The organism is Rhizobium sp. KNZ2-6A, from assembly GCF_056755475.1.
Genome location: NZ_JBNDIC010000003.1, coordinates 173,015 through 264,032, shown reverse-complemented (window position 1 = coordinate 264,032; position 91,018 = coordinate 173,015). Strand labels below are relative to the sequence as shown.

General features: G+C 59.8%; 85 protein-coding genes and 3 pseudogenes (1 of these 88 only partly in view). 56 read left to right on the top strand and 32 right to left on the bottom strand.

What is annotated here, in order from left to right; genetic code table 11:
• Window positions 1-257: 257 nt before the first annotated feature.
• The 3 genes from ACPYOP_RS03940 to ACPYOP_RS03930 are packed head-to-tail and all read right to left on the bottom strand — an operon-like array spanning window position 258 to window position 2,781.
• Window positions 258-1,556, bottom strand: coding sequence for a sensor histidine kinase (locus tag ACPYOP_RS03940; RefSeq protein ID WP_481409082.1), 1,299 nt, complete (start codon window positions 1,554-1,556; stop codon window positions 258-260).
• 53 nt (window positions 1,557-1,609) lie between these two features.
• Window positions 1,610-2,275, bottom strand: a complete 666-nt coding sequence (locus ACPYOP_RS03935) for a response regulator transcription factor (RefSeq protein ID WP_481409081.1) — start codon at window positions 2,273-2,275, stop codon at window positions 1,610-1,612.
• 2 nt (window positions 2,276-2,277) lie between these two features.
• Entirely contained in the window at window positions 2,278-2,781 is a 504-nt protein-coding gene (locus ACPYOP_RS03930) for a PepSY domain-containing protein (protein ID WP_481409080.1), read from the bottom strand.
• A gap of 621 nt (window positions 2,782-3,402) precedes the next feature.
• On the opposite strand from ACPYOP_RS03930, the gene ACPYOP_RS03925 reads away from it, so the two are divergent.
• A complete protein-coding gene (locus tag ACPYOP_RS03925) occupies window positions 3,403-4,917 on the top strand; it encodes a hypothetical protein (RefSeq protein WP_481409079.1) in 1,515 nt (504 codons plus the stop codon).
• Entirely contained in the window at window positions 4,914-5,210 is a 297-nt protein-coding gene (locus ACPYOP_RS03920; protein ID WP_481409078.1) for a transposase family protein, read from the top strand. The genes ACPYOP_RS03925 and ACPYOP_RS03920 overlap by 4 nt, the downstream gene beginning before the upstream one ends.
• A 111-nt stretch (window positions 5,211-5,321) precedes the next feature.
• Here the strand turns inward: ACPYOP_RS03920 and ACPYOP_RS03915 are convergent, their stop codons facing one another.
• Both ACPYOP_RS03915 and ACPYOP_RS03910 read right to left on the bottom strand, forming a co-directional pair.
• Entirely contained in the window at window positions 5,322-5,813 is a 492-nt protein-coding gene (locus ACPYOP_RS03915) for a type II toxin-antitoxin system YhaV family toxin (protein ID WP_481409077.1), read from the bottom strand.
• A 1-nt stretch (window position 5,814) separates the two neighbouring features.
• Complete coding sequence (locus ACPYOP_RS03910) at window positions 5,815-6,147, bottom strand: type II toxin-antitoxin system PrlF family antitoxin (RefSeq protein WP_481409076.1); 333 nt, start codon at window positions 6,145-6,147, stop codon at window positions 5,815-5,817.
• 288 nt (window positions 6,148-6,435) lie between these two features.
• On the opposite strand from ACPYOP_RS03910, the gene ACPYOP_RS03905 reads away from it, so the two are divergent.
• The 7 genes from ACPYOP_RS03905 to ACPYOP_RS03875 all read left to right on the top strand — a co-directional run bounded on the left by ACPYOP_RS03905 (window position 6,436) and on the right by ACPYOP_RS03875 (window position 12,863).
• Window positions 6,436-6,639 (top strand): hypothetical protein, encoded by a 204-nt coding sequence (locus ACPYOP_RS03905; RefSeq protein ID WP_481409075.1) that lies wholly within the window; start codon window positions 6,436-6,438, stop codon window positions 6,637-6,639.
• A gap of 479 nt (window positions 6,640-7,118) precedes the next feature.
• Window positions 7,119-8,111: a biotin synthase BioB gene (gene bioB, locus ACPYOP_RS03900; protein ID WP_481409092.1), complete on the top strand. Its 993-nt coding sequence runs from the start codon at window positions 7,119-7,121 to the stop codon at window positions 8,109-8,111.
• Window positions 8,108-9,250 (top strand): 8-amino-7-oxononanoate synthase, encoded by a 1,143-nt coding sequence (locus ACPYOP_RS03895; RefSeq protein ID WP_481409074.1) that lies wholly within the window; start codon window positions 8,108-8,110, stop codon window positions 9,248-9,250. Before bioB ends, ACPYOP_RS03895 begins: the two co-directional genes overlap by 4 nt.
• Window positions 9,247-9,885: a dethiobiotin synthase gene (bioD, locus tag ACPYOP_RS03890; protein ID WP_481409073.1), complete on the top strand. Its 639-nt coding sequence runs from the start codon at window positions 9,247-9,249 to the stop codon at window positions 9,883-9,885. Before ACPYOP_RS03895 ends, bioD begins: the two co-directional genes overlap by 4 nt.
• Window positions 9,882-11,153 (top strand): adenosylmethionine--8-amino-7-oxononanoate transaminase, encoded by a 1,272-nt coding sequence (locus ACPYOP_RS03885; protein WP_481409072.1) that lies wholly within the window; start codon window positions 9,882-9,884, stop codon window positions 11,151-11,153. The genes bioD and ACPYOP_RS03885 overlap by 4 nt, the downstream gene beginning before the upstream one ends.
• Window positions 11,150-12,136 carry a beta-ketoacyl-ACP synthase III gene (locus ACPYOP_RS03880; RefSeq protein ID WP_481409071.1) on the top strand — a complete coding sequence of 329 codons (987 nt, stop codon included), beginning with the start codon at window positions 11,150-11,152 and terminating at the stop codon, window positions 12,134-12,136. The genes ACPYOP_RS03885 and ACPYOP_RS03880 overlap by 4 nt, the downstream gene beginning before the upstream one ends.
• 91 nt (window positions 12,137-12,227) lie before the next feature.
• Window positions 12,228-12,863 (top strand): GntR family transcriptional regulator, encoded by a 636-nt coding sequence (locus ACPYOP_RS03875; RefSeq protein WP_481409091.1) that lies wholly within the window; start codon window positions 12,228-12,230, stop codon window positions 12,861-12,863.
• 252 nt (window positions 12,864-13,115) lie between these two features.
• Here ACPYOP_RS03875 and ACPYOP_RS03870 read toward each other — a convergent pair whose 3' ends face one another.
• Together ACPYOP_RS03870 and ACPYOP_RS03865 are read right to left on the bottom strand one after the other, a co-directional pair.
• Window positions 13,116-14,309 (bottom strand): helix-turn-helix transcriptional regulator, encoded by a 1,194-nt coding sequence (locus ACPYOP_RS03870; protein ID WP_481409070.1) that lies wholly within the window; start codon window positions 14,307-14,309, stop codon window positions 13,116-13,118.
• A 219-nt stretch (window positions 14,310-14,528) separates the two neighbouring features.
• Complete coding sequence (locus ACPYOP_RS03865; RefSeq protein ID WP_481409069.1) at window positions 14,529-14,831, bottom strand: hypothetical protein; 303 nt, start codon at window positions 14,829-14,831, stop codon at window positions 14,529-14,531.
• Window positions 14,832-15,084: 253 nt separating this feature from the next.
• On the opposite strand from ACPYOP_RS03865, the gene ACPYOP_RS03860 reads away from it, so the two are divergent.
• The 4 genes from ACPYOP_RS03860 to ACPYOP_RS03845 all read left to right on the top strand — a co-directional run bounded on the left by ACPYOP_RS03860 (window position 15,085) and on the right by ACPYOP_RS03845 (window position 20,026).
• Complete coding sequence (locus tag ACPYOP_RS03860; RefSeq protein ID WP_481409068.1) at window positions 15,085-15,540, top strand: hypothetical protein; 456 nt, start codon at window positions 15,085-15,087, stop codon at window positions 15,538-15,540.
• A gap of 214 nt (window positions 15,541-15,754) precedes the next feature.
• Window positions 15,755-17,512 (top strand): hypothetical protein, encoded by a 1,758-nt coding sequence (locus ACPYOP_RS03855; RefSeq protein WP_481409067.1) that lies wholly within the window; start codon window positions 15,755-15,757, stop codon window positions 17,510-17,512.
• Window positions 17,513-17,520: 8 nt separating this feature from the next.
• A complete protein-coding gene (locus ACPYOP_RS03850; RefSeq protein ID WP_481409066.1) occupies window positions 17,521-18,975 on the top strand; it encodes a hypothetical protein in 1,455 nt (484 codons plus the stop codon).
• Window positions 18,976-19,225: 250 nt separating this feature from the next.
• Window positions 19,226-20,026, top strand: coding sequence for a bestrophin-like domain (locus tag ACPYOP_RS03845; RefSeq protein WP_481409065.1), 801 nt, complete (start codon window positions 19,226-19,228; stop codon window positions 20,024-20,026).
• A gap of 65 nt (window positions 20,027-20,091) precedes the next feature.
• Here the strand turns inward: ACPYOP_RS03845 and ACPYOP_RS03840 are convergent, their stop codons facing one another.
• From ACPYOP_RS03840 to ACPYOP_RS03825, 4 genes are read right to left on the bottom strand one after another with little or no spacing between them, the layout of a single operon-like run.
• Entirely contained in the window at window positions 20,092-20,868 is a 777-nt protein-coding gene (locus tag ACPYOP_RS03840) for an ABC transporter permease (protein ID WP_481409064.1), read from the bottom strand.
• A gap of 2 nt (window positions 20,869-20,870) precedes the next feature.
• Entirely contained in the window at window positions 20,871-21,689 is an 819-nt protein-coding gene (locus tag ACPYOP_RS03835) for an ABC transporter permease (protein ID WP_481409063.1), read from the bottom strand.
• 28 nt (window positions 21,690-21,717) lie between these two features.
• The gene (locus ACPYOP_RS03830; protein ID WP_481409062.1) at window positions 21,718-22,794 is read right to left on the bottom strand and encodes an ABC transporter substrate-binding protein; all 1,077 of its coding nucleotides are present in this window, start codon (window positions 22,792-22,794) and stop codon (window positions 21,718-21,720) included.
• Window positions 22,795-22,809: 15 nt separating this feature from the next.
• The gene (locus tag ACPYOP_RS03825) at window positions 22,810-23,640 is read right to left on the bottom strand and encodes an ABC transporter ATP-binding protein (RefSeq protein WP_481409061.1); all 831 of its coding nucleotides are present in this window, start codon (window positions 23,638-23,640) and stop codon (window positions 22,810-22,812) included.
• 436 nt (window positions 23,641-24,076) lie between these two features.
• Between ACPYOP_RS03825 and ACPYOP_RS03820 the strand changes: the two genes are divergently transcribed.
• Genes ACPYOP_RS03820 through ACPYOP_RS03795 form a run of 6 tightly spaced genes read left to right on the top strand, consistent with a single transcriptional unit; the run spans window position 24,077 to window position 30,391 of the window.
• Window positions 24,077-25,255 carry an acyl-CoA dehydrogenase family protein gene (locus ACPYOP_RS03820; RefSeq protein ID WP_481409060.1) on the top strand — a complete coding sequence of 393 codons (1,179 nt, stop codon included), beginning with the start codon at window positions 24,077-24,079 and terminating at the stop codon, window positions 25,253-25,255.
• Between the two features lie 11 nt (window positions 25,256-25,266).
• Complete coding sequence (locus tag ACPYOP_RS03815) at window positions 25,267-26,622, top strand: LLM class flavin-dependent oxidoreductase (RefSeq protein WP_481409059.1); 1,356 nt, start codon at window positions 25,267-25,269, stop codon at window positions 26,620-26,622.
• Between the two features lie 11 nt (window positions 26,623-26,633).
• On the top strand, window positions 26,634-26,972 hold the full coding sequence (locus ACPYOP_RS03810) for a DUF3088 domain-containing protein (RefSeq protein WP_481409058.1): 339 nt from the start codon (window positions 26,634-26,636) through the stop codon (window positions 26,970-26,972).
• A gap of 12 nt (window positions 26,973-26,984) precedes the next feature.
• Complete coding sequence (locus ACPYOP_RS03805) at window positions 26,985-28,205, top strand: acyl-CoA dehydrogenase family protein (protein WP_481409057.1); 1,221 nt, start codon at window positions 26,985-26,987, stop codon at window positions 28,203-28,205.
• Window positions 28,202-29,530 carry an LLM class flavin-dependent oxidoreductase gene (locus tag ACPYOP_RS03800; RefSeq protein ID WP_481409056.1) on the top strand — a complete coding sequence of 443 codons (1,329 nt, stop codon included), beginning with the start codon at window positions 28,202-28,204 and terminating at the stop codon, window positions 29,528-29,530. The genes ACPYOP_RS03805 and ACPYOP_RS03800 overlap by 4 nt, the downstream gene beginning before the upstream one ends.
• Before the next feature lie 12 nt (window positions 29,531-29,542).
• On the top strand, window positions 29,543-30,391 hold the full coding sequence (locus ACPYOP_RS03795; RefSeq protein ID WP_481409055.1) for an NADPH-dependent oxidoreductase: 849 nt from the start codon (window positions 29,543-29,545) through the stop codon (window positions 30,389-30,391).
• 6 nt (window positions 30,392-30,397) lie between these two features.
• On the opposite strand, the gene ACPYOP_RS03790 is transcribed toward ACPYOP_RS03795, so the two are convergent.
• Complete coding sequence (locus tag ACPYOP_RS03790; protein WP_481409054.1) at window positions 30,398-31,408, bottom strand: LysR substrate-binding domain-containing protein; 1,011 nt, start codon at window positions 31,406-31,408, stop codon at window positions 30,398-30,400.
• Window positions 31,409-31,749: 341 nt separating this feature from the next.
• Here ACPYOP_RS03790 and ACPYOP_RS03785 point away from each other — a divergent pair, with 341 nt between their 5' ends.
• Window positions 31,750-33,369, top strand: a complete 1,620-nt coding sequence (locus ACPYOP_RS03785) for an ABC transporter substrate-binding protein (RefSeq protein ID WP_481409053.1) — start codon at window positions 31,750-31,752, stop codon at window positions 33,367-33,369.
• A 163-nt stretch (window positions 33,370-33,532) separates the two neighbouring features.
• Here the strand turns inward: ACPYOP_RS03785 and ACPYOP_RS03780 are convergent, their stop codons facing one another.
• From ACPYOP_RS03780 to ACPYOP_RS03750, 7 genes are read right to left on the bottom strand one after another with little or no spacing between them, the layout of a single operon-like run.
• On the bottom strand, window positions 33,533-34,954 hold the full coding sequence (locus tag ACPYOP_RS03780; protein ID WP_481409052.1) for an FAD/NAD(P)-binding protein: 1,422 nt from the start codon (window positions 34,952-34,954) through the stop codon (window positions 33,533-33,535).
• 3 nt (window positions 34,955-34,957) lie between these two features.
• A complete protein-coding gene (locus tag ACPYOP_RS03775) occupies window positions 34,958-36,193 on the bottom strand; it encodes an acyl-CoA dehydrogenase family protein (RefSeq protein ID WP_481409051.1) in 1,236 nt (411 codons plus the stop codon).
• 60 nt (window positions 36,194-36,253) lie between these two features.
• A complete protein-coding gene (locus ACPYOP_RS03770) occupies window positions 36,254-37,312 on the bottom strand; it encodes an aldo/keto reductase (protein WP_481409050.1) in 1,059 nt (352 codons plus the stop codon).
• 14 nt (window positions 37,313-37,326) lie between these two features.
• Complete coding sequence (locus ACPYOP_RS03765; RefSeq protein ID WP_481409049.1) at window positions 37,327-38,262, bottom strand: ABC transporter ATP-binding protein; 936 nt, start codon at window positions 38,260-38,262, stop codon at window positions 37,327-37,329.
• A complete protein-coding gene (locus ACPYOP_RS03760; RefSeq protein ID WP_481409048.1) occupies window positions 38,240-39,235 on the bottom strand; it encodes an ABC transporter ATP-binding protein in 996 nt (331 codons plus the stop codon). The genes ACPYOP_RS03765 and ACPYOP_RS03760 overlap by 23 nt, the downstream gene beginning before the upstream one ends.
• Window positions 39,235-40,236: an ABC transporter permease gene (locus ACPYOP_RS03755; RefSeq protein ID WP_481409047.1), complete on the bottom strand. Its 1,002-nt coding sequence runs from the start codon at window positions 40,234-40,236 to the stop codon at window positions 39,235-39,237. The genes ACPYOP_RS03760 and ACPYOP_RS03755 overlap by 1 nt, the downstream gene beginning before the upstream one ends.
• Window positions 40,233-41,222 carry an ABC transporter permease gene (locus ACPYOP_RS03750; protein WP_481409046.1) on the bottom strand — a complete coding sequence of 330 codons (990 nt, stop codon included), beginning with the start codon at window positions 41,220-41,222 and terminating at the stop codon, window positions 40,233-40,235. The genes ACPYOP_RS03755 and ACPYOP_RS03750 overlap by 4 nt, the downstream gene beginning before the upstream one ends.
• A 289-nt stretch (window positions 41,223-41,511) precedes the next feature.
• Between ACPYOP_RS03750 and ACPYOP_RS03745 the strand changes: the two genes are divergently transcribed.
• From ACPYOP_RS03745 to ACPYOP_RS03730, 4 genes are read left to right on the top strand one after another with little or no spacing between them, the layout of a single operon-like run.
• The gene (locus ACPYOP_RS03745) at window positions 41,512-43,116 is read left to right on the top strand and encodes an ABC transporter substrate-binding protein (RefSeq protein ID WP_481409045.1); all 1,605 of its coding nucleotides are present in this window, start codon (window positions 41,512-41,514) and stop codon (window positions 43,114-43,116) included.
• Window positions 43,117-43,138: 22 nt separating this feature from the next.
• A complete protein-coding gene (locus ACPYOP_RS03740; RefSeq protein ID WP_481409044.1) occupies window positions 43,139-44,317 on the top strand; it encodes an LLM class flavin-dependent oxidoreductase in 1,179 nt (392 codons plus the stop codon).
• Window positions 44,318-44,328: 11 nt separating this feature from the next.
• Window positions 44,329-45,366, top strand: a complete 1,038-nt coding sequence (locus ACPYOP_RS03735; RefSeq protein WP_481409043.1) for an ABC transporter substrate-binding protein — start codon at window positions 44,329-44,331, stop codon at window positions 45,364-45,366.
• Between the two features lie 17 nt (window positions 45,367-45,383).
• The gene (locus ACPYOP_RS03730; RefSeq protein ID WP_481409042.1) at window positions 45,384-46,532 is read left to right on the top strand and encodes an acyl-CoA dehydrogenase family protein; all 1,149 of its coding nucleotides are present in this window, start codon (window positions 45,384-45,386) and stop codon (window positions 46,530-46,532) included.
• A 43-nt stretch (window positions 46,533-46,575) separates the two neighbouring features.
• On the opposite strand, the gene ACPYOP_RS03725 is transcribed toward ACPYOP_RS03730, so the two are convergent.
• Window positions 46,576-48,177 carry an ABC transporter substrate-binding protein gene (locus ACPYOP_RS03725; protein ID WP_481409041.1) on the bottom strand — a complete coding sequence of 534 codons (1,602 nt, stop codon included), beginning with the start codon at window positions 48,175-48,177 and terminating at the stop codon, window positions 46,576-46,578.
• Between the two features lie 427 nt (window positions 48,178-48,604).
• Between ACPYOP_RS03725 and ACPYOP_RS03720 the strand changes: the two genes are divergently transcribed.
• From ACPYOP_RS03720 to ACPYOP_RS03690, 7 genes are read left to right on the top strand one after another with little or no spacing between them, the layout of a single operon-like run.
• Complete coding sequence (locus ACPYOP_RS03720; RefSeq protein WP_481409040.1) at window positions 48,605-49,618, top strand: UDP-glucuronic acid decarboxylase family protein; 1,014 nt, start codon at window positions 48,605-48,607, stop codon at window positions 49,616-49,618.
• On the top strand, window positions 49,618-50,604 hold the full coding sequence (gene galE / locus ACPYOP_RS03715) for a UDP-glucose 4-epimerase GalE (protein ID WP_481409039.1): 987 nt from the start codon (window positions 49,618-49,620) through the stop codon (window positions 50,602-50,604). The genes ACPYOP_RS03720 and galE overlap by 1 nt, the downstream gene beginning before the upstream one ends.
• A 44-nt stretch (window positions 50,605-50,648) precedes the next feature.
• The gene (locus ACPYOP_RS03710; protein WP_481409090.1) at window positions 50,649-52,457 is read left to right on the top strand and encodes a glycosyltransferase family 2 protein; all 1,809 of its coding nucleotides are present in this window, start codon (window positions 50,649-50,651) and stop codon (window positions 52,455-52,457) included.
• 12 nt (window positions 52,458-52,469) lie between these two features.
• The gene (locus ACPYOP_RS03705; protein ID WP_481409038.1) at window positions 52,470-53,888 is read left to right on the top strand and encodes a UDP-glucose dehydrogenase family protein; all 1,419 of its coding nucleotides are present in this window, start codon (window positions 52,470-52,472) and stop codon (window positions 53,886-53,888) included.
• Window positions 53,872-54,441, top strand: a complete 570-nt coding sequence (locus ACPYOP_RS03700) for a DUF995 domain-containing protein (RefSeq protein ID WP_481409037.1) — start codon at window positions 53,872-53,874, stop codon at window positions 54,439-54,441. The genes ACPYOP_RS03705 and ACPYOP_RS03700 overlap by 17 nt, the downstream gene beginning before the upstream one ends.
• Window positions 54,438-55,382 carry a glycoside hydrolase family 26 protein gene (locus tag ACPYOP_RS03695; RefSeq protein WP_481409036.1) on the top strand — a complete coding sequence of 315 codons (945 nt, stop codon included), beginning with the start codon at window positions 54,438-54,440 and terminating at the stop codon, window positions 55,380-55,382. The genes ACPYOP_RS03700 and ACPYOP_RS03695 overlap by 4 nt, the downstream gene beginning before the upstream one ends.
• 16 nt (window positions 55,383-55,398) lie before the next feature.
• On the top strand, window positions 55,399-55,911 hold the full coding sequence (locus ACPYOP_RS03690) for a DUF995 domain-containing protein (RefSeq protein WP_481409035.1): 513 nt from the start codon (window positions 55,399-55,401) through the stop codon (window positions 55,909-55,911).
• 119 nt (window positions 55,912-56,030) lie between these two features.
• Here ACPYOP_RS03690 and ACPYOP_RS03685 read toward each other — a convergent pair whose 3' ends face one another.
• Window positions 56,031-56,336: a hypothetical protein gene (locus ACPYOP_RS03685; RefSeq protein ID WP_481409034.1), complete on the bottom strand. Its 306-nt coding sequence runs from the start codon at window positions 56,334-56,336 to the stop codon at window positions 56,031-56,033.
• A gap of 498 nt (window positions 56,337-56,834) precedes the next feature.
• On the opposite strand from ACPYOP_RS03685, the gene ACPYOP_RS03680 reads away from it, so the two are divergent.
• From ACPYOP_RS03680 to ACPYOP_RS03640, 9 genes and pseudogenes are all read left to right on the top strand, one after another.
• Entirely contained in the window at window positions 56,835-57,962 is a 1,128-nt protein-coding gene (locus ACPYOP_RS03680; protein ID WP_481409033.1) for a helix-turn-helix domain-containing protein, read from the top strand.
• Between the two features lie 217 nt (window positions 57,963-58,179).
• Window positions 58,180-59,277, top strand: coding sequence for a DNA polymerase IV (dinB, locus tag ACPYOP_RS03675; protein WP_481409032.1), 1,098 nt, complete (start codon window positions 58,180-58,182; stop codon window positions 59,275-59,277).
• 170 nt (window positions 59,278-59,447) lie between these two features.
• Window positions 59,448-60,473, top strand: a complete 1,026-nt coding sequence (locus ACPYOP_RS03670) for an ABC transporter substrate-binding protein (protein ID WP_481409031.1) — start codon at window positions 59,448-59,450, stop codon at window positions 60,471-60,473.
• Window positions 60,470-61,510: a FecCD family ABC transporter permease gene (locus ACPYOP_RS03665; RefSeq protein ID WP_481409030.1), complete on the top strand. Its 1,041-nt coding sequence runs from the start codon at window positions 60,470-60,472 to the stop codon at window positions 61,508-61,510. Before ACPYOP_RS03670 ends, ACPYOP_RS03665 begins: the two co-directional genes overlap by 4 nt.
• Window positions 61,507-62,268, top strand: coding sequence for an ABC transporter ATP-binding protein (locus tag ACPYOP_RS03660; RefSeq protein ID WP_481409029.1), 762 nt, complete (start codon window positions 61,507-61,509; stop codon window positions 62,266-62,268). Before ACPYOP_RS03665 ends, ACPYOP_RS03660 begins: the two co-directional genes overlap by 4 nt.
• 213 nt (window positions 62,269-62,481) lie before the next feature.
• Entirely contained in the window at window positions 62,482-63,249 is a 768-nt protein-coding gene (locus ACPYOP_RS03655; protein WP_481409028.1) for an SDR family NAD(P)-dependent oxidoreductase, read from the top strand.
• Window positions 63,250-63,366: 117 nt separating this feature from the next.
• Entirely contained in the window at window positions 63,367-64,662 is a 1,296-nt protein-coding gene (blh, locus tag ACPYOP_RS03650) for a bifunctional sulfur transferase/dioxygenase Blh (RefSeq protein WP_481409027.1), read from the top strand.
• Window positions 64,656-65,000 (top strand): sulfite-sensing transcriptional repressor BigR, encoded by a 345-nt coding sequence (gene bigR, locus ACPYOP_RS03645; protein WP_481409026.1) that lies wholly within the window; start codon window positions 64,656-64,658, stop codon window positions 64,998-65,000. The genes blh and bigR overlap by 7 nt, the downstream gene beginning before the upstream one ends.
• Window positions 64,997-65,116: pseudogene (locus ACPYOP_RS03640) on the top strand (YeeE/YedE family protein); the annotation flags it as partial. The gene bigR and the pseudogene ACPYOP_RS03640, both read left to right, overlap by 4 nt.
• A 156-nt stretch (window positions 65,117-65,272) precedes the next feature.
• Here ACPYOP_RS03640 and ACPYOP_RS03635 read toward each other — a convergent pair.
• On the bottom strand, window positions 65,273-65,758 hold the full coding sequence (locus ACPYOP_RS03635; protein WP_481409025.1) for an Lrp/AsnC family transcriptional regulator: 486 nt from the start codon (window positions 65,756-65,758) through the stop codon (window positions 65,273-65,275).
• A gap of 170 nt (window positions 65,759-65,928) precedes the next feature.
• Here ACPYOP_RS03635 and ACPYOP_RS03630 point away from each other — a divergent pair, with 170 nt between their 5' ends.
• From ACPYOP_RS03630 to ACPYOP_RS03605, 6 genes are all read left to right on the top strand, one after another.
• On the top strand, window positions 65,929-66,708 hold the full coding sequence (locus ACPYOP_RS03630) for an ABC transporter ATP-binding protein (RefSeq protein ID WP_481409024.1): 780 nt from the start codon (window positions 65,929-65,931) through the stop codon (window positions 66,706-66,708).
• Window positions 66,709-66,751: 43 nt separating this feature from the next.
• Window positions 66,752-67,525 carry a transporter substrate-binding domain-containing protein gene (locus ACPYOP_RS03625; protein WP_481409023.1) on the top strand — a complete coding sequence of 258 codons (774 nt, stop codon included), beginning with the start codon at window positions 66,752-66,754 and terminating at the stop codon, window positions 67,523-67,525.
• Window positions 67,526-67,537: 12 nt separating this feature from the next.
• Entirely contained in the window at window positions 67,538-68,263 is a 726-nt protein-coding gene (locus ACPYOP_RS03620) for an ABC transporter permease (protein ID WP_481409022.1), read from the top strand.
• A gap of 11 nt (window positions 68,264-68,274) precedes the next feature.
• Window positions 68,275-68,964 (top strand): ABC transporter permease, encoded by a 690-nt coding sequence (locus ACPYOP_RS03615; protein ID WP_481409021.1) that lies wholly within the window; start codon window positions 68,275-68,277, stop codon window positions 68,962-68,964.
• A 46-nt stretch (window positions 68,965-69,010) separates the two neighbouring features.
• A complete protein-coding gene (locus ACPYOP_RS03610; RefSeq protein WP_481409020.1) occupies window positions 69,011-69,943 on the top strand; it encodes a homocysteine S-methyltransferase family protein in 933 nt (310 codons plus the stop codon).
• A gap of 72 nt (window positions 69,944-70,015) precedes the next feature.
• Window positions 70,016-70,312 (top strand): hypothetical protein, encoded by a 297-nt coding sequence (locus ACPYOP_RS03605; protein WP_481409019.1) that lies wholly within the window; start codon window positions 70,016-70,018, stop codon window positions 70,310-70,312.
• Window positions 70,313-70,398: 86 nt separating this feature from the next.
• Here the strand turns inward: ACPYOP_RS03605 and ACPYOP_RS03600 are convergent, their stop codons facing one another.
• From ACPYOP_RS03600 to ACPYOP_RS03565, 8 genes are all read right to left on the bottom strand, one after another.
• Window positions 70,399-70,914, bottom strand: a complete 516-nt coding sequence (locus ACPYOP_RS03600) for an invasion associated locus B family protein (protein WP_481409018.1) — start codon at window positions 70,912-70,914, stop codon at window positions 70,399-70,401.
• A 180-nt stretch (window positions 70,915-71,094) separates the two neighbouring features.
• Window positions 71,095-71,568, bottom strand: coding sequence for a DUF4189 domain-containing protein (locus ACPYOP_RS03595; protein ID WP_481409017.1), 474 nt, complete (start codon window positions 71,566-71,568; stop codon window positions 71,095-71,097).
• Window positions 71,565-72,260 (bottom strand): hypothetical protein, encoded by a 696-nt coding sequence (locus ACPYOP_RS03590; RefSeq protein ID WP_481409016.1) that lies wholly within the window; start codon window positions 72,258-72,260, stop codon window positions 71,565-71,567. The genes ACPYOP_RS03595 and ACPYOP_RS03590 overlap by 4 nt, the downstream gene beginning before the upstream one ends.
• A gap of 14 nt (window positions 72,261-72,274) precedes the next feature.
• The gene (locus ACPYOP_RS03585) at window positions 72,275-72,850 is read right to left on the bottom strand and encodes an invasion associated locus B family protein (RefSeq protein ID WP_481409015.1); all 576 of its coding nucleotides are present in this window, start codon (window positions 72,848-72,850) and stop codon (window positions 72,275-72,277) included.
• A gap of 7 nt (window positions 72,851-72,857) precedes the next feature.
• Window positions 72,858-78,341, bottom strand: a complete 5,484-nt coding sequence (locus ACPYOP_RS03580) for a YadA-like family protein (protein ID WP_481409014.1) — start codon at window positions 78,339-78,341, stop codon at window positions 72,858-72,860.
• Window positions 78,342-78,442: 101 nt separating this feature from the next.
• Window positions 78,443-78,862 carry a hypothetical protein gene (locus ACPYOP_RS03575; RefSeq protein ID WP_481409013.1) on the bottom strand — a complete coding sequence of 140 codons (420 nt, stop codon included), beginning with the start codon at window positions 78,860-78,862 and terminating at the stop codon, window positions 78,443-78,445.
• A gap of 327 nt (window positions 78,863-79,189) precedes the next feature.
• On the bottom strand, window positions 79,190-80,074 hold the full coding sequence (locus ACPYOP_RS03570) for a helix-turn-helix domain-containing protein (RefSeq protein ID WP_481409012.1): 885 nt from the start codon (window positions 80,072-80,074) through the stop codon (window positions 79,190-79,192).
• An 889-nt stretch (window positions 80,075-80,963) separates the two neighbouring features.
• Window positions 80,964-81,896, bottom strand: a complete 933-nt coding sequence (locus ACPYOP_RS03565) for a LysR family transcriptional regulator (protein WP_481409011.1) — start codon at window positions 81,894-81,896, stop codon at window positions 80,964-80,966.
• A gap of 96 nt (window positions 81,897-81,992) precedes the next feature.
• On the opposite strand from ACPYOP_RS03565, the gene ACPYOP_RS03560 reads away from it, so the two are divergent.
• Window positions 81,993-82,838 carry an NAD(P)H-dependent oxidoreductase gene (locus ACPYOP_RS03560; RefSeq protein WP_481409010.1) on the top strand — a complete coding sequence of 282 codons (846 nt, stop codon included), beginning with the start codon at window positions 81,993-81,995 and terminating at the stop codon, window positions 82,836-82,838.
• A gap of 64 nt (window positions 82,839-82,902) precedes the next feature.
• Here the strand turns inward: ACPYOP_RS03560 and ACPYOP_RS03555 are convergent.
• A pseudogene (locus ACPYOP_RS03555) lies at window positions 82,903-83,040 on the bottom strand (IS5/IS1182 family transposase); the annotation flags it as partial.
• 69 nt (window positions 83,041-83,109) lie between these two features.
• Between ACPYOP_RS03555 and ACPYOP_RS03550 the strand changes: the two are divergent.
• Window positions 83,110-83,457, top strand: coding sequence for an NIPSNAP family protein (locus ACPYOP_RS03550; protein WP_481409009.1), 348 nt, complete (start codon window positions 83,110-83,112; stop codon window positions 83,455-83,457).
• A 49-nt stretch (window positions 83,458-83,506) separates the two neighbouring features.
• Entirely contained in the window at window positions 83,507-84,103 is a 597-nt protein-coding gene (locus ACPYOP_RS03545) for a cation efflux transmembrane domain-containing protein (protein ID WP_481409008.1), read from the top strand.
• 47 nt (window positions 84,104-84,150) lie between these two features.
• Here the strand turns inward: ACPYOP_RS03545 and ACPYOP_RS03540 are convergent, their stop codons facing one another.
• Window positions 84,151-86,235 carry an acyltransferase family protein gene (locus ACPYOP_RS03540; protein WP_481409007.1) on the bottom strand — a complete coding sequence of 695 codons (2,085 nt, stop codon included), beginning with the start codon at window positions 86,233-86,235 and terminating at the stop codon, window positions 84,151-84,153.
• A 147-nt stretch (window positions 86,236-86,382) separates the two neighbouring features.
• On the opposite strand from ACPYOP_RS03540, the pseudogene ACPYOP_RS03535 reads away from it, so the two are divergent.
• From ACPYOP_RS03535 to ACPYOP_RS03505, 7 genes and pseudogenes are all read left to right on the top strand, one after another.
• Window positions 86,383-86,564, top strand: a pseudogene (locus ACPYOP_RS03535) (sigma factor-like helix-turn-helix DNA-binding protein); the annotation flags it as partial.
• Window positions 86,565-86,692: 128 nt separating this feature from the next.
• Window positions 86,693-86,977, top strand: a complete 285-nt coding sequence (locus ACPYOP_RS03530; RefSeq protein ID WP_481409006.1) for an acylphosphatase — start codon at window positions 86,693-86,695, stop codon at window positions 86,975-86,977.
• Between the two features lie 138 nt (window positions 86,978-87,115).
• Window positions 87,116-87,760 carry a Rieske 2Fe-2S domain-containing protein gene (locus tag ACPYOP_RS03525; RefSeq protein WP_481409005.1) on the top strand — a complete coding sequence of 215 codons (645 nt, stop codon included), beginning with the start codon at window positions 87,116-87,118 and terminating at the stop codon, window positions 87,758-87,760.
• Window positions 87,757-88,602 (top strand): aromatic ring-hydroxylating dioxygenase subunit alpha, encoded by an 846-nt coding sequence (locus ACPYOP_RS03520; protein WP_481409004.1) that lies wholly within the window; start codon window positions 87,757-87,759, stop codon window positions 88,600-88,602. Before ACPYOP_RS03525 ends, ACPYOP_RS03520 begins: the two co-directional genes overlap by 4 nt.
• Window positions 88,599-89,255 carry a glutathione S-transferase family protein gene (locus ACPYOP_RS03515; protein ID WP_481409003.1) on the top strand — a complete coding sequence of 219 codons (657 nt, stop codon included), beginning with the start codon at window positions 88,599-88,601 and terminating at the stop codon, window positions 89,253-89,255. The genes ACPYOP_RS03520 and ACPYOP_RS03515 overlap by 4 nt, the downstream gene beginning before the upstream one ends.
• Window positions 89,256-89,259: 4 nt before the next feature.
• Window positions 89,260-90,639 (top strand): amidohydrolase, encoded by a 1,380-nt coding sequence (locus ACPYOP_RS03510; protein ID WP_481409002.1) that lies wholly within the window; start codon window positions 89,260-89,262, stop codon window positions 90,637-90,639.
• A 22-nt stretch (window positions 90,640-90,661) separates the two neighbouring features.
• Window positions 90,662-91,018, top strand: partial view of a BMP family ABC transporter substrate-binding protein gene (locus tag ACPYOP_RS03505; RefSeq protein WP_481409001.1) — the start only. It continues 744 nt past the right edge of the window; the window shows 357 of its 1,101 coding nt (coding positions 1-357); it begins with the start codon at window positions 90,662-90,664; its stop codon lies beyond the right edge, outside the window.

Sequence of the window (91,018 nt, the reverse complement as noted above, 5' to 3'; positions counted from 1 at the left end):
GTCCACAGTCTCCGTTGTGGACACAGACTCCTTCATTCGATTTTCAATGAACAGGTGCCGCGAATTGTGCGCTTACGGTTGTGGCGCTTGCGGACGCCGACGAGGTAGGGCCTCGTCCGCATGGGTGCGAGCGTTGTCAGTTCACCTGCCAACAGCCGGGCTAGAGGATTGTCTCCAGCTTTGTGGTCACCGTTGCTCCGCGGCTAGGGAACTAGCCGCTCTCTCATCTCTTTTCGCGCAAAAATAGCGGAAGTTCATCAATCAGCGACGGGCAAGCAGATTGTCACCTCGAGCCCTCCATGTTGGGATCGTTCGAAAGCAATAGTTCCATTGTTCAGCGAAACGATCTCGCAGGCAATCGCCAGGCCAAGGCCGGTACCTGGGTTTGTCTCGTCGAAGCGTCCGCCACGTCGGCCGATCGTACGAAGGTCGGCGGGTTGAATACCCGGCCCGTCGTCGGATATCCGCAGTTCGACGACTGTCGCGTCCTTCTTGGCCTGCACGCTGATCAGTGAGTTTGCCCATTGTGCAGCGTTCTCCAGTATCACGCCGACAAGCTCGATCAGATCATTTGCGTCAATGTCGACATTCAGATCATCGATAACGTCAACCACCCAGTCGAGTTGCTCGCTGGTACGCGTTTTTTTCAGGACCGCGATCGCGCGCGGAACAATATCGCTCAACGACGCACTGAGAGCATGCATCCGGATGCGCTGACGCAGCCGGACGAGACGCAGCTGGTAATCGATGCGGCCGCGCATTTCGTTCGTCAGATCAATGATCGTGGCAGCACTGCGCTTGTCGCCACTGTCTTCGAGCTCGTAAGCAACCGTACCAAGCACTGCGAGTGGCGTTTTCAGCCCGTGCGCGAGATCTGATGCACGCGACCGTGCAAAATCCATTGATTTCTGCTGCAGAGCCAGCAACGCGTTTACTTCACTTACGACAGGAACCACTTCTAGTGGATAGGTGGCATCGATTGAAGAAGAGGCGCCCTTACGGATGCCTTCAATATCCTGACGCAGCTTCCTGAATGGCGACAGTCCGAATTGCACCTGCAGAACGGCAGCAAGGACGAAAGCACCGCCGAGGATCAGGAGCGCGACGGCCAATTCCCAGCCAAAGCGGGTGATCGCCTCATCAAGGATCGAGCGGTCTTGGGCTACGATGACCTGGAAACGTCGCTCGCTTTTGGCTTTCGCAAAACGCACAGTCAGGGAAAAGGCGAGCAATGACTGCCCTACGGGACCCTGAACGGTTGAGAGCTGCCCGGCTTCGTTCGGCGTCTCGAGCTTGAGGACATGGTCCCAAAGTGAGCGCGAGCGGATCATCTGCTGTGAGCCCAGATCCGTGATCTGCCAATAGAGACCGCTGATAGGCGTATCGTAGCGTGGATCAGGCAGGGAACCGGTCAGCACTGGCGCCGTATCGCGCGCATTTGGATTGATCAAAGCGACAAGGCGCGACATCGTTGCCGATAGGTCAGCCGAAGCGCTACGTTCCACATTCTTCGTGAACAAGTAGCCGATTGTCACGCCTGCCAGCACGAGAGCCACGGCGATCCAGACGCCAGCCCCCAATATCAGCCGAACCCGTAAGGACCGAATTCTCAACGATCATTCCCACCGAGAATGTACCCAAAACCGCGTCGCGTCGCGATGATATCGGCGCCCAGTCGTTTCCGCAGGCGGCCGATGAGCACTTCGACGGCGTTCGAACCGCCTTCGAAGTCCTGGGTGTAAAGATGTTCAGCTATCTCAAGCTGCGAGACAACGCGGCCGCCCTGATGCGCCATAAAGGCGAGCAGCCGGTATTCCTGTGGTGTAAGTACGATCGGAACGCCCGCACGCGTTACCTGTCTCATTCGCGTGTCGAGAACGAGCTCGCCGATTTCAATCTGCGATGATGCCAAGCCACCTGCTCGACGCACGATCGCGCGGACACGCGCTATGACTTCCTCCATACGGAAAGGCTTCACCACGTAGTCGTCGGCACCGGACTCAATTCCCTCCACCCGCTCGTCCCACTGTCCACGCGCGGTCAGTATCAATACAGGAATGCTGCGTCCGGCGCGGCGCCACCGCTTGAGGATCGTAAGACCATCCAGTGTCGGAAGGCCGAGATCAAGGATCACGGCATCGAATGTTTCGGTATCTCCGCGGAACCAGGCATCTTCTCCGTCTCTGGCGTATTCCGCGACGAAGCCGGCGCTCGACAAAGCCGTGCCAAGCGACTCAGCGATGCGGCGGTCATCTTCGGCAACGAGTATCCGCATGTTTACCTCACTCTTATGAGTTTGCCCGTGCGCGCATTGAAAGAATAGCGTCGGACTTCGTTGTTGGTTTCGAGCACCTTCAACTCGTACTGGAGAACACCCTTCACAGGACGCAGACGCGTGTCGATGATCTGTCCGTTGGTCAGGTGTCGGGCGATTGCCACAATACCGTCCAGCGGCAGGGCTCGATCGGCTTGGACGGCTTTCAGAGCGCCATTTGGGCCATCAAACTTATCGTCGGCTCCGTTGCGCCCGGATTCATCCGGAGGAGACGGCTGGTCATCTTCGGAATCGTCGGCATCGTCATCGCTCGCGTCCGAATTTGATGCGGCAGCACCGGTCCCCTGGTCTGAAGAGCCCTCCGACTCACCGGCGTCGGCGATTTCGATGTAGTCGAGGTCCACCGCACCGCTCGCTGCTTCCTGTGCGCGCACCACTGCCGGTAGCTGCAGCACAAGAGCAACTGCCGCGAACCACGCGAAGGCTCTCGGGGACCGAAAAGGCACGCACTTTCTCCTCATGTCATCAAAGCCGCTCCAGCAAATAGCTTAGACGGGCGAAGCTGACAATTCGCTGACAACGCCCTCACGGGATTTTCAGGTGCCATGAGCTATACCAATCCCCATCGAGGCGAAACAAGACAACCGACGCGGGTATAGAATCCGTGCGACTGCAGCCGTCTTGTAGCGACCGTGCGTGAAGATGCACCTCTTCGACGCTCGAGCACAACCGAAGGAATATGCCATGCAAACCGTATTTCGCTTTATGCCAGCTATCATTTGGATTGGTGTTTTGCTTACTATCGTTTGGTTGATGTTGATCATTCAGTCGACGCACACATGCGGACCATCAGGCATGTTCAGACACCCTCGAGCTTGCCATTCGTCGCCATGCCATAGCAAAGAGGCGGGACATGAATCATCACCCCTCGCCTGCTCAATAGGTTCCTGACACCTGAGGCGTGGGCTACCATCTCTCAGGCCAGCGCGCTGATCCCGGCCTCACAAATAAACATGGCCTCGATACTTCATATCTATCGTGAGAGAGCCGTTTGCGAACGTTCGGCTCTCCTCTTCACTAAAATTCACCAGGAGCGCACTGCGGCTATTCCTCGGTCAAACGCTGGAATGAGCCTGCGCGAACGCTCGGAAGCAAAGTACGGATTCTTTGATATGCGCATGAACTCAACGCTAAAAAAAATGATGTCAGGCGGTTTGGTACTGGCGATCTCTGCTCATACTCATGCAGCAGGTTCAATACCGATTGCGGCAATGATTTATGCTGCCCAGGTGGCGTTCGCGTCTCCCGCAGCTGCCGCTCCAAAGGCCACGCGAAATGCGCAGGGACTGCTATCTGACATGCGTTTCTCACTCGGTATGATCGCCATGAGCTATAAGGACGCTTCCGGCGTCCGGCACCAAAGCACTGCCAGTGTTCTCGAAGCTGTTACCCTCACGACACACGCAACGGAGCGGCTGGAAGCTGCATTGGCGACTCCAAACAGCAAAGCGATCGCCGATGCTACCGGCAGCCTATCAAAGTCAATCGGTGAACTGCAAACGCGATATGCCTTGACAGTGTCACAAAATAAGCAGGCGGCGCAGGGCATGCGCTACCTAAACGCAGCATGGAAGAGCTACTCGTCCCGATATATTCTCTCAAAGCCGGCAAAAGAAACCAGAACGGTGAGCCAGGCTGAAGTTCGAGCTCTGCGTGAAAGGATGAGTCTTCTCGAAAAACGCGTAGCCTCATTGGAGGACAAGATTGCCAGCAATGCGGCACTTCGACGAGAGGTCATGCGACTGAGGAAAGACCTCGCCTATTACGATGGCCGTCCTGACGATTACTGGACCTATCAAAGCATGCTGCTTACACTCACGATGGTATCAGGGTCCTTCAATGCATTCACCTATACGACGCGAGCCTATTACCCAACCTATTACGTTTACTTTGAGCCTATTAGCCCAGAATTCGAAACCTGGCACTCCTATTGGGATGGATACTATGATGGCTACTACGCAGATAGAAATTCTCTATGGTATAATGAGATCATTATTATTGATGGTCCACTGGTTGAAATAGATCATATTGAGGTCAACCAGGATATTACCTACCAGACGATTTACAATATAACAAATGAGACGCACGTCGAATACGAAGCCTTACATCCGGAAACCCTAGCTGATAGCGATATTCCTGTCATGCCAAATGATGCTGTCTTCACCGTGCAAGAGTTGGCGCAGCCAGAGCATGACGGCTCCGTTATGAAAATAGTAGAGACCGCGCCGGTTAACGTCGAACTGAACGACAGTTTATCCCAATCGGATGAAGCAATTACGCTACAGAATGATCAGGCATCAGATGTGGAAACACCTCAGAGGCGTGAGGATCTTCGGGATATAGCAGATGATTCGCATAACAGCACAGAATATGAAGTCATCCATAGCGATGATCTGGATGGTGTAGCGGGGCGACCAGGGGACGAACCCCAGAAGCGAGATGTCTCACCAGAGAAAACTGAGAACGATCCCGATCAGGCTCGACAATCCAGCGAAATTCCTGAAGAGCAGATAGAGCAGCCAACCGATGCGAAGGGCTCCACAAGATGCTCGGAGAACCCTGACGACTGCCAACCCCGATGAATTTCGGATCTCGAGAACAAGAAGTCTGCGGGTCTGAGCCCTGCCGAATTGAACGTGGAGGCAGGGCATCACAGACCCGACGTGATTGTCGTCGTATATGGTCAGTCCCGAGATTGCAGGTGTCCCGAATGCGGTACAACCCCCATCGTGTTCATAGCCGCTATCCTCGGATGATTGCCGACCTACCGTGTGCGGGTCGAAGGGTCGAATTGCACCTGACCGTGCGACGCTTCGTCTATAGTGCCGACCATTGCCGCCGAAGATTTTCGCTGGGCGTTTCGGAGATGACATAATCCGATTGATGGACCGCCAGACAGCACGCCTGGATACCTGAGTTCGCCATCTCGCTCTTGCATTGGGTGGTCGCCCGGCAGCACAGGCGACGCCCATGCCGAGAATATCCGTCACGATTTCGAGGGAGAGGCTTTTTCCAGCCGTGCAACGGCTTTGGGGTCGGACGCCTGCTTGCGCAGCGCATCCCAATCGTCGGGCGGGTTGCCGTCGTCCAGCATTCCCTTGAAGACCGCGTAAGCGTCCGTCTTGGACCCATAGGTCCGCAAGCTGTTCTCGTCATTCACCCAGGCGAAAATGATGACCTTGCTGGCGCTACTATACCGGAAGAAGAGCCGGAAACGGCCGTTGCTGAACTTGGTGCGAAACCAATGCTTACGATCATCGCCAAGGGTGGAGCCTTGGCGATAGATCGCCGCTGTCGGGTCCGATGGGACCGTGACGGTGACGAGCTGAACCAAGGCCGCGAGCAGCTTGGCGTCGGCGGATTTCCGATAGTCCTCCGGTTTCTTCGCCTTGAGCGCGTCGACCGCATCGATCAGCTTTTCCCACTGATCGAGAAAGAGGGGGTGTGCGAGGACGGTCCAGCCATTGATCGTCAACATGTCAGATCGAGACATCCCCCTCGATCTCGGCATCGAGATCGACCGTCATGCCCGCTGTCAGAGCAACGGCCCGGTCAAGCAGGGATTGCGGGAACGGAAGGACAGATTTCTCGGGGTGCTTGGCCATGTCCCGCGCGAGAAACTCGAGAAAACTGTCGATCACGGGATCGGCGGTTTCTTCAACCTCCGCCTTCTGGACATAGACACGACGCTGTTCATCGACGAAAAAGGCAATGCGTCCGCCATAGTCAACACCCAGCGCCTGCCGGACGGACTTGGGCACGGTGGTCTGTCCCTTGGCGGTAATGGTGCTTTCTTCTTTCAGTAACGCCATGGCGGGCCTCCAAAAATCGGCTGAACAGAATGTAAGGAATAATCCTTACAAAATCAAGAAGTGCCCGCTTCAGCGCTCGGACGAGCACGAGCACGAGCATCGGGATCCCGGCGCCGCGATAATGCCATGGTTCCTCAACGAGTTTGCAACGCTATTTCGACGGAGCCTGCACCGCCGGAGGCTATCGAAGTGACGTCGCTGCATTGGAGCAATGCGACGAAAGTACGGGCTGACTGGTTTCGGCCAAGCGCCCAACGAACCGTGAAACAAACCAAGGAACCACAGCACATGAAAAAGTTCACTCTCGCCGTTTCCGCAATCCTGTTCGCTCTCGCGTCGGTTTCGGCACAGGCCGGCTCCAGCACCTCGAACCCCGGAAACACGAAGGAAAATGTCAAGACGCTGAACGGTCAGAGCTCGAAAACGGAACCCCAGAAGGACCCATCGCTCTTGAAGAAGCAGAACCCGGCGGTCAAGGGTAAGACAAAATAGCAAAACGAATTTTATTCACATGCCAATCTCGTTGCGCCTGGAAGAAAGGCGCAACATTGTTGATTTCCATGCAGGGCCGAGCGGGTTTGCGGTGAACCCCCGGGGCTGGACCACCGTGAGGCACTTCAGACGAAGCCGCCTGCTGGGCAAGTTGTGGTGATCAATATCCGAACGACAGAGCAAGCTCGATCCTGTTGTCGATAGACCCGACGAGGCAGATGACCGAAGCCGATTATCCCAAGCGACGGGTCGTTGCGGCCGAGGGGCTCATCAAGCTCAAACTCATCAAGCGGCAAATGTAGGGGCGTGGAAAACTCGATCTGTTCGAGGCACGTATCCACGAAAACAAGCAACAAAACGTTGAGCCTTCCTCGTCCGAAACATGCAATTCGCCAGTTCGGAATTTGCCCTTGCCAAATTATCACTAAGATGCAAATTTATCTATAATTTTGTCGAGGAGCCTTATCGCCGTGAAGAAATTGAATGCGCACCACCCATTTCTCGCTGAAAACGAATCTGAAGAGCCCTCAATTTCAATATTCGAAGCAAAAACTATCTATAATCTCCCATTCAACGATCTACTCTTCCGGGCTCAATCAGTCCACCGCGCGCATTTCGACCCGAATGCCGTGCAGATGAGCCGACTTCTGTCGATCAAGACAGGCGGATGCGCGGAGGATTGTGGCTACTGCAGCCAGTCCGCACATTATCCGACCGGCCTGAAAGCCTCGAAGCTGATGGAAGTCGAACGCGTTCTCACAGAGGCGCGCAAGGCCAAGGATGCAGGTGCAACGCGCTATTGCATGGGCGCGGCATGGCGCAGTCCGAAAGACCGCGATATGGACACGCTGGTCGCCATGGTCGAGGGCGTGAAGGCGCTCGGCATGGAAACCTGCATGACGCTCGGCATGCTGACCGAGACACAGGCTGACGCGTTCGCGCAGGCTGGCCTCGACTACTACAACCACAATATCGACACGTCCGAGCGCTTCTATTCCGAAATCATCACGACCCGAAGCTTCGAAGACCGGCTCGATACGCTGGAGACCGTGCGCATGGCCGGCATCAAGGTGTGCGCCGGCGGAATCCTCGGCATGGGCGAGACGGTCGATGACCGGATCTCGATGCTGTTGACGCTGGCGAACTTGCCCGTGCAGCCGGAAAGCGTACCGATCAACCAGCTCATCCCCATTCCCGGTTCGAAGCTGGCGGACGCGGCATCTGTCGATCCGATCGATTTCGTCCGCACGATCGCGCTGGCGCGTATCCTGATGCCGACCTCGCATCTGCGCTTGTCCGCGGGACGCACCGAGATGAGCGACGAGATGCAGGCACTCTGTTTCTTCGCAGGCGCCAACTCCATCTTCGTCGGCGATACTTTGCTGACGGCAGACAATCCCGGCGAGGATCATGATACAACGCTCTTCCGCCGCCTCGGCCTTTCTCCCATGCCGCTGGAGCCGGCGGTGTGACGGCGATACTTTCGGATTATGCCGCGACGCTTGAAGGTTTGCGGCGCAGGACGCGGCTGCGCAGCCTTGCACCGCAGCGTGGCGTGGACTTCACTTCCAACGATTTTCTCGCTCTTGCGGGCGCGCCGCGCCTCAAGGCGGCGCTCGTAGCGGCGATGGAAAACGGCGTTCCGGCGGGCGCGGGCGGCTCACGCCTGCTGCGCGGCAACCATCCCGAACACGAGGCGCTGGAGGCGGAAGCCGCCGAATTTTTCGGCGCGGAACGCGTGCTCTATTTCGGTAGCGGCTATGCCGCCAATTCCGCGCTTTTCTCGACCTTGCCACGGCGTGAAGATCTGATCGTGCATGACGCGCTCATCCATGCCAGCGCGCATGAGGGCATTGCCGCCAGCAAGGCGGCGGCCGTCAGTGTCGGCCACAACGACACGAATGCGTTCGATGAGGCGATCCGAAGCTGGCGCCAAAATGGCGGCAGAGGCCGCCCCTGGATTGCGGTCGAGAGCCTCTATTCCATGGATGGCGATAGAGCGCCGCTTGCCGCCCTCGCTGACATTGCCGACCGTCACGACGGCTTTCTGGTGATTGACGAAGCCCATGCCACCGGCGTTTTCGGCGCAGGGGGCAGAGGCTTGGCGGCGGGGTTCGAAAGTCGTGAAAACGTCCTTGCTCTGCATACTTGCGGCAAAGCACTGGGTGTTTCGGGAGCGTTGCTCGCGGCCCCCCGCGTGCTCGCCGATTATCTGGTCAACCGCGCCCGCGCCTTCATCTATTCCACCGCACCCTCGCCTCTTATGGCAGCAGGCGTGCGCGAGGCCTTGCGCATGGTGGATGACGAGCCTGAGCGCCGCGAGGCCCTGGAACGTCTGGTCGCCTTTCTCGGCGACGGATTGAAGAGCCGGTTCGGCCTGGAGCCGAGCGGATCGCAGATCCAGCCGGTTGTCGTCGGCGATAACGCCCGTGCGATCCGAATTGCCGAAACGCTTCAGGCTCAAGGCTTCGACATCCGTGCGATCCGCCCGCCGACCGTGCCGGAGGGCACCGCGCGCCTGCGGCTATCGATCACGCTCAACGTCGATGCAGAACAGATTGCGCGCATGCTGGATTGCCTAGCCGCCGCCATGGAGGAACATAGGAGATGACCGCCCGTTTCGTGGTGTCAGGCACGGATACAGGCATCGGCAAAACCGTGTTTGCCGCGGCGCTGGCAGGCGCGCTCAACACCCGATATTGGAAACCCGTGCAATCCGGACTGGAGGACGAGACGGATAACGAAGTCGTCGCCCGATTGAGCGGGCTGCCCGCTGAGCACATTCTGCCGGAAGCCTATCGCCTTTCCGCCCCGGTCTCACCGCATCTTTCGGCACATCTTGACGGCGTGGAAATCGACCCAGCCCGGCTTGAACCTCCGGCGTGCGCCGGTCCGCTGGTTATCGAAGGAGCCGGCGGCCTGATGGTTCCTCTTACGAAAAGCATGGTCTTTGCCGATGTGTTCGCCCGGTGGCGCATTCCCGTCGTCCTCTGCGCCCGAACATCGCTCGGCACCATCAATCACACGCTGCTGTCCATCGAGGCGCTGCGCAGCCGCGACATTCCCATCTGCGGCATCGCCTTTATCGGGCCGGAGAATGCCGACACCCAGGCGACCGTCGCCGCCATCGGGCAAGTGAAGGTATTGGGCCGGCTGCCCCTGCTGGAAAACCTGACGAGTGAAACCCTGCGCCGCGCCTTCCGCGAGAACTTCGACACCGAGTTCCTGATGGAGGCACACGCGTGACCCCCTCACCCGTCTGGCACCCATTCACCCAGCATGCCCTCGAACCGCCGATGAAGCGTATCGTTGCGACCGAAGGCGCATATCTGTTCGACGAGGACGGCAATAGCATCCTCGACGCGATCTCGTCATGGTGGGTGATCACCCATGGCCACCGCCATCCCGGCATCATGACGGCAATCCGCAAGGCGACGGAGGCCTACGACCAGGTCATCTTCGCCGAATTTACCCATGAACCCGCGGAAGTCCTCGCGGAGCGTCTGCTCGCCTTCGCGCCTTCCGGACTGAAACACGTTTTCTATTCGGATAGCGGATCGACGGCCGTCGAGGTGGCGATCAAGATGGCGCTCGGCACCTTCCACAATCGCGGTGTCGCGCGTGACCGCATCGTGGTGATGGAGCACGGCTATCATGGCGACACGATCGGCACCATGTCGGCGGGAGAGCGTGGCGTGTTCAACGCGCCCTTCGAGCCGCTGCTCTTCGGCGTCGACCGCCTTCCCTTCCCCGAACCCGGTCGGGAGCAGGAGACACTCGATGTATTCGAAGCCATCTGCTGTTCAGGAAAGGTCGCCGCTATCCTGGTCGAACCGCTGGTGCTCGGCGCGGGCGGCATGAAGTTCTACAGCAGCGCCGTGCTTTCCGCCCTCAAGGAAATTGCCGGTCGACACAGCTGCCTGTTCATCGCCGATGAGGTGATGACCGGCTGGGGTCGCACCGGAACGCGCTTCGCCTGCGAGCAGGCCGGGGTAACTCCGGATATTCTTTGCACTTCGAAGGGTCTGACCGGGGGCGCCTTGCCCCTGGCGGCAACCCTTTGCACGGCAGAGATTTTCGAGGCCCATCTGTCTTCCGACCGGCGCAAGACCTTTTTCCATTCGAGCTCCTATACGGCCAATGCAATCGCCTGCGCCGCGGCCGTCGCCAATCTGCAAATCTGGCAGGACGAACCGGTGGAGAGCCGGATTGCCGAGCTTGCGGCGCTGCATGCCCAGCATCTGCGCCGCTTCGAGGGCGACACGAGATTTGCAAACGTCAGGCAATGTGGGACGATCGCCGCCCTCGATCTTGCCGTGCCCTCCGGCGGTTACCTCGCTGAAGCGGGGCCGCGCATGCGCAAGCTGTTTCGCGAACGCGGGCTGCTGGTGCGCCCGCTCGGAAATGTCATCTACCTGATGCCGCCCTATTGCACGAGCGCCGGGGACACCGCGGCCGCCTATGACGCAATCGACGACGTCGCCTCGCTCGTTCTGAGGGAGACTGGATCTTGACACCTCTCTCCTCCCGCCTCGCCGGTTTCGGTCATGCCGTTCCATCCCGCATCGTCTACAATGCGGAAATCGAAAACCGGCTCGGCCTCGATGAGGGCTGGATCGAAAGGCGCACCGGCATCCGATCCCGCCATTGGGCCACCGAGGGGGATACGTTGAGCGGCCTTGCGGCCGAGGCCGGGAAAATGGCCCTTGAGGATGCCGGGATCGGGCCGGGCGAGATCGCCATGACCTTGCTTGCCACCTCGACGCCGGATCATCTCCTGCCGCCCTCGGCACCCCTTCTGGCGCACAAGCTCGGATTGCGAAATTCCGGGGCCATCGATCTTGCCGGGGCTTGCTCGGGCTTCCTCTATGCACTGACGCTGGCGGACGGTTTCGTGCGTGCGCATGGGCGAGCGGTGCTCGTCGTTGCCGCCAATATTCTCAGCCGCCGCATCAACCCTGCCGAACGCGCCAGCGCCGTTCTCTTTGCAGACGGCGCAGGCGCGGTCGTGCTGGCACCGTGCGGCAACGGTCAAAGCGGCCTCAAGGCGGCCGTTCTGGCTTCGGATGGAGGTGGCTACGATCTGATTACCATCCCGTCCGGCGGCAGCAATAGACCTTTCTCTCCCGAAACCGCGGCAGACCAAGTACTGATGGCGATGCGCGATGGGCGCGAGGTTTTCTCGCGCGCTGTCGATCTGATGACACGCACCTCGCGTCAGGCGATGGACGAGGCTCTTATAGCGATCTCCGCCATCGACCGCTTCGTTCCGCATCAGGCGAACCTCCGTCTTTGCGACGCGGTTCGCCACAATCTTGAATTGGAGGAAAGCAAACTCGTCAGCACGATCGCGGAATTCGGCAATTCTTCGGCCGCGACCATTCCGCTGTCTCTTTCCGTCGAAAACCGCCGCAAACCGTTCAAATCCGGAGAGCACCTTCTCATGGCCGCGGCCGGCGCAGGGTTGGCCGGCGGGGCTGTCGTCCTGACAATCTAAGCTGGTAAAGGATATGGAGAATCAATGCGGAGGCAGTTAAACTAAAGGCGTTGAGTCGATGCGCACCCATTCTCAAACCGATGATAATTCAATGAGCGTTGCAAAAGATGATCCCATCGCTGTGCGGATAAGCCGGACGCTCGCGGATCGTATTATTTCAGGGGAGATCGACGCGGGCGCCAAGCTTAGGCAGGACCACATTGCCGAGGAGTTTGGCACCAGCCATGTGCCGGTGCGCGAGGCCTTCCGTCGCCTTGAATCCCAAGGACTGGTGATCAGCCAGCCGCGCAAGGGCGTGCGTGTGGCCGGCTTCAGCCTCGAAGAAGTTCGTGAAGTCGCTGAAATGCGCGCCGCTCTCGAGGTGTTGGCGCTCCGCAACGCCGCACCTCATATGACCACGGCCATTCTGGACCAGGCCGAAGAGGCCACCCACGCCGGCGAGCGCGCGGTTGACGTGCAGGCCTGGGAGGAGGCGAACCGGGCATTCCACCGCTTCATTCTATCTCCCTGCAACATGCCCCGCTTGCTGAAGACAATCGACGACCTGCACGCCGTCAGCGCGCGCTTCCTGTTTTCCGGCTGGCGAACCGAATGGGAGGCACCCACCGATCGCGATCACCGCGCGATCCTTGCTGCGTTGCGTGGAGGAAACCTGGAAGTCGCTACAGCCGTTCTATCGCGCCATGTGCAATGGGTGGGCCAGAAACCCTCGTCACGGGCAAGCTAAAAGGATTTTCGTAAAGCAAGCTCCTTTAATCTCGAGCGAATAGGCTGCGGAGATACTCGATCAGCTGCCGGTGTTTGCAGATCTACAAAGTGTCTGTAACAAGTTCAAATGAATTGCTCTTGAAGGGCGTCGGACCACCGATAGTGCTGTTTTGATCGCGCGCGATAACAATAATTTACTAACTTGCGATCAGCCATCGATGACCATACGGTGTCCGCCGGCCTGCCGTTCGGTGAGGATCGTCAGTTAATGTTACAATACTTTCTCGGGTTCTCGTCCGCACTCCATCAACAGCCGGATGAGCTCGCCCTGCCTGCGTACGCCAGTCTTCTCGAAGATGTGACTGAGATGCGCTCTGACTGTTGCGGCTGTAATGCCGAGCCGGACGCCTGCGGCGGCACGTCCGTCTCCTTTGAGAATCTCCATTGCAACGTCGGCCTCCGCTTTCGTCAATCCGAACCGGCGGCTCAGGTATTCTTTTGCCTCCGGGGGTGTCACGTCGAAAGGCGCCGCCATCGACGATCCAATGAAAACGGCGGCCATGGCCTCGGGCTCAAGTCGCGTACGCATCTCACTCCCGTTCAGAGGCAAAACATGTGCGAACAATGGCGGCGTTTGCGATAGGTTGAGACGTATGGAAAGGCCGAGCTTACCAAGCGTTGCTTCATCCCTTGCCGCAATGCGGATCGCGTTGCGCAGTTCCTGAGTTGCTTGCGGCGCTTTGGCGCTGAGCGCGCCACCGCTGTCTCGCAGAGCGTCGCCGTTCCGCAGCATGCATTCAGCGGAGCGGTTCGCATGTAGGATTTTGCTATCGCCATCAGCTAGCACGACAGCGCACGGGAGCGTATCAAGAGCTTCGGCCATACGCGCCCGCTCGACGGCCTGAGCATCCAGTATGTTGCTGATGGTGACCGCGCGGCGTAGGTGCGGGAGCATCAGCAATCCGAGCTCAATCTCCCGATCAGTGATAATCCCATGTTGCTGATGGCGTGCGACGACGATCTCAGAGAAATGTGCGGGCGTGTACATCAGAAAAAGATGCATGATGTCAACTATGCCGAGAGGCTTCAAACAGTGTTGAACGTAGGGAGCGCGCTCCAAATATTCAGCCGAGAGCTGCCTTGATGCGATAAATGGATCATCGAGAGAGGGTCCTTTCGCGAACCATTCATTCAGCCGCGCATGAATTTCCGGAATGTGTTTCCGCCGCTCTTCAAGCCCGAACTGGCCCCAGCCAACGCTCTTGTCGATCACGAGGCGGTCGTTGCGGAGATCATTGAGAGAGAGGATAACGGATTCACCAGACATCACCTCCATGAACTCTGCCAGCGTCCGTTCCCAGAGCGACGGATCAAGAGCGCAATCGTAAATCGATCCGATCAACCCCGAAACTATTTGGGGTGAGATACCAAGACCATTCTGGATCATGCTATTGGCGCTATGCATACCACGTCACCCCATGCCTCGTGATATCAAACAGGCCTACGCTTGCACGCCTTGGCCTCTGCATATTCTCGCAATCTGAAGCTAACGACATCCCGTTGCCGGGTCGCATTGCTGCGAGAATAAAACCAATTCGTCGTATCAGCCGCTCCCCCGAGCTTACCGAAAAGACAAGATATAGAACGAACGTCCGATGCGCCAGCGGTTAAGTTGTGAGATGGTTCACTTGTTATCGCTGTTTGCGAGCATCCCCGGCAGCAGTGGAAAGATTGAAATGCGAGTCATCACCACCGGCATATGCGGGCCGAATTGGTGGGAGATGTGCATTAATGATGCGTTCACGATCCACTGTTGACTGTTAATAAAGGGACCGGATTGACGCCGGAAGACATAGCGATGTCGAACATACCCGCTTATTTCGACATCGGTCCCACACGCAAGGTAAGACGATGATGAGGATTCCATTTCTTGCATCATCTGAGACGTAGCATCCGCTATCGAGCAGGTCTGCGGCAGGATTTCCATATAGATTCCAATAGGTAGAGTTTTGGCTTCTCCAGCACTCGGCATATCAATCGAAGACTTGGAATCCTTCGAGATTGACGTCATTGCCATACAGAAAGCGACGATCGGTAATTTGTCGACTATTGATCAACTTCGTGGAGCAGCAGTCTAAATATCGATCAAGTCATGGTTAAACGAAAGCTATCAATCGTCCGCATAAGCTGTTTCTCTACTATTCTACACCGTGATCCAAATCCAGATTGGGGAGGAAATTATGGCTACATGGCAGGACAATGCAAATCGAGGCCTCTATCTCTTCGAAGGAAGCGGCGATGATCCGGGCGACAGAACATGGCAGATTCTGAACCATATCCTCGATGAGAACAACTCGGATGCCTATATCAGCCGAGACTTCTATAACGTGCAGCAGACCGCCGGCGGCCTTCCAGAAGGTGTAAGCTTCGACCAGTTCCTTGAGATGATCCAGGGCCATGTGCGAAGCGAACTGGAGGGCAGCAGCTTTGGCGAGGACGTCAGCGACGAAGACTTCAAGCAGGCCGCACTGACATTCGACGACAACATCCGCCGGCATATCCGCTTCTTGAACGGGGTCGTTCATCAGGGAGCACCAGGGGAGGTTCACGTCGCCTTGTGGAATCTGATCCTGGAAAGCCGAAGCGACAGCCGCAGCATCTACTCCTGCTACAGCGACTATCTCGTCGACGCCTGAATGCCGGGTGGGTGCGCCTGGTCGCCCGAAATAAATGACGGTGCCGGCGGTGACACGCCGCGCGAATACCACTGAACAACGCTCAACATCGAATTCGGCCGCGACGGCCGATGCTAGGCTTCGGCATTCCGCCGATGCCGTCAATCGGCTTTGCCTAAACTCATCGGGCCAGCCGCATCAGCAGCAACATGCGTTACCAATTAGGGAGGCACAAATGCCTGGAAGCGATCTTCAGATTACCGGCGGGATAACGCAGGCGTTACTCGACGCACTCGAGCAGCTCCACACGGCTGTTGCCGCACAGCTCGTCAATCCTGACGGATCACCGTCAAATACGGCTGTTTATATGCATCTTCCGATCGGTCAGCCGGTCGATCCGAAAATGTACGCCAATCCGTGGACTCCGGCCGGCGGCAGTGCCTATGGCGCGGTATCCAATACCGGCGCCTTCGCGGCGCCAGCACCAGCGGCGCTACCGCAGGGGACACCTGCGACCCCTGCCGGCCAGCTTGCCGCGATACCCGCGCCGGATCCGAAACTGCAATTGGCCATCAACAGCGCCTTCAACACGGCGCAGCGGGTGGACAACATGCTGATGGTGACGAACAAGGGCGTCGCCGTCTCATGGCCTGAGCGAACAGTCAGCATCGAATATTTCGCGGCTTTGTCGGGAATGCAAGCCGAACCCATCCCTGAGCCCTCTGCCGACGTCAAAAAGCGCATCGCCGATGCTGAGAAGACGCTCTATCTGATGGATGCAGACGGCAATTTCACCGGCTACACCCAGCGCCATACCGCATATCGGCACAATCAGAAGGTTCTTGCCGATGCACGTAGCGAGTACGCACTCGCCTATTCCCTGGCTATGTCCGATCCAATCCAAGGTCAGTCCTGGCCAATAACCAGCACCAGATATCAGAATGCTGTCGATCAAGCTTATAACGATTTCAGGGACATGGGTGGGCAGCAGATCGACGACGCCATCGCAACGCTTCAGTCGATCGGTGGCAGCGCAGCCGCAGCGCTCATCGCCAAGGCTCGCAAGATGTATGACGAGTATAGCATTGGTCTTGGAGGCGCCATCGCTGTCAGGACACCATGGTCATACATCGATCCGGTCTCGTGGTACGATCATACAAACGACGATTTCGGTATCATGAAAATCAACGCCACGTCGAAGCGATATCAAGCGGCTGGCGGCGGCGGGCAGCACAGTTTTGCCCACAGTTTCTATGAGAATGAATCGTCGTCAACGTCCGGGAGTGCCGGATACAGTGTCTTCGGCTTCGGGGCATCGGCCAACGCCTCACACAGTTCCTCCAGCCATGATGACGGCTGGAACGCCGACCAATCGTCCTGGACCTCGCATCGGGATCAGAGCTCGTCTGCGGAGATCCATTTCGAATGGTTCGTGGCCAGCATCGAGAGGCCGTGGCTCCTTGGTGACCTGTTCCACATGGAAGGATGGTATCTCGCCGGGCAGAAGAAGAATGCCATCAGCGATGGCACGATCGAGGGCCAGATCGGTGACGTGCCGAAACTCTTGCCGATGATACCGAAGGCTTTTCTGGTCATCCGCAACGTCAGGATCACCGCCGACTCCTGGGGCAGCATGGGAAGCGCCTTCCAGAGTGCCACCGATAGCGCCAGTGGACATACAGAGAGCAGTTCTACGTCATTTGGGGGCAAGGTGGGCTGGTTCGGACTCGGTGGCTCGGTGCAACATTCGAGTTCCGAAAGCAGTGGCGCCTTCACCAACCAGCACGACGCAACGCAAGGTTTCTCCTTCACCAGCAGCGGGAATGGTGGAACGCTCGAACTGCTCGGCTCGCAGATCGTCGGATGGATCGGCCAGATCCAGCCCGCAGCACCACGCAAGGACGATCCGGCGCTTGCCGCGGGCGGAACGACAGCCGGCGCCGGTGGCGCGCCTGCCGTGCCGACCGACGCCCATGCAGCTCCTGAGGTCTGAGGCGCGTCATGGGCGACAATACGGACCAGCTCGCGATCCTCGGCCAAAAAGTGATCGACACTCTGATCGCAACCTACAATCCGAGCAACGATCCGTCGGTGGCGCTTGCCCTTCATCCGGGGCAAGCGCTGGCCGACGACATCGTCCAGAACGGTGTGACGAACCCCCTGCGGCTGTCGGAATGGATCGAAGACCAATACGACTATCCGCTTTGGCTGAAACGCTCCGACGCTTCATCCATCTCGGCAGCCTCGATCGGCAGTCTGTCTGCCAAGTCGGCCTATCTGGCAATGGTGCCCTGGGCGCAGCCGAGCGTGCCCGCGGATTCGCCGGCCTACGCCCGCGTCGCCGCCCTTATAGCCGAAGCACGCAGGGATCTCGGTGACAATCCCGATGCCTTGCCTCTCAGTTGTGAGCCGACCGACTTCGCCGAGCCCGACAGTACGGCCTGGCACGTCTTCGACCAAAGGATTTCGGCCAGCACCTCGACGACAACCACATCTTCCACTCCGGTAAATCCAAATCCGCAATTGTGGAAGATGCGACAGTTGACGGACGACGTTCTGTCAACTCTGACCCCCGCCAACGAGATCGCAAGGAAGCGCAAAGCATTTGTCGCTGAATTGGCGAGGGAACCGCGCAGCGAAGTCGTCAGGAAGTTGCGCACGCTGCCGGCTCCGTCGGAGTTCACCGTTCAGCCAATCGAGTTTATGACGATGGCGTCATCACCAGCAACACCGCCTACGCGGCCGGTCACTACCCGACTATCAGGCCTGTCTGTAGCCGATGCGCTGCGCGTTTCCGATACCTCCGTGCTGAGAACCTCGACCATTCGCCAGGCCACACGCCGGCTCGTCTTCAACCGCGACCATTCACTCAATCCGGAGGAGCCGCCGTTTGTCGTGGCAGGCCATACTGGCGAAGTGGCGCCGGTCAAGACAGTCGACAAAATGATGCTCAACAGGCTCTCGACGCTGCAACTTCATGATTTGGCACAAGCTCCTGCGGTCACCGAAGTGACAACGTCGGACAGCGAACTTCACGTGCATTTCGAATATTGCCTCCTAACCATCACCCGCCGTCTCGCCGGTACGCGGTGGTGGCGTTCCGATCTGATCGCGGAAGACGACTGGTACGTGCCAGGCATGAAACGCGGCGACATGGTCAAACCATCGACCGACGAAGCTTATGCACATTGCCTGCCGCAAGGCTTACTACTTGTCCGCAATGTCGAGTTCAGCGGCTCCTGGTCGACGGAAGCGTGGGCTGCGATGGACAACGCGGTATCGTTCCTGGGACCTTTCCTGATGCAAGCACCCCGGGCCACAACGGCGAGCATGCAGAACGCTGAGCAAATCAGCGTACTCGGTGTTGGGGTTCAGGTAATCGGCGAACTTTGCTTTACACTACCGCCCCTACCGCCAGCCAACGATCCGGCTTTGATCATGACCCCTGTCGGCTAGCAATGCCCGGATATGCTGCGCCAACGCGCCTCGTGAGAAATTGCGCGGGTTTAACCACATCCTCGCTCTTGGTGGGAGCAGCCCTGAGACCCCGTTGGCGCCGGCTTGGATACCGAGCGTCAACGCGACATCACTATGAATATCGCGAGTAAAATACGGCTTCATACTGAAGGCCGGCGGAGTTTTTCTCTCCCGCTCCATCGTTATACATGCCATAGTCAATGGCCAGATGCAGCTGGAGCATTTTTCGATGCCGCGAGAAGCCGTCTGGACGCTGGTTTTGTTCGTTCTTCTGATATTGAGCGCCGCGGTCGGTTCGATATTGCGCACCAGATTGCCCGCCCCGCACCGCGGGACCGAGACGATAGACTTTCTTCGCGTCGTGACGGCCTTGCTCGTGACTTTTGCGGCACTTGTCATGAGTCTGCTTTTGGCATCGGAACTGACCGCATTCACAACAGCCTCGCACGATCGCAACCGCTACGCCGCCGGTCTGGCGGAAATGGACGTCTGCCTCAAAAACTACGGCGCCGCATTGGATAGTGAGAGACAACTCCTGCGCAGCTATACCGCCGCCGTCATCGCCAGCACATGGCCGAGAGAGCCGCTTCCGCCGGGAATGACGTATCCAGACGTATCAAAATTGCCTTTGATCGGCGAAGCACCTACCCTGGGAACACTTCTGAACAATATAGGGCTCGGCATCGCCCACCAGCAGCCGATCGATCCCTTGCATCAGGTCCTTGTCGCCCGTTGCAATCAGCTCTTCGGCAACCTTATGCTCGCACGATGGACCGTCATAGAAGATGCGCACGGCTCGCTTTCGGCGCCGTTTCTCGATGTCCTGATCTTTTGGCTTATGCTGGTATTCTTGAGTTTCGGTCTTCAGGCCCCCAGAAATCCGCTGGCGGGCTCCATTGTCGCCGTCGCCATCGTTTCGGTGGCGAGCGTCATGTTTGTCATCCTGGATCTTGATCTTCCCTATGGCGGCCTTTTCGGTATTCCGAGCACGTCCATGCGGCATGCGCTGGCCGATATGCTGGCGCAATAGTGTTCGATCGGCAGCTGCTGTCATGATGGCCACCGACGAGGGTCGCCCGAGGAAATCCTTACCGCTTACGCGGTCTGCCTGGGTTGCCAGCGCAGCAGATAGGCCTCCAGCGCATAGGCAAGTCGATTGAGAGTGAAGCCGACAAGGCCCAGCACGAGAACACCGACCATGACAAGCGCCATGTCGAAACGCTCGCGGCCGGCGATGACCAGGCCGCCGACGCCCGGGCCGACCGCCAGAAAATACTCCGCGCCGACCGTCGCAAGCCAGGCATAGATCAGGCCGAGATGCACGCCCGTCGCAATCGACGGCATCGCCGAAGGGATATAGATCCGCAACGCCCTCTGGCGCGCATTGAACTTCAGTGCCCTTGCTACTTCCAGCAGCTCGGCGGGAGCCTGCCGCATGCCGTCATAGGTGTTGAGAACGATGGGAATGAAAGCGGCGAGAGCGACGAAGACGATCTTCGCCTGTTCGCCAAAGCCGAACCAGACCGAGATCAGCGGTATCCAGGCAAGAAGCGAAATCTGCTTCAGCCCGTTGAAGGTCGGCATGACCAGCCGGTCGGCGATGCGCGACAAAGCAAGCAGGCTGGCGAAACCGATGCCGAGCACGCATCCGATGAGGAAACCGGCGATATTGCGCATCAGGCTGAAACCCAGTTCGCCGATAAGATCATTATCGATCAGCTCGCGCTTGGCCGTGGCGACCACATCCTCCAGCGGCGGAAGAAAGCGCGCATCCACCAGACCGGCCCGGCTTGAGATCTCCCAGGCGACAAGGAGCAGGATCGGCAGCGTGATGCCACGCCGAAAGCGAACGAAACGGCTTGTCCGTGCCATGGTCAAAGCTCCTGCCGCTTCCAGCGCTGGATCAGCAATTCGGTGCGATCCAGCCCCTTGTCCATGACGAAGCCGACAAGCCCGATGGCGATCATCGCGACGATGACGGTATCGAGCCAGAACATCTGCCTTCCCCAGACCAGCAGATAGCCAAGCCCCTCGGAAGAGGCGAGCAACTCGACACCGACAAGCGACGTCCAGGAATGGGTGAGGCCATAGCGGATGCCGGTGAAGATGGAAGGAACGGCGCCGGGCAGCACGATCAAGCGCAGGGTCTGCCAGCGGCTGAAGCGCAGCGCCTTGCCGACCTCGATATATTTTGGTGAGACACCGCGGATTCCGGTGAGGGTATTCATCGTCATCGGCACCAGGGCACCCTTGGCGATGATGATGATCTTTAGGGTTTCCTCGATACCGACAAGCAGCATCAGAAGCGGAATCCATCCAAGCGTCGGGATCTGCGCGAAGGCGAGAAAGAGCGGCTTGATATAATCCTCGACCCGCTCGGAAAGGCCCATCGCAATACCGAGCAACAGGCCGAGTCCGGCGCCGATGACAAAACCGATGATGACGCGCCCGAGGCTGACGCCGGTGTGATAGAGAAGCTCGCCGCTCAGGATCATGTCACGGCCGGTCTGGTAGACATAGGCCGGCGGCGGCAGGATCTGCTGCGGCAGCCAGCCTCTGGCGGAAGCTATCCACCAGAGACCGAACAGACCGAGCGGAAAGATCAAGCCCGTCGCGAGAACGACGAAATGCCGAAACCTTACAGACGGTATTGGCAAGCTGGCTCGACCGACAGTTTCTATAACGGCGCTCACATCAGCCTCCGCTCGCCCACGGCCGTCATCAGGAAGCAGCCGGCTTTCCGTCGGCTCCGTAGGGCTGCCAGAACTTCGTCAGGCCGAGCCTTTCCAGTGCATTGTTGAGATATTTCGGCTCGAACCAGCCATTGAGATCGACGTCACGACGGATCAGGCCGTATTCCTTGCTCTTGACCGCCTGCTCCTTGTACTGGGAGGTCAGCAGATCATCGATCAGCGGCGAGTTGCGATAGGCCAGCGTATCATTGCGGAAATACTCCTCCAGGATCGGAACGGGCGTGCCGGACTTGTGCCAGAGTTCGAAGAGCGCCGCGCGGTTCTGCTCCTCCGACGACCATTGCGCCGCCTTGACGAAGGCATCGACGACGCGCTGCGTGATCTCGGGATGAGCCTCGATGAAGGCCTCGCGACCGATGATTCCGGCGTTGCGGCCGAAGCGCGGATCGTCGCCCTTGGTCGTGTAGATAACATCGGCGCTGTCCTTGGCGGCCAGATTGATGAGCTGCGTGTCGCCGAAGGCGGCATCGATATCCTTGCTGGTCAGCGCCGCGACCGTGCCGGCGCTGTCGAGATTGACGACCTGGACGTCCCGCTCCGTCAGCCCATGTGCCTGCAGCACCTTGATGGCGGAAAGGTGCCCGTTGGTTCCCCGCTGCAACGCGATCTTGCGGCCCTTCAGATCCTCGATCGTTTTGATGCCCGAACCCTTGGCGGCGGCGAGATAGAGCGGCTTGCGCGCACCGCTTGCCAACAGGAACTTCGTCTTCAGGCCCGTTGCGCGCCCGATCAGCGCGGGAAGATCGCCCTGATAGGCAAAATCGAGCTGGTCATTGGCAAAGCCCTCGTTCACGGCCGGGCCGGCACCTTTGAAGAAGGTCCATTCGATCTTGACGTTCGGATCGCCGGCAAATTCCTTTTCCAGAAATTCGCCTGCCCGCGCCGTCGCTGCCGACGTTCCCTCGGCATAGGGTCTATTGTCGACGCCGATCGCCGCATAGCCGACGTGAATGACGAGCGGGTCTTGAGCCCTCGCGGAGGCCGAAAGCAGGGTGAAGGCGATCGCCGCCCCGGCAACCAAGCGCGATAGATTGGACAATTTCATCTGTTGCTCCGTTATTTATTCTGCGGCGACGACGGCGGGCCGGGTTTCGGCGGCCGGGCTCTCCGGGCTGAAAACCGGGAGAGATGTCGCGGTGGTGTCGTTGAGGCTTTCAAGAACTCGATTGCGGATATCGACCAGCAGGGGAGAGGTGCGGGCGCGTGGGCGCGGCAAGCCGACCGGGATGATGTCGCGAATGCGGCCCGGCCGCGGCGACATGACGACGACGCGGTCTCCGAGATAGACGGCCTCCTCGACATCATGCGTCACCAGAACCATGGTGATGCGCTCCTTGGCCCAGATCGTTTGAAGCTCGTCCTGCAGCCTTGCCTTGGTGATGGCGTCGAGCGCACCGAAGGGCTCATCGAGGAACAGGGCGTTCGGACGATTGACCAGGCCGCGAGCGATACCGGCGCGCTGGGCCATCCCACCGGAAAGCTGATGTGGATAGGCATCGGCAAAACCGGAAAGCCCGACAAGTTCGAGGTGCGATTCGACGAGCCTCTTTTTCTCCGTCTTGGGCAGGCCGGAATTTTCCAGGCCAAGCGCGATATTGCGGGCAACCGTCAGCCAGGGAAAAAGCCGCGGCTCTTGAAAGACGATGCCACGCTCGAGGCTGGGCTCCTTGACCGGCCGTCCGGCATGGCCGACGAAGCCGGATGTCGGAAGATCGAGGCCGGCACCGAGGCGCAGCAAGGTCGACTTCCCGCAGCCGCTCGCCCCGACGATAGTGACGAATTCGCCCTTGGCAATGTCGAGACTGACATCGTCGAGAGCGGTCAATGTCTCGCCATTCACCTTGAACTGGCGGGTGACATGGCCGATCTGCACGTGCAGGGAATTGCCCATGGCTTTCTACTCCGCGGCGGCCGCGTACCGTGCCGGATGCTGCGGCACCTTCAATCCGAGATTTTTGCGGAGCATCACGTGATAGCCGACCGGGTAAAGCTTCAATTGCCGTCGTCTGCCCGTCATCACCTTCTCCATCGTCGCTGTTGGAAGAAGGCTAAACATTAAAGATAATAATCTATAGAAATTATATTCTATTTACCGCCGCCAGTTCGGATTTGTTCGGCGCACAGGGTGCCGAACCGGCGGAGATCGTTTCGCAGCGCCCCGCCGTGACGGCTGGAAATTGCGGATGCTGGCTGCTTACGGCCTTGCCAGGAAAAGAATTTCTTCCCGAGAGACCAAATAGATATTGCTGGACTTGGAGCGACAGTCGCCGAACCCTCCGTGCCTGAGAGCGGCAATCACCGCTCAGATCCATAGGCGTGGAGCAGGCATGTCTTTCACATCAGACACATCCGATCCTCTGGTCGCCAAGGCGATCGAACTCAGGCAGGCGTTCCATCGGGATGCGGTAGAGCGTGACAAGGTGGGCGGCAGGCCCACCGAACAGATCCGCTTACTGAAGCAAAGCGGCTTGCCCTCCGCGCAGATCCCCACGCGATACGGCGGTCAAGGGGCCTCCTGGCTCTCCATCCTGCGTGTCGTGCGGGAATTTGCCCGCACCGACGGGTCGCTCGCGCACCTCTTCGGCTACCATCACCTGCCTCTGAACCTCATTCTCTTCCGCGGCTCCGACGTGCAGAGGGAACGCCTGCTCGGGGCCTCCGCCGCCGGCAATTTCGTTTGGGGCAATTCCGGCAACGCCATGTCGAAAACCTCTTCGGGACGGCGGATCGACCATGGCTGGCTGGTCAACGGCAAGCGGCCGTTTTCCTCCGGCTCGCATGTTGCTGACTATATCCAGATCTCCTTCGAAAACGCCGATGGCGAACGGTTGACGGCGGCGGTTCCCGCCAATCGAAACGGCATCGTCATCGAGGATGACTGGGACGGTATCGGCCAGCGCCAGACCGGCAGCGGCACGGTCAGTTTCCACGATCTCGAGATCGCCGACGACGAGGTTATCAGCTCTCCAGCAGTTCCGCTGACCCCTTACACATCGCTGACGTCGCTGCTGCAGCAAAGCGTGCTGCTCAATGTCTTCGTCGGTAGCGCGCAAGGCGCGCTGGAAGAGGGCAAGGCTTACACGACGACAACGTCGCGGCCCTGGATCTATTCCGGCGTCGACAAGCACACCGACGATCCCTGGATCAAGCGGCAATATGGCGATCTTTATATCCGCACGCTGGCAGCCACCGAGCTTGCCGACAAGGCGGCGCTGAGCCTCGACAAAGCCTTCAACCAGGGACCGGGCCTGACGCATGAAGATCGCGGGGCCGCCGCCATCGATATCGCCACGGCCAATGTCTATGCCGGCGAAGTGGGGCTTGCCGTCTCCAGCGAGATCTTCGAGGTCATGGGCGCACGCTCGGCAACGACAGCCAATGGCTTCGATCGCTTCTGGCGCAACGTGCGCACCCATACGCTGCATAATCCCGCCGAGTACAAGAAGCGCACGCTCGGCACCTTCCTGCTGACCGGCGAACTTCCCATTCCGGCAATGTACCGCTGAAAGGACATCTCATGGCCAGACGCAAGGACCAGATCAAGCTCGGCGCCTTTCTGCTTTTCACCGGTCATCACGTTGCAGCCTGGCGGCATCCAGAGGCATCCGCCGGGACAGGGTTCGAGAACTATCTGGAGCTCGCCAAACTCGCCGAGGCCGCCAAGTTCGACACCATCTTCTTTGCGGATGGCGTTGCGGCACGGCTGAAGGACTTGAATGCGGCGAGCCGTAAGGCGCATAGCGGCATCTATCCGTTCGAGCCGATCACGCTTCTGTCGGCGCTGGCCAGCGTCACCCGGAATATCGGCCTGATCGCAACGGCTTCGACGAGCTTTTCCGATCCCTTCAACCTTGCGCGCCAGTTCGGCTCGCTCGACCGATTGAGCGGCGGCCGCGCCGGCTGGAATCTCGTGACCTCCTCCGATCCGGACGCGGCCTTCAACTTCGGCCATGACGCGCAGGTCCTGCATGCGGACCGCTACGACAGGGCTGAGGAATTTGCCGATGTCGTGCTCGGCCTCTGGGACAGTTGGGAGGACGATGCTTTCATCCGCGATCGCGAGAGCGGCCGCTATTTCGATCCGGAGAAGCTGCATCGGCTCGACCACAAAGGAAGGCACTTCAAGGTGCGCGGCCCGTTGAACATTCCGCGATCGCCGCAGGGTCGTCCGGTCGTCGTGCAGGCCGGAGCCTCGGAGCCCGGCAAGGAACTGGCCGCGCGCACCGCCGAAGCGATCTTTGCCGCGCAGATCACGCTTGATGAAGCCAAGGCCTTCTACGCCGACGTGAAAGGCCGGCTCGGCAAATATGGCCGCTCGCCGGATGACCTGAAGATCCTGCCGGGTATCTTTCCGGTTGTCGGACGCAGCGAGGCGGAAGCGGAAGACAAATTCCAGGCTCTGCAGGAGCTCATCCAGCCGGAGGTCGGCCTCAATCTTCTGTCGCAACTGACCGGCGTCGATTTGAGTTCCTATCCGCTCGATGGTCCCGTCCCGCCCGAACCGCCGGCAACCAATGCCGGCAAGAGCCGCCAGGAACTGGTGCTCGATCTCGCCCGCCGCGAAAACCTGACGATCCGCCAGCTCTACCTGCGCATCGCTGGCGCACGCGGGCATTGGCAGGTTGTGGGAACGCCGACGCAGATCGCCGATGTCATGGAAGAGCGCTTCGAGAATTACGGCGCCGACGGCTTCAACATCATGGCGCCGATCATGCCCGGCGGCCTTGCCGATTTCATCACGCTCGTCGTGCCGGAGCTGCGCCGCCGCGGGCTGTTCCGCAGCGAATATGAGGGCACGACCTTGCGGGAAAATCTTGGGCTCAAACGCCCAGCCAACCGTTTTTCGGCAGAAAATGCGGTCGCGGCAGAATAGGAGAAAATCAAATGGCGCGTGACAAACTATTCCTCATTTCACCCGGCTTTGCCGATCCGAAACATCCGGGTGTCAGCTTCGTTTGCCCTTATTGCAATGCCGTCGAAGGATTGCTTGCCTCCTTCCCCGATCTCGCATCGTCGATCGACGTCGAAAGGGTCGCCTTCCTGCGACCACGCCAAAAGGTGATCGACGTTGCCGGCGAGCAAAACCAGTCCCTGCCGCTTCTGATCCTTGCGGAGAACCCGCCAGCCGACGCCGGCGAGTGGAACGGCACGCGCTTCATCAATTCGACCGATCGCATCCTCGAGCTGCTTGCCGAACGGCACGGCTTTCCGCGCGTGCATTAGGGAGCGCCCGCCATGACCATAAAACCAGATGGTTTCGAACCGCCCCACCCTCTGCCCTCCCTTTTCGAGGCCGATACATCGAATCCCCATCTCGCCAAGGCCGTCGAGCTACGAGACACGTTCGCCCGCGATGCCGTTGAGCGAGATCAATCCGGAGGCAGGCCCGAAGAGCAGATCCGGCTCCTCAAGGACAGCGGCCTCGTCAATCTGGTGATCCCGAAGGAGTTCGGCGGGGCGGGCGAACCCTATTCCACCGCCATGCTGATCGTACGCGAATTCGCCAAGGTCGATGGCTCGCTTGGCCATCTCTACGGCTATCATTTCAGCCCGCTGCAGAACGCCGTCACCACGCTCCACGACGAGCGATCCCAGGACATCCTGCGCCGCTCAGCCGCCGGACGCTGGTTCTGGGGCAATACGACGAACAGCTTCTCCAAGAGCCTCTTCGGGCGGCAAGAGGGCGGAAGGGTCATCCTCAACGGCTTCCGGCCCTTCGCCTCCGGCTCGCATGTCGCCGATTATCTGATGGTTGCCTGGGAAGACGAGGAAACCGACAAACGGAGCTTTGCCTATATACCGGCCGACCGCAAAGGCATCACCATCACCGACGATTGGGACGGGATCGGCCAGCGGCAGACGGGAAGCGGCCGCGTCCTCTACGAGAACGTAGAGATCAGCAGTGACGAAATATTGCCGGAGCGCCCGAAGGATCCGATCGCCCTCTTGGCGCCGTTGCAGCAACAGAGCGTGTTGCTCAATGTCTTCGTCGGCTCCGCGCAAGGAGCATTGGCGGCGGCACGCGACTATACGGTCACGAAATCGCGCCCGTGGCTCTATTCCGGTGTCGAGCGCCACTCCGACGATCCATGGATCAAGAGGCAGTATGGCGAGTTATGGATCAAGGTGCAGGCGGCAACGGCGCTTGCCGATCGGGCGCTCTTAGCAGTCGATGCCGTCTATGCGAGAGGACACGATCTTACCGCAGAGGAGCGCGGTGAAGCAGCGATCGCGGTCGCATCGGCCAACGTGCTCGCCGGCCGGGTTGCGCTTGAGGTGACCAGCGAGATCTTCGAGGTCATGGGCGCGCGATCCGCCGTCAGGCCGCTTGGGTACGATCGCTTCTGGCGCAATGTGCGCATCCACACGCTTCACAATCCCGCCGAATACAAGACCCGCAATGTCGGAACATGGTTCCTCGACGGTGAGTTTCCGGAGCCGGGGATATTCCAGTGAGCAGGAAACGCGAGCTTCACCTCAACATCAACATCCTGCATTCCGGATTTTCCCCGGCCGCCTGGCGCATGCGGGGAAGCGACCCGCGTGCATCCTTCGATATCAATCACTACATCAATGTCGCCCGCATCGCCGAGCGTGGTACTTTCGATGCGATCTTTCTCGCCGATCAGGCAGCCATTTCCGATCGCGTCGATTTCAGGCCGCTGACGTCACTGGAGCCGACCATCGTGCTGGCGTCGGTCGCGGCCCATACTGAGCATATCGGCCTGATCGCCACGGCTTCGACCACCTATAACGAGCCCTACAATATCGCGCGCCGCTTCGCGACACTCGATCATGCAAGCGGCGGCCGCGTCGGCTGGAATATCGTCACCAGCGCCGATCTCTCGCAAAGCCGGAACTTCGGCCTGGAAAAGCCGGTCGCGCATCAAAGCCGTTATGAACGCGCAGAAGAGTTTACGTCGGTCGTCAAGGCGCTGTGGGACAGCTGGGAGGAAGACGCCTTCATCGGTGATGTCGCCAGCGGACGGTTCGTCGATACCACCAAGGTCCATCCGATCGCCCATCGCGGCAAGCATTTTGCCGTTCATGGGCCTCATAATGTCCCGCGTCCGCCGCAGGGACACCCTGTCATCGTGCAGGCCGGCGGCTCGGACGATGGACGGGAGTTGGCGGCCCGGCACGCCGAAGCCGTATTCTCGGCCTCCCAATCCCTGGAGGAGTCGCTCGATTATGCGCGCGACCTCAGAACGCGAGCCGCTCGGCATGGTCGCTCTGCGGACAGTCTTCTTGTGCTTGCCGGCCTTGCAACGATTATCGGCAGCACCGAGACGGAGGCCAGGCGGCGCGAAGAAGAGCTGCGCGAACTCATTCCACTGGAATACAGCCTTGCGCGCCTCTCCGGCGTTCTGCAAGTCGATCCGAGTAAGTTAAAGCTCGATGAGCCCCTGCCGGACGATATTCCCTTGCCGGCCGATGGAGGTCACACTTTCTTTCGGGCAACGCTTGCTCTTGCACAGCGCGAGAAGCTGACCGTGCGCGGCCTCATCCGCGCTTTGAATGGCGGAACCGGGCACCGGACCATTGTCGGCACGCCCGAAGCAATTGCCGATGATATCGAAAAATGGTTCCAGGCAGGGGCTGCCGATGGCTTCAACCTGATGCCCGATGTGTTGCCGCATGGCCTGGAGGTGTTCGTGGACGAGGTGGTGCCCATCCTGCGCCGTCGCGGCCTGTTTCGCAAAGAATATGCCGGTCGCACGCTGCGTGATCACCTGGGTCTTTCACGGCCCGCCAATCCCTATGCGATTGCCGCCGAATGAAGGAGAAATAGCATGACGCCAGTTGCGACCGCCAAGCTTCCGGACGATGACCGGCTCGCCGCCCTCGTCAGCGAGCGCTACCGCAATAGCCAGCATATCGGCGCGGGTTGGAACGAAACGATCGAGACGCTGCTTTCCCATCGCACCATGCGCGACTATCTACCGAAGGCGGTTCCGGACGATGTCGTCCACCTTGCAATCGCTGCGGCGCAATCGGCGCCGAGTTCATCCAATCTGCAGGCCTGGAGTGTCGTTGCTGTCAGAGACGAGGCGCGCAAGGCCAAGCTGAACGCCATTGCCGGAACACAAAGACAGATCGCACAGGCCCCGCTCTTGCTGATCTGGCTTGCCGACCTTTCCAGGCCACGCCGCATTGCGGCGGATCAGGGTTCCGCCGCCGATGGACTGGACTATGTCGAGAGCTTCCTGCTCGGCGTCATCGACGCCGCGCTCGCGGCGCAAAATGCCGTCGTTTCGCTGGAATCGCAGGGCCTGGGTACCTGCTATATCGGCGCGATCCGCAACGATCCCGAAACCGTGGCACGCGAGCTGGAATTGCCAGAGGGCGTGTTTCCGGTCTTCGGCTTGACGGTGGGCTATGCCGATCCGGCAATACCGGCCGCCGTCAAGCCACGGCTGCCGCAGACGACGGTGCTGCATCACGAGCGCTACGATCGTAGCCGGAGGTCGGACGATCTGCGTCACTACAATACGGTCTTGCAGGACTTTCAGGCCGAACAGCGCATGCCGCGCATCGACTGGACAGTGCAGGTGAAAAACAGGATCGGCAGCGTCGAAGCCTTGAAGGGGCGACATCTGCTTGGAGTTGCCGCGCGCCGCCTCGGCTTCAGGCTGAAGTGATCGATATTATTCGGCGGCGGCGATATCGAATTTGCGCAATGAGTTCCGCAACAGGATATCGCCGATCGTCCGCAATGCCTTGACCTCGGCCTGAAGCCAGTTGCGGAACAGTTCGACGCGCATCAGGCGTTCCTTGGCGGGCGTCGTCACGAAGAAATAGGAAAAACTTACCGGCTGCGGACTGCCGAACGGGCTGACAAGGCGCCCCGCCTTCAGCTCGGCCTCAGCCAGACGGACCTTTCCGAGACCGAGCCCCTGCCCCGCCAGCGCTGCGTCGATGACGAGGGAAGATTGGCTGAGACGGAAGCCACCATTCGGCAGGCGCAGCGTCAGTCCTTCGGCGCGCAGCCAGGCATTCCAGTCGGGACAGGAATGGTCGTGCTCCGCCCCATCCTCATGCAACAGCGGCACGCCCTCGATCGCCTGCGGGCCGCTCCAGAGCCAATGCCGCTCGGCGAATTCCGGGCTGCAGATGGGCACAACGGCCTCGGAGAACAGGTGCTCGACGACCAGACCGGGATAGCCGCCGCTGCCATAACGGATGGCGCAATCGGTGTCGCCAGCATTCAGATCGGTCAATTGCGTCGAGGCATCGAGCAGAATCTGCAAGCCCGGCGCCGCCTGGCGTAGAGCATCCAATCTCGGGATCAGCCATCTGCTGGCGAAGGATGGCGCCACGGACACGCGGATCGGAAGATCGTGATCGCTGGCAGCGAATTGCGTCATCGTCGCCAGCACCGCGTCGAATGCATTCGTCAGGCCGGGAACGAGCGCGAGACCTGCGGCCGTCAACTGCAGCTGCCCACGGATCCTGTGAAAAAGCGGCTGTCCCAGATAATCCTCCAGGAGCCGGATCTGCTGGCCGACGGCGGCCGAGGTCACATGCAATTCCTCCGCAGCGCCAAGGAAGCTCAAGTGCCGCGCGGTGGCGACGAAGGCGCGCAGCGAGGTCAATGGCGGCAAGCGCGCCAAAGTCGGCTGGATGGCTTTTTTCCGGATATGCGCAATCGTGTTCATGGCGCGATTGCAGCACAATCCGACCGGCAAAGACGAGAACGCGCTTTGCGTTTACCGGCAAGCGGACGGACATTTTCTTCCATGCCCGGGGCGCATCCGGGAAGCAAAAACTAAAATCGCAAAATAGTCTATATTTTTAATAGACAAATGCCTGCGACAGCTTCCGGCGAAGCGGGATTTCGCGAAGCTTTTCTTTCTCAGCGAACGAGAAAAACATTCTTCCGTTTTGCCGGTTCGCGACCTGAAGATGCGCCAGCCGCGTGTGGTCCGCAGTCTCTTTGCAGCCCGTCCGCCGCATATCCGCACAGGAACCGCTCTATTTCAGTCGGCAAGGAAACCGAATGACCATCAATCGCCGCCGTTTCAATCAACTGCTTCTGCTCTCCACCGCAGCAGCCCTCCTGCCGTCCGTAACCGCTTACGCAGCGGCGGAAACGCCACCGCGCGGCGGCACACTCAATTTCATCGTCGAACCCGAGCCACCGACGATCCTGGCGCTCGCCCATACTGCCGGCGGAACGCAGAAGATCAGTCCGAAGATCACTGAGGGCCTGCTCACTTACGACTTCGGCCTCACGCCGAAGCCACAGCTCGCAACCGAATGGTCGGTCACTCCAGATGGTCTGACCTATACGTTCAAGCTCAGGCCCAACGTCAAATGGCATGACGGCAAGCCGTTCACCTCGGCGGACGTGGCCTATTCGATCGAGCTTCTGAAACAGGTCCATCCACGCGGACGCGGCTCGTTTGCCAATGTCATCGCAGTCGACACGCCTGACACGCTGACTGCGGTGTTCCGCCTCTCGAAGCCGGCACCCTATCTCTTGAAGGCGCTCTATGCGGCCGAGTCTCCGATCGTGCCAAAACATGTCTATGAGGGCGTGAAGATCGCGGATGTTCCGACCAATCCCAACGGCAGCGCGCCCATCGGCACAGGCCCCTTCATCTTCCGGCAATGGGTGCGCGGCTCCCATATCCTTCTCGAGCGCAATCCCGATTACTGGGATACAGGCAAGCCCTATCTCGACCAGATCGTCGTGCGTTTCGTGCCCGATGGCGCTGCCCGCGCGGCCGGCTTCGAAACCGGCGAATTCGATCTTGGCGGCGACAATCCCATTCCGCTCGCCGATCTCGAGCGCATCAAGGCGCTGCCGAATATCGGCATCGATTCCCGCGGCTACGGGACGAAGGGTGACCAGACGCAGCTCATTCTCAACCTCGACAACGAATATCTGAAAGATGTCCGTGTCCGCCGTGCGATCGCTCACACCATCGACCTCAATGTCATCCTCAATACGGTCTGGTATGGCTATGGGCATGTCTCGGCGACGCCCATCAGCACCTTCCTGCCGCAATATCTGGATACTACGATTAAGCCCTATGCCTTCGATCTGAAGGCCGCCGAGCAATTGCTTGACGAAGCCGGCTACAAGAGAAATGGCAGCGGAACTCGGTTTACGCTTCGCCTGACGCACAATTCCTACAACGAGGGCTTCAAGCGCGTTGCCGAATATCTGAAGCAGAACCTTGCGCGCATCGGCATCGATGCGAGGATCGATTCCTACGACTTCTCGACCTACATCCAGAAAGTCTACACGGAGCGCGCCTTCGACCTGACGGCCGAATATCTCGGCAACCAGTTCGACCCGACGCTTGGCGTGCAGCGCATCTACTGGTCGAAGAACTTCAAGCTCGGATTACCCTTCTCCAATGCCAGCCACTATCAGAACCCGGAGGTCGACCGCCTGCTCGAGGCGGCATCGGTCGAAGTCGACGAAGCAAAGCGCAAGCAGGAATTCAATGACTTCCAGAAGATCATCGCCGACGAGCTTCCCGTCATCAATCTAATCTCGCTCGAAAACGTCACCGTCTTCAACAAGCGCGTCAAAAATCACACGATCGGCGCGGAAGGCGTGCAGTCGAATTTCGCCGATGTCTATATCAAGGAAGGCGAAGGCTGACACTAAGAAGCAGCCCGTTCTGCTTGAGGGGGCGATGCTGCGCCCCTTCTTTTTATGTTGCCTTAGAGCAGTTCCAGGAAAAGTGCGTAGCGGTTTTCCGTCCGGAATTGCGTAAAAACAAAGGATAGAGCGTTTTCGCGATTCGAAGAAAAGCGGAAAAGCTCTAGGAAGCGGCGAGAGCAAGTGGGGTCAGCTTGCTCAAGATGCGATCCGCCAGCGCGATCGCCTGCGTGCGCTGTTCCGTAATCGAGCTTGATTCCCAGGCAACGCCTCGAAGGGGATGACCGATGGCACTTACGTTGCGATGGACACGCCCCTCTTCGGAAATGACGTCGCCCTCTGGTGTGGCATCGATGCCGAAGCTGGTGCTGTGCGGACGAACCTCGCCGCTTTCGACCAAGCTGCAGACGAAGGGATCGCCAATGCGCCGCCAATCATGCAATTGATGACCGCGACAATCGATGACGCCGCCGAAGGACTGCCTGCGGGTGCCCGATCGAGTCTTCAACGTGGCTGTGATCAAGCCACCGGCGGGCTTCATTGCGAGCAATCGTGCCGGCTGATGTTGGAACCGTCCCTCGGCAATCGCATCGGTGACGGCGCGATAGCTCTCGGGCGCGGCCCGATGAGCCGTGACATCCCAAAATGCCCGCAGATGACGGGCAAATCGTAGTCTCTCCGCATCGCTTGCCTTCTGCCACAAAGGCAGGATGTAGGGTCGGATCGCCAGCGGCAGCGCCTGCCAGTCCTTCGCTGCAGCGGCCAGCGCGCGGCGCTCGGCCTTGACGCGGGACAGCAACGCACGAGCCGTCGTCGGCAATGGACCATCGGCGAGAAAATCGCGTTCCGGCTCTACATTGCGGCGATCCTCGATCAATTGACCACGCCTGGATATCGCCTGATACCGGCCGCGAAAGCCGCGCGCCTCCAGGCTGGCGACCGCATCGACCATCGACAGGCTCGACCCGATGAGCAGGATTTCGTCGGTATCTGCCACACGATCCAAGGCGGCTGCATCCGAGGGAGACGCCGCAAAAGCCGGGTGCTTGGCGACAGACGCTTCCCGCGGATTGAGCGGAGGCTGGAAGACGCCAAGAGCCAGGATTACTTCGTCCGCCTCCAGCGTTTGACCCGCGCTCGTCTTGATCCGCACTTTGTGCGGAGCGGAAATCAGGTTGGTTGCCGAAACTCTGACATGACGGAATGTCGATCCGGCGCGGGCCGTCGCGATTGCGCGGTTCAGCTCGTCGCGGACATAGGTTCCATAGAGGTAGCGCGGCGGGAAGCTGCCGGCGATATCGGCGGGCGGTATCCAGCCATATTGGAAGGCATTGCCGGCGAGCCAGCGAACGAGATGGTCAGGCTCCTCCGGATGAAGGGAAAACGTGCTCGCCGGCCCGTTGACGAGATGAACGGCCTCGGCCGTGCTGTAGGCGACCCCGCGCCCAAGCTCCTCGCGAGGCTCCAGTATCGTGATCGACAGCGGCACATCCGTCCGGTCGAGCAGCTTTATCGCGGTTAGGGCGCCGGCAAAGCCGCCACCGACGATGACGACGGAATGATGAGAATGCGGGTCTATGTGCATGGCTTAGAAGACCTTGCCTTCTTCCAGATGCGTCGTGGTGCCGTTGATGTAATAATCGCCGACCACCCTTGCCTTGTGCAGCAAGGGGTTATGGTTGAGTACGGTGCGAATGTTGCGCCAGTGGCGATCGAGATTGAGATGGCGCGACGTCGCCGAACCGCCGCCGAGCTCGAAGACATTGGTCGCAGCAGCCAGGGCAAGCTGCGATGCGACAATCTGCGTGCGCGCCGTCGTCAGCGCGCTGTCGACCAGAGCCGTCTCCAGTGCCTGCGGATCGTCGCCTGCAAAGGCCTCGGCCGTCCGGTCGAGCGCGCGGGCGCTCTCGCGGATCAGCGTATCAACCGCGAAGGAATTGGCTGCGATCTCGCCCAATATCTTCTGGACGAAAGGATCGGCATTGGCCGTCTCGGCGGCACTGTGGGCTGCCGAGCGCGCCTGTCTGCGTACATATTCGGTGCCTTCTGCCAGCGCGCCGCGGACCGCGCCTGCCATCGAGGCGGCGAGATGCAGCTGGCGCAGCGTGGACGTATGCCTGCCGATCAGCGTGCTCAGCCCACGCCTCGAAACCTCGTGCGGCAGGACTTCGACGTCTTCGAGCAGCACGCCGCCGCTTGCCGTCAGCCGCTGCCCTATGCCGTCCCAATCGTCAAGAATGGTGATCCCCTTGCGATCGACCGGCAGCAGGACGCTGACGAGCTGGTCCTCATCGTCCTTGGCGCTGAACGACGCAAAATCGGCAAACGCCGTGCCGGTCGCATACCATTTTTGCCCGTTGAGCCGAAAGCTCTCACCGGATTTCGTCAGCCGTGTCGTCACGTCTCCGGGACGTTTCGTACCCTGCTCCGTATGAGCGCCGCCGAAGAGCTTGCCGCTCAAGACGCGGGCAAGCTGCGTACGATCGACCGCGCTGCCCGGATTGAGCAGCAGCGCCTCGGTGAAATTGAAATGGCTGCGGAGCGCGTGGGCGACATTGGAATCGGCCGCGCCAATTGTCATCACCATCTCGATATAATCGAGCACCGATCCACCCGGCCCGCCAAGGCTCGTCGGTATGCGCAACGCACCAAGGCCCGCTTGCCTGAACAGCTCGAAAGCCTCGTGCGGGAGCTGGCGTTCGAGGTCCCGTCGTGCCGCACCTTTCGCGATTTCCGCAGCAAGCTCGGGCACTCTTGCAAGCAACGTCGCCCGATTGGTTTCGACGGGTACGGAGAGCACGGCTGATGAAGCTGTTATGGGCATGAAAGGCTCTTTGCGCCGAAAGGAAAAGGCCCCGCTCAAGCAGGGCCTTGGGCTGGATGATCAGGCTACGGCGCGAGCAAGCGGCACGACGTTTTCAGCATCGCCGGCAGCACTCACCGGAACCCGGCCTTCGACAGGATGGCTCGGATCATTGAAGCCTGGCGTGGACGGATGGCCTGTCGTGACAAGGCGATCGACCAAGGCCTCATCCTCGGCGGTAAGCTTGACATCGAGAGCACGAATATAGCTGTCCCAGTGCTCCTCCGTGCGCGGCCCCGTGATCGCCGAGGTGATCAGTCTGTTGTTCAGCACCCAGGCGATGGCGAATTCGGTCGGCGTAACTTTCTTTGCGGCAGCATGCGCGGCAATTTCCTGGGCGATAGCGATGGATTCGGGACGCCATTCGGTTTCAAGAATGCGCTTGTCGCCGCGGCCTGCGCGCGTGTCGGCGGCAGGCGCTTGCCCCGGCTCATACTTGCCCGTCAGCACGCCGCGCGCCAAGGGCGAGTAGGAGACGACGCCGAGGCCGTAGTGATAGGCGGCCGGCAACTGCTCGGCCTCGGCGGTGCGGTTGACGATATTATAAAGTGGCTGGCTCGCGACCGGACGGTCGATGCCGAGCTGATCGGCGAGATGCGAGATCTCCGCGATGCGCCAGCCACGGAAATTCGACACGCCGAAGTATCTGAGCTTGCCGGCCCGAATGAGATCGGCAATCGCGCGCACCGGCTCCTCCAGCGGCGCGTCGAAAACGGCGCGATGGAAGTAGAGGATATCGATGTAATCGGTGTTGAGACGGCGCAGCGAGTTCTCAACGGTCTCGATCACCCATTTGCGCGAATGACCGCCGAGATTGGGACCTTTCGTGTGCGAGTTGACGAACTTCGTCGCGAGCACCCAATGATCGCGGCTTGCCTTGATGCCACGGCCGACCACCTCTTCCGATTTGCCGTCATGATAGACGTCGGCGGTGTCGATGAAATTGACACCCTGGTCACGGGCCTTGTCGATGATGCGGAAAGCGACATCATCAGGCGTCGGACCGCCGAACATCATCGTGCCGAGGGTAAGAGGCGATACCTTCAGCGCGCTGCGCCCGAGATAGCGATAGTCGACCATGTCATTTCTCCATTTCATTCTGCGTGATGGCAGGCAACCGCATGGCCGCTGCCCATTTGCCGGTAGGCCGGATCATCGGTCCGGCAGATGTCTGTTGCGAGCGGACAGCGCGTGTGAAAGCGGCAGCCGGACGGCGGATTGTGCGGGCTCGGCAGATCGCCGGTGATCGGCGCCGCCTGCTTGCGCCGCGATGGATCGGGCACGGCGGCAAGCAGCGCCTGCGTGTAGGGGTGCTTGGCATCGCTCCAGAGCCTTGCCGTCGGCGCGCTTTCGACGATACGGCCGAGATACATGACGAGGACTCGGTCGGCGAAATAGCGCACGACCGAAAGATCGTGGGAGATGAAAAGATAGGAAAGCGACAACTCCGTCTTCATCTCGACGAGAAGATTGAGGATCTGCGCCTGGATCGACAGATCAAGCGCTGAAACGGGCTCGTCGCAGATGACCAGCTCCGGCTGCAGGATCAGCGCGCGGGCAATGCCGATGCGCTGGCGCTGGCCGCCGGAAAACTCATGCGGATAGCGATCGAGCGAATCCGGCGGCAGACCCACATGCACGACCATCGAGGCGGCAATGGCGTCACGGCTCTTGCGATCGCCGATGCCGTGCACACTAAGCGGTGCGGTCAGGATCGTCCGGATCGTCTGGCGCGGATTGAGCGAGGCAAACGGGTCCTGGAAGATCATCTGGATGTGCCGGCGGATCGACTGCAATTCCCTGCCCGACATCGCCGCGACATCACGTCCCTTGAAGGTCACGCGACCGGAGGTGGGATCGATGAGGCGCATCAGGGATTTGCCGAGCGTCGACTTGCCGCAGCCGGATTCGCCGACCAGCGCCACCGTCTCGCCCTCGAGGATCTCGAGCGAGACATCATCCACGGCCCGCACCGTTCCGGCCGCAGCGGGATAGTGCGTGGAAAGCCTATCGACCGACAGAAGCGACATGGGCTCTCTCCGCAATGGCTGGAACATAGGGGCAGGCCACCTCGCGGCTGGCCGAAACCTCGACGAGCGGCGGTACGGACTGCGCGCAAGCGGATCGTGCCACCGGACAGCGCGGCCGGAATGAACAGCCCTGCTCGCCGGCTGCGGAGACGATTGAGCCGCGGATTTCCGTCAGCGGCCCATCGCGATAGTGATAGTCGGCTTTCAAACGCGGCGACGCGGCAAGCAACCCTTGCGTATAGGGATGATACGGCGTCTCGAACAGCGCCCCCGGCAGGCCCTGTTCGATCTTTCGCCCGGCATACATCACGACGACGCGGTCGGCCCATTGCGCGACGATGCCGAGATCATGCGTGATGAGGATCACGGCCATGTTGAGTTGGCTGCGCAGGCGATCGAGCAGTTGCAGCACCTGTGCCTGTATCGTCACGTCGAGCGCCGTCGTCGCTTCGTCGGCGATCAAGAGCCTCGGACTGCAGGCAACGGCAATGGCGATCATCACGCGCTGGCGCATGCCGCCCGAGAGCTGATGTGGATAATCGTCGACGCGCTTGCCAGCCTCCGGAATGCTGACGAGATCAAGCAGATCGATTGCACGCTGGCGCGCCTGCTTGCGGCTCAATTTCTCATGAATGCGCAGCACTTCGATGATCTGGTCGCCGATCGTCAGCACGGGGTTGAGCGAGGTCATCGGCTCTTGAAAGATCATGGCGATGTCGTGCCCGCGAATGCGTCGCATCTCCCGCTCGGGCAATTTCAGGAGGTCGCGTCCGTCAAAGACGATCTCGCCCGCCGTCTTCGCATGCCGGGGCAGCAGCCCCATCAGGCCGAGAGCCGTCAGCGACTTGCCGGAACCGGATTCCCCGACGATCGCCAGCATCTCGCCGGCCACGGCGCTGAAGCTGACACCTTTGACAGGCTGTGCGCTACCGAAGCCGACGGAAAAATCGCGAACGTCGAGAAGCCAGGTCATCAGCGCTCCTCCGAGAAGCGGGGATTAAGGGCGTCGTTCAGTCCGTCGCCGATGAGATTGAGCGACAGAACCGTGAAGACGATGGCAAGGCCCGGCAAGGCGGTGAGATACCAAGCCGTACGGATGACATCGCGCCCAGCGCCGATCATCGAGCCCCAGGAGACGCGATTGGGATCGCCAAGCCCCATGAAGGACAGTGCCGATTCCATCAGGATTGCGCTTGCGACCATGACCGACGAGGTGACGATCAGGGGCGGCAGTGCGTTCGGCAGGATTTCCCGAAAGATGATGCGGGCATGGCCGAAGCCGAGGCTGCGGGCGGCGAGCACATAATCCTTCTCACGAATGGCGCGGAATTCGGCGCGGGTCAGGCGCGCGACCGTCGGCCAGCTGACGATTGCGATCGCAACGGTCACGGTCGATGTGGTCGGCTGCGCGATCGCGACCAGCACCACGAGAAGAACGAAGCTCGGTATGGTCTGGAAGATCTCGATGAGCTTGACGAGGAGATCATCGACCAGGCCGCTGAAATATCCGGCAAGTGCGCCGACGGTCACGCCGGCACCAAGGCCGAGCAAAGTCGCAGCGATACCGACAGTCAACGAGATCTGAGCGCCATGCAGGATACCCGCAAGAACATCGCGTCCCATGGAATCCGTGCCCAGCGGATAGGCCGAGTTCTGCCCAGGCCAGAGGAAGGGGCGCGCCACCATCTCCAGCGGATCGCCGGGATAGAGCACCGGCGCAAGCAGGGCCGCAAGTATGATGCCGGCGAGAACGGCTATGCCGAAGAGCGCATTGGGATTGGCAAGGAAGATCCTGAGTTCGCGCCGACGACCCTGCCAGCGTCCACCCGAGACGGCTGTGGTGCGCGCATCGGGTGCGTGGATATGGGTCCAGCGGCGTTCCGGAACAGGCGCAGCTTTTGCTTCCGTTTCTGATACCTTGGCACTGAAATCACGCGCCGTATCCGCATAGATCTTGAGCTCCCGTGCTTTCATCGGCTTGCTCCGATCCTGGGGTCGAGCCAGGCTTGCACAAGGTCGACTGCAGCATTGGCAATGATGACGAGAAGGGACGAAAGAAGCAGGATGCCGAGGAGCACACTGAAATCGCGGGCCATGACGGCCTCGAAGGCCAGCCGCCCGAGGCCGGGCCAGCTATAGACGGTCTCGACGACGACGGCGCCGCCCAGCATGCCGCCGAAATGCATGCCGGCCATGGTGGTGATCGGGATCAGCGCGTTGCGCAGCACATGCCGCGTCGTCAGAATGAAGGGCGAGACGCCTTTTGCCCGCGCGGTGCGGACGAAATCCTGTGACTTGACCTCCAGCATCGCGGCCCGCGTCAATCTTGCGTAGATGGCGAGATAGAAAAGGGCGAGCGATATAGCCGGCAGCACCATGTAGCGCACCCGGTCAAGCAGCGCCGGCAGGCCGGTCAACCTGGAACCGATGGTACTGTCGCCGCCGCTCGGCAGCCAGCCGAGCTTCACGGAAAACAGGAGGATCAGCATCAGCCCGATCCAGAAACCCGGAATCGAATAGAAAAGCAGCGAGATGATCGAGATCAACCGGTCCGGCAGCCGTCCGGCAAAGCTTGCCATCAGCGATCCGAGCGTCAGACCGATCACGATCGCGAAGATAAGTGCGGCCAGCATCAGGGTCAGGGTGCCGGGCAAACGCTGGCCGATCAGATCGGCGACCGGCATGCCGTAACGCGGCGAAAAGCCGAGGCTGAAATGCGCGAGATTGTTGAGGTAGTTCGCAAGCTGCACGAGGATCGGATTGTCCAGGCCGAAACGCTCGCGCAGGGCCGCCATCGTCTCGACCGTTGCCGAGCCGGCTTCGGCGGCCATGACGTCGGCGGCGTCACCCGGCGCCAGCTTCAGCAGGAAGAAATTCAGGATGACGATGCCAAGCACCGTCGGCACCGCCTGAATGGCCGTCCGGCGTAGTGTCCGCCCTATTCGCATATAAGCCGACATCGAAACTCCTCGGCAGCGTCATCGTATTTTTCGTCGCCGCATCGCAATAGTAGTTGACTAAATCTGTAGGTTTTGTCAAATCCATATTGGTAGATATTTCCAGAATTTCTTGAAATAGCGATATATTTTGGAAGTAAATTGCTCGATTTAGATAAATGAAAGTCTTTTTTCCTAAGGAATCGAACAAAGAGAATAAAGGAACCTACGGGAACCGTTCTTATCGAGAAGATAAAACCAGCCGTCGCTGGCACGCCGCAGTACGGCCCACCAAGATACGAGGCACCCTCAGATGATCAGACTTCGAACAATTTCCCGTCGCAGTTTCCTGCTCTCCTCGGCAGCGCTCGGCGCAACGATCATGACGGGAGCCGCCACATACGCGGCACCCTCCCGGGGCGGCTCGGCCACCCTCTTGCTCGCCGCCGAACCGCCGGTCCTGACGACCATCGCTCACACGGCCTACAACTCCGTCTATGTGTCGCCGAAGGTGACCGAGGGTCTGCTGACCTATGATTTCGACCTCAATCCGCAGCCGTTGCTCGCCAGACAATGGACTATCAGCGACGACGGCCTGCGCTACACTTTCAAGCTGCGCGACGGCGTCAAATGGCACGACGGCAAGCCGTTTACCGCCGACGATGTCGCTTTTTCGATCAGGACCCTCAAGGAGGTTCATCCACGCGGGCGCAATACGTTTCTCAACCTCGTCGAGATCGAAACGCCCGATCCGCTGACGGCGGTCCTGGTGCTTTCCAAGCCTGCGCCCTACCTGATCACCGCGCTTGCCGCGTCGGAATCCCCGATCGTCCCGCGCCATCTCTATGAAGGCACGAAGGTCGCCGAAAATCCGGTCAATCTGGCGCCTGTCGGCACCGGGCCGTTCAAGTTCAAGGGATGGGTGCGCGGCAGCCATCTCGTCTACGAGCGCAATCCGGATTACTGGGACCAGCCTCGTCCCTATCTCGATCAGCTGATCGTCCGCTTCATCCCCGATGCCGCCGCACGCTCCATCGCGATCGAAACCGGTGAAATCGATCTGGCGCCGTCCACACCCGTCCCCTTGAGCGATCTCGAACGCTTCAAGAGCGTGGAGAGCCTCGCCTTCGAAACGCGCGGCTATCAATATGCCAATGGCGTCAGCCGCATCGAGTTCAACCTTGAAAAGCCGGTCTTCAGGGATATCCGTGTCCGGCGGGCCTTCGCCCATGTCATCGACCGGAAGGTGATCCGCAACACAATTAACTATGGCTATGGCGAGCCGATCCCCGGGCCGATCAATCCCAACCTGGCGAAATGGTATGTCGCCGATCTGAAGATCTATCCGATCGATCTTGCCGCGGCGGAAAAGCTGCTGGATGAAGCCGGCCATCCGCGTGGCTCGGACGGCATACGCTTTCGCCTCAATCTCGATTATGTGCCGAGCGGCGAGCCCTATATTCGAGGTTCGGAATATATCCGCCAGGCGCTCGCCAAGATCGGCGTCGAGGTAAGCGTGCGCAGCCAGGATTTCGCCACCTATACCAAACGCATCTATACGGATCGCGATTTCGATTTCGCCTATGAAGGAATGAGCAACCTCTTTGATCCCACGGTCGGCGTTCAGCGGCTTTACTGGAGCAAGAACTTCAAGCCGGGCGTGCCCTTCTCCAATGGCTCGGCCTATAGCAATCCGAAGGTTGACGCGCTCCTTGAGGCTTCCGCCATCGAGGTAGACCCGAAGAAGCGGGTCGAACAATGGCGTGAGATACAGGAGATCCTCGTCGAGGACCTGCCGGCGCTCGATATCGTCAGCCAGCCGGAGCTCACCATCTACAACAAGCGTATCGCCGACCACACGCTCGGCGGCGAAGGTATCGCCGGCAGCCTCGCCTACGCCTATGTCGCAACCGCCTGAAGCATCGAAAGCAGGGAATGCCATGTCCATCCAGCACCCACCCGGCTCCATCGTGGGCCTGCCGAAATTCGCCGCACCGACCGATTTTCCGGACAGCCCCCTATCTCAGGCTTTGAAACAGCCCGTTCTTCTCGGCCTCTTCCTGCCGATCCAGGCCGGCGGCTGGACGCAATCGACGCTCGAACGCTCCACCGATTGGCGCTTCGACTACAACAAGGCACTGACGCTGCGCGCGGAGGAGTTGGGGTTCGATCTGGTATTCGCCCTGTCGCAATGGCTTCCCAAGGGCGGCTATGGCGGCGTCTTCAACGGACAGGCGCTCGACAGCTTCGTCTCGACCGCAGCACTTGCCGGCCTTACGAAGAAGATCATGCTTATCTCCACGATGCATGTCCTTTACGGGCCATGGCATCCGCTGCACCTTGCCAAGTTCGGCGCCACACTCGATCACATCACCGGAGGGCGCTGGGGCATCAATGTCGTCACCGGACATCGCGCCGTCGAGCACGAAATGTTCGGTTGGCAGCGCATCGAGCATGACAGGCGCTATGAGCTTGCGGCGGAATTTCTCGAAGTCGTGCAGCGGCTATGGAGCGACGACGAGAATTATTCCTTCGAAGGAGAGAGCAGCTGGAAGCTCGGTGGCGGCTTCGTCACGCCGAAACCGAATTTCGGCCGGCCGATCCTGGTGAGCGCCACCGGCTCGGATGCCGGCATCGCCTTTGCCGGCCGCTATTCCGATATCGTCTTCATCACCAGCCCGACGGGCGCGGATATCGACAGCGCCCTAGCATCCCTGCCGGCTCACACGAAGAGGGTGAAGGACGCCGCCGCCGATGTGGGACGTACTGTGCGCACCCTGCTCAACCCGATGGTTATTTGCCGGCCGACCGAGAAAGAGGCTTGGGAGCTGGCCGACCGCATCGTCGCCCATGCCGATCAGCGATCCCCACAGGGCTTCCAGTCGCTGAACTCCGACGCGCAGGCCTGGAAGGGCCGCGACGCCCAGGATCCTTATCGCTTCATCGGCGGCAATATTCGCGTCATCGGTTCTCCGGAGCAGGTGGTCGACCAGTTCGTCAAGCTGAAGGCGGCGGGCATCGACGGGCTCCAGCTCAGCTTCTTCGACTTCCGCGACGATCTGGAATTCTTCGGCAGCGATGTCCTGCCGCTGATGAAACAGGCCGGGTTGCGCCACTGAAAGGAACGATCATGACCAGCAATGCCATTTCCGAAATCTGGTACACACGCTGCCCCGTTCCAACCCCGGTCGGACTTGCAGCGCAGCTCGGCTATCTCGAAGACGGCTTTCGCAGCGAGGGTGTCGCGCTGAAATCCATCATCGACTCGCCGGATCGCAACATCCGGCAGAGCCATTTCAACCATACGCTCGACTGGTCCTTTCGCCATGGCGGCAATGTACCGCCCATTCGCGCGCGTTCCGAGGGCCGCCGCACGCGCCTCGTCGGCATCACATGGACGGACGAATTTCAGGCGATCATCACCTTGCCGGGAACCGGCATCCAGGCGACCAAGGATCTCAAGGGCCGGCGTTTCGGCATTGCCCGCCGCCCCGAAGGGATCGTCGACTTCATGCGAGCCACGGCGCTCAAGGGTCTCATCTCGGCCCTTTCGCTTGAAGGCCTGTCCATCGACGATGTCGAGATTGTCGAGATCGCGCTTGCCGATTCCGTGCTCGCGAGCCAGGAAGGGCCTTCGCTCTTCGGTCTCAAGCGCAGGCAGGCCTATGGTGAGGAGATCGCAGCGCTGCTGCGCGGCGAAGTGGACGCGATTTACGTCAAGGGAACCGCTGGCATCAACGTCGCCAACCTTATCGGCGCCGCCCAGGTTGCCGAGTTCGGCTTTCATCCAGATCCAAAGATCCGCATCAATTCGGGATCGCCGCGGGTGTTGACCGTCGACGACCTGCTGGCCGACGAGCGCCCCGATCTCGTGCGGAAACTGATCGAGGCGATCTTGAAGGCAAGCGCCTGGGCGGAGGCACATCCGGAAGAGACCCGCCGCTTCGTGGCGCGTGAATCCGGGGCGACCGAAGAGCAGGTTCTTGCCGCCAATGGGCCGGAAATCCACCGCCATCTCGGCCTCGGATTGGAACCGGACCTCATCGACGCCGTCGAGCACTACAAGAACTTCCTACGCGACTTCGGTTTCCTGGCCGGCGATTTCGATATCGGCGAATGGGTGGATCGCCGCCATCTCGACGGCTTTGCCGAACGTGCCGTCGCCTGATTGATGTAGCAACAACGATGACCGATAAACTCACCGATCTGCTGGGCAAGGCCAAAAGCCTTGCTGAGGACTTTGCTGGAACCGCCGCCTATCACGATGCGACCGGCGCCTTTCCCTTCGAAAACTTCGATAGGCTGTTCGATGCCAGCCTGCTTGGCCTCGTCAGCGGCCGGGATCGCGGCGGGCACGGCGAGGGCCTCACATCGGCGCAAGCCGTTATCAGCGAGATCGCCCGCGGCGAGCCATCGACCGCGCTGGTGCTTGCCATGCACTATACCTCGCATTTTGCCATCCGCCGCTTCGGCAAATGGCCCGCGCATCTGGCGGAGCGCGTGCTATCGGCAAACAGGCAGGGTGTGGCGCTGATCAACAATGCGCAGGCCGAGCCGCGCATCGGCTCGCCGGCCCACGGCACCCTGCCCGAAACGATCGCGCGCCGTGACGGTAATCGCTGGCGTATCTCCGGCCATAAAAGCTATGTGACCGGCATTCCGGTTCTCAAATGGGTATCGCTGCTCGCCGTCACCGATGAGCCGGAACCTCGGCTTGCCTCTTTCCTGGTGCCGACGGATGCCGCTGGCCTGCGTATTGAGAAGAGCTGGAATGCGGCCGGCATGCACGCGACGGCGAGCGACGATATCATTCTCGAAGACGTATCGGTGCCGCTCGACGATCTCATCGAAGCGCAGCCGGCCAGCGAGCCGATCCGCCGCGACGAGCATGCAGCAGCCTTCTTCTTCGGCCTGCTAGGTGCGGTCTATCACGGTGTCGCGACATCAGCGCGCGACCGCGCTCTTGGCTTTGCGAGCAAGCACAGCCCTGCCAGCCTCGGCGCACCGATCGCAACGGTGCCGCGCATCCAGGATGGGTTGGGTGAAATCGAGGTGCGGCTTGCGACGAATGCGCGATTGCTGCGCTCGCTCGGCGAGGATGTCGATGCCGGCAGGCCGGTCGGAATGGATGGCATGCATGTCCGCCACGTCGTCATCGACAATGCCGTTGCCGTCACCAGCCTGGCACTCGAGCTCGCCGGAAATCCCGGCCTCAATCGCGACTTCCAGCTTGAGCGCCACCATCGCGATGCGATCACAGCCCGGTCGCATGCGCCCCAGAGCCATATGATCCGCACGATCGCTGCGAGGAACGCATTGAGCCGGCTTGGCTAAGCCGGCTCCCTGATTGCAAACAACTAAGCCTGCCTCGACCCCTTCAAGCGTTCGGGCTCAGCCATATCTGGCCGAAGCTGTTGTTGATGCCCTGCGCCCCGGGTGCGAAATTCTTCACCCGCTTGTTGGCAACGATCTGCGCGCCCGCCGCCACCAGATCGACGGACACGACGTCGTCATGGATGATGTGCTGGAACTTGTACCAGAGCTGCCGGCGCTTGGCCTCGTCCGGCTCGGTGGCGGCTGCTTCAAGGACCGCATCGACGTCCGGGTTTGAATAGTGGCTGGCGTTGGAGAACACCAGGCCGATCTTGAAGTTCTTCGACCAGTAGGCGCGCTGCACTCCGAGCGTCGGATCGAACGTATTGGACAGGGATTCGATCACCAGGTCCCAGGCACGATCCGTATAGACGGTCTTCAGGAAAGTGGCGAGATCGAGCTTCAGGATTTCGGCGTCGATGCCGACCGCGGCAAGCGACTGCTTGATGAAGTCGGCATAGGAGGGCTGAAGAAAGGAGTTGTAGGCAAGCCGCAGCTTGAAACGCGTGCCGTTGGCGCCGCGCGGATAGCCGGCATCATCGAGCAGCTTGTTGGCAAGCTTTGGGTCTGGTTCACGCGCCTTGATGCTCGGATCGTACCATTTCGGCAATGCGGTGCTGATCGGGCTTGGAGAAACCTTGGCGTAGCCGAACAGAGCGATATCCACGAGCTTCTGCAGGTCGATGGCATGCGCGATCGCCAGCCGCACATCCTTCTTCGTCAGGATCTCGTTCTCATAATTGAAGAATAGCTGCTGCTGCGGCCCGGAATAGGCGTAGGTCGTCGTATCGACGGTGAGATTGGCATTGGCCTTCAGCCGCTCGATATCCGATAGCGGCACCGGATTTGCGCCAATGTCGATCTCTCCTGTCTCAAGAGCAGCCGCCCTTGCCGCCGGATCGAGGATGACGCGCAGGACGACGCGGTCGAGATAGGGCTTTGGCGCGTCCCAATAATCGGGGTTGCGATCGAAGATCAGATGGCTGCCCGGCACCCACTCCTTGAGAATGAAGGGACCGGTGCCGATCGTCTGCGCAAGCGTCGGCTGCTCGGTCGGCTTGAAGGCTTCATAGACATGCTTCGGCACGATCGGCGATTCCGAACTGCCGAGCGCGGAAATCAGATAGGGCGCCGGCTTGGAGAGCACGATGACAACCGTCAGGGGATCGGGCGTTTCGACCGAAGTCACGTTTTGAAAGGTGATGCGCCCGCGCGGATGCGCTTCCTTCAGGCGGAAGATCGTGAACTTGACATCCTCGGAGGTGAAATCCTTGCCGTCATGCCATTTGACGCCCTTGCGAAGCGCAAACGTGTAGCGAAGACCATCGCCGCTGACGGACCATGATGTCGCCAGAAGCGGCCTGGGATTGAGATCATAGTCGAAGTCGAGCAGTCCCTCGTTGATCTTCGGCCCGATCGCCTGTCCCGTACCCGAAGACGTGTTGATCGCAATCAGCGCCGTCGGATCGGGATAATAGGCCCAGTTCAGGGTTCCGCCGCTGACGGGCGTCTCCGCGGCACCGGCCAATCGCGGCAGGCTGCCGAATGCCAGACCGGCACCTCCGAGGAGCAATAATTGTTGGAATTGACGGCGATTGATCGACATAGGCTTCGCTCCGATGGTTTAGGCAGCAGGGCACAGCGTCCCGTTGCAAAAATGATCGTTGCGAATGTCTGGAATCCAAAGGCAGTTTTTCTAGCAGGCGACGAAAGCAATGCTTCGTGTCCTGCGGTAAATTGCAGAAAAGACGGGAATCCCACCGCCGATACCGACTGAGCCTGCCTCGAAGCAGTCAGCGATGGCCTTTTGCTGAAAGCGTTTGATTTCGCTTACCCGGCGTCTTTCGCGGCCAACAAATGTACAGATTGTAAAAATCTCGAATTCCCTGATAACGACAGAAACCTCAGACATTAGTAATTTATTAATCATAGTCCTCGCCGAAACTATATTTGATTGCGAGGCGAAAAACGGCGTGTGTGCAGTACAGCCGTCACATCTATGTTTGTGTATCACCATAAAAGTGGAGAGTTCTATGAATATGCCGCTCAGATATACGAATTTGTATTCGAGAAATTCCGAACGCCGTACGGTTCTTGTTGCCGGCGGCGCGGGTTTTCTGGGTTCTCATCTCTGTGAGTGGCTATTGCGGGATGGTTGTCAGGTCATTTGTGCCGACGACTTCTCAACGGGGCGGACGGAGAATTTGCGGCATTTGCTTCGCTACGACGCCTTCAGCTTCGTTCGCCACGATATCGTCAATCCCATCGATCTGCCGGTCGACGAGATCTACAATCTGGCCTGTCCCGCATCGCCCGTGCACTATCAGGCAGATCCGATCCATACTTTGAAGACATGCGTTTTCGGTTCGCTGAACCTGCTCGAACTGGCGGCACGGCACCAGGCCCGCATATTCCAGGCTTCCACCTCGGAAATCTACGGAGACCCGCAGGTGCATCCCCAGCCGGAACGCTATTGGGGCCATGTCAACTCATTTGGCCCGCGCTCCTGCTATGACGAGGGAAAGCGTTCGGCCGAAACGCTTTTCTATGATTTTCATATGAGACATGGTGTGGACATCAGGATCGCGCGCATCTTCAACACCTACGGGCCGCGCATGCGTCCCGATGATGGCCGCGTCGTTTCCAATTTCATCGTCCAGGCGCTCAAGGGGCAGGATATTACCGTCTACGGCGACGGATCGCAGACGCGCTCGTTCTGCTATGTCGACGATCTTATCGAAGGCTTCGTTCGGCTGATGGGCAATCCGTTGCCGCTTCATATGCCGATCAATCTGGGCAATCCGGCCGAGTTCAGCGTCCGCGAACTTGCCGAACAGGTCATCGCGCTGACGGGCTCGCCATCGAAACTTGTCTACAAGCCGCTGCCAATCGACGACCCTCGCCAGCGTCGTCCCGACATCACGATCGCAAAGCGGGACTTGGCATGGGAGCCGACGGTCGCTCTGGCCGAAGGCCTGAAGTCGACGGTTGCCTATTTCGAACGTCAGCTTCATCGGCAAGGCAACGAACTCGTAGAGGTCATCTGATGTCTGCGCGCACCATCCTCGTCGCGGGCGGTGCCGGCTTCATCGGCAGCCACACGGCCAAGCTTCTGCATAGAGAAGGTTTCGAACCAGTCGTCTATGACAATCTTTCGACGGGTCATCTTGAATCGGTCCGCTGGGGACCGTTCATAGAGGGGGATATTCTCAACACACGTCGCCTGGTCGAGACCATCAGAAGATATCAGCCTGAAGCGGTCATCCATTTCGCAGCCTCGGCCTATGTCGGCGAATCCGTCGAAGAGCCGGCAAAATACTACGCCAACAACGTCAACGGCACGCATTCGCTGCTGGAAGCCTGTCGCACCACCGGTATCGACAAGCTCATCTTTTCATCGAGCTGCGCGGTCTATGGCATACCGGATCAATTGCCGATCCGCGAATGTGAGCCGCAGCGTCCCATAAATCCCTATGGCCGCACGAAGCTCATCGCCGAACACATGCTGACCGACTATGCGGCGGCCTACGGGCTCCGCTACGTCGCGCTACGCTATTTCAATGCGGCGGGCGCCGATCCCGAGCAGGAGCTCGGCGAATGGCACACTCCGGAGACGCATCTGATCCCCCGCGCGCTGCTCGCTGCGACGGGCTCCATCGACTGCCTCGAGGTCTATGGCGATGATTACGATACGCCTGATGGCACCTGCGTCCGCGATTACATCCATGTCATGGATCTGGCTCGCGGCCATGCTCTCGCCGTCAAATATCTGATGGCGGGCGGCGCCAATCTCGCCATCAATCTCGGAACCGGCCGCGGAACGTCGATCAGGGAAGTCCTGGACGCCATCGGAATTGCCTCGAGACGCTCCGTGCCGGTTGCGATGCGCCCTCGCCGGCCGGGTGATCCGCCGGCGCTCTATGCGGCGTCGGATCTCGCCGCCGAAAAACTCGGCTTTCAACCGCTGTATTCCGATATCGGAACCATCATCCGAACGGCAGCTCCATTCTTTGGATTGGAGACGCAATCGTGAGGACGCCCAAGATAAACAGATCCGCCGTGCAGGACGAGCCACTGATGGTTCAGATCCTCTCAGGCTATCGGCGCGCGGAATATATCGTCTGTGCCGCGATATGGTTTGCGGCACTCGCCTATCTTTGGTGGTGGTGGCTCCTGCCGGCCCACCATATCGATCCGCTCGGATCCATTCTGATCACCACCGTTCTGGCATGGACGAGCCTTCTTCCAGCCTATTTCGTCGCCGTATTCTATCATGCGCGGAAGCCAAACGGGCCGCTGCGCCTGCCGGCAGGCAGCCGTGTGGCGATGGTGGTGACAAAGGCGCCTTCGGAACCGTTCGATGTCGTTGCCCGCACGCTGCAAGCCATGCTGGCGCAGGAGGTGCCGCACGATACCTGGCTTGCCGACGAGGATCCCTCGGCTTCGACGATCGATTGGTGCCGTAGGCACGGCGTCCAGCTGTCCACCCGCAAAGGAAGGGACGATTATCACCGCCAGACATGGCCGCGGCGCACGCGCTGCAAGGAAGGAAACCTCGCCTTCTTCTATGACCATTATGGCTATGAACGTTATGACTTCGTCGTGCAGCTCGATGCCGATCACGTACCGGACCGGGACTATCTTTACCAGATGCTGCGTCCGTTCGCCGATCCCGCGATCGGCTACGTATCCGCGCCCAGCATCTGCGACAGCAACGCTCATGAGAGCTGGTCTGCGCGGGGGCGCCTTTATGCCGAAGCGAGCATGCATGGATCGCTGCAAGCCGGTTTCAACAATGGCCTGGCGCCGCTCTGCATCGGCTCGCACTATGCCGTGCGCACTGCAGCTCTGGAAGAGATCGGCGGCCTCGGGCCCGAACTCGCCGAGGATCATTCGACGACGCTCATGATGAATGCCCATGGGTGGCGCGGCGTTCACGCTATTGATGCGATTGCTCATGGCGATGGTCCACGTACCTTTACCGATCTCATCACGCAGGAGTTCCAGTGGTCGCGCAGCCTGATGATGATCTTGCTGCAATATTCACCGAAGCTACTTCCCTGCCTGCCACCTCGGTTGAGAGCGCAGTTCCTGTTCTCGCAGCTCTGGTATCCGCTATTTTCGCTGTTCATGGCGCTGATGTTCATGCTGCCCATAATAGCGCTCATGGGAGGACGGAACTTCGTCAATGTGTCCTATCCCGATTTTCTGCTTCACTTCCTGCCGCAATCGTTCCTGCTGATCGCATTCGCCTATCGCTGGCGCCGTACCGGCACGTTCAGGCCGGTGGATGCGAAGATCCTCAGCTGGGAAGTGACGCTGTTTCTGTTCGCGCGCTGGCCATGGGCGTTTGCAGGGACAATCGCAGCGATACGGGATTGGACGACTGGATCTTTCGTCGATTTTCGCGTCACGCCGAAAGGCACGTCGAATGTCGATCCACTGCCCTTCCGTGTGCTGGCGCCTTATGCGCTTCTGTCTCTCGTTTCCATCGTGCCTGTCCTGACGGTTCGCGACGCCGGAGAAACGAGCGGCTTTTATATCTTCGCGACGATGAACGCGGCGATCTACACGCTGCTGCTATTGGTGATCATTCTGAAGCACGCATTGGAGAACACCGTCTCCATGAGCAGCCGCTTCTATCGCCCTGCCGTTGCGAGTGCATTGCTCGCTCTCATCGCCCTGCCGGGATTTGCCGCCAGAGAGCGCGGTGCCGACGGAGTGCTGTCGCTGACATGGAGCGCCAGCGGCTATGCGCTTTTCGTGGAGCGTTCGTCGGTGGCGGGCGCAGGCGTCAGCGGACGCAAACTGCATCGCATCATGTTCGATCCGCACTGGCATGACGACAACGCCATGACGGAAACTCCCAGCAGGAGGGGCGCATAAGCGCAACAGACCATGAAGATAGCTGTTGTCGGAACGGGATATGTGGGTTTGGTCAGCGGCGCCTGCTTCGCCGAGTGGGGTCATGACGTCGTCTGCGTGGACAAGGATCCGCCGAAGATTGCCGGCCTCCGACAGGGCAGAATGCCGATCTACGAGCCGCACCTCGACGAAATGGTCGAACGGAACTGCGCGTCGGGACGGCTTGATTTTACCTGCAACCTCGCCCGGGCGGTCAGGCAAGCTGCCATCGTCTTCATCGCCGTCAGCACTCCGCCCCGCAATGACCGCGGCGAACCAGATCTTTCCAGCCTCTACCGCGCGGCAAGCGACCTTGCGCCGTTGATAGCGGACGACACGGTTGTGGTCGTTAAATCGACCGTGCCCGTCGGCACCGGCGACATGGTGCAAAAGATCATCGCCGCGACACGCAAGCCAGGCACGTTCTCCGTCGCCTCCAATCCGGAATTCCTATGCGAAGGCGTTGCGGTACAGAATTCGCTCACGCCGGACCGTGTCGTTATCGGCGTCGACGACGAACGTGCCTATAAGCGCCTGCTGGAACTCTACGCCGACCCGATGGATCTCCAGGATATACCGGTTGTGGTGACGGCGCGGCGCACCGCGGAATTGATCAAATATGCGGCCAACGCATTTCTGGCGACCAAAATAACCTTCATCAACGAGCTTGCCGATCTTTGCGAACATCTCGGCAGCGATGTGGAGGAACTGGCGCTCGGGATAGGATTGGACAAGCGCATAGGCACGACTTTCCTGACGGCAGGTCCCGGCTTCGGCGGCTCCTGTTTTCCAGGCGATACGCTCGCACTTTTGCGAACCGCGCAGGATTATGGCGTCGCGCTGCGCGTAATCGAGGAAACCGTTGCGGCGAACGACGCCCGCAAGCGGCGCATGGCGCTCAGGGTCGTCGAAGCGCTTGGCGGCAATATAGACGGCCTGACCATCGCCGTTCTCGGCCTTACTTGCAGGCCCGACACGGACGACATGCGCGAAGCCCCCTCAGTTCCACTGATCGAAGCGCTGCAGCGCTTTGGCGGCCATATTCGCGCTTACGATCCGATGGGCATCGAGAATGCTGCCAAGATCCTCGATGACGTGGCGTTCTGCGACGATCCTTATGACTGCGCGCGAAATGCCGATGCGGCGGTCGTCATGACCGAATGGGCGATCATTAGGAATCTCGACCTGATCCAGCTCAAGGCGAATATGCGCCAGCCAATCCTGGTGGATCTCAGAAACGCCTTTCGCAAGGAAGCTGCCGCGCAGCTCGGATTCCGCATTTCCACCATCGGAAATTCGGCCAGCACCAAGGGCGATGTTCGAAGCATGGCGAGACAGAGGAACAAATCTCTGAGCGCCGCGAAAGTCATACCAATTGCTATGCGGGAGAAAGACAATGGCATCATCATATAACAAAACGAGCCTTCTGATCCGCGTAAGTGCTGCGACGCTTGCCGCCGTCATCACCCTCGGATCTGTCGCGTCGAGCAGTGCGGCTGCCGCGGGCAAAGGCCCCAAACTGCCGGTCGACGCTCGCCCGATGACGGCGTTCGAGCTTTACCGACTTTATCGCGACAAGAGCTGGCAATGGCCAGATGGCGCAGGGCAAATGCAGGACGCAGATCGTCGGTTCGCTGCCTGGGTCGATGGCAAGGCAGGCAAATCCTGGGCCGAGGGCCGCTGGAGCGTGAGCGATGCCGGCCGTATGTGCTTCGAAGCAACCTGGTTCGCGGCCAACGGCAAGTTCCCGGCCAAGACCTGCTTTCTGCACCGCATTCTCAATGAAACCGTATACCAGAAGCGCGAGCCCGGTGGGGCATGGTTCATATTTCGCCATGCCGCGACCAAAGATGCCGATGAGGCGAAAAAGTTGGTCGCTAACGATCTGGTTACTGAACGACTGAGCATCGTGAAAGCCACCTTGAACACGAGCAAGGCCGAACTGCAGAAGGAGGCAGTCCAATGAAAACGGCATTCAAGCTTACCGCTGCCATCGTTTGTTTCGCAGGTTTGTCCGGAGCGGTTTACGCCCCCAACAAAGGTGCTGGAACGGCGGGCGACAACCAAAGCATGTTCCATGACAAGAGGCCGATCATCACGCCGCAATCGCTGCCATCAGGCGCATACGATCCGAACGGCGATTTCTCAAATGACCCCAATCCCAAGATCGAGCATCTCTTCCTTCCCTGGGAAGATGTGGATCTGGCGACGCTTGAGGTCGCAGACAACTATGCCCGCCAGCGCGGCCGCTCGCTGCTGATTACAGTCGAGCCCTGGTCCTGGGCACGCAATTGGCGCGTCACGCCGGACGATCTTTTCCAGGGGATCATGGATGGCCACTACGATGCGAACATGGCGTCGATATGCTCGGCCGCCGCCAAGCTGAAGCAGCCCGTTACCATTCGCTGGGCCCAGGAAATGGATGAGAAGAACGGGCAGTTCACCTGGGCCTACTGGAGCCCGTCGCAATATGTGAAGGCATATAAGCACGCCGTCGATGTATGCCGTCGCGATCTTCCATCCGCCCAATACATGTGGTCGCCGATGGGCAAGGACGGGCTCGAAGCCTATTATCCGGGAGATAAATATGTCGACGTCGTCGGCCTCTCGGTTTTCGGCTATCAGCCTTTCGACCAGCGCATGCTCGGGCGTGACTCGACCTTCGTCGAAGCAACCAAACCGGGCTATGACCGCGTCAAAGCCTATGGAAAGCCGATCGTTATCGCGGAGCTGGGCTACCAGGGAAACGAGGCCTACGTCCATGCCTGGGCTGAAGAAGCCGCCAAACCACATGACGAATTCAAGAACATCGTGGGAGTGGTGTATTTCGACGATCGCGAGGTCTATCCGTGGCCTCATGGTCTCGGACGGCCGGACTGGCGCGTTGTCAGCCCTCTGTTGAACTGAACCAACAACAACGAAAATGGAGGCAAAGATGTCTCTCGCAAGACTCTTTATATCAAGTGCAGCCATATCGATGTTGCTGTTGGGCGGACCGGCACATGCTGCGAGCCGGCAGCATGCCGATTGGATGATCGAGCGCTCGGCCATTCAAGCAACGTCGATAAGCGCCTCGGACGTGCAAAGCCTTTACGCCGGCCGGTCCTGGATTTGGAAAGATGGCGCCGGCTACTTTTCGGCCAAGCAAGGCAGCTTCATGGCATGGTCGCATACCGGCGCCGACAGAACCGATGCCAAAGGCACCTGGTATGCGAGCTTCAACGGCAAGCTATGCATGAAGGCGCGTTGGCACAGCATGAAGTACGACGTGGAGAAGACGTCCTGCTTTCTGCACCGTGAAAAAGACGGCGTCATCTATCAGAAGCGTTTGCCGGACGGGAAATGGTATGTATTTCGTCACGACCGCCCGAGACACGACGACGAGGCAATGAAACTGCGCAGAGGCAACTACGTCATCCGGCACTTGCCCAGCTAGGACCGGATACGGAAAAGATATCGAAAACAAGCGAGGTCAACCGAGTATGACATCGCCATGGAATGAGACATCCGCAACCGTTCTGGCAAGATGGGACCAATTGCCGGAACGGTTCTAGTTTATCGATTGTAGCAATGCGAGGTACGTCCAAAGCCGCTCGGCGTGCAGATATAGGGTGCCCCCTTGAAATATTCGTCGGAGGAAACCGTCGTCCTCTTGCGAATCTGACCGGTCCCATAAAAGTACATATTGCTTTCGCTTTTCTTCATGTACAGGTCGATGGTCTTGTACTTATATTTATTCATGGTTGCGGAGGCCGCATTTTCCGCCGTGTAGGCAAGAAAAACGGCGCACAAGCAAACAGAAGTCAAGGTTGATACAAGGCGAGAAAGATAAAACTTCGGATCAATCAGGTTTACTACCATTTGCTTACTTCCATATCCTCTATGTTCGTTTTCACATCCATTAAAATTATTTCGGTCTCTCGATAAAATTCTTGAAATTATTAGAGAATAATGCTTAAGTAACCGTTACAAGTATTGAAGTAAGGTTTGCGGCAATGCGACCCTCTCGGGTATTAGTTTTGCGTTCCTTGCGATGGCCGCCGGAGATCATCAGCCGGGCAGTTTGGCCTTTTGCCAAGCTGCTCGCCGCGCTGTCGAACAGAAACGTCTGCCTCCTCAAAGATGAGGACGTAGCCTGTCGGGCATTTATCCCTCTCTCTTGCTGTTACAATACGGAAACAGATTCGTTCCGGCATGAAAAGTTGGAAATCAGGCTGGATCTCACGAGAAGGCGGCTAATCCACAAACAAATGTGGTTTTAATATGATCAACTGGCGTTGGGGCCAGCTGCAGAATTTTCAATGAGCGCTGCAGCCGCGGCAAGTACAACACGCCATGTAGTGTCGAGGGGGCGCTACAATGATGTGGAGCAAAGCAGATATTCCATTTGAACAGCCCAAGGCTGTCGAGCGGCGCCGCTGGCTCCGTTCTCCTCAGGCACCGCTTTACAGTGAAGTCCCCGAAAGGACGGAGCTGGCGTCCCTGCCATTTTCAACGGAGGAGCTGCACCCCGATCGGCAATTTGCAGCCTGGCAGGAGCGCATGGCTCCGCTGATCGATATGCGGCTGCAAAATCAAGCAAAAGCATGTGAGCCGTTCGCGGTTAAGCAGGTCGCATGGAATCTCGAAGGTGTCCTGCTCATTCAGCAGGACACGCCGGCATTCAGTTTCGAACGCTCCCCGGAAAAGGTGCGCTTCAGCTCGATAGATCATTGGCAGATCACTTTTCTGCGCACCGGAAAGACTTGGACGAGCGTCAACGGCAAGGTTGTCGAAAACGAACCCGGCATGATGGAAATCCGGATGCTGGGCTGCCCCTTTTACGGACGGACCTTGCCGGCGCAATCCACGACATTGATCCTGCCATGCGATCTGTTTGCCGCCTATGGTGGGCTGCCGAGCGCCAGCAGCAATATTGTACTTGGAGGTCCGCGCGTCTCGTTACTTTCGAGTTACATGGATTTTCTCGAAGTCAATCTCCTTCGTTTGACCAGAGACGATCTTCCAGGCGTCAGGAACCAGCTTCGGGAGATGGTGTTCCATACGATCTCGCCCTTGGCGCACAGCCAGATCGATGGCGAAATATCGCAAAGCGGGTTGATGACCCGGGCAAGACACTTCATTCAGAACAATCTGGGATCCACGGAATTGACGCCGGAAACCCTAAGCCGTGAACTGGCGATTTCGCGGACCCGTCTTTACGAGCTGTTCCAGACTTCGAGCGGAGTGCTCAACTACATAAGAAGGAAACGGCTTCTGGCCGCGCGCGCCGCACTTAACGATCCCGCCGATGGTCGGAAAATCGGCGAAATCGCCGGTCAGTTCTGTTTCGAGTCCGCCGCCAACTTCTGCCGGGCCTTCACTCATGAGTTCGGCTACAATCCAAGCGAAGTGCGCAGGCATTCTCGGGATTTCAAGACGGAAGCGCCGTCGCGCACGGCCACGGTGTCGAGTTTCGATAACTGGCTCAGCACGCTTGGTCTCTGACAATCCAGGCCGGCAGCGACATCGCGAAGTCCTGCCCGGCAAGATCCGCAGCCGGTTTGATATCATCGCCAAGCGTGATATGTTCCGTATTTGTTCGGCCCTACCGCGATTTACGGCGGCGCTGAAAGCCTGGAGCATGATGCCGAAAAGTGTGAGCGGTTTTCGGACGACATCATGCTCAACCTACCTCGTTCCAGCGCGGATTGCCGAGACGATAATGAACGATATGAGCTCGCCGCCCGTCCGCAAAATCATCCATGTGGACATGGATGCCTTTTACGCGTCGGTCGAACAGCGCGACGATCCCGAACTGCGCGGCAAGCCGCTCGCGGTCGGCGGGTTCGCGGCGCGCGGCGTGGTGGCGGCGGCAAGCTATGAGGCCCGCGCCTTCGGCGTTCGCTCAGCCATGCCGTCGGTGACCGCCAAGCGCAAATGCCCGGATTTGATATTCGTGCCGCCGCGCTTCGACGTCTACAAGGCCGTATCGCAGCAGATCCGCGAGATCTTCGCCGAATATACGCCGCTGATCGAGCCATTGTCGCTCGACGAGGCATATCTCGACGTCACCGAAAACCTCAAGGGCATGGAGATCGCCACCGAGATCGCGCTGGAAATCCGGGCGAGGATCAAGCAGATCACCGGGCTCAATGCTTCCGCCGGCATCTCCTACAACAAGTTCCTCGCCAAGATGGCGAGCGATCTGAACAAGCCCAACGGCCAGGCGGTGATCACGCCGAAGAACGGGCCGGCATTTGTCGAGGCGCTGCCCGTCAGCAAATTCCATGGTGTGGGGCCTGCGACCGCCGAACGCATGCGCAAATACGGGATCGAAACCGGGCTCGATCTGAAATCAAAGTCCCTCGCCTTCCTGCAGGAGCATTTCGGAAAGTCCGGACCTTATTTCTACGGGATCGCCCGGGGCATCGACGAGCGCCAGGTGAGGCCCGACCGGATCCGCAAATCCGTCGGCGCGGAGGATACGTTTCCCGAAGATATCGACGACCTCGATCTGGCGACGGCGGAATTGCGGCCGCTCGCAGAGAAGGTCTGGCGCTACTGCGAAGCCAGCGGCATCAGCGGCAAGACGGTGACCGTGAAGATCAAGTACTCGGATTTCACGCAGGCGACACGCAGTCGGACGGCCTCTCTCCCGGTCGCTGACATGGGCGAAATCTTAGAAGCGGCATCCGCGCTTCTGGCGACCGTCCATCCGTTCAGACGGCCGGTTCGGCTACTCGGCGTCACGCTGTCATCCCTGACGAACGAAGAAACCGATGATGGCCGCTCGCAATCCCAGCTCGATCTCGGCTTCTGACGGTCGGTTACGGAAGCGATACCAGCGAATCTGGGATTTGTCCTGATCCGCGCGCGGAATCTGTAGAAATATGAGTAAATTCCTCTTGTTTGTGACCGGCCGGCAAGGCTATACCGCCGCGGGTGTTTTCACCCGTCCATATTTGGCCGCAAACAATCAGGATGTTTTTCGTGACCATATTGAAATCGCTTTTGGCCGTCCCGGCTCTTTGCGCGGCGCTCGGTCTTGCCGTACCGGCAGCATCTGCCGCATCCACCAGCTATCCCCTGACCATCGACAATTGCGGCGCCAAGGTCACATTCCAGAAAGCGCCGGAACGGGCGATCGGGCTCGGCCAGAACAGTGCCGAAATTCTTCTTTTGCTTGGCCTGCAGGACAAAATGGTCGGCACCGCCTTCTGGCCGAGCAAGGTTCTGCCCGAGCTCGCCGAGGCCAATTCCAAGGTCAAATTGCTGACCGTCGAGTTTCCGACGTTTGAATCGATCCTCTCGGAAAATCCCGATTTCGTGGCTGCGGCCTTACCAAGCCTGATGGGACCGAACAGCAAGGTCGCCAAGCGCGAGGATTTCGAGAAGGTCGGCATCCCGGCATATCTGTCTCCCAGCACCTGCCTCAGCACGGCCGCGGTCAAGGACCAGTACGGCAGCCGCGGAGAACTATGGAACATGGATCTTCTCTACAAGGAGATCGACGAGCTCTCGAAGATTTTTGATGTCTCCGATCGCGGCCAGGCCCTGATCGCCGACTTTAAGAAGCGTCAAGCGGCATTGCGCGCTGATGTGCCCCACGACGGCAAACAGCTTTCCTACGTCTTCTGGTTCTCGAGCCAATCCCCCTCCTCCGACGCCTATCTCGGCGGCAAGAACGGAGCATCCGGCTTCATAGCCGATCTGCTCGGCGGCAAGAATGCTATTACCACGGAGGCCGAATGGCCGACACTCGGCTGGGAGAGCATCATCGCGACCAATCCCGACGTCATCGTCGTCGCCAGCCTCGACCGTAATCGCTGGGAGCTCGACAAGCCGGAAGCCAAGATCAAGTTTCTCACCACCGACCCGGCCGTCAGCCAGCTTCCCGCCGTCAAGAACAAGGCCATCGTCGTCATGGACGGCCAGGCCATGAACCCGACCATCCGCACGGTCTATGGCGCTGAGCAGGTCGCCCAGCAGCTCAAGGCACTTGGTCTATTGAAGTGATCGACGCATACCGCAGCCAACAGCAACTGGCCGTCTTCGGCCTGTTGCTGTTGGCCTCCCTTACAGCGATCGGCCTGATCATCGGTATCAGCGTTGGCATCGGTGACCTGCCGATCCCGCTGTCGACGACGTTCTACGCGATTACCAACAGGCTGGGCTGGACGGGTGTCGAACTTAACCGCATCCACGAAACGGTCATCTGGGACTATCGCCTCAGCCGGGCATTGGTGGCGGCTTTCTGCGGCGCAGGGCTGGCGCTGTCAGGGGCAATCATGCAATCGCTCCTTCGAAACTCCCTTGCCGAACCCTATGTGCTCGGCATCTCGGCGGGCGCCTCGACAGGTGCCGTCGCGGTCGTCATCCTTGGCGTCGGCGCCGGCGCGGTTTCGTTGTCGGCCGGTGCCTTTGCCGGAGCATTCGCGACGTTTTTCTTCGTCGCGCTTCTTTCCAACGGCACGCGAGGCGGTGCCGATCGCACGATCCTAGCCGGCGTTGCCGCCTCTCAGCTGTTCAATGCCGCGACGTCCTATATCGTGACGACGTCGGGAAACGCACAACAGGCACGGGATGTGATGTTCTGGCTGCTCGGCAGTTTCGGTGGCGTCCGCTGGCCGGAATTCATGCTGGTCTCGATTGTTGTCGGCTTCGGGCTCGCTGCCTGTCTGTTCTATGCCCGCATCCTGGATGCCTTCGCCTTTGGCGACGAGGCAGCCTCGTCCCTAGGCGTCAATGTCGGGCGAGCGCGGATGGGGCTCTTCGCACTGACCGCGATGATGACGGCAACCATCGTGAGCATGGTCGGCTCGATCGGCTTTGTCGGCCTTGTCGTACCGCATACGGCACGCTTCATCGTCGGGCCGCTTCACATCCGGCTGCTGCCGGCTTGCACCGTCATCGGAGCGATGTTCATGGTGCTGGCGGATATCGCCTCTCGCGCCCTCGTCCCGCAGCAGGTCTTGCCGATCGGGGTGGTCACGGCGCTTGTCGGCGTCCCTTTCTTTGCGATCATTCTCTACCGGTTCCAGCGCGCATCATGAGCATCAAGGCTGACAACATCATCTGGAAAATCGGCAGGAAGACCATACTCGATGGTGTCTCCTTCGAAGCGCCTGCAGGAAAAATGCTCGGCCTGCTCGGGCCGAACGGCTCGGGAAAGACGTCGCTCCTGCGCCTGCTGGCCGGATTGAAAAAACCGAATTCCGGCCGCATCATGCTTGAAGGGCGCGATCTTAACCAGATGCGTCGGCGCGCGATCGCAAGGCGCATGGCCTTTGTCGAGCAGCACAGCACGACCAATGCCAATCTCCAGGTCATCGACGTCGTAAAGCTCGGCCGATTTCCGCATCGATCGATGTTTTCAGGCTGGACATCGGCCGATGACGAGACCGTGGAAAGCGCCATTGAGCGCGCCGGGATGAAGGAAAAGCGCAACGACCGTTGGCAGAGCCTGTCGGGCGGGGAAAAGCAGCGCACCCACATTGCCCGAGCCCTGGCACAGGCGCCGAAAGAGCTCATCCTCGACGAGCCGACCAACCATCTCGACATTCAGCATCAGATCAGCCTGATGCGGCTGGTTTCCGGCCTGCCGATCACCAGCATCATCGCCCTTCACGATCTCAACCACGCCGCCATGTTCTGCGACCAGCTGATTATCATGCAGCACGGCCGGATCGTGGCCGCCGGCGCCCCGGAAGATGTCCTGACCGAAGATCTCCTGCGGGACGTCTTCGCCGTGGAAGCCCGGATCGAGATCTCGCCTCATCACGAGCGGCCGCATATCCATTATCTGCGATAGGTCACCTGAACCGGCCACCCGTCTCTCGAATGCGGGCGGCAAAGCGATCGAAGCCGCCTGATCCGGTAAGCGGAAATCCGGACGGTGACATCCTTTTCCGTTACCAGCAAAAGACGGCTTACTCTCGCACCGGGCTTGCGAGACGTCGCAAATATATAGAATTATATTCCGCACAACGGCGCATATCAAAATGAAGCACATCGGGAGGAACAAATGACGGACAGGCTCAAGGGCAAGATTGCCATTATTTCAGGCGGAGCCACCGGCATGGGCGGAGCCGCCTCGCGCTTGTTTGCGGCAGAAGGTGCGAAGGTCGCGATCATCGATAGAAATGCCGCAGCGGCGGCGGAGACGGTGCAGGCCATTCAAGAAGCAGGTGGCGTTGCCGATTATTGGGTGGCTGACGTTTCGGACGAAGCAGCCGTCAATGCGGCCGTCAGAGGTATCGAAGAGCGTTTCGGCGCCGTGACGGTACTCTTCAATCATGCCGGCACCATAGTCATCAAGCCGTTCCTCGAGACGACATTGGAGGAATGGGAATGGCTGCATGGCGTCAATGTGCGATCCATGTTTCTCATGACGAAGGCAGTGCTGCCAGGCATGATCGCGGCCGGCGGCGGCTCCATCGTCTGTACATCATCGATCTCGGCAGTTGCGGCAACGCCGATGGAAGTGCTTTACGATACGACGAAAGGTGCAGTGCACATGTTCGCCCGTGCCATTGCCGTCGAGTTTCGCGATCGCAATATTCGTTGCAATGCCGTTTGCCCCGGCTTCATCCGCACGCCGCACGGCTTGCGCGAGGTGGCCGCGCTGCAAGCCTTTGGTGTTGATGTTTCGGATGCAGCAATCGCCGCACAGCAAGGCCGGATCGGAGAGCCCGAAGATGTAGCGCGCGCCGCCCTCTATCTCGCCTCCGACGAGTCCAATTTCGTCAATGGCATCCATCTTTTCGTCGACAACGGATTTACCGCAATCTGAACCTTTGACAGCTCGGCACCAGCGTCCCGTTGCCCGGCATTGGCCTGTACGCTCTCTTGACATCACTTCATTATACAATATACAATAATGTATATTAAATTGAAAGAGAACAGCGCCATGAACGCCGCACAAATCAATGATCGACTGACAGTATCGGCCCAACCGGATACGGCCGCCTTCGCTGGCTTTGCGGAGCGTGGCTTCGTGGCGGTCATCAATGCTCGTCCGGAGGGTGAAGAGGAGGGTCAACCCGGTAATGCCGCCGAGGCCGCCGCCGCCCGCGCTGCCGGTCTCGGTTATACTTTCCTGCCGGTCACCAACTCCGCCATTACCGACGCGGATATCGAGGCCTTTCAGAAAACGTTGAAAGATGCGAAAGGGCCGGTCCTTGCTCATTGCAAGAGCGGCACTCGCGCGCTGGCGCTCTATGCAATCGGTGAGGTGCTCGACGGGCAAATGAAGCGCGAAGATGTGGTGGCCTTCGGCAAGGGTCACGGGTTTGACCTGACGGGCGCGGCCAACTGGCTCGCCCGAAAAGAGAAGAAAATACCTCGTGTAAGGGGCTTCTACGACGCGCGCACCGGCAGCGTCCAGTATGTCGTCAGCGACCCGGCAACTCGGGCTTGCGCCATCATCGATCCTGTCCTGGATTTCGACGAAAAATCCGGCGCCACCGCAACCCTCAACGCCGATGCGATCCTGGATTACGTGCGTGCCGAAGAGCTCGCCGTTGAGTGGATTCTCGATACCCATCCCCATGCCGATCATTTCACGGCAGCCTCCTACCTAAAGGAGAGGACCGGCGCATCGACCGCGATAGGCTCGCGTGTGGTTGACGTCCAGAAGCTCTGGAAAGATATCTACAATCAGCCGGATATGGCTGCCGACGGTTCGCAATGGGATCGGATATTTGCCGATGGCGACACGTTCAAGATCGGCAATCTTGAGGGTCATGTGATATTCTCGCCCGGCCATACGCTTGCTTCCGTCACCTATGTCATCGGCGACGCAGCCTTCATTCACGACACGATATTCATGCCCGATTCGGGTACGGCGCGGACCGATTTCCCGGGCGGCAGTGCCAAGGCTTTGTGGAGTTCCATTCAGAAGATCCTGGCGCTTCCCAATGATACGCGCCTGTTCACCGGCCACGATTATCAACCTGGCGGTCGAAACCCGAAATGGGAGAGCACGGTCGATGAGCAGAAGCGGTCCAATCCGCATCTCGCCGACATGACGGAAGACCGATTTGTAGCGCTGCGCGAAGCGCGCGACCGGACACTGCCCATGCCGAAGCTGATCCTCCACGCACTTCAGATAAATGTGCAGGCTGGTCGCTTGCCGGAGCCTGAGGGCAATGGGCGCCGTTATCTCAAATTCCCGCTCGACGCATTGCAGGGGGCTACATGGTAACGGACATCGAAAAATCGGTTCTCTTTACCATGTCGCTCGAGGACATGGCGAGGCGGTCGGCCGAGGTCGCATCCCTCCTGCGGACATTGGCGCATCCCATGCGGCTGATACTCGCATGCACCCTGGCCGAAGGCGAATATTCGGTCAGCGAATTGGAGGAAAAACTCGACATCCATCAGCCCAATCTATCGCAACAGCTCGGCGTGTTGCGCGAAGCGGGTGTTGTCGAGACCCGTCGAGAGGCCAAGCAGATCTTCTACCGATTGACGGAGGAAAAAGCCACGCAGCTTATCGAAGCGCTCTATTCGATCTTCTGTCTGCAAGAGCAAAGGTCATGACCCCATACTGGCCCGCACTCCTTGGCGGCATGCTGCTCGGCCTGTCGGCGGTGCTCCTCCTGTTCGTCAATGGCCGGATTGCAGGTGTCAGCGGCATTGTCGGTCGCCTTCTCGGCGATCGCTTAAATGCAGCGAGCTAGAGCAATTCCAAGAAAAGTGCGCAGCGGTTTTCCGTCCGGAATTGCGAGAAGACAAAGGGATAGAGCGGTTCAGAGATTTCGTGAAAAGCTGAACCGCTCTATCAGAAAGAACGCGTGGCACGCATCGGGCGTTTACCGGCTGTCCTCGCCGCCATTTGCCAGCGGAACGAACAATCCGAGTTTCACATCCCGCAGCACCACATTCGTATGCATGCGGCGGATTTGGGGATTCTCCGCCATGATCAAGGCGGCAATATCGTCATAGTGTTCGACATCGCGGGCGGTGACGATCGCAATGAGGTCGACGGCGCCGGTGACGTAGTAGACCTGCTGGATGTGATCTTGCTTCTCCGCCCAAAGGCGGAACTTGGCAAGCGCATCATAGTTATCCCGCTCGATCTCCATGCCGACGATGAAGACCATCGAGGTTCCGGTCGCCTTGCGGTCCACGACCGCAATTTCCGCCTTGATGATGCCATCCTCGCGCAGCCGTTTCAGGCGCCGCTGCACGGCGGAAGTCGAAAGGCCAACCTCGTCGGCGATTGCTTCGGCGGTGAGCTGACAGTTGCGTTGGACGATATCGAGGATATCGCGATCAAAGCGATCCAGATTTTCCATCCCATTCCTCTGGCCGGTCGGTGAAATTGCGTGGCGACATCTCTATTCTATCACAAAAGATGCGATTAAAATAGATTTTTGCTTTTTTTATGCAAAATGATCGCAAATTGCGCGCAAATTTCGCTCATCTTCGCGATATTCTCCGCAAATTGTCTTTATCGGAATTATGCATGGCAGAACTGTCCTCTCAGGCACTTTGTGTGGAAGATCTTCACAAAAGCTTTGGTCCACACGAAGTCCTCAAAGGCGTTTCAACCACGGCCAGGCAAGGGGATGTCATTGCCATCATCGGCTCGTCCGGTTCCGGCAAGAGCACGTTTCTGCGATGCATAAACCTGCTCGAAATGCCCGACCGCGGACGCATCGTCGTCAATGGCGAGGAAATCGCTTTGAGGCAGGCACGCCAGGGACGGACGCAGCCGAAAAGCTGGCGACAGATCGAGCGGATCCGCAGGGGCCTCGGCATGGTATTCCAGAGCTTCAATCTCTGGCCGCATATGACCGTTCTCGAAAACGTCATCGAGGCGCCGGTGCATGTTCTGGGCGTCCCTCGCCGCGAAGCAATCGAAAAGGCAGAGGCTCTTCTGGATAAGGTTGGGCTTTATGACAAGCGCGAGGCCTATCCGGCCTTTCTCTCCGGAGGTCAGCAGCAAAGGGCAGCGATCGCCCGCGCACTTTGCATCGACCCGGCGGTAATGCTCTTCGACGAGCCGACATCGGCGCTCGACCCGGAACTGGTGGGTGAAGTGCTCAAGGTCATCCGCGATCTCGCGGAAGAAGGCCGAACCATGCTGCTGGTGACCCACGAGATGCGTTTTGCCCGCGACGTCTCGAGCCACGTTCTTTTCCTGCACCAGGGACGGATCGAGGAAGAAGGCGCGCCGGAACAGGTCTTCGATGCTCCCCTCAGCGCCCGCTGCCGGGAATTCACCGGCATGCTTTCTGCCTGATCTTCACCACAACACCGACAACAACACCAGGAGAACCCCACACATGAAACTGCTTCCCATGCTGCTTGCCGGCGTAACGCTTGCCCTTTCCACCATCACGGCGCAGGCCGAGGTCCGCTTCGGCATCATGAATGAATCCTATCCGCCATTCTTCGCCAAGGATGCCGCCGGCAAATGGCAGGGCTGGGAAATCGACATGATGGACGCCGTCTGCGAACAGATGAAGGAAAAGTGCTCGATCGTCGAGCTTTCCTGGGACGGTCTCATTCCGGCGCTTCAGAGCAAGAAGTTCGATGTGATCTGGTCGTCGATGTCGAATACGGCGGAGCGTTCGAAGGTCATCGATTTCACCGACAAATATTACAATACGCCGAGCACGCTGATCGGTCCGAAGGACCAGAAGGCGGGAGCGGCGGCAGACGATGTCAAGGGCAAGACCATCGGCATCCAGGTGTCGACCATCCAGTCGGAATACTACAAGAAGTACTTTGCCAAGGTCGCGGAAGAAAAGACCTACCAGACGCTCGACGAGGCATTTCAGGACCTCGCCGCCGGCCGCATCGACTATGTCTTCGGCGATTCACTTGCTCTCGACGCCTTCCTGAAGAGCGATGGCGGCAAGGATTGCTGCGCCAAGATGGGTGACGTCGCCGACGACAAGGAAGTCCTCGGAGCCGGCGTTTCCGGCGGCTTGCGCAAGGAAGACACCGCGCTCAAGGCAAAGCTCAATACGGCCATCGCCGCGGTGCGCGCCAGCGGCAAATATGACGAAATCAGCAAGAAGTATTTCAGCTTCGACATCTACGGCGCCAAGTAAACGACCGCAGCGATGGCGATCTCCCAACAAGGCATTCTCGACCTGCTCTCCCCCTATCCGCCCGGATGGGGTGGCGTGCTGTTGACGGGAGCCGCCTCCACGGTCGCCATCTCCGCCGGCGCTTTTCTGATAGGCCTTCTTCTCGGTATCGGCGGCGCGCTGGGCAAGCTTTCCGGCATCAGGCCGCTCGGCCTTTTGCTGGAACTCTACACCACCACCATCCGCGCGGTCCCCGAGCTGATCCTGATCGTCGGGCTTTACTATGCGGGGATGGACGGCCTCAACCGGATCTTCGCGGCGCTCAATTTGCCGCCTTTCGAATTGAATGGCTTTGCCGTCGCCGTCGCCGTACTCGGCTTCGTGCAGGGCGCTTACATGACGGAGGTGCTGCGCGGCGCGATCCTTGCCATTCCCGTCGGCCAAGTCGAGGCGGCAAAGGCTTTCGGCATGGGACCGCGTCTACGTTTCCGCCGCATCATCCTGCCGGCCCTGCTGCCGAACGCGCTGCCCGGCCTTGCCAATCTTTGGATGTCGGTCACCAAGGACAGCGCCCTCGTCGCGGTCGTCGGCTACCAAGAGCTCGCTCTCGCCACGCGTCTCGCCGGCGCGAGCACCAAGCATTACTTCATCTTTTTCCTGGCCTCCGCCCTCATCTACCTCGCCCTCACCCTCGTCTCGAACACCGTGTTCAGGCTGATCGAGCGTCGCGTGCGACGTGGCCAACCAAAGCCTGCGTGAGGAGAGACGGCATGACCTTCTCATGGATAGATTCCTATTGGCCGCTTCTGTTGACCGGAGCCTGGCAGACGCTGTCGTTGCTTGCGATTTCCGTCGTCTTCGGCTTCATCATCGCAATCGGCCTTGCCTTCGCGCAGATCAGCAGCAATCGCCTTCTGCGATATTTCGCCAGCGGCTATTGCACCTTCTTCCGGGGCACGCCGCTGCTGATCCAGCTCTGGCTGCTCTATTACGGCATCGGTTCTCTTTTGCCGATGATCCCCGGTATTCGCCAGAGCCTGCTTTGGCCGATCTTGCGAGAGGGCTTTTTCTTCGCCGCCGTCAGCTTCACGCTGAACTATGCGGCTTACGAAGCGGAGGTGCTGCGCGGCGCATTGCTTGCCGTTCCGAAAGGCGAGCTGGAGGCGGGACGCGCATTCGGCATGCGGCCGTTCACGCTGACGCGGCGCATCTGGCTGCCGCGCGCCATTCGCATCGCATTGCCGACGATCGGCGGCGAAATCGTCATGCAGCTGAAAGCGACGCCGCTGGCTTTCACCGTCACGGTGATGGATCTCTATGCTGTTGCCACCAAGGTGCGTCAGGACACGCTGCTCGTCTACGAACCGCTTGTTGTCGTGACCATCTTCTATCTCATCATCACCGCCATCATCGCACGAGCCTTCCGCTTCCTGGAGGCGCAGGTTCCCGTGCGGCGCTAACCGGGGCGCGCCTCTCCGCATCCCGACCTTTCTGGAGATCCCATTTATGAGCAAACTCTTGATCCTCGACGGCGGCATGAGCCGCGAACTCCTTCGCCTCGGGGCCGAGCTGAAGCAGCCGGAATGGTCGGCGCTGGCGCTGATCAACTCGCCCGAAATTGTCCGGCAGGTCCATGACGAATTCATCGCCGCCGGCTCCGACGTCATCACCACCAACAGCTACGCGCTCGTGCCATTCCATATCGGTGAAGAACGGTTCCGGAAGGAAGGAGCGGATCTGATTGCGCGCGCGGGACAATTGGCGCGTGACGCCACCGATGCGTGCGAAGATCGAAAAATTCTGGTTGCCGGTTCCTTGCCGCCGATCTTCGGTTCCTACGAGCCGCAGAACTTCGATCCGTCTCGGGTCCAGAACTATCTCAAGATTCTGGTGGCAAATCTCAATCCCTATGTCGATGTGTGGCTCGGCGAAACCCTCAGCCTGATTGCCGAAGGGGAAGCCGTTCGCACCGCGGTCGCCGAAACCGGCAAGCCGTTCTGGGTCTCGTTCACTTTGGCGGATGACGCGGCCCAGCGGGGCGGCGCCTCTCCCGCGCTCCGTTCCGGAGAGACGGTAGAGGATGCGGCTCGATGGGCTGCTTCGTCTGGCGCGGAAGCGCTTCTGTTCAATTGCAGCAAGCCGGAAGTCATGCGGGCGGCGGTCGAGGCGGCGGGACAGGTCTTCAGGAGCAGCGGCTCTACCCTCCAGATCGGCGTCTATGCCAATGCCTTCGAGGGGGAACAGGGCGAATCCGCCGCCAACGAAGGCTTGCATGCGACCCGTGACGATCTGAACGATGACGCCTATTCGCGCTTTGCCTGTTCATGGGTCGATGCCGGCGCAACCATGGTCGGCGGTTGCTGCGGGATTGGCGCGGGACACATTCACCAGCTGAAGCGATCCCTCATGCATTCCGTTGAGGCGGCAGGCAATTCCTGACATATATGCACGAGGGCGACTTGCCAGCGTGGATACAGCGTCATGAATGGATCAATACCGGAAAAAGGTAGGATGCGTGCACCCGCGGGCTCGGTTACCGGGCTTTGCTCTGCATCCGCGACCATGTTTGCAGTGGGCATGGCCTTCCTGGGCTATTGGGGCGTGTATGAACACGGAGACTGGCGCGTATCCGATTATTTCGTAGTGGTTTTGGCCATCATCGGATTTGCAGCGCTCGGCTGCGTGCCCTGGATTGTGACCACGCCTGTCGCGGAAGAGGATGCGGAGAAAGTGGTCGAGGCCAGGCGAGCGTTGGCGCTGGGAATAGTCTTGATCTGGCTATCCGTCTGCACAGCGGTATTCGCCTGAGCCATGCAGTGCGCCGTAACTATGAGACGGCGCAGGAGCCTGTCTCCAGCGCCGTCTCACGCTACCGCAGCAAAGCCTGAACAGGCTTATTTCTTGTCACTCAAGGCGGCAATCCGGTCGACCGCTGCGGAAAAGCCCTGTAGCGATATTTGAAAACCTAGCGCATTGCCGCCGTCGGCGACGACCTTGAGGTTCAAGCGCGAGCCGGTGCGCAATTTGGCAAGCGTTGCCGCGTCGAGCGGAAGCAAGGCAATGCAGCCGTTGGGCAAACAGGTGCGAAAGCGCACTGGCTTCAAGGGCGGCTGATCATCGATATTCGGCGTCACGCCGGAGTCTAGAACAATGCCGAATGGCAGCAGAAGTGTCGCGAGCCCGCTGCCGTCGGGACGCAGCTGCAATTCGACGGCAAGCAGCCTTTGACCATTCTGCTGGGTTTGATCTTGCGAAACCGTGCATACCGACGCCTTGTCGCGTTGGCTGCATGCCACGCGCCAGTCCTGATAGGACTCCTGCAGGCTCGAGGCACCGTTTGGCAGCGCCGATTGAGCAAAGGCTGAGGACGCAAGCGTCAGAGCGACACTCGCGCAGGCAAAGGCGAGCATTGCCCGAAATATGCCGGCTGTTCGAGATGAAATGGACGTCGAAATTGTCAAGGGATAAGCTCTTTCTGCTTGGAGCGGGACATTTCTGCGGCCTGGTGCCGCAAAGCACCAGGGTGAGGAGCCAAACCAGTACCGACCGTCGCGAGCACGAACCTTACGCTTTCGCGGTCACAATTGTGGTTACGTGCACACCCACTCGCGGACAGCGCATCGGGAGCCCGAGGCCTCGCATGCCTTCAGTGCAAGATCTTCAGCTTCCTTGCGCGTCGGTGCCGAATTTGCGCTCCATGGCGTCGCCCGCTCGCGTTTTTCCTTGCCGACGGCAAGGGCGCCGCAATGATTGTACGGAAAGCCGGTCTTGTCGTCATCATCCCAGTGCCGGTGATTGCGGAATACGCTGACCACGACGCAGCTGTTACCCTTGTCCCGCTCGCAATGCTTGAGCGCGATGTCCATGGCTTCCTGGCGTTTGTCGGCGCCCCAGAAGAAACCGTATTTCTCGTCGGGCGCGGAATAGGCGATGGCCGCCCAAATGCCGCGTTCGTCCGGCGGAGGCGCTGGCGGCTGCTCTGTCGTAAAGAGATCGGCTGCCCCCAGGTGGCCGATAGAGACAAACAGCATGCCGATCGCCGCAATGGCGGATCTCAATTTCATTTTGAGCTCCCTTGTTTTCCTGCTGCCGAGGCCACGGAAATGACGACGCAGCCGTTTCCGGTCGGCAGAAGCATCGCATCGCCGCCATCCTGGCCGAGTTCGTAGACCCCGATCGGCCCGAGATTGTTGACGAGCTTGCTTCCATTCGGGAACTTGGCCGAAATTTCCGGACAAGAGCCTGTAAACGGTGCCACGCGTACCATCGATCCTTCGCAGCCGGATGCGACGGGTGCTGCGAATACGATGCCGGCGGCCGGACCGCTATAGCCCTGTGAGGCATAGCTCATGCCGACAAGCGCCTGCACCGCATGCTTGTCGGCCGCCTCGTTGTTCCAGATCGATTGAACATTGTATTGGGTGCCACTTGTCAGCAGCTGTCCGAGAACCGGAAAGATGGTCGAGCAGGACTGCAGGCCGGCCTTTTTGGCGTGCTGCAGAAACGGCGTGTCCGGCAGCGCCGGATTGGCGTCGTTCGCCGCGGCGACCGCCGGCTGCGATAGAAGGCTGCCGATCATGTCGTAGCGGGCCACGGCGTAGCCGGCACCGGCGGCGATTGCAATTGCAAACAACGAGAGAAGGGTCGCCTTCCGCCATCTCCGCTGCGGTTTCGCTTGATCGCTGGCCAGGTTCTGAATGGCGGTGTCGTTGCTGTTGCGGGACATGATGCGCTCGTGGATTGATTGCTGGTTCATTGAAAATCCGTCCGTCACTTTATCGCCTTAACGGCGGTAGAAAGGCCCTTGAGGTTTGCAGTCACGCTGATCGTCTGCCCATCCGCCGTCGGATAGGAGATCACCGGCGCGGTACTCTTCGAAATCTGCTCCCGCATCATCGGACCGATCGGCAGCATGCCGACGCAAACCGTTTGGCTGCAGCCATCGAGCTTGACTTGTACAGGCTCGTTGCGGCCCTCGAACTTCACCGAGATGCGTCCGTCGCTCCTGGCAACCGGGGCAGTGCGCAAGATCATGTAGGGCTCGCCCCCTTTGGTGGCGGCGAGCGACCAGCTGAACGCAATCTGCCCCCGCTCGTTCTCGATGATCTGGGTGACGTTGCAAACCTTCTGGCGGACCTTCAGGTTTTCATCGCAAATCAGGTTCCAATTTTCGAACGGACGAATGGTTCTCTGATATTCACCAGGCTTCAGCCCCTGAGGAACGACGACCTCGGAAGGCCTTATGCGATAGTTTGGGAGGGCATCCTCCTGCCCGGCCGCAAAGGGGCCGAACAGGAGGATGCAAGCCATGAAAGCCGGGACGCCTAAAAGCGCTCCTTTAAGCATCACGGCCTCAGTTCAAGGTGAAGCTGAGACCAGCGCCGACGCCCACCTGGCCGCCAGCCGCCGTACCCGACAAGTTGCCGCGAATGCGCCCGTCTTCGCTGGTATAGCCCGCACCGAAGGCGAGAGCCCCTTCACCCCGCCAGACGCCGCCGCCGACAGCCACGCTCAGCTTGCCAGGACGGTCGTCATAGCGAAGCGATGCGGCGGCAAGCCCTATCGCGGCCGCCTGTCTTGCTTCCGACCGTACGTCGCCGAGCTCCTGGTTCAGTTTCCCGAACTTCTGGTCCGTATAGTTGTTAGCCGCGGTCAATGTGTTGCCGACGGCGGTATCCGTATACGATTTGCCCTGGTTGAAGCTGTCGGTCAACTGAGCGACATTGACGGCATCGGTGGGAGCGACACCCTTGCCGACATTGGAGATGACCACCGGCGCATTGACGTCGCCGCCCTGCAGCGTGATGCTGTTCTTCTTGCTGCCATCAGGATTGAGGTCATAGGTGACGGCGTTCTTGGTAATCGTGCCGACACCCGTCTGCAGGCTGTTGATCGCCTGATTGGTGGCAAAAAGCTGCGATCCGTTGATGGCATCGGTGCTGCTGTCAGAGATGCGGCCGGCGGCGACGTTCGTGATGGTTCTTTCAGCCCCTTGAGAACCCACACTCACCGTTCCGACTGGCGCGGTGCCGGCAAAGTTGTAGTGCTGACCCTGGATGTCGGTACCGGTGGTCGGGACGGCAGCCTGTGTTGTGGAACCAGAGCCCAGGGCCACATCATTGGCATTGTTGGCCTGCGCGCCCTGACCGAGGGCGACCGCACCCTGCCCTACTGCGGCGGATCCAAGTCCTGCTGCCAAGCTGCTCACGCCGCTGGCGACACTCTGAGGACCGATCGCGACGCTGTCAGTGCCGCCTGCCACGGAATCTGCGAGCGTGGAGTTGGCATGGAAGTATTTGATGCCGCCGCCACTGGTGATGTTGGTCAATGTATTGTTGACCGCACCGAAGGCATCGTAAACCGTGGTGTAGTTGTTGCCCTGAACATTATAGGTCGGGCCGGTGATCGAGCCATCCGGATTGACCGTCGTGCCGCCGCCGATCAGGTTGGTAATGTTGGTACCGAGACCCTTGAGCTGGCTGACGTTCACGCCATCGGTATCGGCCGAACCGGCTGCCAGATTGGTCAGCTTGCGCACCGATCCGGCCGAGCCGATCGACACTTCACCGACTGAGGTTTGCGGGCCTGTGAGGGCAAAGCCGGTATAGCCCGCCTCAGCGCCCACGGTCGTCACGGATTGTGCGCCGAGAGCGACGCTGTTGATGTTGTTGGCCTGCGCGCCTGCGCCCAATGCGACCGACTGTACGCCTGCCGCCAGCGAGTTGGTGCCGAGTGCAACACCGTCGGCGAGCATGACGTGGGCATTCTGGCCGATGGCCGTGCCGCCGGGCGCCACCTGATCGACGACCGCGCCATTGCCGATGCCGATGCCGTTGTCACCATTGACGATGGTGGTCGGGCCGACCGCCACCGACTCCGCACCCACGGCAAGCGAGTCGCCGGCGGCCGAGTTCGCATGGAAGTACTTGCTCGGCGTTGCCGCCACCGAAGCGATGGCACCCTGAAGCTGGCGAACCGTGACGGCATCCTGCGCGCTGCTACCGTCAGCCACATTGGTGATCTGCCGATAGGCCGTGCTCGAACCGACCGAGACTGCGCCCAACAGGGTCTTGTCCGTCGTATTGTACTGGATGAAGTTCGTCGGGCCTGCCGGGAGCTGGCCGGAGGCCGGGGCAAGTACCCGATCGGCAACCGATCCCGAACCAAGGGCCACGCCGCCGACGATGGTGGATTGGCTATTCATGCCGAGCGCGAGCGAATTGTCGGCGATCGAGGTGGCGTTATAGCCGACGGCCGTGGAACCGATCCCCTGAGCGGAGGAGTCGCTGACCGCAAGCGTCCTATCGTTGGTGCGTACGTAGCGGATGCCATCACCATTTGCGTCGGTATAGGCCGTCGACGTGTCACCGGCAATATTGTTGATGGTATTGCCGAGATTGGTCAGGTTGCCGTTGATGGTGGTGATGTCGGTGGTGTTCTGCGTCACCTGCTGGTTGGTGGCGAAGAGCTGCGAACCGTTGATGGCATCCGTCGAACCATTGTTGAGGCGGCCCGCCGCGACATTGGTGATGGTGCGCTCGGCACCGACGGCGCCGACGCTGACCGTGGAGGCCGGCGTCGTACCGGCGAAGTTGTAGGTGGTGGTGCCGATCACCGTGCTGGCCGTGCCGACGGCGACGTCCGTCACCGAGCCCGAACCGAGCGCTACCGAGCCCGCATTGCCTGCAGTGGCGTTGACGCCCAGCGCGAGTGCATCCGCGGCGCTGGCATTCGCTTGTTTGCCGAGAGCGGTCGATTGAGCGCCGGTGGCAAAGGCGTTCTGGCCGACTGCGGTGCTGGAGATGGCTGTCGCATTGGCATTGGGGCCGATAGCGGTGCTGTAGTCACCGGTGGCCTGGGATATGTATCCGAACGCCGCCGCGTCGAGGCCGGAGGCCGTCGCACCGTTGCCGGCCGCGATGGCGTTCGCCCCCGCCGCAATCGAAAGAGGTCCGATCGCGACCGAGTCCGCACCGGTCGCCGACGAGTCTGCCGCCGTCGAATTGGCATGGAAGTACTTAATGCCGCCGCCGACGTTGATGTTGTTGAGCTGTGTGCCTATGGCGTCGACCGCCTGGTTGGTGGCAAAGAGCTGCGAACCGTTGACGGCGTCGGTGGACGACCCGCTGACCCGGCCCGCCGCAACATTGGTGATGGTGCGCTCGGCACCCACGGCGCCGACGCTGACCGTCGAAGCCGGTGTCGTGCCCTGGTAGGCATAAGTCGTGCCGTTGACCACCCCGCTGGCGGTGCCGACCGCGACGTCGGTCACCGAGCCCGAGCCGAGCGCCACGTCGCCTGCGTTGTTGGCAACGGAAAGGGCACCCAACGCCAGCGCGTTCTGAGCACCGGCATTCGCTCCTGCGCCGAGAGCGCTCGCCTGAACGCCGGTAGCAAACGCGTTCTGGCCGATCGCGGTGCTGGACGTGGCTGTCGCATTGGCATTGGGGCCGATGGCGGTGCTGTAGTCACCCGTGGCCTTGGATATGTATCCCAACGCCGCCGCGTCGAGGCCGGAGGCCGTCGCGCCGTTGCCGGCGGCGATGGCGTTCGCCCCTGCCGCAACCGAGAGAGGTCCGATCGCGACCGAGTCCGCACCCGTCGCAGATGAGTCCGCCGCCGCCGAGTTGGCGTGGAAATACTTGATGCCAACGCCGGTGTTGATGTTGTTGATCGCGGTCGTGTTCAGGTCAACCTGCTGGTTGGTCGCGAAGAGCTGCGAGCCGTTGACGGCGTCCGTCGAACCGTTGTTGAGCCTGCCTGCTGCTACGTTGGTGATGGTGCGCTCGGCACCCAGCGCGCCCACACTCACCGTCGAGGTTGGTGTCGTGCCGGCGAAATTATAGGTATTGCCGCCGATCACCGCACTGGCGGTGCCGACCGCTGCGAGGGTCGATGAGCCCGAACCCAGGGCCACATCGCCGGAATTCGCTGTTGCCGTCGCGCCGTTACCCAATGCGACATTGCCGACGAAACCGGAGGCACCCGCCGTGGAACCGTTGCCGAGCGCAACCGAGCCCTGGCCGATCGCCTTGTTGTTGTTACCGATCGCGACCGCGCCCGCCGCCTGATTGGCGGCGGTAGCGCTTGCCGTGCCATCGCTGTTAGCGATGTTGTTGGCACCGCCGGTAAAGGCGCCCGTGCCGCTGGCATAGCTCGGATCGCCGATCGCGACCGCGCCGTCGCCGTAAGCGGTGTTGCCGGAGCCGATGGAGACGGCCTTGCCGCCGGTGGCCGTCGCGTTCTTGCCCATCGCGACCGCTTCGGCGGAATCGGCCTTTGCGCTCGAGCCGACGGCGATAGTGTCGGCCGCCGTCGCGCTGGCGAGGACACCGACCGCGGTCGCACGATCTCCCGACGCCGTGGTGCTCAGGCCGAGGCCAGTGGACCAGGTACCTGTTGCCTGGCTCGCGATGCCGAGAGCCGTGCCGCCCTGCCCCGTGGCGACTGCACTATTGCCGATTGCGGTCGCTTCGAACGATGTGAAGCCGCCGGGAAGCGCCGTGCCCGAAGCGCCGCTCGCATTGGAGTTAGCGCCGATGGCGATCGGTGAACCGCTGCCCGTGGCGATGGCTTTGGCGCCAATGCCCATGGCGATGGCCCCGGCGCCGGGAAGGCCGCCGGAGGCAGTCGCTCCATTGCCTATCGCAACCGCCGCTCCTGACTGCGCGTTAGCCTGGTTGCCGAGCGCCACAGACTGTGCACCGGCCGAGCTGGCGCTGACGCCGGCAGCGAGCGAATTGTCGCCTGCCGCAACAGTTCCAGATCCGTATGCGGACGCGTTTGTACCACTGGCGGCAGCCTGGCGTCCTGTGGCAGTCGAATTGTCACCGCTGGCATTGGCACCGCCGCCCGTCGCAACCGATAGAACACCAGCGGCGCTCGCGTTATTGCCGAGCGCGACGCTCGAGGTCCCCGTGCTGGCGACGGTTGCGCCCGAGCCTATCGCTACAGCACCACCGCCGGCGAGCGTCTGCGCCTGGTTACCCAAGGCAACCCCGAAGGCTCCCGATGCAACGGTGCTGGCGCCGGCTGCGACAGAGTTAACGCCCGATGCAGCGGCTTGCTTACCAAGGGCGAGCGAGCTGTCCCCGCTGGCGACGGAGGCCCAACCACCCGCAAAAGCATAGCTGTTGGTGGCGCCGGCGCTGACGCCAACCGCTGTCGAGTTCCCTCCAGAAGCCGTGGAAAAGGTGCCCAAGGCGCTGGCGCCGGCTGCGATGGCGTTGGACTGAACGCCAAGCGCTAACGTGTTGACGTTATTTGAGATCGCGCCGCTGCCGATCGCGACCGCGCCGCCAGTACCCGTGGCCTTTGCATTCAGACCGAAAGCCAGGCCATATTGCGCTGACGAAACGGCCTGGCGGCCTATCGCAATGGCATCGACCTGGGAAGCCGTGACATCCGTTCCGATGGCGATGGCGCTCTGTGCTCTGGCGCCTGCCGTCGCAACGGTGTTAGACCCTAGATTGACGGCGTTTAGCTGCGATGCGACCGTTCCGAAGCCGATGGCGACGCCATTCTGGCCGCCTGCGTTCGAACCGGAGCCCTCGGCAATGGCATCGGAACCGGACGCGACGGAGCTGGATCCGATCGAGATGGCGCGAACACCCGTCGCAGATCCGCCGCCGCCGACAAATTGTGCCTGTGCCGGAGCAACCTGAAGCGCGGACACCGCCAGCACTGCAACACCCGCCAAGAGGGCCCGCTTACCCTGCGCGGCGAAGGCGCTCGGATAGCTTTCGATAGAGGAGACGCTGCCCGTCCCTGGTGCGCCAATTCCGAGATCTTTGCGGCGCATGCCGAGCACGCGAGACGCCATCCGCAGTACAGCCATCAAGCGGCGCCGGAGGGACCGATCGGCGCGATCGGCTGAAACGGAGTTTCCAGCAAATCCGCTACGAGATTTAGTCTGCAGATGTTCCCCAATGCATTCCCTCATGCTGCCTTCTCCTCGTTGTTGACTGAACGACTAAGCACGCCTGGATCCGCATCTGCGGCCGCGTCGTCATTGAAATTCCGCATTTCCCGAAGTGTTTGCCCCATCTTGGCACTTTGGCTTTCGAGCTGCTCACGCAGGCTTTCGACCCATGGCTCCGTCGGCGCCGGGACGGTATGCAATGCGGCTTCAGCCCGATCGGGAGGAAGCTTCATCGCCACCAGGGCGCGGCAGACATCGAAATGGAAGGAAGGCTCCCCTTCCCCATAGGCCGGGGAGGTCAAACCAAGGACAAGGCAGGCAAATAGATAATCGAGTTCAGCGCCGGTGAGGCGGCTGGCATATCGTTGTTGCAAGGCAGACCAGGCCACCTCGACTTTCGGAGCAAAGATTTCAAATTCGGGGAATTGAATGTCCATAGCGCACCGGATAGTTACCGTCAGCGACCATGATCTTATTTTCGCATAAGCGTATTTTAGAAAATTCCGGATTTTTTTTAGAAAATTACGGTTTTTCGCTTTGGCGGTTGCACCTGTAGCCGTTTTGCCACACGTACCGCAGGCTGTTTTGCACGGGCACCGGGGATCGCTTGATATGCATACCCGGACAAGAACTTTTCAGCTGCAGGCAGCCTCTATCCCTCGGCATATCCGAGAGATAGAGCACTTGCTAAAATGAAAATCGGCTTCGGGCTGAAACGAGCGAGACTTCTACCGCCTATGTTTGCCGCCTATGGTCCGCCACGCCTATCGCGCGAATCGGAGTTCTGTCGGTGTTTTTCCGCGATATCTCTTCATGGTTGTGGCCAGATGGCTTTGATCCGAGAAACCGGTCATGTAGGCGATTTCCGCGATGGAGACTTCGCCTGCCGCGAGCAGCTCTTCCGCCATGTCCAGGCGTAGATTGATGACATAGCGATGCGGCGGCATGCCGAACGTTTTGGCAAACCTCACGATGAAGTGATTGGGAGAAATGCCGGCGACCGCAGCAAGCTCCGCGACATGTACCTTTTCGGTAAAATGCTCGCGAAGATATTCCTGCACGCGTCGAGCGCTTTTGGCGGAAAGCCCGCCTTTTGGCGAAGGAAGCTGTTTCATGCGGCTTGTATAGGTGCGAAGCAGATGTGTGCTGAATAACGTAACCAATGAATCCAGATAGAGTTCATTCGAAATTGCTTTCCCGGTTAACTCGACTGAGATTCTCTGCGCTATGCCGAGGGCCACTGGATCGACGGTGCCGAAATCAGGCGGCTGGAGTTCCACGTTGCCAAGATCGAACTCCTGGAGCGCTAATTCGGACAGAACGTCAGGAGGAATGGCGACGACAAGATTTGTTCTGGTTTCCTGCCAGGCAAGGGTACTATCCACCCCGGCGGGATTGACCACGATACAGCCAACCGGCGCATCGTACTCAGTGATTCGGTCGCTGCCGAGAGAGGCTCGCAAGCCACGCATGGGGGCCAGCACGATTCCCACTGCATGTTCCCTGGCAAAGAACGTTTGCGATCCGGGATTGCGAACGGAGTTTATGACGCTCCCCCGCGTGGAGGCCTTTCTCGGCCCCGCACTCTCAGGGATTATGTCGAATACATATCGATCGGCCCGCTCCCGGACCTCACCCGCAAATCTCATTATGCATCGCCCGCCCCTGACGAAATTTCATGGACGCGAGAAACAGGCAAAAGTAACAATCCTTGATTGCAACCTCAATTTCCCAACCCTGCTCGCTCAACGCCGCTGCAAATCAGCCTATAGCGCGGAATTAAATAGTATAAATTACTGAGTTTTGAAGGGGAAATATTCACATGGTAAAGAAAGAATAAGGCGCTAAGCGCTTCTTTTATTAGTCGGCTCGAATGGATCCGCCACAATTCAACAGAGGGCTGTTCTCGGGCTGTATTTTATTTCGCGTTGGAGTAGAAAAATAATCAGCGGCTATTGCCGCGGCTAAAGATCGCCACGCCGCTTTTCATGCAAATCCCACGCAACATCCGCCATCGCCAGAAGGACATCCCTCTCGTTCCATCCAGCTGCAACCGCGGCTCGGACAATTTCACTAACGATAGGCAGCAATTGGCGTTGGCACTCGTTCGAAATGTCCTCAGAGCCGTTCCCTTTAGGTGGCTCGCTAAAATTGAATTCGACCATTATCACTCTCTCGGGACTACTATATGTCTGCTATCACATTCCTAATGTAAAATAAATCCGGAAGAAGGTATAAAGATGTTCGCAAGGCTAGTCCCCAATCACACTACTGCTTTGCTGCGATCAATCCGACCTTGATCACGACAAACAGCACCATATCACTAGGAAACTCAGGGGTTACGCTGCCATAGTTACCAGAAAAATTGAAAACTATTCTATCATTGGGACAGGATCGTGGCACAAGGCACAGCAATATGTACCTGATTGGTGAATTACCGAAGCCGATCGGAAAGCAGAAATTTTGCCGGTGAATTCCGGCACAGTCGGCGGCCGGACAACGGCAAGACACGCCTTATCTGTTCTCAGAACGGACCGCCTATTTCTCCGCCTGCGATCGCCTTATGCCGGGAACGTGCGGTAGCTGTTCGGCCAGAAACTCCACCAGCAGCCTCACACGCGCAATACTGGTCCGTTCCGGCGCAATAAGCATGTTCAACGGCACCGGCGGCGGCGTGTAGTCGGGCAGGATCGTTTCGAGGCGACCGTCCGCGAGAAGATCGTCCACCAGCCAGATATGGGCCGGACCAAAGCCGCGGGCTACCGCAAGGGCTTCGCGCGCGGCAAGTCCGTGATCCACCTCAAGCCGCCCGCCGAACGGCACGATGCAGCGTTTATCTCCCGCCCGTTCGAGCACGAGATCTTCGCTCCCGGCAATGTTCGACATGCGGACGCCCTCATGACCCTTGAGTTCCTCGGGCGTCGTCGGCCGGCCATGTCTTGCCAGATAGGCGGGAGACGCGACGAGAACACGCCGGCTCTGGCCGATCGCCCGCAGCTTCATGGAACTATCGGCGAGCGGGCCGAGGCGCAGCGCAATATCCACCCCCTCGCGGACGAGATCGATGCGCTCATCGGTCAGGCTGAGATCGACCGCGATCTCGGGGTAGCGGTCCTGGAAGGCGAAGATCAATCGGCTGACGTGCCGGACGCCGAGCGCGGCCGTGCACGAAATGCGAACCGTGCCGGCATGGGCGCCCTGCGCGCTTCGCGCTTCATCGGTCGCCTGTTCCACTAGGCGCAGGATTTGGATGACATCGGCATAGTAGCGGCTGCCTTCCTCCGTCAGCGTGACGCGGCGGGTCGTCCGGCTCAGCAGCGCCACGCCCAGGGCATCCTCAAGCTCGCGCACATGCCGCGTGATGCTCGACTGGCCGACGTTCAGCTCGCGCGCCACGACCGACAGGTTCCCGCGCTCGGCGACGCGAACGAAGCTGCGGATGCGTTCGAGCGTAATGTCTGATCTATCCATTATTCGGCATTATCCTATCCATTCCCTCCATATAACGCATTAGTCTGGCATGGTCTATCTTGGGATGAAACTATCGCCAACAAGCAGGTGTTCGTCATGAATGTGCTCATCGTTTTCGCCCACCCAGAACCGAAATCCCTTTCGGCATCGCTCCGCGACGTCGCCGTCCAAGAGCTGGAAGCAGCCGGACATACGGTTCAGGTTTCCGATCTCTATGCCATGCGGTGGAAATCCGAGATCGATCGCGCCGACTTTCCTTCTTTGGCTCCCGACGACCGGCTTCTGCCGGTTGCGGCCTCCAAACATGCTTTCGACAGCGACACGCTCACGGACGATGTCAAGGCAGAGATCGAGAAACTTCTCTGGGCCGATACATTGATCCTCCAGTTTCCGCTCTGGTGGTTCACCATGCCCGCTATCTTGAAAGGCTGGGTCGATCGCGTGTTCGCATACGGCTTCGCCTATGGTGTCGGCGAACACAGCGACAAGCGCTGGGGTGATCGCTATGGCGAGGGAACGCTGGTCGGCAAGCGTGCCATGTTGATGGTGACGGCAGGCGGTTGGCAGGAACATTATTCGCCGCGCGGCGTCAACGGCTCCATCGATGACCTGCTGTTCCCGATCAACCACGGCATCCTTTATTATCCGGGCTATGACGTACTGCCGCCTTTCGTGACCTATAGTACCGATCGCTTCAACGAAACGCGCTTCGAAGCCGCCGCCGAAAGTCTGCGCGACCGGCTGCGAACCCTTGAGACAACGCGTCCTATTCCTTACCGGCGTCAAAATGGCGGGGATTATCATATCCCGACCATGCAACTGCGCGCGGAGCTGGGCGATCCGGGAGCATCAGCTTTTGCGCTTCACCTGAAAGATGCCGCCGACGCTGATCCGGGTTTCCAGCATTCTGAAGCGCTCGCCGGATGGAAGGTCCGGTCATAAATCCACACGAACCGGCGTCCCGTATCAGGCTGCCCGGCACCTCAAGGCGCCGGTCTTCCTTCGCGACCGAGCGCATATTCGTCGCCCTCGGTCGCCCACCACTGCTTGCCGGTGGATTAGAGGATCTGGTCAATGCCCATTCCCGGTCCGTCAAATCACTTGAAAAACGAAGCGCGCCTCGGTTATGCTCATATCGAGCAATAGCAGCCCAGGTATCGGGCTCTCAGGGACAGGCTCGGCCTGTTCTGAATTCACTCGATGAGGATTTTTAATGATCCATGAAATGCGCATCTATACTTGCTTGCCCGGCAAGCTGCCAGCGCTCCAGGAGCGTTTCGAAACGGCGACGCTGGCGATCTGGGACCGGCTCGGCATCCGCCCCCTCGGTTTCTGGACGACGATGATCGGGCCTTCCAGCTATGACCTCATCTATTTCCTCGAATGGCAATCCCTGGAGGAGCGCGAGCGGAAATGGGGGGAATTCCTGGCTGATCCAGCCTGGAAGGAGGCTAGGGCAAAGAGCGAGGCGCCGGGCCAGATCGTTGCCAATATCGCCAGCTCGATCCTGCAGCCGACTGGATTCTTTCGCCCCTTTACCTCCGTCGAGGCCGATGGTTGAATACGGATAGAAACAATACCGCCAAGCCCACGGAGACGAAGGACTGGTAATGATTTCGCTCATGGGAGAGGGCCTGAAACGTACCGTCATCTATGTGGCACTTCTCAATCTCGGCTATTTCGGCGTTGAATTCCTGGTGGCATTGTCGATCGGCTCAGTCTCTCTATTGGCCGACAGTGTCGACTTTCTTGAAGACGCCTCCGTCAATCTGCTGATCGCCATCGCGCTCGGCTGGAGCGCCCGCAATCGTGCCCGCCTCGGCATGGCGCTCGCCGGCATATTGCTGGTTCCGGGGCTCGCCACCGTGTGGACCGCCTGGCAGAAGTTCATGACCCCCGTCGCACCCGATCCGCTGCCGCTGACATTGACGGGCCTGGGCGCGCTTGTTGTCAATCTTTCCTGCGCGGTGATGCTCACCCGCTACCGTCACCATGGCGGCAGCCTTACACGCGCGGCGTTTCTGTCCGCCCGCAATGATGCTCTTGCAAACATCGCCATCATTGCCGCGGGTCTTGTGACAGCCTTTGTCTGGCGTTCCGCCTGGCCTGACCTCATCGTCGGGCTGGCGATCGCCGCGATGAATGCCGATGCCGCCCGCGAGGTGTGGAGCGCCGCACGCAACGAGCACCAAACCGCCCAGCCGTAGAAACCCGCCCGCCGCTCAGCCTGGACGATGATGCATGATGAGGACGATCAATGACCGGCGCTGGTCTCGGCGCTAGCCGTTGTCAGCGATCGACGAAGCTCGGACAGAGCTGGAACATAGAGCGGACTTAAGGTCGCCGCGAAAGTCGCTGCAAGGTGGTCGGCGTCCTTGTACAGCGGCAGGCCGTTTCGCACAGCATCGCAACGGCCGTTGCTGCAGATGGAAGGCAGCGGATCGATGATCGTCGCGCCGTATTTCGCGGCAAGACGGCTCAGGATCGCGTGCGGGAGCGCCTGCCGCTTCTCGATATAGTCCAATGGCGGCGCGAGATCCGTCGATGTGCCTTGTATCATCGCCTTGGCGACGGCCTCCGGCATATAGCGCCCCATCTCGGGAACATCCGAGATCAGCACGACTTTGGTTCCCTGCCTGGTCAAATCAGCCAGCAGATCATCCAGCGTTTGGACGATCGAAGCGGATCGATCCTCCAGCGGCGGCGGCACCGATGGATCGAAATACGGACCCTGGTTCGGCATTTCGGCGTCATGAACATATTTGGGCCAATAGGCGGCCAGGAAGACCAGCGGAACGTGCTGCGACGCGATCAGATCCCGCACGGCCCCATTGAACTTGCCGCAGCGCTCGGTATCGCCGCGCGCCGTGAGCTGAACTCCCGGCAACGGCGGACACGACGCATGTCCCGCGAACAGGCCGGTGATGCCGACTTGGGCCGCGGCGGCATCGATGGCAGGAGCCATGGCCCCGGAATGGGAGTCTCCCCATACAAGGAAGGATGGCTTGCCCGAACCTTCTGGGCCGAGCAGACAAAGCTTGCCGGCGCGGATATCTGCCTCGGACGGCGCCGTCGCATCGGAATCGGCGAAACACGGCGGCAGGCTGAAACGGCTCTGATCGTAGGTGGAAGCATAGACCTTCCGCACATCCGCCGACAGCCGATCCGGGACGCCGCCATGATGTGCGACATAGTCTCCGAGCCCGGTAGCGACAATCACGACTATCACCGCGCCGGCAAAGAGCGGCAAGCGCTTCATTAGGCTGCCGCGCCCGCGAAACGGCTGTTCGATGAAGCGCCATGAGATGACGGCGGCGGCAAGCGACGCCGCAACGATCGCACCACTTTGCAACAGGGAAAGCTCCCGTCCGGTCATCTCGCGGCTGAAGACGATGATCGGCCAGTGCCACAGATAAAGGGAATAGGAGATTAGCCCTGCAAAGACCATCGGTCTGGATCGCAGAAGGCGGCTCGCCGCCCCTCGTTCAGCACGCGCATGGATGACCAGTGCCGCGCCAAGACAGGGCAGCAGCGCCGCCGGACCCGGAAATAGGGTCTTGTCGCTGAAGCCGAATATGGCAATGGCGATCAGAAGGACGCCCGCAGCCGCCAATCCCGCCCGCATCTCGGGCGCCTTCGGCATCGGTATGACACCGAAGGCCAGCAGTGCGCCGAGAAGAAGCTCCCAGGCGCGAAACTGAAGCAGATAGAATGCCTCGGCTTGAGACTGGAACAACGTCCAGGTGCTCGCCACAAACGAAACGACCAGCAATCCCGCCAAAATCAGCGTGGCATGCCGCCGGGCAAACCGGGTGACGACGATCAGCAGCAGCGGGAAAAGAATATAAAACTGCTCTTCGACGGCAAGCGACCAGGTGTGCAGCAGCGGCTTCATCTGCGCGCCGATATCGAAGTAACCACTTTCCTTCTCGAACTGGATATTCGATGTGAAGAGGGCCGCCGCCTTCAGGCTGCGCGCGAAATAGGCGAATTCGGCCGGCATCAGCAGCCACCACGCCGCGATGAAAGAGGCAGCCAGGACCGCAAACAGCGCCGGGAAAATCCGACGGATGCGGCGCTCATAGAACCGCACCAGACTGAATTCGCCTCGAGCGATCTCGTTCGAAATCAACGACGCCATCAGAAAGCCCGAGATGACGAAAAATACGTCGACGCCAACGAAGCCGCCGCTGAAACCGGGAATGCCCGCGTGATAGAGAACGACCGGAATGATCGCTAGAGCTCGCAGGCCATCGATATCGCGGCGATAGGTGAGGCTGCTGGGCTCATATCCGTGGACGGGCGTCGTGGAAGACGAGCGCCTAAGAACAAGATTCAAAATCAATTCTCCAAGTCTGACGATACGCGCATACAGCCGCAACGTGTCGCTTTTTAGCAAATAGGCTTATGAACTGACGTAAAGCTGAAAAATCCCGCCTTCCGTTGCAGGCTCAGGGATTCGCAGACGCCGCGGTCACCGGCCGGCGTCGGGCAATCAGAAGATGAATTCCACGCGATCTTCGTGCCGCGGGACATCGAGGGAATGAGCACCGAGGAGGCCGCGTCACATCTCGGCATCAAATCGGGAACCGTCAAGACGCGGCTGCGTCGCGCATAGGAACATTCTCTTTGCCGTTTCCGTTGGACGGCGCAAGATGCGCCGGCTGAACACAGAGCCGGGGATTTGACTTGAATGCTGGCAACGCCGAAGAATGGTCTTATCGACTAAATTTGACCTTTCAAAAATTCGCCACACGGCTATCAAGTCAGACCAATTGAAACGAGGACATTTACGGATGCAGGCGCGGCAGGGTGACGTTCGAGAACGCATGACGATCCTGGGCGACGTCAGCTCGACCTCGTTCGTCCCGTGGATCCAGCGCCACGCCAATAAGCTCGGACTTGCTCAGACATTCTTCGATTCCGGCACTGATAGGATCGAGCTTGAGGTCGCCGGCCCCGTGGAATTGATCGATATGCTGGAAATGGGCTGCTCGCTCGGTCCGATCGATGTCTGGGTGGAGGAAATCCAGCGCAGTGTCGTGGATGGTCACGAAGTACCGCATCTTAGGAACTCCTGATCTACTGCCTTTTATTTAATCAATGTTGCCAATGCGAATTGTTTATGCAAGTTTCTGATGGCCGTGGGGATGCAGGGATCGGCGCCTGCCTATGACCGGTGACGTTAAGTCATTGATGAAATTAAGAGAGTTAAGGCTATGCCATTTGATGGGGCCGGGTCCTGGGCGCCAGTCGCCCTTTCCTTTGATCTACCGCCAGGAACCGTCATACCGGCCTGGACATCGGCCGGCTCAATTGCCCTGTGGCGCAGTCAGTCTGGCCGCGCAACCGCATCCTCGGACCGCTGTCCCCATCGCGGAATGCGATTGTCGCATGGTTTCGTCCGTGGCGAGGCGCTGTCCTGTATCTATCATGGATGGAGCTATTCCCCATCGGGCGGATGCATCCGCATTCCGGCCCATCCCGATCTGGTCCCTCCCGAAACCGTCCGCGTCGCCGTCCAGCGCGTCGAAGAATCGAACGGCATTTTATGGGTAGCTGCCGGACATCAGGCGACCCAGCCTCCGCAACTCGACGCGTTCATACCGCTACGCTCTTTAACCGTGGAAGCGGACGTTACGGCGATCGAGGGCGCGGCAGGAGCAGAGATCGATGCGAACGGGCTAATCCGCCTCACTGAATTCCCGTGGATCCGGCTGCTGCTGGCACCCCAGGAAAAGTGCACGCTCGTTCATCTCCTGATCGAACGGGACCGCAGCCCTGCAGACCGCCTGACGGCGTCCCGCATTGCCGAAACCCTTCGCCGCCGGGCGGAAGAGCGCCACAGGGAGGATGCGGAATGAAAGGCGGCGCAATGATCGACGAATGGTATCCAGTCGGCCTCTTCAGCCAACTCAGCGAAAAGGGAAACAAGACCTATCTGATGGGCGAGGCCATCGAGGTTGCGCGTGATCGCGATGGGAATGCGCGGGTGGTGACGGACAATGGCCGCACCCTCCCCGTCCGCGTCCGGTATGGCCATGTCTGGTCTTCCCTCGGAAAGCCGGACAAGGAGCTTTTTGCCATTCCGGAGGCCGATCAGCCGGGCCGCCGTTTCGTCCATGTCGGCGTGGTCCGCGTGCGCTGCTCGCCGCTTCGCGCCGTCGAGAACTTTCTCGACATCGCGCATTTTCCCTTCGTCCACACCGACATCCTCGGTGCGGAACCGCATACGGAGGTCGAAAATTACAAGGTCGAGATCCGCGAGAACGAGGATGAAGTTTGGGCGACGCAGGTGAAGTTCTACCAGCCGCAGGCTGCAAAATCGGCGTCCGGCGGCATTACGACCGAATATATGTACCGCGTGCCGGCACCGACCTGTTCGGTGCTCTACAAGACCTGTCCTCCGCGACCAGGCGAATGGGATGTCATCACCTTGTTCGTTCAGCCTCTTGCCGAAGACGTGTGCGATGTCTGGCCGTGGATGGCGCTCTTCGACGACGATACGCCGATGACCGACCTCATTCACTTTCAACAGACGATCTTCCTACAGGATCGCTCGATCCTCGAAAACCAGATACCCACGCTTCTTCCGCTTGATCCCGGCATGGAGATTCCGACAAGGGCCGATCTCACCTCGGTCGCCTACCGGCGATGGCTCAAGCGCCATAACTATACCTACGGCGCACAGTTGGTCGCACAATGAAACTCTACGACTATATTTTATCGCCAAGCTGCTACAAGGTACGGCTGATGGCCGCCATCCTAGGCATCAAGCTCGAAATCCGGTCGGTCGATTTCCATCCCGGTGCGGAGCATCGCGGGCAAGAGCTTCTGGCGCTCAATCCGGCGGGATCGATCCCGATCCTTGAAGATGGCGATCTCGTGCTCACCGAATCCTCGGCGATGCTTGCCTATCTCGCTGCCGATGGTGCGCCGGAATGGCTTGGCCAGGGTTCGCCGCAGGAGACGGCACGCGTGCAGCAATGGCTCTCCTTCTCGCATCGTCTGACGGCCAATCTTGGCGGCGCGCGGCTCCACGAGATGCTGCTGCGACCGGGAGATATCAAGGCATTGCAGGCCCAGGGGATTGCGGCCCTGCGTGAGCTCGAAGCCGGCCTCTTCGAACAGGGAGAGCGCGGCATGCAATTCCTTGCGGCAAGCCGGCCGACGATCGCCGACATTGCCTGCTTCCCCTATGTGGCGCTTGCGCCCGACGGTGGCATCTCGCTCGACCCCTATCCCTTGATCCGGCTCTGGATGCGCGCCATCCGCAGCCTGCCCGGTTTCATCGAAATGCCCGGCATTCACCGCCTGCACGAGCTGAAACCCGACCCTCATCCGGCAGGGGAGACATGATGGAATGACCGGTTATCTCCTGAAGAATTGCGCCGCTGTGATCGTCGATGAGGGCAATGGACCGAGTGTCCGCCGCAACGTCGACCTGCTCACCAAGGGTCCGGCGATCCAGGCGATCGGCGAAAACCTGTCACTGAACCCGTTGCCCGAGGGCACCATCGTCCAGGACGCATCCGGCTGGTTCGTCTATCCGGGGCTCGTCAACACCCATCACCACTTCTTTCAGTGCTTCGTGCGCAATCGGGCCGACCTCGACTGGACGAAGCTTTCCGTCATCGAATGGCTCGACCGGATCTATCCGATCTTCTCGCGACTGACGGAGGACTGCTTTTATCATTCCTCGGTCACAGCCATGGCGGAGATGATCAAGCACGGATGCACCACCGCCTTCGACCATCAATATTGCTTTCCCCGCCATGCGGGAAAACGCCTGATCGATCGCCAGTTCGAGGCGGCCGACCTTCTGGGCATGCGCTTTCACGCCGGCCGCGGCGGCAATACCCTGCCGAAATCCGAGGGATCGACGATCCCGGACGCCATGCTCGAAACCACGGATGAGTTCATCGCCGATTGCGCGCGGCTGATCGACAGTTATCACGATGCCGGCCCCTTCAGCATGCGCCAGGTGGTGGTCGCACCTTGCCAGCCGGTCAATTGCTATCGCGAAACCTTCGTCGAGTCGGTCGCACTGGCGCGGGATCGCGGCGTGCAGCTGCACACGCATGTCGGCGAAGGCGAAAGCCCCATCATCGAGGCGCGGCATGGCATGCGTACGGTCGACTATTGCGCCGAATTGGGTTTTGCAGGCCCCGATACCTTTTATGCCCATTGCTGGGAGCTGACGCATGACGAGTTGCGCAAGATGGCAGCGAGTGGCACGGGTGTCTCCCACTGCCCAGAGCCGGTCTATCTGGTCGGTGCCGAAGTAACCGATATCCCGGCAATGCAGGCCTTCGGACTGCGTATCGGCCTTGGCTGCGACGGAGCCGCATCGAACGACAATTCGAACCTCATGCACTGCATCCATTCCGCCTACATGCTGCAGTGCCTGACGGCCTCGACGCGTCAGCACACCGTTCCCGCTCCGCTCGATTTTCTGCAATATGCGACAAGTGGAGGAGCAAGCCTGCTCGGGCGCACGGACATCGGCCGTCTTGCCCCTGGCATGGCCGCCGACCTCTTCGCAATCGATACGCGACGGATGGATTATGTCGGGACACGGCATGACCCGCTGAGTCTGATTGCCAAGGTCGGGATCGGCATGCCCACCGATCTGACCATGATCAACGGACGTATCGTCTGGCAGGGCGGTGAATTCACCGGACTGGATGAGGCCGCGCTATTTGCTGAGGCCGAAGCGACGCTTGCAACAGTAGAATTCTGAAAAACCAAAAAGGGGAACTGGGATGCAGAAGAATCTGACCCGCAGAACATTGATGAAGAGCGTGGCTGTCGCAGGCCTCGCAACGGCTTTCACCGGCCGCTCCGCCTTTGCCGCAAACGAACCGCTCGGCATCACGCTCGTCGTGCCCTCGCCGATCGGCGATGTCGGCTGGGGGCATGCGCTGGCTGCCGGGCTCGATCCGATCAAGGCTGCCTATGGCGACAAGGTCAAGGTAACGGTGATCGAGAACATCGCCGAAGGCCCGGATGCGGACCGCATCATGAACAAGACGGTCGCTGACGGAAACCATTTCCTGATCGCCGGCTCCTTCGGCTACCAGAACGGCGCACTTCAGATTGCCCACCGCAACCCGAAGGTG

Coding starts and splice junctions, on each gene's coding strand:
- ACPYOP_RS03935 (WP_481409081.1), bottom strand. CDS start 2,275: ATGCGGATACTCGTTGCCGAAGATGACCGCCGCATCGCTGAGTCGCTT.
- ACPYOP_RS03925 (WP_481409079.1), top strand. CDS start 3,403: ATGAGCCTGCGCGAACGCTCGGAAGCAAAGTACGGATTCTTTGATATG.
- ACPYOP_RS03920 (WP_481409078.1), top strand. CDS start 4,914: ATGAATTTCGGATCTCGAGAACAAGAAGTCTGCGGGTCTGAGCCCTGC.
- ACPYOP_RS03915 (WP_481409077.1), bottom strand. CDS start 5,813: ATGTTGACGATCAATGGCTGGACCGTCCTCGCACACCCCCTCTTTCTC.
- ACPYOP_RS03910 (WP_481409076.1), bottom strand. CDS start 6,147: ATGGCGTTACTGAAAGAAGAAAGCACCATTACCGCCAAGGGACAGACC.
- ACPYOP_RS03905 (WP_481409075.1), top strand. CDS start 6,436: ATGAAAAAGTTCACTCTCGCCGTTTCCGCAATCCTGTTCGCTCTCGCG.
- bioD (WP_481409073.1), top strand. CDS start 9,247: ATGACCGCCCGTTTCGTGGTGTCAGGCACGGATACAGGCATCGGCAAA.
- ACPYOP_RS03875 (WP_481409091.1), top strand. CDS start 12,228: ATGAGCGTTGCAAAAGATGATCCCATCGCTGTGCGGATAAGCCGGACG.
- ACPYOP_RS03870 (WP_481409070.1), bottom strand. CDS start 14,309: ATGCATAGCGCCAATAGCATGATCCAGAATGGTCTTGGTATCTCACCC.
- ACPYOP_RS03865 (WP_481409069.1), bottom strand. CDS start 14,831: ATGGAAATCCTGCCGCAGACCTGCTCGATAGCGGATGCTACGTCTCAG.
- ACPYOP_RS03860 (WP_481409068.1), top strand. CDS start 15,085: ATGGCTACATGGCAGGACAATGCAAATCGAGGCCTCTATCTCTTCGAA.
- ACPYOP_RS03855 (WP_481409067.1), top strand. CDS start 15,755: ATGCCTGGAAGCGATCTTCAGATTACCGGCGGGATAACGCAGGCGTTA.
- ACPYOP_RS03850 (WP_481409066.1), top strand. CDS start 17,521: ATGGGCGACAATACGGACCAGCTCGCGATCCTCGGCCAAAAAGTGATC.
- ACPYOP_RS03845 (WP_481409065.1), top strand. CDS start 19,226: ATGCCGCGAGAAGCCGTCTGGACGCTGGTTTTGTTCGTTCTTCTGATA.
- ACPYOP_RS03840 (WP_481409064.1), bottom strand. CDS start 20,868: ATGGCACGGACAAGCCGTTTCGTTCGCTTTCGGCGTGGCATCACGCTG.
- ACPYOP_RS03830 (WP_481409062.1), bottom strand. CDS start 22,794: ATGAAATTGTCCAATCTATCGCGCTTGGTTGCCGGGGCGGCGATCGCC.
- ACPYOP_RS03825 (WP_481409061.1), bottom strand. CDS start 23,640: ATGGGCAATTCCCTGCACGTGCAGATCGGCCATGTCACCCGCCAGTTC.
- ACPYOP_RS03820 (WP_481409060.1), top strand. CDS start 24,077: ATGTCTTTCACATCAGACACATCCGATCCTCTGGTCGCCAAGGCGATC.
- ACPYOP_RS03815 (WP_481409059.1), top strand. CDS start 25,267: ATGGCCAGACGCAAGGACCAGATCAAGCTCGGCGCCTTTCTGCTTTTC.
- ACPYOP_RS03810 (WP_481409058.1), top strand. CDS start 26,634: ATGGCGCGTGACAAACTATTCCTCATTTCACCCGGCTTTGCCGATCCG.
- ACPYOP_RS03805 (WP_481409057.1), top strand. CDS start 26,985: ATGACCATAAAACCAGATGGTTTCGAACCGCCCCACCCTCTGCCCTCC.
- ACPYOP_RS03795 (WP_481409055.1), top strand. CDS start 29,543: ATGACGCCAGTTGCGACCGCCAAGCTTCCGGACGATGACCGGCTCGCC.
- ACPYOP_RS03790 (WP_481409054.1), bottom strand. CDS start 31,408: ATGAACACGATTGCGCATATCCGGAAAAAAGCCATCCAGCCGACTTTG.
- ACPYOP_RS03785 (WP_481409053.1), top strand. CDS start 31,750: ATGACCATCAATCGCCGCCGTTTCAATCAACTGCTTCTGCTCTCCACC.
- ACPYOP_RS03780 (WP_481409052.1), bottom strand. CDS start 34,954: ATGCACATAGACCCGCATTCTCATCATTCCGTCGTCATCGTCGGTGGC.
- ACPYOP_RS03775 (WP_481409051.1), bottom strand. CDS start 36,193: ATGCCCATAACAGCTTCATCAGCCGTGCTCTCCGTACCCGTCGAAACC.
- ACPYOP_RS03770 (WP_481409050.1), bottom strand. CDS start 37,312: ATGGTCGACTATCGCTATCTCGGGCGCAGCGCGCTGAAGGTATCGCCT.
- ACPYOP_RS03765 (WP_481409049.1), bottom strand. CDS start 38,262: ATGTCGCTTCTGTCGGTCGATAGGCTTTCCACGCACTATCCCGCTGCG.
- ACPYOP_RS03760 (WP_481409048.1), bottom strand. CDS start 39,235: ATGACCTGGCTTCTCGACGTTCGCGATTTTTCCGTCGGCTTCGGTAGC.
- ACPYOP_RS03755 (WP_481409047.1), bottom strand. CDS start 40,236: ATGAAAGCACGGGAGCTCAAGATCTATGCGGATACGGCGCGTGATTTC.
- ACPYOP_RS03750 (WP_481409046.1), bottom strand. CDS start 41,222: ATGTCGGCTTATATGCGAATAGGGCGGACACTACGCCGGACGGCCATT.
- ACPYOP_RS03745 (WP_481409045.1), top strand. CDS start 41,512: ATGATCAGACTTCGAACAATTTCCCGTCGCAGTTTCCTGCTCTCCTCG.
- ACPYOP_RS03740 (WP_481409044.1), top strand. CDS start 43,139: ATGTCCATCCAGCACCCACCCGGCTCCATCGTGGGCCTGCCGAAATTC.
- ACPYOP_RS03735 (WP_481409043.1), top strand. CDS start 44,329: ATGACCAGCAATGCCATTTCCGAAATCTGGTACACACGCTGCCCCGTT.
- ACPYOP_RS03730 (WP_481409042.1), top strand. CDS start 45,384: ATGACCGATAAACTCACCGATCTGCTGGGCAAGGCCAAAAGCCTTGCT.
- ACPYOP_RS03725 (WP_481409041.1), bottom strand. CDS start 48,177: ATGTCGATCAATCGCCGTCAATTCCAACAATTATTGCTCCTCGGAGGT.
- ACPYOP_RS03720 (WP_481409040.1), top strand. CDS start 48,605: ATGAATATGCCGCTCAGATATACGAATTTGTATTCGAGAAATTCCGAA.
- galE (WP_481409039.1), top strand. CDS start 49,618: ATGTCTGCGCGCACCATCCTCGTCGCGGGCGGTGCCGGCTTCATCGGC.
- ACPYOP_RS03710 (WP_481409090.1), top strand. CDS start 50,649: ATGGTTCAGATCCTCTCAGGCTATCGGCGCGCGGAATATATCGTCTGT.
- ACPYOP_RS03705 (WP_481409038.1), top strand. CDS start 52,470: ATGAAGATAGCTGTTGTCGGAACGGGATATGTGGGTTTGGTCAGCGGC.
- ACPYOP_RS03700 (WP_481409037.1), top strand. CDS start 53,872: ATGGCATCATCATATAACAAAACGAGCCTTCTGATCCGCGTAAGTGCT.
- ACPYOP_RS03695 (WP_481409036.1), top strand. CDS start 54,438: ATGAAAACGGCATTCAAGCTTACCGCTGCCATCGTTTGTTTCGCAGGT.
- ACPYOP_RS03690 (WP_481409035.1), top strand. CDS start 55,399: ATGGAGGCAAAGATGTCTCTCGCAAGACTCTTTATATCAAGTGCAGCC.
- ACPYOP_RS03685 (WP_481409034.1), bottom strand. CDS start 56,336: ATGGTAGTAAACCTGATTGATCCGAAGTTTTATCTTTCTCGCCTTGTA.
- ACPYOP_RS03680 (WP_481409033.1), top strand. CDS start 56,835: ATGATGTGGAGCAAAGCAGATATTCCATTTGAACAGCCCAAGGCTGTC.
- dinB (WP_481409032.1), top strand. CDS start 58,180: ATGAACGATATGAGCTCGCCGCCCGTCCGCAAAATCATCCATGTGGAC.
- ACPYOP_RS03660 (WP_481409029.1), top strand. CDS start 61,507: ATGAGCATCAAGGCTGACAACATCATCTGGAAAATCGGCAGGAAGACC.
- ACPYOP_RS03655 (WP_481409028.1), top strand. CDS start 62,482: ATGACGGACAGGCTCAAGGGCAAGATTGCCATTATTTCAGGCGGAGCC.
- blh (WP_481409027.1), top strand. CDS start 63,367: ATGAACGCCGCACAAATCAATGATCGACTGACAGTATCGGCCCAACCG.
- bigR (WP_481409026.1), top strand. CDS start 64,656: ATGGTAACGGACATCGAAAAATCGGTTCTCTTTACCATGTCGCTCGAG.
- ACPYOP_RS03635 (WP_481409025.1), bottom strand. CDS start 65,758: ATGGAAAATCTGGATCGCTTTGATCGCGATATCCTCGATATCGTCCAA.
- ACPYOP_RS03630 (WP_481409024.1), top strand. CDS start 65,929: ATGGCAGAACTGTCCTCTCAGGCACTTTGTGTGGAAGATCTTCACAAA.
- ACPYOP_RS03625 (WP_481409023.1), top strand. CDS start 66,752: ATGAAACTGCTTCCCATGCTGCTTGCCGGCGTAACGCTTGCCCTTTCC.
- ACPYOP_RS03620 (WP_481409022.1), top strand. CDS start 67,538: ATGGCGATCTCCCAACAAGGCATTCTCGACCTGCTCTCCCCCTATCCG.
- ACPYOP_RS03615 (WP_481409021.1), top strand. CDS start 68,275: ATGACCTTCTCATGGATAGATTCCTATTGGCCGCTTCTGTTGACCGGA.
- ACPYOP_RS03610 (WP_481409020.1), top strand. CDS start 69,011: ATGAGCAAACTCTTGATCCTCGACGGCGGCATGAGCCGCGAACTCCTT.
- ACPYOP_RS03605 (WP_481409019.1), top strand. CDS start 70,016: ATGCGTGCACCCGCGGGCTCGGTTACCGGGCTTTGCTCTGCATCCGCG.
- ACPYOP_RS03600 (WP_481409018.1), bottom strand. CDS start 70,914: ATGCTCGCCTTTGCCTGCGCGAGTGTCGCTCTGACGCTTGCGTCCTCA.
- ACPYOP_RS03595 (WP_481409017.1), bottom strand. CDS start 71,568: ATGAAATTGAGATCCGCCATTGCGGCGATCGGCATGCTGTTTGTCTCT.
- ACPYOP_RS03590 (WP_481409016.1), bottom strand. CDS start 72,260: ATGAACCAGCAATCAATCCACGAGCGCATCATGTCCCGCAACAGCAAC.
- ACPYOP_RS03585 (WP_481409015.1), bottom strand. CDS start 72,850: ATGCTTAAAGGAGCGCTTTTAGGCGTCCCGGCTTTCATGGCTTGCATC.
- ACPYOP_RS03580 (WP_481409014.1), bottom strand. CDS start 78,341: ATGGCTGTACTGCGGATGGCGTCTCGCGTGCTCGGCATGCGCCGCAAA.
- ACPYOP_RS03575 (WP_481409013.1), bottom strand. CDS start 78,862: ATGGACATTCAATTCCCCGAATTTGAAATCTTTGCTCCGAAAGTCGAG.
- ACPYOP_RS03570 (WP_481409012.1), bottom strand. CDS start 80,074: ATGAGATTTGCGGGTGAGGTCCGGGAGCGGGCCGATCGATATGTATTC.
- ACPYOP_RS03565 (WP_481409011.1), bottom strand. CDS start 81,896: ATGGATAGATCAGACATTACGCTCGAACGCATCCGCAGCTTCGTTCGC.
- ACPYOP_RS03560 (WP_481409010.1), top strand. CDS start 81,993: ATGAATGTGCTCATCGTTTTCGCCCACCCAGAACCGAAATCCCTTTCG.
- ACPYOP_RS03550 (WP_481409009.1), top strand. CDS start 83,110: ATGATCCATGAAATGCGCATCTATACTTGCTTGCCCGGCAAGCTGCCA.
- ACPYOP_RS03545 (WP_481409008.1), top strand. CDS start 83,507: ATGATTTCGCTCATGGGAGAGGGCCTGAAACGTACCGTCATCTATGTG.
- ACPYOP_RS03530 (WP_481409006.1), top strand. CDS start 86,693: ATGCAGGCGCGGCAGGGTGACGTTCGAGAACGCATGACGATCCTGGGC.
- ACPYOP_RS03525 (WP_481409005.1), top strand. CDS start 87,116: ATGCCATTTGATGGGGCCGGGTCCTGGGCGCCAGTCGCCCTTTCCTTT.
- ACPYOP_RS03520 (WP_481409004.1), top strand. CDS start 87,757: ATGAAAGGCGGCGCAATGATCGACGAATGGTATCCAGTCGGCCTCTTC.
- ACPYOP_RS03515 (WP_481409003.1), top strand. CDS start 88,599: ATGAAACTCTACGACTATATTTTATCGCCAAGCTGCTACAAGGTACGG.
- ACPYOP_RS03510 (WP_481409002.1), top strand. CDS start 89,260: ATGACCGGTTATCTCCTGAAGAATTGCGCCGCTGTGATCGTCGATGAG.